Below are 97,797 nucleotides of genomic sequence, written 5' to 3'. Positions count from 1 at the left end.
GCTAAAAGCGTTTTACTCTTTGTTGAGGGAGATTTGCTTAGAATGACTAGGCTACTTCCCCCTCGCCGCGATTAAAACGCTTTTGACTAGGCGTCCCCACCCGAACAAAATTTAACCACGAAAGGTCAACACGCCCTAACGACCATACAACTCTCTCGCACCAATTCACAATTTCTTATCATTAGCCCTTCCAATACCAATTAGTTCGCGTAAATTAGCAAGATAGCGAATTTAAACGCCCCAAATTTAGTGAAGTAAAATAAGGATATCTCAATATGTGGTACGTGATTTTTTCTCAAGACGTCGAAAATTCATTAGAAAAACGCCTAAGTGTTCGCCCACAACATCTAGAACGCCTACAAACACTTCACGACGAAGGCCGACTGTTAACAGCAGGTCCAATGCCAGCGATTGATTCAGATAACCCTGGCGAAGCAGGCTTTACAGGTTCAACTGTGATTGCTGAATTTAACTCTTTGGAAGATGCACAAGCATGGGCAGACGCTGACCCGTACATTGATGCTGGCGTTTACCAAAATGTGATTGTAAAACCATTCAAGAAAGTATTTTAACGTGAAAAAATGGATTATTGGCTCACTGGCTTTAGCTCTGCTTGCAGGCTGTGCTTCAAGTGAGCAAGACGAACAAAGACAGCTAGAGATGATGGCGCAGCACCGAGCTGGCGTTTTATCTGCAGGCCTGCCGATTGAGTATGGCCCACTGTCGGTCATGCGCGTGCTAGCAAAAAACACGGTTATCGAAATCATGATGATCTACAACCAAGATGCAAAAGGTGCTAAGCCTTTAAACCAAGTTGTAGACATGAGTGTGAATAGCTACTGCACCAACTCTGAAGTGAGAGCAAACCTTGACATGGGCTTGGCTTACAACATTAAGGTTCGCAACACTCGCGGACAACTGATGGTTGAAAAGCTAATCAGCAAAGAGACATGTCAGAGCATTAACTAGATTTGATTTCTAACGTTAAGCTAGTAACAAACAAGAAAGGCCTTGCAGATGCGAGGCCTTTCTTTTCTCAGACTTTTGTTTTTAGAACGATAACACCCTAGCTTTAATTATGCTGATGCTTCTGCCGACTCCCACTCTTTACGCAGCATTTTAGTCGCTGAAACTAAATTAGCCAGTGCCGCTTCTGTCTCTGCCCAGTTACGCGTCTTCAGCCCACAATCAGGGTTTGCCCACAAACGTTCTGCTGGGATTTTCTTTGCCGCTCTCTTAAGTAAATCAACAATCCACTCTTCTGAAGGAATGTTTGGTGAGTGGATGTCATAAACGCCAGGCCCAATCGCATTCGGGTAGTTGAACTCTTCAAACGCTTTCAGCAGTTCCATGTTCGAACGAGAAGTCTCTATGGTAATCACATCGGCGTCTAGCGCAGCGACTGAATCAATGATCTCGTTGAACTCGCTGTAACACATGTGGGTGTGAATCTGAGTTTCTGGTTTAGCACTCGCAGCTGAAATCTTAAAGGCATCCACTGCCCACTCTAAGTATTCTGCATGGTCACGCTTTTTCAATGGCAAACCTTCACGAATGGCAGGCTCATCAATTTGAATAATGTTGATACCTGCGTCTTGCAAATCAGACACCTCATCTCGCAACGCAAACGCCAGTTGATTGGTTATCTCTTTGCGTGAAATATCTTCACGTGGGAATGTCCAACACAAGATAGTAACAGGCCCAGTTAGCATGCCTTTCATCTGCTTTGAAGTCAGAGATTGAGCATAGATCGACCATTCCACCGTCATTGGTTTTTCACGCTCGATATCCGCAACCACAATCGCAGGTTTCACGCAACGAGAGCCATAACTTTGTACCCAACCAAATTTGGTAGTTTGGAAGCCTGCTAGATTTTCAGCAAAGTACTCCACCATATCATTACGTTCAGCTTCACCATGAACCAGTACATCCAAATCAAGTGCTTCTTGTCGTTTCACCGCATCCGCAATATGACCTTTCAACGCGGTGTTGTATTCCGCTTCACTCAGTTTGCCAGTGCGGTAAGCACTACGCTGAACACGGATCTCTCCGGTTTGTGGAAATGAACCAATTGTTGTGGTTGGCAATAATGGTAAACCTAACACCTCAGACTGATGTGAAGCGCGTTCGGCATAAGGAGCACTTCGCTCGGTTAGGGTTTTGGTAATGGTGTTAATACGAGCTTGAACCTGCGGCTTATTCACATGAGTCGAGCTCTTGCGTGCAACAATCGGCTGGCTGTAGGTTTCACACGCCAAGATAGCATTGTGGTTACCGTCTAGTGCCGCACCCAATATACTCACCTCGGTCACTTTCTGTTTCGCGAAAGCAAACCAACTCTTCACTTCATCGCTGAGTGAATCTTCTAACTCAAGGTCGACTGGACTATGCAAAAGTGAACATGAACTTGCTACCCAAAGTTTGTCTCCTAGCTTCTCTTTCACTGGTTGTAGTAACTCTAGTTGAGCGGCTAAATCAGCTCGCCAAACGTTTCGTCCATTAATCACCCCTGCTGAAAGTACCCAGTGTTCAGGTAACTTACCCACTACTTCATCAAGTTGCTGTGGTGCTGCTGCTAAGTCGATATGTAGGCCATTAACTGGTAGCTCTACTATCTTATCTAAGGTATCAGTCACCGAATCAAAATAAGTAGTGAGCAGCAGTTTTACATCACCTTGAATCACTTGATACGCCAACTTGAATGAATCTGCCCATTGACTCTCAAGCTCAAGAGAAAGAATTGGTTCATCGATTTGAACCCACTCAACCCCCAACTTAGCGAGTTTTGCCAAAATTGCTTGGTAAGCGGTAAGAAGGCGCGGAAGAAGAGATAAACGATCAAAACCCTCCTCCACTTCTTTACCAAGATATAAATAAGATAACGGGCCTAAAAAAACTGGCTTCACCTTATGCCCGGATTTTATCGCTTCACTCACTTCGTCAAACAGTTGTGGCCAGCTCACTTCAAAGGAATCGTCTTTGCTGAACTCAGGCACAATGTAATGGTAGTTGGTGTTGAACCACTTAGTCATATCAGAAGCCGCAGAGCTATCTTTAGTGCCGTCACTAGACGTATGCGTACCACCGCAACAAGTCGACTGAACCTGAGATTGACCACGCCCCACACGGAACAAAGTATCTAAATCTGGGAAGGATTTTTCATCTTCAGAACCACCAGTATGGCGCTTTGGTACGTGGCCTAGAAGTAACGTCGTTGTTAATACATGGTCGTACCATGCGAAGTCACCCGCAGTTGCAAAGCTAAGATTCGCGTCAGCTTGTACATTCCAGTTACGATTTCTTAGTTCGCTACCGAGTTGCTTTAAATCTGATTGGTTAATCTCACCGCGCCAGTATTTTTCTAAAGTGAATTTGAGTTCGCGTTTTTCGCCGATACGTGGGTAGCCTAAAATATGCGTTGTCGTAGTCATGAACCTGTTCCTTATTCAATAATTTTTAGTGTTCGATCAAACTGCCTAGCTTATGGTTTAAGTTCTTTATAAGGCGTCTGGATGGCTAAACTATCTCCCTAATCTGAACGATGAACAACGTCCAAATATTCATCTTGTTTATTAAAAATATTCATCTTGAATAATCTAAAGCTGAAAAATTAAATCCATCCGGACATCTAGACGTTTACAAATGAAAGAAAACCCCGTAGGGTGATTATTAAGAAATATTGAATTGGCTTAGGGAATATGAGGAAAACTCATGATAGAGCTTAAACACCTTCGAACATTGACTACCTTAAGAGACAGCGGCTCGCTAACAGCGACGGCAACTTCTCTTCACTTGACTCAGTCGGCGCTTTCTCACCAACTGAAAGACCTTGAGGCGCGTATCGGTGGTCAGCTTTTCCTACGTAAAACTAGACCAGTTAAGTTCACCTCTGAAGGTGAGATTTTGCTTAGGCTTGCCGATGAGATACAGCCAAGAATAGCTAAAGCGGAGAACGAACTCGCGAGCCTGAAAGAGGATGTGAATGGTCGTTTGCACATGGCGATTGAATGTCACTCATGCTTCCAATGGTTAATGCCTGCTTTGAAGGAATATCAAGTGGCTTGGCCAAGCGTAACGCTAGATTTCTCGTCAGGCTTTGGGTTTGAGCCGCTACCCGCGCTAATGGCAGGCGAGCTAGATTTGGTGATCACCTCTGATATACAGCCTCGCTCTGAGGTTCATTACGAGCCGCTTTTCGATTTTGAGATGCGTTTGATCACCGCGATCAACTCGCCTTTGGCCGATAAAGCGAGCATTGATCCGCAAGATCTTAGCGATCTCACCATGCTCTCCTATCCTGTTCAAAAACAACGTTTAGACGTCGTGAAACACTTTTTGCAACCAGCAGGTGTAGAACCTAAGAAGTGGAAACAAGCAGACAACACCTTAATGTTGGTGCAAATGGTATCGGCAGGATTAGGTGTCGCGGCATTACCAAATTGGGCGATCAGTGAGTTCTCAAGACAAGGTTTGATAGCCAGCAAACCGTTAGGTAAAGGGCTTTCAAGAAGACTGTTTGCCGCAGTAAGAAACTCAGAAAAAGACAAACGTTACCTACAGGCTTTCTTTAGCACAGCAAGACAGCAGAGTAAGAGTCACTTAGATGGTATTGAGGTCGTTTAAGAGGTTCATTATTGAGCTAGCTTAAGCCTGTATTAAATCGGAAAGGCAAACGCCAGAAACAAAAAAAGTCACAGATAATCTGTGACTTTTTAGTTTCAGTATCGATGATTTTCGATATCTGTTGATTCGCGAAAATAGACTATCTTGGATAAGACTTAAACTGGTTAGTCAATGGGTCGTATTGATAGCCAAGCATATCGAGCTTGCCCACGACACTTTCTATATCCATTTCATACATACTGATCAGCTCTTCAAAGCTATCGCACTCTAGGCGAAGTTTCTCATTCACGATTCCCAGCAAGATAATGCTATCGAAACCTTTGACGTTGCTTAAATCCATCTCGTACTCCTTACGAACACACCGACTAAAATTAAGTTTAGAACGCTTACCAAGGCCATGCTAAAAAACTGATCACACTTCTTAAAGAGAATGCGTGATTAATGAGCGCACGTAATTAATGAAAGTGCGCGATTAAAGTGCCCACACTGGCGTTAAACCCACAGCCGCAGCCAATAACATCAGTAACGAAACCGTCAGTTGAAGTTTTTCCGGGGTTTTAACGAACAGTAGATGCCAACACCACACCACGATAGCTGAGATTAGCAAAGCAAAGCTGAACAGTAGCGTTGAAATCACTGGTTCTAGTTGAGCTTCAGACAAAGAATAGACACTCACGACTGTTGCCAAAACCACCAACATGCCCGTCAAAACACCAACAACAGGCAGAACACGGTGAAATGCCTGTAAGCGTGTTCTTGCAATCGTCAGCAGTAAATGGCCAAACGCTGAGCCTAACAGTGCCACTAGCAATACAGTAGTGATGATACCAACGGTAGTTGCTTGTTCCGTCGCTTGGATAGCAACGTAAGACAATGCCAAACCACAAGCTAAGTACATCACCCAAATAGGGCCAGAATCGCGTGTCTTCTTAGTTTGAACTTGAGAATAGAAATAAAAGATCGCAAACACGACCAGAAAGGCTTCAATTTTTACTGAGGCAACGGCAAGCCACAGCACGCCAATCGCAGGTAACATCTTGTGGATACGACCACGCTGCCCCGGACAAATATCCCCTTTCACCAAGATGAGGGTTAAGATCAGTTGGGCTCCTAAAAGCATCGGAGCAAATTGTACTAATAACGTTTCGACCATTGTGGATCTACTTCTTCAGACTTATTTTCGCGAATAATATCAAAAACTGCTGCGAACACTAATCAAAATCACAAATTAGCGACGTTATTCAAGGCTTCAACTATGCTGTTGTATGGTTCTTTTGTCGCCATTTACCGTAAAAAGACGAAAGACACCAGAACTAACAGGGGCATGTTCTACTGGCTAGTCTAGGCTCATGCCGCTATAATTCCCGCCTCAAAAATCAGAGGTTGAAATATGTACAGCGATATCACTCCTATTCACGAACACAAAAAATACTGGGCCGAGTGCTACGGAACTGCACCCTTTTTGCCTACCAGTAGAAAGGAGATGGATGCTCTTGGATGGGATAGCTGTGACATTATTATTGTAACTGGTGACGCTTATGTCGATCACCCGAGCTTTGGTATGGCTATCATCGGCCGTCTGCTTGAAGCTCAAGGTTTCCGCGTGGGCATTATTGCTCAACCAAAGTGGGACAATAAAGATGCCTTCATGAAGCTAGGTAAACCTAACCTATTCTTCGGCATCACAGCGGGTAACATGGACTCCATGATCAACCGCTACACCTCTGATCGCAAATTACGTCACGATGATGCTTATACTCCGAACAATGAAGGTGGCAAGCGTCCTGATCGTGCAACTCTGGTTTATTCTCAACGTTGTCGTGAAGCTTACAAAGGCACGCCAATCGTGCTTGGTGGTATTGAAGCGAGCTTACGTCGTGTAGCTCACTACGACTACTGGTCAGATAAAGTTCGCCGCTCTGTATTGTTTGATGCAAAAGCTGACATTCTTCTTTTTGGTAACGCTGAGCGTGCACTGGTTGAAGTAGCACACCGCATTGCCGATGGTGAAGACATGTCTACGCTGACCAATATCCGCGGTACTGCTATCAATCTTCCTGCGGCCCCTGAAGGCTTCAAGATCATTGACTCTTCTCGTATCGAAAAGCCGAACAAAGCGTATGTTCCGGTTAACCCGTACGAAGTTGAAACTCAGTGTGATACCAAGAAAGACGAAAAAGAAGAAGTAAAAGCGCAACCTATTACTATTCGCCCTTCTCGTCACGATGCAAAAACTACAGCGGTTCGTATCCCAGGTTACGAAAAGCTAAACAATGACCGTATTCTTTACGCTCACGCTAGTCGTATTCTGCACCTTGAGACAAACCCGTACTCAGGTCGTGCTCTGATTCAACGTCACGGTGATCGCGAGCTTTGGATTAACCAAGCGCCTATTCCATTGACCACAGAAGAGATGGACTACGTGTTTGGCCTTGCGTACAAGCGTGTTCCGCACCCGATGTACGGCAAAGCGAAAATCCCAGCATACGACATGATCAAAACCTCGGTTAACATCATGCGTGGTTGTTTTGGTGGTTGTTCTTTCTGTTCAATCACAGAGCATGAAGGTCGCATCATTCAGAACCGTTCGAAAGAATCTATCTTGGATGAGATCGAAGACATTAAAGATAAAGTACCGGGCTTCACAGGTACTATTTCTGACTTGGGCGGCCCAACGGCGAACATGTACCGTTTAGGTTGTTCAGATCCAAAAGCTGAAATTAACTGTCGTCGTCCATCATGTGTGTTCCCGAAAATCTGTGAAAAGCTAAACACAGACCATCAACACACTATCGACCTGTACCGCTCTGCGAGAAAAGTACCGGGTGTTAAGAAGATCATGATCGCTTCTGGTGTACGTTACGACTTAGCGATTGAATCTCCAGAATACGTTCGTGAGCTTGTGACTCACCACGTTGGTGGTTACTTGAAGATTGCTCCAGAGCATACTGAAAAAGGCCCACTGGATCTGATGATGAAGCCGGGCATGGGTACTTACGATCGTTTCAAAGAGATGTTCGAGAAGTACAGCGCTGAAGCCGGTAAGAAACAGTACTTAATTCCTTACTTTATCTCTGCTCACCCGGGCACAGAAGATGAAGACATGCTTAACCTTGCAATGTGGCTGAAAAAGCACAACTACGAGTGTGACCAAGTACAGAACTTCTACCCATCGCCAATGTGTAATGCAACGTCGATGTACTACTCAGAGACTAACCCTCTGAAACGCGTGAAATATAAGAAGCGTGAAGATGTTCCTGTGCCGAAAGGTGATCGTCAACGTCGTCTGCATAAAGCACTGCTTCGTTACCACGATCCTGAAAACTGGAAAATCATCCGTGAAGCACTGATCAGCATGGGTAAACAGCACCTAATTGGTGACAAAGCAAACTGCCTAGTACCAGCAGAAGACTTTGATGCACAAACACCAGCACAACGTCGTAAGTCTGGTCGTCACGGTTCACAGCGCTTTGCTACTAAGCACAGCAAGTCTCAGCCAGGTCTTGGTGGCGAAAGCCCACGTAACCACTCTGGTAAGAAACCGGGTGGCAAGAAGCCGAATGGTAACGGCAACGGTAGCCAAGGTAATGCTAACCAAGGTGGCGGTAATGGCAATGCTCGTAAACCAGCGACTGGCTTCATTAAGAAAGGTCCTGGTGGTCAGCAATCACAAGGTAATGGCGGCGGAAATGGCAAACCAAACCGTAACAAAGCGGGCAATGGTCAAGGTGGCAAACCTGCAAGTAACGGCAAGAACCGCCAGCGCGCAGCACAACGCTAATATCGCGAACCGATTGACTTCGCTATCGTAAAAACACAAAGCGCAGCTATTTAGCTGCGCTTTTTTGTGTCTGTTACAAGATAGCCTAACGAGCAAACACCCAATACTGACTAAGCAAATAGTTACTGACCATGCCCACCAAGATGCCAACCGCCATTGCGATAAACACTGCCCCAGTAAATGCAGGCAGCAATTCAGTCATCAACTTAAAGCACAGCAAATTAGGTATCGCCGATATTGATGCAGAGAACATGAACTTTTGCCATTGAATCAGCTTTTCGGACCAATTCCCCTGCCCTTTGAATTCAAAGGTCAACACTCGATTTCCAAACCAGGTTGTCGTTGCTGCAACGATGAAAGAGCCAATTCGAGCACTCATTAACGGCAGCCCAATAACGTAATGCAGCAACGCAAACACGGCACAATCGACAACAAAGCCACCCGACCCCACCATAGCGAATTTAATCATCTTATGATGAGGTTGTAGTTTTTGGTTTAGCACGTCGAACTTGTGGCTAAACAGTCTCGATGACGAGTTAAAATTGAACATCGCCATCACTTCGAATATGGCTCAACGATAGATTTGGTTTGATGTTTTGGCTATGACAACTAAATAGAGCGCGCTTGATCTTCACCGTCGGCTCTAAAATACAGGTCAACGCATTGTCTTTAATCTTGGTTTCCACTTCCGCTCTTTTACCAATCAGATAGAACTTGTCGATACCATCTAACTGCTTAACATCAAGTAGCTTTTTCGCTTGTCCATGACTGTAAAATTGCCCAGAGAACGGTCGTTTACCGATGTAAAAGCTCGGCGCTTCATCCGTGATCTGCTCGAAGATAATACGGTCACTTTTCTCGTTCGCTTTGCCTAGGTTGAGGTAGACCATCGCAATCATTAGCAACACAGGTAACACTAAAGCCACACTCGAGAACCACTTCTTATCTTTTTCTACCACAAGCATTGCCACCAGCAAACCAAGGGCCGGAATACCCGGTAGGACGTAAGCTGGAAGAATATTACCCGCCATGGTAAAAAGAATCAGAGGAGAGACCAACCAACACACGAGGAATGAAAACAATCCACTATGTTCAGCGTTAACTTCTGCGATTTTCTTACGACGGGCGAAAGTCAAAATAGGCAACACAATCGACCACGGTGCAGCCGCTTGAAGCCAAAACAACCAGATCATGCCTCTTGCTTGGTCATGGGCAGAACCGTATAAATCGCCCTCCCAGCCACTCACAACAAAACGCTTAAAGTGCTCGCCAACAATAAAGTAATCAATAAAACCCGGTGTTGCCATTTCAGCCATGATGTACCAAGGCAAGGCAATCGCCAGCATCACACCTAAGCCAGACAACAGTGGAAAGCGTTGCCATAACACTTTGAAAGCGCCAAAGAAGCCATGTTGCAATACTAACCAAGGGAAAACAGCGATACCCATGATCACAATCGCTACCGGCCCTTTTGCAAGCAAGCCTAGTGCTAAACCAATGAAACCAACATAACCCCAAGACCGATTAGTCTCAGCATTGCCCTCTCCCTTACAACTCTCTCCTCCTAACCAACATAGGTAAAAACCTAACATGGCAATGGTCATCGCTAACGTTAACGCCATGTCGGTCATCACAGCACCCGCCGCAATAGAGAAAATCCCACATGTCGCCAATACCACAGCCGCCACCAAGGCACTTTGTCCGGTACGCTTAGCCATGTATGCAACCAACAGAATCGTCGCAAAACCTGCTAGCCAGTGTGGTGCACGCGCAGCAAACTCACTCAAACCAAACAGCTCAATCCCAGCCGCACTCATCCATGTGAACAACGGTGGTTTACCCCAGAAAGGGATGCCGTAATCAAATTGAGGGGTTAACCAATTGCCGGTTTCTACCATCAAGCGAGCCATTTCTCCATAGCGCGCTTCCGTAGTATCCATTAAAGGGTATGTCGCCAGAGATAAGAGCCTTAGAACCAATGCAAAAGCCAACAAATACCATAGGTGCGTTCGGTTCAGGTTCAGGTTCAGGCTCATGCTGACTCCTCTAATTTAAAATGTGTTTTTAATGCCGGTGTATCGACCACCGATTGGATCAGATACAAAGGACGATTCTTGGTTTCAATGAAAATACGACCTATGTACTCTCCCATTAAACCAATACACAACAGTTGGATACCGCCAAGGGCAAGCTGTACGACCATCATTGACGGATAGCCCGTGATGGGCTCACCAAACATCATGGTTTTGAACACGATGAAGACGCCATACACGAAAGCAGTAAGTGCCACTAAGCCACCAACGGCCGTCGCAATACGCAGTGGGCGGATAGAAAATGATGTGATGCCATCCATCGCCAATCCGATGAGTTTCAGGTAGTTCCATTTCGTCTCGCCACAGAAGCGAGCATCGCGCTTAAACTGAATCGTTGCTTGCCTAAAACCCGGCCATGAGAAAATACCTTTCATGTAGCGATTACGTTCAGGAAGTTGATTGATATGGTCGACGACTTCACGGCTCAACAGTCTGAAATCACCGACATTTTCAGGAACATCGATTTTCGCAGCCACATTCATGACTTTGTAAAAGCTCGCCGCTGAAAACTTCTTAAACCACGTTTCACCATCACGCTGGCTGCGCTGCATATTCACAACGTCATAGCCTTCGCGCCACTTGGCAACCATTTGTGGGATCAGCTCCGGCGGATCTTGCAGGTCTGCGTCTAACAAGATCACCGCTTGTCCTCGGCAATGCTCAAGACCAGCACTCATGGCTGACTCTTTACCAAAGTTACGGCTTAAACCAATCACCGAGATTGAGCTGTTGATTGAAGTGAATGAACTCACCAAGTCCAAGCTGTTGTCTTTGCTGCCATCGTCGACATAAACAATCTCACTCGTGATCGGTAAGCTATCAAGCACCTTGGTAAGGCGAGAGTGGAACTCTTCCAATACCTCTTGTTCATCGTAAAAAGGCACAATGATAGACAAAGAGACCGCAGGATTGATCTGCGATGTAGATATCTTAGGGCGGCTAATATGAAGTTCAGACATAATACGTTCTTCTATTTTTTAATCTGAAGCCAATCTACCCTCCCATAAGTGAAAGTTATGTTATTGACATATTTTTCACGCTCACTCAGGATAATGTTACTGTCTATTTCTGTATGAGAATCAAAATGAAACGAGTTCTATTAGTCGAAGATAACCGTGAAATTGCAGGTGTCTTGTTTGATTATTTTGAGTGTATTGGCATGGAACTCGATTACGCAGACAACGGTGAACTTGGCCTACAACTCGCGTTGGAAAACTCATTTGATATCATCATATTGGATCTAATGTTACCGAGAATGGACGGCCTAACGGTTTGTAATAAACTGCGAGACCAAGGTAACGCGACACCTATTTTGATGCTGACCGCCTTAGATAGCCGAGAAGATATGCTGAAAGGCTTTGAACACGGTGCCGATGATTACCTCACCAAGCCATTTGATTTGGATATTCTAGAAGCAAGAATGAACGCGTTAGTCCGTCGTTACCGCGGAAAAGTCGCCTCTTCAAAACTTCAGTTCGATGAACTCACCATCGACCAAAAAACCCGTAAAGCTTACCGCCAAGATAAACTACTAGCGCTCAACCCAACCACTTACACCATACTTGAGATGCTGTGCCAAAGCGCACCTGAAGTAGTCACTCGTGAAGCTATTTCCTACAAGTTATGGGAAGAAAACGAGCCCAACAATGATGTGTTGCGCAGTCACATTTATCAGTTACGTAATCAACTCGACAAGCCTTTCGACACTCAGATGTTAATTACGGTGCCTAAAGTTGGCTTCCGATTGGAGCCATCGAATTGATTTCAAATGTTCTTACAAGCACAAAAACCCTAACGGGCCGCTTAGCGGTTTTCTTTGGGTTAATGGCCGTAATTGTGTCGGCATTTGTCTATGTGGTATTTATCACAGCCCTGTACTTGTCGGAAGACCGCGTGGGTGAAAGACGCATCCTAATTGACCGCAACTATGCAGTCGGGTTATTCCAGTCAGGTGAAAGTGGAGAGCTTCGTATTGATGACCTGACTATCGCTTACAACGATCTTTCCTATCTACCGAAAAAGTATTTAAAGTATATTGAAGGCAAAGAAAATTTCATTGGTGAGGTCGGTGAAGATCCAGAATCTCGCATGGTCTATGTAGGCGAGTATACTCATGAAGGTAGAACTCACCCTATTGTTCTGCTTTCTGAAATAGACCGTGTCGAGCTTAGTGTCTTTGAGCTCGTTTATGCCACCACATTTGTATTAGCCCTTCTCTCTATTCTAATATTCAGCTTCGGAGCTCTGCTCTATCGGTTGTCTAAACGGCTGATTGAGCCCTTCAACTCCCTGTCTGAACAGCTTGAATCCAATAAGCTCAATCTAAACGAAGAATTTGGAGTGAATGACGATGCGGCGGTGGAGTTTCGTCAGTTGACGGATCAACTCAATCAATACAGAAGAGAAATCAATTCTCTAGTAAAACGCGAGCAAGCTTTCGCACGCTACTCAAGTCATGAACTAAGAACTCCGTTGACTGTTGCTCGTGGTGCCAACAAACTGTTACTGAGAAGCGAAACAACCGAATTTCAATCTCGTCAGGTTGAACGTATTGATGAAGCCATTGTTCAAATGTCTGAAATGGTCGATGCACTGCTTGGTCTCGTTCGCTATGAAAGAAACAGTGACGATGCACCGCTACGTTTATTCAGCCAGCAAGAGCTAGAGACTATCGTTTCTAAAAATTCGTTGCAGGCTGACGAGAAGGAAGTCGCGATAACCTTACAAGTTCAATCAGAACCCACAATTCAGGCCACCAGCGCGATAATGAATATGTTGGTCGGTAACTTGTTAAGAAACGCGATTGCAGCCACTAATAGCGGTACAGTAACTATTACCCTTTCTCAAGACAGTCTTATTATTGAAGACCAAGGCGAAGGCCTGCAGGAGCAATACAACCCGAATGGACACGGGCTAGGTTTGTTGATTGTCGATGACTTGTGTCAGCGTTTTCATTGGGACTTTGAATTGTTTAATCGCAGCTGTGGTGGATGCACAGCCAAGATCACCTTTCAAGCCGATTCATCCGCGTCAATATCGAACGAAAACTTGATTTAGTTGGTTTACAGCCGCCTCTGGCTACTAGATACTCGTCCGTCCTATTTGATTTAAAAATGCTGGCTCTTGAGTCAGCATTTTGTCTAAGTGCGATGAAACTAAATAATAGCCCTGTAACTCAACATCAATACAACGACCACACCTTTTTCTTAAAGCGTGACGATCAGCTTCATTCCCACTTTTGCGGCAACAAAGCCAGAAAGTTCATGAAGCTACTGGAAGACGAGCACCCAAGCACTACCACCCTAATAAGCTATGGTTCCGCTCAAGCCAACTCATTGTTCTCGCTCGCCGCACTTGCAAAAATCAAAGGTTGGACGCTTGAGTTCTACGTCGACCACCTGCCTCAATGGCTACAAGAACGCCCACTCGGCAACTACCGTGGCGCTATCGACCTTGGGGCTGAGGTTATTTCAGTCAAAGAAACAGGCTCTGAACTTCATCCACAGACGTATATTGAGCAAGTCAGACAGCCTGACTCACAATGCATTGTGTTACCAGAAGGTGGACGCTCTCAGCTTTCTGAATATGGCGTAAAACAACTGGCGATGGAAATACTGAGCTGGACTCGCTTTGAAAACCAATACGATTTTGTTGTGGCACTGCCAGCAGGCACAGGCGCCACGGCTCTGTATCTACATAAGCATTTAAAACTACACAACATCCCGGTATTAACCTGTGCATGTGTTGGCGGCAGTGATTACCTAACGCAACAGTTCAACGAGCTTGGCGAAACCGATCACCCGCAGATATTACCGCTTAAAGCCAAACACCACTTTGGTAAGTTGTACCAGCAGGACTATCAAACTTGGTTGGCTCTACAAGAACAAACTGATATTGAATTCGACCTGCTCTACGACCCATTAATGTGGCAATGCTTAGAACAATGGCAAGAAGATAACCCAACCAAAACTGTCATCTATATCCATCAAGGTGGTATCTTAGGTAATGAGTCGATGTTGCCGCGCTATCAACGTAAGTACCCAGAACTTCGAAGTAGTCACACCGCTGATAACGCTACTTGGTAGTAATCCGTTCTTTTCTACTCTAATGCCCCGCGTTTCTGCGAACTGAGAATTTCTCAGCGCATCATGAACAGCCATCGCACTCCCTTTCGATGGCTGTTTATCAGTAATAGCCACCTGCTATCCCTGCCAGACATTTCAAGTTAGAGACAGAAATCTGGCGAGAATCATCGCGTTATCTATACTTTCGATTGGAACGTCAATTGTCATCGAAAGGAATTACGCATGCGAAAACTCACTACGCTCGGCCTGTTTTCAGTTTTACTGCCCTTCTCTGCGATATCAGGAGAAAACGTCACTTACCAAGTCGATGGGATGGATTACGAAGGTTATTGGAGTGAAGCCAGTGACCAAGCGCCTTTGGTACTGCTAATACACGATTGGGATGGCTTAACCGATTACGAAAAGAAACGTTCTGAGATGCTCAACGAACTCGGTTACAACGTGTTCGCCATCGACCTATTTGGTAAAGGCATTCGCCCTACGGAAGTGAAAGATAAAAAGCAACATACAGGCGAGCTGTATAAAGACAGAGAAAAAATGCGTACGTTGCTCAACGCTGGTGCCATGGAAGCGAAAAGACTTGGCGGCAACTTAGATAACAACGTAATGATGGGATACTGTTTCGGCGGAGCCGCTGTATTGGAAGCCGCTCGTGCGGGTATTCCTTCGAAGGCTTATGTCACCTTCCATGGCGGTTTATCAACACCAAAAGGTCAAGACTACTCGCAGACTAAAGCTCCCGTAGTCGTGTTCCACGGCACGGCTGATGCCATGATTTCAATGCACGACTTTGGAAGCCTCGCCGCTCAACTTGAATCAACCAAAGTTCCGCATGAGATGATCACTTATAGTGGTGCGCCACACGCCTTCACAGTATTCGGATCGAATAACTATCAACATGAAGCTGACCAAAAATCATGGCAACGCTTTACTCAGTTGTTAAGTTCGGTATCTCGTTAACTTTCAATCTAGGTAACAGCCCAACGGCAGCCTGTTACCTAATTCGTACTAATTATTAGCGAGTATTTCTTTAAATTTGGTGTTCGTCACTCAAAAAGAAAGCGCTTTCTTGTAGTGTGTCTCTATTATCAATCAGGCACTCTGAATCAGATATGCTTTTTTAACTGTGAGAAATTATGAAATATTTAGCAATTCTACCAGCGGTATTCGCACTAAGCGCCTGTTCAACAGTGACAGAGTCACCGGTTAGCTACCACAAAACTTCTCCGGGGCTAGAGTCACTACAGAACAACGAAAACTGCTGTGAAAACCTGAGTACAATTCAATATCAAAGCGTTACGAACCCAGAAGAAACATCTGTTTCGATCACCACAGCAAGCCCTAAGATCGAGTTCAAATCGGGCCGATCCTTTGCTGGAGGGCTAAAGCTTCCTGCAACACTAGATGCTATTCGTTTTTCAGTGACTTCAAATGCTAGTTATTCAGCATTCGTTCCGTCACTTTTAGTCTTAGACAAAAATTACCAGCCGCTAGATGTCATTGGCAATGAAAGTATTAAGTACCAACCACTTAGCCTGCTTGATGGTGCACAATATGGCGCGCAAATCGAACTGCAAGAACGTTACTTAAACGGCGAGGCTCCTGCTTACTTGGTCGTATTCACAACCAGCGAAGCACTCGCGGAAACAACTCCTGTCGAAAAACCAAGTGATATGGCGATACGTTCTGGTGATATCCAGGCAAACATCGCTCATAACACGGACTACGCCATCCCTCATTCTGCAATCGGGAAAGTCTCCTTTGATTTTAAATTCACAGCGGTAACCACCGTTGTTGAAGAACAAAACCGTCAAAAGCGAGTTCAACAAATTATTCCAGAATCAACCGTAGCCCAATCAGATTTATTAACGGAAAATACACTGAATAAGAAAGAGGTTTATCAAACTCTTATAGAAAACTCGGTTTCATCTGGAGATTTTAGTGCAGCACTGACTTACGTTGAAGAATCTGAGCGATTAGGAATCGAAGGGATGCGAAACTCCTTTGTTGACGCGATGAAGCAATATCAAAAAGCACAATAACTCAACCTCAAAGTAGTCGTTTATTTTCTCTCACTTTACCTCTTTTTTGAGCAACGAGAGTTAAATAAACGACTGTTATCCCTTAGCCCTATTCAGGCATAAACGAAAATACTAATTGCTCCAATTCTAAGCCTAATTTGATGAATTCAATATCCAAAGAATAAAAGCCTTTATCAAGCTTAACGGAGAGCCCCTCAACTGAAACTGTCTCGCCATTAGTACCATTCACTGATAGAGACATCGCGTACACGTTATTGAGACTTAAACTACACGCAGATTGAGCCAAAGTGCCACTATCGTAGTTAACAATACCTGCACATCGATACACACCAGCCTGTTTAACTTCCAAAACAATGCTACGGTTTTCTCTGATATTAAGTGGTAATACTATTGCATGTTGCTCTGCCGTCAGAGAGCAAAAGTCTCCATCAGTTTTACTCTGTTGTTTATTAAGATTTTGGGTCGCCTCAAAGCTCTTAACTGGATCAAAAGCGACTAATGGGCGACCCATTGCTGGAGAGTCCATAATAAAACGACAAATATTCATCGCGCTTCGTTGCAACTCCCCTAAGCTCAACGTTCCGTTTTCAAGCGCCTGTAACGTATCGTCATTCGACACGTTATTTTCCGCACCATCATGCTCAACAACCATATAAAGATCATTTTGAGAGCGAAGCATAAAGGATGTGTAACTTCGACTTTCAGAGCCACCTTTGATTGGGTCATTCATTTTTGCCCACCAATCCGTCATCACTATCCCTTTATAACCCCACTCCCCACGAAGAATCGTAGTATTGAGGTCGTAATTGGATGCAGCCCAGTGACCATTAATAGGGTTGTAGGAGGTCATAACACTCGAAGCTCCTCCTTGTTTTACCGCTATTTCAAAAGGCTTCAGATGAATCTCACGAAGTGCTCTTTGAGATATAACACTATCAACATCAAACCGTGACGTTTCTTGATCATTCGCCACCAAATGCTTGATTGTGCCAGATACTCCTGCAGCTTTAAGACCAAGAGTTTGAGATGCAGCTATTACCCCTGAGAGAAATGGATCTTCTGAGAAATACTCAAAATTTCGACCATTCAAAGGGTGGCGGTGGATGTTAATCCCAGGACCAAGCAACGTATCAATATGATTGGCTTGCATCTCTTTCCCCACTAAATGAAATAGTTTCTCATTCAGTTCTGGGTTCCATGTACAGCCTAATAATGTACCAATTGGGACTTGAGATGCTTTATGTCCGCTGTCCATTCGGATACCAGACGGACCATCAGCAGCTGCAACGACAGGGATACCTAAATCAAATAAGCTCGGCGAAACACCCCCAAAAGCAGCAGCAGTACCTGGCGTCACCTTAGGGCTGCACATACCTTCCCCACGAACAATTGTCGCTAACTGCTTTACGGTCATTTGCGAGATAAATTCGTCAATGTTCGCTCGCCCCTGCTTAACATCCAGTAAACGAATGCCCGTATCTTCACCAAGAGGAATAGAGCTTGGAAGCTCACTCAGAATACGTTTACTCAAATCAATAGTTCGCAGCGGCACAGATTCGTAATCGCAACTGTAAACACCATTTTCCTCGTTGCCTTTTGGGATCAACCTACTAAATCCGGTGACAGGAGCAAGTGCTTCCGTTAATTGCTCAACAACTAACAGCTCTTCTATTTTAACGCTCTCACTAACAAGCTTTGCCTGGCGAACACTTCCTCCTAGATAAAAGTGATATTCTCCAGCTTCAAGTACGTAACTATTTGGGTGTCCCGTTTTACCGGAGTCATCAAATGATGCGAAGGAAGATAGAGGACATGAAATAGTCAAACACACCGTATCTTGCGGGTCCAAGGTCGGTGTTTTCACAAAACCGATCAGTGCTCGTGAAGGCTTACCAAGGTGACCTTGAGGCGATTCAACATACAGTTGAACCACATCCTTACCACTGTATTTCTCGCCTATGTTTTTAACTTCAATATCGAAGACCAACTCTTGTTCAGAGCCGGAACCAAGAGTCGTCAATGCATTTAATTTATTGGAAAAGCGGGTGTAGGACAGCCCAAAACCAAACTCAAATTGAACAGCTTTAGGATTGAAAGTTTCAAAATACCGATACCCGACATAGATATCTTCTTGGTACAGATTACGCTCTTTATTTCCGAAGCTAGCGCTGGAAGGATAATCAGATAAAGAGTGCGCAATAGTGTCGGTCAAACGTCCACTCGGGCTAACATCACCTGATAAAACATCAGCTAAAGCATGCCCACCTTCCATACCTGCGGCCCAACTATACAGAACAGCCTTAATCGCAGCAGAACCTTTAAGTGAACTTGTCCATGACATATCGATTATGTTGGTCACGTTCAGTATCACAATGACATCATCAAAATATTCTGTCACTTTCTCCAACATTTGTATTTCTAGCGCGGTTAAATTGTAACTGCCTTGCTGCTGTGCATTATCTTGATCTTCACCCGCCGTTCGACCGATAAAAATAACGGCTTTGTTAGATTTGGCAACGGCATCCATCACAACTGAATTTGAAAGAGGCATTTCATCTTGAAACCAAGGTTCTGCTGCCCAACCACCTCCTCCGTCATTGAACGGGTTGTCCTTGACCCAACGTTTGTATACCTCCACCAAACTGAGATTAAGATTGATGTTTGGATTCTCATACAAGCCCTGTAATGCATTAACGGAATAAGGGACATTCACAGCTCCACCAGATCCAGTGCCACTTCGGTAGGTATCAATCTGACAGCGACCAAAAAGAGACACCGTATCACTAGCCTGCAATGGCAATATTGAATCACTATTTTTTAGTAGCACAATGCCCTCAGTAGCCGCTTGTCGACTTATGGGTGCAAGCTGCTTCTGTGCTTCGAGAATTTCCACAGTATTCATTTAAAGTCCTACTATTTTTTTACTTAGAGCAAAAATTTGACCTCTCGCTCTAAAAGTTAATATTGTCTTTGTTCAAAAAATAGTAATCTTAACCACGGCGTTTAACTACCAAATAAGCGACAGAAATAGGTAAAATAGCGACATGAAAACCAAGTTTAGACTCCAAAGTCATCAGAGATATCCTCAGATAAAATTTGCCTATGTCGATGGTCATCACGATTTCGACTTTGACGTACATAGCCATGACTTTTCTGAACTTTTCTTAGTTGTGAGTGGTAGTGGAAAGCATACGGTAGCTAGCCACACTTACCCTTTAAGTACAGGAGATGTATTTGTTATTAATGGGGATATTGAACATGGATTTTGTGAAGTAAATAAACTGAAGATTGTAAACTTGATGTTTGATACGGCATTGCCTTTTTTTGAGGTCCCTTCAATGCGTCAAATGCCAGGTTATCAAGCGCTTTTCAAGGTAGAACCAATTGCTCGACAAGCATCTGAATATCAAGCAAAGCTTACGTTATCACTTTCTCAGTTGAAACGAATCAATGGACTTCTACAACAAATCAAATCGGAATACGACAACGCAGAACAGGGGTTTGAAATCATATTGACGAGCACAATGCAGCAACTTGCGATAGAACTTGCTCGGCGATATCAAGAACAGACCCATAGCTTACCAAGAACAACCCTGGCATTGAGCCGTGCTCTCGCACATATTGACCGTCATTACAAAGAAGTAGGATTAGATACAGAAACCATTGCGCAAGCGGCCTATATTAGCAAGCGGCAACTAGAAAGGTTATTCAGGCAGTTTTTAAATACATCCCCAAACCAATACGTCAAAGACCTTCAAATTCGACACTCGGCATCCTTATTATTAAACGACAACAAAAGCATCCAACACATTGCTGAGTCTTGCGGCTTTTCTGACAGCAACTATTTCTCCAAATGTTTTAAGGCCCAAAATGGATGCAGCCCTCGCGAATTTAGAAAGCAACATTCTTCCCATAACTCATAACCCTTTCCCCCTTAAGCCTTAAGCCTTAAAAGATTAGATATGTCACACATAAAAAAACCGCTCCTTTCGAAGCGGTCGATGAGTATCTTTGGCAAGAACACATTTGAAACGAAACTCAAATATGGAAGACTCATAGCAATAAAAATGAAACTCTTTGTGCTGCTAGGAAAGAGCTCAACTATTGCAATAAATAGGATATCGAGAACCTTGCCCGCCCTAAAGGCAAGGCCGTCATACCACTCCCCCGGTATGCTCGATATCACTTAAGACCCGAAGGTAAAAAATTCTACCACCACATGTCAGCTTGAATACCTACAACAAAGTCGCCCTCTTTACCCGTACCATCTTGCATTTCACCATCAAGGTAAGATGCCATGAAGCGAATTTCTGGAGATGGACCGAAGCCAGAGTGCACAACTAGAGTCGGCGCTACTGTTAGCTTGTAATCATAAGAATTCTTTGACTCACCATTACGGTCTTCGTAGTTGTACATGTAACCAGCTTCGGTAGCGATAAAGAAGTTTTCTGAAATTGGGAACGTTGGTCGCACCATTGCTGATACCCAGCCGTCTGTGTCACCATTGTCAAAATCGTTGTACTGGGTTTGAAGAGAGTGGAAAATATTCACACCATTTTCAAAAAAGTACCCACCCCATGCTAAAGCACGTAGCGATACATCGTTTTCATCAACAGCCTTCAAACAAGACGTACCACAGCCCGTGCCTGTCGTTAACCAACTTTGATAGTCGCTACCAGGCTTGTACGTGTTGTAAGTCGTAAGAGTACCGCCTAAAAGGTTACCTGAACCTAAGCCTTTACCAGCCTGCGCGATGTATTTTGTAAAACCTTTATCTGACAACCCAAAGACAGACTCAGTGTGAACAATTGCCGTCATTTCATAGCCATTCTCAGCGAATGCTTCTGGGCCATTACCAAAACCTAAATCGACCATATTGTCTGGCATATACTTAGCCATAGCGTGAAGCTCAACACTGCCAAAGTTCACGCCAGCATGAAGTGCATGCATGATGTTGTTGCTGTCACCCCAGAAACTTGTATCGCCAGAGTCATCGCTTGCAATATAAGCAAAGTCCCACTTATTACCACCTAGCTCAACACCTTCAATACCAACACCAGTACCTGACATATCCGTGTAGAAAAAGTCGGTCATAAAGATGTAATTATCTTTACCATAAAAGCGCTTACCACCCCATACAACACCGGTTTCAGATACACCTTCAAACTCGACAAAAGTTTCTGCCATACCAATTTCGCTGTTGGTTGCATCGGCATTGGCACCAAGTTGGTTGGTTGCATATTCCGCATTGTTGGCTGCTGCTCGTGTTTTGATTCGAATTTTCTGACCACCGTCATTCTCAAAATTTTTCTGCAGTGCAACTTCAAAGTGGCTATCCGACTCAACACCCAATCGACCTAAACGCTCTTTAGATGCTGGGAACTTTGCTCGTTTAAAATCATCATTTTCACTGAATAGAACACCAGCACGGAAATAACCGTGAAATTCAAATCCATCCGATTTTTCGGCATGTACAGCAGGTACAGTAGACAAGCCAGCAGTAGCGACTAAACAAGCAAGGGTAAGCTTAGAAAGTTTCATAATAACTCCATGTTCCAAATTATACTTTCAAAAAGAAAGCGCTTTCTTTGTTTTTCTTAAAAAAACCAATCGAACAGATTTAAAGAAGATCAAATCTAAGCCCACATTCACTATGCACTCTTAATCTCATTGGCTCTAACCGCTCAGTTGGTATGGAAAGAGTATAAATCGATCTCGTGAATATAAACCGTGATCAACCCCACCAAAGAAAGCGCTTTCTTATGCGTGAGTCACAAAAATAAAGATGTTAAGTATTTTGTTTGAACAATCATGGAACCAAGAAAAATGTCACTGTTTACATATTAAGGACGAATTGCTCCGTTCAATCACTCAGAACCTGTTTCTGAATACATCGTCGATTGCCTTCCTCAAATAATCGTCAAAATAAAAAAGGGAACATACATTGTATGTTCCCTTTATATTCAGACTTTTATTCAAACCCCTTAGTTAAAAGGCTTACTTTTCAAATCGCATATTGTCTAATTTAAAACTCATTTCTCCTTGAGGCTCAAACACTAAAAGGTTAGTGATCGTTGTTGGATCAGCTTGATTCCCACCAGCAAAACGGTTGTCTCTCTTTAAAATGTCAGCGATTGGAATACGTACCGTCTTCCATTCATTGATTGCTGATAGCGGCACGGTATAGTCACTTGTTTTCGGCCAACCACTGTCCATCTTAACCAATAGTTCAACCCCGTCGGCCATGCTCTCAACTTTCAAATCAAAGACCAGTTCACCCGTCTCTTGCCAATGTGTCACATCTGTTACAGGAGAACGAAAATAGATATTTCCTGATCCTTGATTCTTATTCACTTGTAGCACTGTTCCACGATCTGGTTCGGTCACTTCTTGATAGTCAACAATATCCAATGGGTCATAACTTGCATAAGCCAAGCTTGCGTTAAGAGTTTCGGTAAAAATCTCCAACGTTGGTCCATCAGCATAACTATCATCGGTTGCTAAGATCTCTGGAGCTTCGTGCCCTATCACTTGTATTGCATGTTCAGAACGACTTGCACACCCTTTTCCTTTCCAACGATCAACCTTACAACGGTAAACCTTTACTGAATCAACTAGCATTGTTTTCGGAAACAAACCTTCGTCGATGCCTTTATCATTTGCGTTTGCTGACCACGCCCCACCGACGGCCAAGTTCAATAACAAATGAAACTTTTCATCAAACGGAGCTGCTCCACTCGCATTAATGAGTTTCCCTTCTTCCGCTTCATATTGGCTGTACCAGCCCTCTTGAGCTTGAGTCGCGTAATGAATATTGTCTACATACCAACGAATTTCACCTTCTTCCCACTCAATCGCGTATGTATGGAAGCCCTCAGTAGGGTTCACACCATTTGGCAATGTCGCGGCTTGCCCTTTATAAACATTGTCTGGCCAATTTCGTCCGTAATGTAACGTCCCGTAGACCCGGCTCTCTAGAGCATCATTTTTCGCTCCCGCCGCATCTGAAAGTGTGTTTAGGTTAACCGCTTCCATAATATCGATTTCGCCAGAAGCAGCCCATGTACCATATTTATTGTCGGTTGGCAGCATCCAAATCGCGGGCCATGAACCTTGTCCACCGGGTAACTTTGCTCTGATTTCATAACGGCCATATTTGGTGTCACGCTTGTCTCTTGTACTTAGCCTCGCAGAAGTATAAGGGAGTGTCTTAGTTGCTCCGCCAATCGTACCTTCGGCATTGTCAGGCCCAGTATGACTTTGCTTCAGCGCGACAATGTGTAAAAAGCCATCTTTAACAAATGCGTTATTAGGATCATCCGTGTAGCACTGTTGTTCATTGTTCCCTCCTCCCCAACAGTTCACTTCTAATGACCAATTACGTTTATTTATTTGCTCGCCTTCAAACTGGTCTTCCCACACCAATTGCCAGTCTGAACTTAAAGTAACTGGAGCATGGGATAGCACAATCGCTTTTTCAGTTTGAGCTAAGTCAGCACTTTCGGATACCGGCAGCTCTATCGCCGTGCAGCCAGACATCAAAGCGGCAGAAATAAAAGACGTTAATATCTTTACCTGATTGGTTAGATCTTGCATTACAACTCCTTGTATCACGACTTTCTAAGCAGGCGACACGTAATATCGGAGCCCATAACAGAAAGTCGATAAATGAATAAGTCCGCGAGCATGGACCCAATATGCCATGCACGACTGTTTCAAAATGAGTATATAAAAGTGCATAGTTCAAAAAAGAGACAACGCTCACCTTAAGAAAGCGCTTTCTTGTTGGGTTTCACATTTTGCTAAAATTCGTTGTGGTTTGTGTAGATTCTCAAGATTTTTTTGACCTGATTATCTGCATAACACCCTAGAATCCCTTTATTCTAAGGCTTCTGTTTTTTCTAGCTTACAACGAAGTTCAGAAAAACAGATTCACTTTTATTACAACACAAAGAAAGCGCTTGCTTGATATTTGAACGAGTATATGGAAATATTCGTGACCTTACTTTGTATGCTTAACCTTCAAATTTAGCGTTAAGCAGTTCTGAGTTTTTAAATATTAATCATTGGATTACTAGGCTCTTATTGATCACGAAGGTAATATAGCTTAGTTCACTCCTTGTAGAGATAAGGCCACTACCATTGATCACCATTAAAGAAGTATCTGAACTTGCTCAAGTTTCTCAATCAACCGTCTCACGAGCATTAAATGGTCACCCTACGGTAAAGGAAGCCAATCGCGAAAAAGTATTCAAAGCTATTGATCAACTGGGCTACAAGCCTAATGCGTTTGCACAAGCTCTAGCCTCCAGTCGTTCAAATAGCATTGGCATGCTAGTTGGTTCGCTTGATGGGCCTTTCTATGGACCATTAATGCATACAGCCGAAGATACCGTTCGCCAAAATAATATTCACTTAATCGTTACAAGTGGCCAGGAATCACGAACCAAAGAGCTCGATTCTATCCAGTTTTTGCAATCTAAACTTGTGGATGGCCTCATTGTTCACTCAGACAAGCTCAGTGATGACGAACTGATCAAAATAGCGAAAGACAGTGAAACAATGATTGTTCTCAACCGTTTTATTCCTGAGATTTCTGATCGCTGTATTTACATTGATAATGAGCTTGGTGGCTACCTTGCAACGAAGCACTTACTTGAGAACGGGCATAAAAAAGTCGCTTGTATCACAGGCCAGTTGAGTAAAGTTGATAGTAGAGATCGCTTTCAAGGGTATCGAAATGCCTTGTTAGAGTTCGGTATCGAATACGACGCAGGGCTGTTTGTAGAGGGACGCTTTGATCATCAAGGCAACCACGAAGCTGCGCGACGCTTGTTAGACCGAGACCCTGAGATCACCGCGATTTTCTGTCAAAATGACAACATCGCGCTTGCTGTATATGACGTAGCAGCAGAGCGAAACCTCATTATTGGGCGAGACCTTTCAGTCGTAGGCTTCGATAACGATACTCATAGCCAGCATATTCGTCCTCGCTTATCGACGGTCGACTTTCCAGTTCATGAGATGGGAGAAGAAGCTGCAAAAGGTGTTTTATCGTTAATTAATAAACGCGACTACCCATTGAAGCACAAACTAACCCCGACATTGATTGTAAGAGAGTCCGTGGCTAAGCTTTGATTTTTGTATATCAAGCACCCCATTTTTTACACTTAAAAGAAAGGCTCTAAGTATTCACTTAGAGCCTTTTTATTTCACTTTAAATTAGAATTAGAGTAACTGGTGCTTTGACAACACGACAACGACTTTCTCAATAAGACCACTACGAGAAAAGAGCTGTGAAGCCATTTCATGGTTTAGCGTTAACGATGCAAATGCCTCACTTGTTCCGTCTTTAAACTGAACTTCAATACCCTGTGTTGGCTCATCATTGAGTTGGTAAATAAACGGTACCTGACAGTAAGTAAAAGCCAGTTGCCCAGCCTGAACAATAAAGCTCTGCATTTGTCCTTCAATATTTTGGCAGTCAAAAGTCGCCGCTTTTTGTAAGAACTCTTTAGGACTAAGAAGTGAAGGGTTAATTACAATTGTGCCATCAACGACCTCTAGACCTAGCTCTCCAAAACGAGTAATCACTTCTTCCTTAACTTGCCCTGTCATCCCTGGCTGCTGTGCTCCAGAGTGCATTGGCGTATGAGAATACGGATCCGTCGGAAACGCACCGTAGTTTTCCGGCGTTTTGTTGAAACCAATACCAGCTCTCACTTTGTAATAGTAATCCGCTAATTTAAGAGTTTCCTGGCTATTAGAGTCCATACTCCAAGCATGCTGATAGTTTTCTTGCACAGCTAGCAGCAACTTAGAAACCATATGCCAATAGATACAACCTAAACCTTCATAACCAAACATGGTTCCCGAACGCCCAGTAAAGGCTTTATGGTTGAATACACGCTCATACAAACTAGATACATGACAAAATTCATCATCACTAATTGACGGGTAATCGGCTTTAATTTCATCAATCGCAGCCTGAAGGAAACCTTTGTTTTCAAAGCTTGAATTGAAGTGGTAAGAACCTTTGCTGTCTTGGTTTACTAATCGGTTATCTTTGGCAACAACCATCATGCTTAACAATTTGCTCTGGTCAATGTCTTTAGCGTCTAAACAGTTTTTGTCCATAAAAGAAGCCAGCTCACGGTCAGGGTAAAGCATGAAGCTATTTTGATCAGCACGATACATGTCACTGGCAAACAATTTATCCAACAACTCAACCGCTTGTTTAGATGATAATAGACCCGAGCTCAATACTGCAACTTGCCCTTCTAGCATAGGGTAAAGCTCTTCAACCATTAAGCTCTCACCAGAACAACTCAAGATGTTATACGCATTGTACAAACCGTCTTCACGCAAGTTGTTTGCAATCGTAGAATCTAGGACTTTTAAGCTCGCGCCCATCAATTGAACAATCGCTTCTTTCTCAACTTTCGTTTTCCCTGAGAATCCATTTACTCGGTACACGCGCTCACGATAATTAGCAGCGGATTTAGCCAGCTTAGTCAGCATTGCTTTACGCGTTTGACGAGTGACCGTATCTTGACGAATCTCTGTATTTGCCTCTGAAACGATCTGTGTAACAGAAGACATCCACTCAAACACTTCTTTGGAAATACTGTATGACGATGGTGACTTCTCTAACAGGCGCTGCATAAAGGCAACATAGCGACGCATGTAGTACAAGGTTACCATTGAGAGGCCGTTGCCAACGATAGCGTTGTTTGCATCATTCCATTCTGGACGTTGTGTATTGAGCCAAATACCACCATCAAGCACTAAGTTACTCAATTTCGCCAATAAAGGGACGAGTATCTTCTCCATTAAGTTGACCATATAAACTTCTTGGTCACCCGTCATCAACAAGCGACCGTCACTGCCTAAGCTCTTTACACGTTGCTCTGTCAATTCCTGCAAGTCTTGGTTGAACTCTACGGTATCTTTAGGGTTATCAAAGAGGCCTTGAACTCCACAAAGCTCGTAAGGCACGTTGGCATAACTAAAAATGTCACTCTCTAGTAATTCGATAAGATCGCTTTGCTCAAATTTGTCTGCTAACTCAAGGAATTTTAATAGATAAATGATTTGATGATCGCCCCAGTAACCAATGTTACTCCAAGGATCATCCGCCTCTAACAGCTCCCAATCTACACCATCTTTAGTAATTCGATACGGATTGTAACCATCCACCGTTGAAGCATTAACAAACTTAGAGATGAATGATTTGATGAACCCTGGATAACTAAGAGCCATCGCTTCCCAGTTTTGGAAAATATCACGCCAGTTGCCTTGATAAGAAAGTAAGCGTTCGCCATTTTCATCTTTAAGCTTAATCTCATAGTGGTTCCAAGGGCGACTAGGGTCACCATGACGACGTCCAAAAGTAAGCGGTAGATACTCGTAGCTCAATCGAACTAATTGAGAATCCCCTGTCGCTTTAGCGCGCGAAACTAATTCAGAATGGCTGAAAACATCCCCTAACTGATCAAAAAAGTCTTGATGGCGGCCAGCTACCTGAGAGTTGGCCTTTTCCATAGTTTTAACTACGTCAACCTTTTCTAACATATAGCCGTTTTCAAACACGCCACCACGCATGTTATTGAACAACACATTGGCATAATGGTGAACGCTGGTATTTTCTTCAGCTGTTATTTGCCACGCATCCGCGCCAGACATTAATGTGATCAATTCATCTTGATTATCTGCAACGCTCTTTTCTAAAGCTAGTGCTAGGTTAGCAGGAACAGAGAGCTCAGATTGAAGCTGACAGATATCGGAATGAGTCTTGTCTATATCAGCGACAATCGACCAAACTTTGGTTTGATGTGCTCGCAGCGTCAGAGACTTATGAACTAAATAGCTCCCTCTAACCCCTTTCGTTAAAGGTTCACTTTTAACCGCTCGACCTTTTCTGAACGCATTAACTTGAGCACTCGTCAATAAAATTTGGCTGCTTTCCGTTTCTAAGCTGAAGACTGTCGTCGCTAGCAAAGATTCAGCAGGGTCGGCTCTATCGCTCAATTTCGCGTACATGCTGAACAGAGCTAATGAACTACCATCAACTTGTTCATTCCACTTGTACGCATCAACTAATGCACTTCTTGTTTGAAGAGCTGATAACGGAGCGCCTGAAGGAAGTATATTTTGTAAGCCATCTAGTGCTTCGACTTTACGCTCAAAGCTCGCGAGGTTGGTCAGTTTTGAACGACGAATAAAGCCGTATTTTTCACTCGTATTCCAGCTGTATTGGAACTGTAGTTGCAAAGTATGGTTTATCTCTTCAAATACAATCTTGTCTCCAATCGTATTTTTATAAAGATTGCGTTCAACATCAAAAATACCATCATGGAATGTATTAAACGGTTCCCAAAGTACAACCTTGTCGCCATGTTCAATACGGAAGATGGATTTTGAGCCGGTGTTTTCCGCATTTTCATGAATATGGTCAACAGACTTGTAAGGAAAAAGCGCATTTTCCGGACGAATGCGTCCAGCTGAAAGGCTGCCTGTTGATGAAATAAATAACCAGTGATCGCTCGACGATACAACGCTAATAAAGAATGGCGTCATTTGGTCAACATTAGAGATTTGGTAGTAACGCTCACCATCTAAATCAACGAACTTGCCATCGACCTCTGGTGTTAAGTTGTAGTCTTGTTTCATATCAAAATTCCAAAAAATTCTTACACTTAAACTTTGAAAGCGCTTTCTTTTGCGTTTCAAAAAGGATTTAAAGTTTACAAATGATGACAACGAGCAAAATGCTCTTCTGCAATTTGAGTCGGTTCTGGTATTGATTGCGTGCAAAGTTTATCGGCTTTCATACAACGGCTTGCGAACGGGCAACCTACGCTACTTGGCTTCCAAGAAGGGATATCGCCTTTTTTCACGTTCATGTCACGCTTGCCCGATTTACCGACTTCTGGCACTGCTGACAACAACAACTGAGAATACGGATGTTGTGGGTTCTGAGTGACGTTGTCGCTATTGCCCCATTCGACCATATGTCCTACATACATCACCGCCGTTTTCTCAGCAAAATAACGCGCTGTCGCAATGTCATGAGTGATGTACATGAACGAAATACCATGCTTATCCTTCAAGTCAGCCATTAGGTTTAAGATTCCTAACCGCACAGACACATCAAGCATAGAGATAGGTTCATCAGCTAGGATAACTTCAGGGCTAACAGCAATTGCGCGTGCAATTGCGACACGCTGTCGTTGTCCACCACTTAGTTCATGGGGGTACTTCTCTGCGGTCTCTTTAACTGGTGTAAGCCCAACCATTTCAAGCAATTCATAAACGAGGTTCGGAATCGCTTCTTTTTCTGCTCGTTTATGGATAAGTAATGGTCGCGCAATATGGTGGTAAATCGTATGTACAGGATTCAACGAGCCAAACGGGTCTTGAAAAATCATTTGCACTTGGCGTGCATATTCAAGCTCACCATATTTTTCAATATAATCAGACAGAGGCTCACCTTTGAATTCGATATCTCCAGCCGTCTTATCGTAAATTCGGGTAAGAATTCGAGCTCCTGTGCTTTTCCCTGAGCCAGATTCGCCAACAATCGCTAATGCTTCTCCTTTACGAAGATCAAATGAAACATCATTTACGGCTCGCATCATATTGCTTTTGACTGACTGGCCAAGTGGGAAATCTTTTACCAAATTCTTAACTGATAAGATAACTTCGCTTTTATCAACGTTCTTTAAAGTATTCATAATCTTTCGCTCAAACTAGGTGACAAGATACGTGATGCCCAGTCGCAATAGCGCCCAAACGAGGCTCACTTTTAATGCACATTGAAATGCATTCGCCACATCGCTCTTGGAAGTTACATCCTTGAGGTGTATCCAAAAGGTTGACAGGATTCCCAGGGATCCCGTAGAGACGTTCTTTTGGCCCATGAATAGTCGGGAATGAAGAGATAAGCCCTTTTGTATAAGGATGCTTAGGTTCACTAAATACCGTTTTCGCATCACCTAATTCAATAAGGTTACCCGCATACATCACGCCAATTCGATCAGCAATTTCGCCCATGAGGCTTAAGTCGTGACTAATAAACAGAATAGAGAAGCCAAACTTACTCTTAAGCTCATACAGTTCATTCAAGATTTCACGTTCAACCACTACATCAAGTGCCGTTGTTGGCTCGTCCATGATGATCAGTTTAGGTTCCAGCGCCAAAGCAATAGCAATAACAACTCGCTGACGCATCCCTCCACTCAGTTGATGAGGAAAGCTCGACATTCTATCGCCATGAATCCCAACCGTTCCTAACAGCTCGACCGCACGATCGTGAGCCTGTTTATAAGGTATTTTTCTGTGCGCTAGAATAACGTCCGTTAGCTGCTCACCGATGGTAATGACAGGGTTAAGTGAGTTCATTGCGCTTTGAAAAACAATAGAAACGTCATTCCAACGGAAGTCACGTAACTGCTTGTTATTCATCTTTAAAACATCCTGCCCTTTGTAGAGTATTTCACCCTCAGAGATAAGCGCTGGTGCTTTGTGTAGGCGTGATATAGCAAAAGCCAATGTACTTTTACCGCAACCAGACTCACCGGCAATACCGAGCGTTTCACCGGGCGCAATGGAAATACTAACGTCATTAACGGCTCTTGCTACGCCATTAGGAGAAACGTAATCAACACACAGGTTATTAATTTCTAATAGATTGCTCATTATAGGCCTCGGCGTTTATCTGCTTCTTTTTTAAGTTTGTGCCACAGTTTGATGTGTGGGCCCGTACGTAATTTAGGGTTGCTCACTTGGTCAATTGACATGTTAATCAATGCGAGTCCACCACCAGTAATCGCTAACGCCAATGCAGGAACCAGCATTTCCCACCACGCTCCGGTATATAACGATGAAGAGGTCTGTGCCCAATACAGCATAGAGCCCCAACTCACTTCTGTTGCATCACCTAAACCTAAAATACCTAGACCAGCTTCAGAGCCCATTGCGTAGATAACCGTGCCTAGGAACCCGCCAAAAACAATCGAAACTAAGTTTGGTAAGATCTCTACTAAAATAATGCGGATTTTTGATTCACCCATAACTTCTGCAGAAATGATGAATTCTTTGCTTCTAATTGCCATGGTCTGTGCACGAATCACCCTAGCTCCCCAAGGCCAGGAGGTTATTCCTAACAACACGGTAATAACCAGCGAACCGACCTGCCCTAAGAATGCGGCGAGAACAATCAGCAAGGGCAACTGTGGAAACACAAGAAATACGTTAGTAACGAAGTTCAAGCGTTCATCGACTTTTCCACCAAAGTAACCAGATGAAACCCCGACGAGCACTGCTATTGTCATCGCGATTACGCCCGCAGAGATCGCAACAGTAAGCGACTTTCTTGCTCCAAATAGAACCTGGCTATATACATCACGCCCGCTACGAGTAGTGCCCATAATATGCTCAGAACTTGGTGCAATATGTGGACGTGCTACGCGCTTTTCTGGATTATGAGTCGATAATACAGGCGCAAATAACGCCCCAGCTAAGACAATCGTAAGTAAAAAAGTACCTACAATGGCTGGAGGGTTACCGTAGAAAAATGCGTAAGCTTTACCGAGAGTTTTCTTTACGTTTTTCCACGACCATTTTGGCTCACGTACTGGCATATTCGGCTGGTTAGCGGTTTTTTGAGTATCCATTAAATTATCCATCATGCGCCTCAGTTCGAGATTCTAGGGTCAAGCCAGACATATAGAAGGTCGGCAATAAAGTTAGCGGTCAGTACCGCTGTCACCAAGATAAGAAGAATGGCTTGGATAAGTGGGTAATCACGAGCAACTATGCCTTTAAGAAGGATGTTCCCCAAGCCTTGGTAGTTAAAAACCACTTCGGTCATGATTGAGCCTGCGAATGAGAATCCGATTGCCATTGCAATAGCGGTCGCAACAGGAAGGATGGCATTTCGACCAGCATAGCGAGACATAACACGATAACTACTCAAGCCTTTGGCCTCAGCCATCGTTACGTAATCTTCACCCAACACATTGATCATCGCATTACGCATATTGAAGACCCATGTTGCGATCCCAACCAGGACCATAGAGCCCATAGGCAACACAGCGTGTTTAGCCACACTAGAAATAAACTCCCATGTAAAACCTGGCTCTAGCGATGGGTCATAAGTGTATGCCAAAGGTAATAGTTCGAGTTTTAAACCGAAGAAATAGAACAACAGTAACGCGGTCACGATGTACGGGAAGTTACTAATAAATGCCAAAACTGGCGGAACAATTTGTCCAAATAGCCCTTCACGTCGATACGATGCATACGTACCAATACTGACACCAATGATAAGAGCAACAATCAGCGAACCAAGCGCTAGGAACATAGTCCACGGCAGTGCCATAGCAAGGACATCTGAAACACTTACAGGAAACATAAGCACTGAAGGTCCCAGATCAAGAGTGAATACGCTTTTCATATACGCGAAGTATTGTTCGAAAACATTGCCATCAACAAAACCGTACATTTCACGAACAGCATCCATTTGAGCAGGATCCATTCGACCTTGAGCTGCAGCGAAAAGAGCATCAACAGGATCTCCTGGCATTAGGCGAGGCAACATGAAATTAAACGAGATAGCGATTAAGAAAGCGGTAAAATAGAAGCCAAATCGGCGAATTAAAAACGACATAAAAATCTTTTAACCTAGGGGCTACAACCTAAGCTGTAGCCCTCTCAAAAATAACTTACTTAAGGTGTAGATTGTTGAGAATTATTACTCTCTTACCACCGTCGTACCATACTGGCTGTACGTATGGGTCTTTTTCACTTGGCCAACCAACAATATGTTTAGTACTGTATTGGAACCAAGTTGGGTTAGAAAATAGAGGGATAAAGGGAAGGTTTTCAGCCGTAAATTCCTGAAGTTCACTCAACACTTTCTCTTGCTGCTCTGCATCACCAATTTTGCCGAAGCTGTCGATCAATGCGTCGATTTCTGGTGAATTAACACCGTGACCAGCATGCCAAGTTTTTCCGATTCGAGACGTTGAGAAGTACTCTTGGTACGCCAAGATTGGATTTGTCGCGACCATTGACCAGTTAATTGACATGGTATATTTGCTTTCTTTCAAATTGCTGTCATATACCGCCCAATCCACAGTCTTAACGTTTGCTTTCACACCCACTTCTTCAAAGTATTCAGATACCATCTGAACCACTTGGATCCAGTCGGTCCAACCGTTTACAACCTCGATATCAAACTCAACCGTTTCCCCGTTTGCTTTGTCGCGGAATCCATCACCGTTTTTGTCAACTAAGCCCGCTTCATCAAGTAAAGCGTTTGCTCTTTCAACATCGTACTTAGTTAGATAACCATATTTCTTAGATACATTTTTATCAATGTGCGTTTCGTATAGCTCACCGATGCCACCAGCATTGAAGTTTGCGGTCGGATAACCGTAAGCAGCAATATCAACGATGGTTTCACGATCAAGAGCCATAGAAAGTGCTTGTCGTACTCTTAGGTCATCAAATGGCGCTTCTTTGGTATTTACGTAAAGGTGGATAGCATCATTCGCTGGATACCAAAAATGGTTATTTTCTTTATCCATATCGACAAATGTTGACTCAACGTCAGCAATAAAATTTGAACCCCAATCAATCTCACCTTTGATTAAGGCAGGTTGGATCTGAGAGTTGTCATTGTAAGAACGGAAGTTGATGCAATCTAAATAAGGTCTATTTTCTAAATAGTAATTTGGGTTTCGGCACAGCTCCATCTGTTGCGGTTTAATGTATTTAACCGTCGTCATTGGGCCACTACCTACCGGGTTAAGGTTGGTAAACGTTGTCAGCTCTTCAACTTTCGACCAAATATGCTTTGGTACAATATGGTAACGCTCTAAGTTCCAAGCAAATGTAGAATCCGCTTCCGTCAGCTCAAACACGACGGTTCGCGCGTCAATAGATTTGATTTCTTTTAAATTACCTGAAGACCAAATACCTTTCTGGTCAAAAGCTGGTGCCTCTTTAGTCAACATAAAGCTAAAAACAACGTCGTCTGCAGTTAACTTTGAACCATCAGACCACTTCAAATTCTCTCGTAACTTAAGCGTCAATGTTTTCAGGTCAGTTGAATACTCAACCGACTCAGCCAGGCGATAATCAACATCACCTGTCATGTTGTTGAATACGACCAATGGCTCAAACATTACCCCATGCAGCAAGTCTTTAGTTGTATAAGGGTTAAAGTTTTCAACAAAGCCAGTATTGATAATTGGCACCGTTAGTGTGCCACCCTGCTTAACTTCATCTGCTTGTACAGAGGCTCCGAATAAAGCTCCAATGGCGAGCGAAGCAATCAATGTCTTTTTGTGCATCACGTTGTCCTTTTAATGATAATAACCAGAAAGAAAGCGCTTTCTTTTAACTTTAAAAAAGGGGGGTGTTTTCGTATTCACTATCGGCAACTCGCATCAAGAAACCGCTTTCTTTAGGTGGATGATAAGCCGATAGAATGATTCTTCAACTTACATTTCGGTGAAACGAACCATAGATCACAAATTTAGAATAGATTGAGAATAGAAATACACAACAGTGCCATTCGTCACATTAATTGTTCACTAACACGAAAAACAATTTAAAAACAATAAGTTAAAATTCACTAATGGTACCCCCATGGTCTTTCCTAATCGTCGAACCTCTAACCCATCAATGAACTTATGTGCTTTCTTTAAAATAGCCTTTCCGTGGCGATTCTCAACATACATAGACTGTATCTATGTATGATTCTCTCAAAAACAAAAGAAAGCGCTTTCTTAGGCGCTAAACCTATGTCAGCATACCAGTCATAAAATGTAAGTTCCCCCTTAGGACAACTATGTTTAACTTTTGGAATGGCAATAAATCAGGTAAAAGACAGCACTATGAGTTGGAGCTAATTCATAGCTTGTTGAATTGGGATCCGAACGAACCTATTGTCGTTCACAGCGATAATACAGACTTTCCAAGAGCTGAGGATGAAGGAAATATATTCCGCAAGAATTATGATGTACTCGTCACGGTGGCGGGAAACCGTAAATTTGCTGATAAGCCTGCAATCAAACTCAACTCTCCAATTTGTAAAGGCTTATTAGGACACCGTATCCTGATAATTAGGGAACAAGATCAACCCACATTCCATAATATCAACAGCAATAAACTGAAATCACTTATCGCTGGAATTCCTGCGACATGGGCTGATGCTGAGCTGTTTAGAGCAAATGGATATCGAGTACTAGAGCAAGGAACGTTACCAGAGATTCTGAAACTTCTCTCAGATAAAAAATGTGATTATGTGTCACTCGGAGCCAATGAAGTTGAAAGCATATACCAAGAACATACCTATTCCCTGGATGGGTTAGTCATAGAAAAAAGTATTATGCTTTATTACCCTCTTCCTCTGGTCTTCTATGTCCACCCAGACAAGGCTCAACTGGCTCAATTACTTGAGGACAAACTGCAAGACTACAAACTCAGTGGTGATTTCGAGCTATTGTTTAACCAACATTTCGGGGACGTAGTGAGATCCATTGGATTAGAACATCGCAAAGCTATTAACCTCGTAAATAAGGAGCTACCGCCAGAGCTAAGATCATTTAAGTCTCAAGTCATCTCGTGATTATAAATAGAGGAGACTTAAAACCATGCACCTAGATTTACAACATTAGGTGCATCCGCTTCATGCTCCTAATGTCGATATCATCAAACCATAGGCAAGATAACTAACGGCTTGCTTTTACATATAGCGGTGGATACTCAAGTCATCAGTTTTTATATCACTAGCAGAGCCACTGACCACGCTTGCCAAGATCTTTCCTGAGCCACATGCCATTGTCCAACCTAATGTCCCATGTCCAGTATTTGTAAATAGGTTCTTGATAGGCGTCGCGCCGATTATAGGCGTACCATCCGGAGTCATCGGTCTTAACCCTGTCCAGTATTCTGCCTTAGAGAAATCCCCCGCCTGTGGGAAAAGATCTTTTATCACCATATCAATCGTGGCTTTACGTTTTTCAGGAATAAGATAATTGAAGCCAGCAAGCTCTGCCGTCCCTGCAATACGAATTCGGTCATCGAAACGAGTCATCGCTACCTTGTAGGTTTCATCCATTACTGTAGAGGTCGGCGACTTATCTGCACTCACGATCGGAAGTGTTAACGAATACCCTTTGACTGGATAAACCGGGATTGATAAATCCACTTGCTTGAGCAGCTCACGAGAGTAGCTTCCCGAAGCTACCACATAAGCGTCCGCTTTGAATTCACCTTGAGTTGTCGTAATGCTCTTTATGGTTTGGTTCTGATGATTCAAACTTACCACTTCAGTATCAAACACGAACCTAACACCAAGTTGCTTGGCCTTCTCAGTCAGCGCTAAACAGAACTGATGACAATCACCGGTTTCATCGTGTGGTAAATACAGGCCGCCCACCAGCTTGTCTTTAACGTCTGCTAAACCAGACTCCACTGACAGACACTGTTCAACATCAAACAGCGAGTGTTCGATTCCACTCTCTTTTAATAGCTTCATATCCTGCTGAATAGCATCGAGTTGCTTCTCGCTTCGGAATACTTGCAAGGTGCCTTTCTGCCTGCCCTCATAAGCCAAATCTTCACTGATTCTTAGATGAGTCAGGCAATCTCGGCTGTAGTTAGCGACTCGTAACATCCGCGATTTATTCTGTGCGTACTTGGCTTCATTACAGTTGGCGAGCATCTTAGTCGCCCAAGACATTAACTCTGGAGAAAGAGAAGGCTTCACTTTAAGTGGCGCATGTTCTTGGGTAAGCCATTTCATCGCTTTCAAAGGGATGCCCGGTGCCGCCCATGGTGATGAATAACCGTAAGAAATTTGCCCGGCATTCGCAAAACTGGTTTCTTTGCCACTGCTATCTTGACGATCAATAACCGTGACCGAGTGACCTTCTTTTGCCAAGTACCATGCGCTGGTCAATCCAATAACACCACTGCCAATTACAATAACTTCCATTATCTTCCCCTAATGCCTGACAAAGCCAAATCTGTCGAACACAGCTGTCAGTCTAAAACTCGTTTCGTTAATAATTTGTAACTTATTCCGCATGTGTTGACTTAACAATAGAGGTGGCATTGACAAAACATCAATTCGACTCGAAAACAAATCCAGCAGTTTGGAAGTGTGATATTGGCGGTATTTGAAAGCTTAGGTAGGAGTCGCTAAGTAAACTGATTAAGCCTAGATATTGTAAGCGTCATGACTCAAGAAAGTGGCGTTCTCGAGTAAGAAATCTAACAAGGTTTCCGCTTGTAGCGTTAGTGCACGGCCTTTCAAAGATTGAACCTTAACCGTCGCCTTCGATAGCATCTCCAACTCGGTCGCAACCACTTCTATCTGCCCTGACTTTATCTCATCGATCACAGTGAGCTTAGGCATAAAGGTGACGCCCAACCCTGCTGAAACGAAGTTAGTCAGTGCCGTGACTGAGTTAGTTTGAAGTTTTGGCTGCAAGGTAAGATGGGAAATTTGTTCAGCCTGCTTTACCAGCCTCCCCATACCGGTCGAGTTATCGATCAAGGCGAGAGAAGCGTCTTGAATATCTTGCATTACCACTGGTGCATCTTTCATCGTAAGGAAGTGCCCCTTCGGAGCAATCAATTCGAGCGGATGACTACGCTCGACGTGTGAATGCAGTTTAGGATGAGGTGCAGACGCATAGGTGATCGCGAAATCTATCTGTTGATCTTCTAACATTTTCACGGCATCCAATGCACCTGCAATTTCAATCGATAAATTGATATCAGGGTATCGAGCCATGAAGGTTTGCATCGGTTTAGAGACCAAGTTAGTAATAAATCCTTCTCCAATCGCGATGCTAACATTACCGCCCTTGAGGTTTTTAAGCTTGGTTAGTCGAGCAAGCACTGCCGCCTCTCCACGAACAATGGAGCGATAGTAGTTCAACAGTTCGTTCCCCGCCTCAGTCAGCAGAGATTGGCGGTTGTTGCGCTCCCATACTTTCATTTCCGCTTGCGCTTCTAACTGTGTCAGCATTCGACTCATCGCGGCAGGGTCAACGTTCATCATCTTAGATGCCTTACGTAACGACCTGTATTTTGATAACGCGTTTAAGTACTCGAGAGCACGGATATTAAAGTGGTGCATTCAACTTCCTTGTAATTCAACTGACACTTAATCAAGCGTCTCACAAATTTGCTGCGAACATATATCCCAATTTATCAAGATCGTAATTGCTCTTACTAACTTGTGCACCGAGTCACTTCAAGACATCACATCAAAGGCTGATATACGTGTTTTAGCTTGCTGTCGATAAAATAAAGGCGACAACTTTCGTCATCGCCTTTGTGGTCATTATCCCGATGTAAACCTCAAGCAGTCAATAACCGGTCACTTCACTACAGACCAACAAAGAAACTGATCACCAATGCGTTGATCAAATCAACAAAGAAACCACATACTAATGGCACCACAATGAATGCTTGTGGGCTTGCGCCATATCGATGAGTTACTGCGGTCATGTTCACAATTGCTGTTGCGGTCGAGCCTAGAGTGATACCACCGAAGCCTGAACATATCACCACAGAATCGTAGTTTCTTCCCATCAAGTAATAAACGACAAACACAGTAAACAACAGGGAAAGCAAGATCTGGATACTCATGACAACAGAGATATAGCCAAACAGTCCATCGAGATCCCAGATACGCAACCCCATCAATGCCATGGTCAAGAACATGCCTAAACAAATATCAGAGATCATCGCTAAGCCTTTGCGGCCTTGAGCGATTTTCTCTTGTGTACGACGTTTCTTAAACAGTGCGCGACCAACGTTTCCGATTAGGATACCTGCGATCAAACAGCTAACGAATAACGGCAGTTTTAGGCCCATCGAGTCGATAACTTCACTCAAGCTGTAACCCAGCATTAGTGTTAAGTTAAGAATCAACCACGCCCACAGAACGCCGTAGTGGCTAAGCTCTGTTTTTGTTTCACTCTCTTGGAATGCACCAACCGTAACCTCTTCTTCATTAGAAGGGCTTACTTTGTGTTTATTGAGCAGGTAGTTCGCAATCGGACCACCAATCACACACGCTGCAATTAAACCAACCGTGTTTGAAGCGACACCAAGTTCGAGCGCGTTAGCAATACCAAACTCTTCCACAAACATTGGCGCCCAAGCTAACGTTGTGCCTACGCCGCCTATCAAGCTAACAGACCCAGATAGCAAGCCTGCTTTCGCATCCATTCCAAAGCCAGAAGCGACTGCCATTCCGACTACGTTTTGCAACACGATAAAAATGGCAGCAAGACACAGTAGGATGAACAACGGTCGCCCGCCTTTAATCAGTGTTTTAATATCCGCTTGGAGCCCGATGCCAGCAAAAAAGTAGAGAAGCAAAAAGTCTCTGACATCTAGGCTAAAAGTGATTTGGATTTCAAAAATATAGTAAAGCGCCGCTACGGTCGCTGCGCAGACAAAGCCACCAATCACAGGCTCTGGCAGTGAATACTTTCTTAATACTTCAGATCGCTCGATCAAACCTTTACCGATAAACAGTAATGAAATCGCGATCGTAAAAGAGAGCATTGGAGAAACTAGGGTTTCTGTCATGAGGTTATGGATTCCTAATAGTTAGATTATTCATAATATTGCGTACTATTAATAATCTAGGTTCACGCCAAAAAATCAAGCGATTATCTATGATAAAAACACCTAATATGGTTAATTCTGCGACGGTATTAATAGAGATTATAACTATAAAGCAATGATTAAAGGAACGGATATTAGGGAGGTATACAGATGAGGTGGGATATAGAGGCTCTAAAACGAGAAAACCCCAGCATTTCTGCTAGGGTTTTGAATAGTGGTGGAAGGATGGGGATTTGAACCCCAGATACGCTATAAACGTATACTCGCTTTCCAGGCGAGCGCCTTAAGCCACTCAGCCATCCTTCCACAAATTGTGTGTTGAGTATGTCACTCAACGAGGCGCTACTTTATTGATTCTGCTTGCTTTGGTCAAGGGGCATTCTCAAAAAAAGTGCCTTTTTCGGTTTGTTCGATTACAAATTAACTCATTAGATCAAAAACAAACCAAATTTCATTCTTTCGCTGCACTTACGCTTGTTGCTTTTCTTAAGCTTGTTGATAGTAGCCAGGAACTCGAAACCATTTACGACACATATCGAGGAAGTAGCCGTAAAGTACGCCCATACCGCACGAGATAACTGCATTACTGGTGACAGCCGTAACGATCTGGTCGCCTGAAGCACCCACTGCCAACAAAATACCCGCATACACTGGAGACTGGAATAACACGTATGCCATCAAATCAGACAAGTTTTTCATCAATGAGCTTTCTGAAAGTTTTGCACCATTGCGTAAGAACCAATCACGAAAAACGCCATAAGGCCAAGCGATAGCAATGTTTACAGGAATAGATAACGTTCGAGAAGCAAGAGATTGCTCAAACGTCATACCAGAAATAAACACTTCTACGATCATGCCAGAAATAAAACAGAAAACGACCATAGCAAATGTATCCGCAGCTGCGTTTCGAATACAAAATGGACCACGAGACTTCATTGACGACAAACCTAAAATATATCACTGCTTAATTAGTGATTTAGTAACATATAAACAAGGCACATTTGCACCTCACCAGATAATGTCGCTATTAAATCACAAGATTAGTAGTCATACACTCCAAATTAAAAATCAAGTTGTAAATTAACAACCAAAAACCACTTTAAAAGCAGTCACTTTCACCAAAAAATCCAACCAAGGTCAAATATTGGACAGTTCGTCATTTACTTATCGTAATTAAACAACATTTAAGCCATAGGTAGATTTACAGTAATGATATTAATGACATCTTGTGTAGGTGGTGATCCTAAAGCAACCTGCTCTAACGCTTTATCGACTTGTTCAGTAAGTTCCGCGTTGTTCATAGCTTCAACGTGGACACGTAGGCTCTCTAGTGCAAATTGAATCAGTTCTAGGTTGTTGTCTTCTAGCGCCACATACAACGTCACTAACAGCTCTTCAGTGTTATCTTTGTTGCGAAGATCAGGTTTAGGCAGTGACTCGCTTTTACTTTTCGAATCGTGTGGTTTTACGTCTTGGCTTTCGAGCTCATCCGCTTTTACTTCATGGTATTGATAAAGCTTATTTGAATAGCGGAACAAGGCATCATCCAGTTCACGCTCGTCAATCGGCTTAGCAATAATATAATCCACACCTGCCCCCAACATACGCTCACGAGTCTCTTTAAAGACATCAGCCGTACAACCAAACACCAATACCGATGACACATCGCCAATCAAAGCACGAATAGCAGTGGTTGATTCAACGCCATCCATCACAGGCATATGGTTATCCATGAGCACCAAATCAAAGCGCTCAGCAACCACGGCTTGTATCGCAAGTTCACCGTTTTCGACGCTCTTACAGGTAAAGCCTTTACTGCTCATGAAGGCTTCAATGATCACCGTGTTAGTTCGGTTGTCCTCGACGATCAGTACCTTTAAGCCAGAGTAGTCCAACTTCTTATGTGGCAAACTCTCGATTTCTCCTGGCTGACATGGCTGAATCTTCAAGCGAACATCAAAACTCGTGCCTATCCCTTCTTCACTGGTGACGGTAATACTGCCATCCATCAACTGGGCAATTTTCTTCACAATCGCGAGGCCAAGGCCAGTACCGCCAAAACGCCTTGTGGTCGAAGACTCCGCTTGTTCAAACGGTTTAAAAATACGCTTCTGAGCTTCTTTAGAAATACCAATTCCGGTATCACGAACTCGAATGCTCAGATAGGTGTCACTCCCCTCTACAACTTCTTTCAGGTACACCTCAACAAAGCCTCTGGAGGTGAACTTCACCGCGTTGTTCAATAGATTAAACAAAATTTGGCGAAGGCGAGCTTTATCTGAGAAGTACCAACGACCCGAAGTCACCTCAGAGTACACTTTGAATTGAAGCCCTTTCTCGGAAGACAATGTGTAGTAAACACTGTTAATACTGCCGATGATCGAATCAAGCGGGAAACGCGTTTCATCAAGATCCAACCTGCCCTGCTCGATCTTCGAGAAGTCTAAGATCTCGTTGAGTAGAGTCATCATATGATCGCCGGACTCATACAAGCTCTTAAGATGCTTCTCTTGTTCAGAATTTAGAGGCGTTTTTAATAGGATTTGAGCGGTACCCAATACCCCATTCATCGGAGTGCGAATTTCATGTGACAAGGTCGCAAGGAAAGCGGTTTTTGCATTGGTGGATGCCTGAGCTTTAACCTTTTCCGCTTCGAGATAAATGGTCTTTTCGTTGAAGGTTTTAATCAAATGGCCGATTTCGTCATCACTCGAGTAATCCACATCAATGATTTCGCCGGCTTTCGAACTATCAACCTGTGCTGCAATCCTTGTGATTGGACTAATCAAATAACGGTTCAATAAGTAATACCCCGCCATGACACAAAGTAGCAATAGCGGAACAATACCGCCTTCAATGCTCATCACCTGACGAAACACTTCGTCTTCTACTCGTGATTTGGAGTTCACCACATCCACTTGCCAGCCGAAATCACCAAATTGATTGCTACTGATGTAAATGCCTTCAACGATATTAAAGTTATGCGAAACCAACACTTGGTTAAGCTTATCTCTGAGCGTAATGCCAAGGTTGTATTCTTCGGCGTGGTTCTTGATAAAACCAAGCAGCTCTTCGAGCGAGAGATCCACCGTGGCAACACCGGCAAAAGTACCGTCGTAATAATAAGGGGAAGACGCCGTAATCATTCGAACGTGTGTGTATGGATCGATATACACATCGCTCCAAGAGATCGTGCCTTGTTTTTGGTTGACGACAGATGTGTACCAATACTCTTCTTGATAAGGGGCATTTTGGGGGTTGTTGTAAGAATATATCTGGTCGATTATTCCATCGTCGGCTTTATTAAAAAAGTAACTGTTGAGAAGCTTTTTAGAATCAAGCGCATAAGGTTCGGGCCAAATACCGGCACTGACAATTGTATCGTCGCTCGCCGCCAACATGGACTTAAATAGCGGAATAACATCATCACCGTTACGATGCGCTTGAGCAAACCCAACGAGACTGTCTACGAAGCCTCGAGAACTACTGAGTGGCTCTGTAATCAATGCGGATAACAGTTGCGTACGCAAGTCGAGGTTTTGTTGTAATTTGGCGCGCACAGGGGATTCTACGACGTAATACGTCACACTACCGACAATGGCAATAAACATCGCAAGGTATAATCCAAGCGCTACCATGCTTTTTTTCTTTAAAGACGACCGTATCTGCATAATTCTTTTATTGTTTTCTTTTCTGTTAAACCTAGTGTTTATCATCCATGACATCAAGCCTTTTTAGATTGAAGCTTGATTGGCACAAGTTCATTGGTACTATAAGCGCAAATATGTTCCCTTTTACGGTACCTCACTTTGACTTTACAAGATATTCTTGCGCTTCCAGAGTTGGAAGGAAAGCTAATCACAGAACACAAAACAATGGGCTTTGTCACTGCAATGGCAGCGGCACCGAATGTGTTAACCCCGCATGAGTGGCTACCGTTCTTATGGGGTGGCGAAGAAGTCGCACCTTTTACGGATGGTGAACAGCTAGAAAGCTACATTGAAGTTATCATCGAGCTTTGGAATAAAACCCGCCCAGAACTGATTGAAGGGACTTGGGTTTGGCCTGAAGCTTGTCAATTAGACGACGAAGAAGTGGTGAACACTGCCGCTCGTGATTTTTGTGAAGGCTTGCTTCAAGGCTGGCAGATTGCTCGCGACGATTGGGAAACACTAATGCCTGAAGAGAGCGAAGATAACGCACTCGTTGGCGGTGTCCTGCTGTCACTGAGCATGCTTTACGATCCAGAAACGTCAATTGCTACGCTTGCAGAGCAAGGCATCGAAGGCCTAGAGCAGTTCGAAGAGATCTTTAACGCTGTTCCTGTGATGCTTTGCGGACTAACGCAGCGTGGCATTGCACTGGCTGAAGCTCAATAACAGTTAGCTTTATACAAGCCAAAAGGCCTCATTATGAGGCCTTTTTTAGTTTTCAGACGAAATAAAATAGTCGCTTTAGAAGCCTTTCCAATCGAAGTCATCAATTCGCTCATCAGCAATATAAAACAGCTTAGTGCCACTGCTGACCACTTGATCTAACTCTGGGTTGAGTTCAATACCGCTCCCCGTATCAATGGCGATCAGAGTTGCTTGATACTTCTCTTTAAACACTGAGAAAATAGGCGCGACGGTGACAGACTCAGCGTCTTCAGGGAAATACGTTGAATACTGTGTCATGCCTCTTGTTGAGCTCAATAATTCTTGGTGAAGCGCACTGGAACCTGGGTCTACCGCAGCCTTTGCTAGCATCTCAGCACCCACCGCTGGAATACATTCTGAGTTAGGGCAATGCTTGTGTAACAAATCGCTCAGCGCTTCATCTTTAAAGTAAACAAGAAGGTGCGCTTTAGGGTTTCGGTTGGCACAGTAAAGCGCCGCAGATAACGTAATGTCGTCTTCTGGGTTATCAATCAGGATGCAACTTGCAGACTCAATGCCCGTTTTCTCCATCTCTTTGCCATCGGTGTAGCTGTTTACTTTGACGAAATTGATTTCACCGGGTAACGGGTTCTCGATATCTGAACGCGTACATAGCACGATTGGTCGTTTACCCGTTTCTTCGTGTTGTAGCATGCGGATGAGATGAATGGTTCTTTGCTCATTCCACCCCAACATCAAAATGTGGTTGTCCACTCTAACTCTCCTTTTTCCTAGCAAGCCCGCTCGCCAATATTCAACACCTTCTGTCGCCACTTTACCGAGCAACGCGGCAAAAAGGCTCAACCCGCCTGGAATCACAAATAGAATAACGATCCACTGCCCCGCTACCGTGGTCGGTGATAAATCACCATAACCAACCGTAGAAGCCGTCACCACCAAGTAGTAAGCGAATACGGTAACCGAACTGGTTAAATCTGTTTCACCCGCCAAATACAGCATCGACCACGATAAAGCGATGTAGCCAAGAAAAGTGAACAGTAAGTTTTTGCCATTCAAAACAAAGATGTTTGCTTTGATCCAGCGTTTGAGTTGTAACCAGATTATCATTCGAGCCTCTAATCTTTTCCTCTTACTTACATGCTAGAAAAAATACGCGATATCAACAAGATGTATCATCAGAAAAAGATACATGACCACAAGATTGATATTGGCGGCCTATACGCAGATACAAAAAAACCAGCACTATTGGCTGGTTTTTTTATTGGTTAGATAAAAGAACGACTTACGCGTTACCTTTTACCTGCACATTTAACTGCTCTGCAAAATCTAGCATGCGGTTCAATGGAATAAGAGACTTCACGCGTAATTCGTCAGAAACGAAGATTTCGTGTTGCTCACCACCATTCTCAAGCGCGTTTTCAATCGCTTCAAGGCCGTTCATTGCCATCCAAGGACAGTGTGCGCAGCTACGACACGTTGCACCAGCACCCGCTGTCGGCGCTTCAATCAGCTCTTTTTCAGGAACCAATTGCTGCATCTTGAAGAAGATGCCTTTGTCTGTCGCAACAATCATCTGTGGATGAGGCAGCTCTTTTGCTTTCTTGATCAGTTGGCTTGTTGAGCCTACAGCATCAGCCAGTTCAACCACGCTTGCTGGTGATTCTGGGTGAACCAAGATAGCCGCTTCTGGGTATACCGATTTCATTTTCTTCAAAGCATCAGCTGAGAACTCATCATGAACGATACACTCACCTTGCCAAAGCAACATGTCAGCGCCAGTTTGATTTGCGATGTAAGAACCTAGGTGACGGTCTGGCCCCCAAATAATGGGTTTGCCTTCAGCGTCTAGGCTTTCAACGATTTCTAAAGCGATGCTCGACGTAACTACCCAGTCTGCACGAGCTTTAACAGCTGCAGAGGTGTTCGCGTATACAACCACAGTGTGGTCAGGGTGAGCATCACAAAATTCTGTAAATTTGTCAGCTGGGCAGCCAAGATCAAGCGAACATTCAGCTTCAAGTGTTGGCATTAAAATGCGTTTTTCAGGAGTAAGAATCTTTGCAGACTCACCCATGAAACGAACACCAGCGATGATCAAAGTGCTTGCTGAGTGACGGTTACCGAACTTAGCCATCTCTAATGAATCGCCAACGAAACCACCAGTTTCTTCTGCCAGAGCCTGAATTTCAGGATCGGTGTAGTAGTGTGCAATTAGAACTGCATCTTTTTCTTGAAGTAGTTTTTTGATGTTTGCGATGTGGGCCTGTTTCTGAGCGTCGCTCAATGGAACTGGCTTAGGCGGAAACGGGTAAACTGTATCGATTTTATCTAGTATATGACTCATTGCTCTTACTCTACGCAACTTCTTCCGAGAATCCGAGTATTCTACACAGGACAGCGATTGGGATCAAAAAGGATTGGTTGCAAGCGGTGACTAGCTAATGCTTAAAACGCATAAACAAGGCGATGTGTTGTCATCACTAGCAAGAGAAGTAAACACTAAACGGAAGTGAACAGGTATAAAAAAGAGGCGCCTAAGCACCCCTATTTTGGTTATAAGTGGGTTTTGGCCACTTTAGCCGAAGCACTGTTTGGGTGCTCGGTTACGACTTGTTGGTAATATTTCTTAGCTTGCGTCGCGTTGTTGTTGCGCGCTGCTATGTCACCAAGCTTAACCAGTGCATCTGCTCGCTTGTTTGAGTCTTTGTACGACACAACAGCAGCGAAGCTCTTCACGGCTTCTTTATCTTGCTTCTTAGCGAAATAAAGCTGACCTAACCAGTAATGTGAGTTAGGTGTGAAGGTAGAATCTGGGAAGTCTTTTTGAAACTTTTGGAATGCAGCGATAGCACCCGTGTAGTCTCGTTGCTTTAGAATCATATCTACAGCATTTTGATAAGCAGTTTGCTCATCCACATCAGTACTGAACGTACCAGAAGCGTCTTTAGAGCCTTCGCTCGCCGCCACTGCTACCGTTGCTGTTCCTGCTGCTTTCACCTCGCCTCTTACGCGATCCAGTTCAATGAACAGTTCACGCTGACGCTCTAGCATTTGCTTCATATCGTAGCTGTTTCGTTCCAGCTCACCACGAAGTTCACTGATCTCCAGTGCCATGTCGTCGATTTGCTGTTGCATTTGAAGCTGAACGAGATTGCGATTTTGAAGCAGGCGCTCTAAACGCTCAATATCTGATTCGTTAGATGCTGATCGAGAGGAAGATGATGAATTGGTTGCGGTGCTATTGAGATCGGATACTGGAGCTGGTGCAGCGAACGCGGTGTTCGCTGCACTTGCCAGTAACGAAAGCAAAATGACTCGCTTTGTGTTACTGAACATGAGGCAATTCCTCAATTATATAGTCTACTAAAATTAGTAAACTAGTACTGCGCGACGGTTTTTAGCGTACACATCTTCAGATTGACCTAGAAGAAGTGGCTTCTCTTCGCCGTAGCTTACGATAGAGATTTGGTCAGCTTGAACACCTAGAGCTTGTAGGTATTTCGCTACAGCTTGTGCACGACGCTCGCCAAGTGCGATGTTGTACTCAGGAGTACCGCGCTCATCAGCGTGACCTTCGATAGTAACGTTCATGTCAACGTTCTTAACTAGGTATGCTGCGTGAGCTGCTAGCATTTCTTCGTAATCGCCAGCGATAGTAGAGTTATCGAATGCGAAGTAGATTGTTTGAGTTTCACGTAGCGCTTGCTCTTTAAGCTCTTGCTCAGACAGTTGACCATTAGCGTCAATTGGCGTTACAACAGTTGTGTCTACATTGCCTTCTGAACCTGAAGTTGTTTGGTTGCTTTCAGTACCAGATGTTGCAGATGTTGCTTCATCAGTTGAGCTACATGCCGTTACTGCCATCACTGGTAGTGCAATCATCAAGCCTTTAAGAACTTTGTTAAGTTGCATCTTTTTTTCCTTACGTTATCAAACTTAGTTTCTACAGCGACTAAGAGTGCTATAGATAGTTAAATGCCACAATAGTTAACACTATCAATAGCTAAAAGAATATGTAATTTTCCCTAGAGGAACGGTGACCATGCAGGCGCTCTTACGCGTCCGTTAGTTGCCGGTAATCTAGCTTTAAAACGTCCATCGATAGAAACCATTGATAGTACATTTGTTTTGTTGTAAATAGAGCTATAGATAACCATACCTCCATTCGGTGCAATACTTGGAGACTCATCTAACAATGTTTTTGTTAGTACCTGAACCGCACCGGTTTCCAAATCTTGCTTAGCCAAGTTAAAACCTGAGTTGCTGCGATTCACCATGATCATGAATCGACCATCAGGAGTGATCTGGCCACCTAAGTTTTGGCTACCTTGCCAAGTAATACGAGAAGTCGAATTATTGGACAAATTTACATTATAAATCTGTGGTTTACCACCACGATCCGATGTGAAAATAAGAGACTTGCCATCTGGGTGCCAGAATGGTTCAGTATTATTCGAACGGCCGCGGGTAATTTGAGTCAGCTTACGGCTAGCAAGGTCAAGTGTGTACACCTGAAGGCTGCCCGTTTTCGACAATACCAATGCCAATGTTTTACCATCTGGCGAGAATCTTGGCGCACCATTGTGACGAGGGTATGACGTCACTTTCTCACGTTCACCCGTGTAAATATTCATGATGAATATTTCAGCTTGGCCATTCTGGAAGCTCACATAAGCTAGCTTTTTGCCGTCTGGTGACCATGCTGGAGACATGAGAGGCTGCTTAGAACGAAGTACTAAACGCTCGTTAAAGCCATCGTAGTCAGCAACACGAAGTTGATACGGGTACTTGTCTTTATCGTTCACTACCACGTAAGAGATACGAGTTAAGAACGCGCCTTTCTCACCAGTTAGCTCTTCATACACTAGGTCTGAGATACGGTGTGCGTACTCTCTCAAGCGATTACCAGGAACCGTAGCCTTCTTATTGAATAGAACGTGATCTTTAGAAAGCACTAATTGGCCTTCATCACTCAGCGCACGACTTTGTCCTTTGGTCAGTTGACCACGAACAATGTCGATCAATTGGTAATTCACCACATACTGCCCTTCGGCATTTTTAGTGATACTACCGGTAAGCAATGAGTCAACACCTAGGTTAGTCCAAGCATCAAAGTTAACCTCAGTTTCACTGTAAGGCGTTTGAGGCATTTTGCTTGTCGCAACTGGGCTGAATTTACCACTGCGCTGTAAGTCAGAAGCGATAACCGCTGATACATCGTGTGGCAATGGCTCTGAGCCTTCCCAACGGAAAGGTACAATAGCGATAGGTCTTGCAGAGTTAATACCGTCTGTAATAACCAGCTCCAGCGCTGCATGTGCAAACTGGCTGCTTGTAGCTATTAAGAAAACAAAACTCAGTAATAGTTTCTTTAACACAAGTTCGTCCTTTTACTCTGGTGATACAGTTAAGTTAATGTCTTTCAGTGAGTTCACAATGTCTGGGTCTTTAGGCAACGGGTAAGATTGTACTTGTGCCACCGCACGCTTGGTTGCTGCACATAAACGGCTATCGCCATCTAAGATACTCAAACTACCCAATATCGCGTTAGAGCCCGTTGGAATCAGCTTAAGGTTCACTCGACATGAGCGTCCTCGATAGCTGTCTTCTAACAACAGGTTCTGTTGAATCAGTTGGGTATAGATAGCCCCGTAACGTTGCGCTTCATCAGTGATAAATTGTTGTCTTGCTGAAGAGTTTTGAGTCGCTTCCGTTTCAAGCCCAGCAAAGATATCGTTCAATGCGGCTTCTTGTTGTTTACGCTCTTTTTCTGCTTTTGCTGCAGCTTCTTTTGCCTTACGGGCTTTCTCTGCTGCGGCTGCCGCTTCTTTCTCTTTCGCTATGCGTTGCTTTTCCGCGAGTTCAGCGGCTTCTTTCTCTTTACGAGCTTTGTCTGCTGCCTCTTTCGCTGCTTTTTCTTTTGCCACGCGTTCTTGTTCAGCTTTTGCGATTGCCGCTTCTTTGGCTTTACGCTCGTTCTCGGCTTTCACTAACGCAGCTTCTTTTAGCTTACGGTCAGCTTCGGCTTTAGCGGCTTTCTTTTGCTCTTGCTGTAAACGCGCTTCTTCAGCTTTGCGTTGTTTCTCTTTCTCAACTCGACGCTTTTCAGCTTCACGAGTTGCTTTAGCTTCTTTCGCTTGCTGTTCTTTTAGCTTGCGAATATTTTCTTCTTCAGCTTTACGATTCTTTTCAAGTCGTTCGCTTTCACGTCTTAGTTTGTCAAGACGCTCTTGCTCTTTCTTGCTTGCCGCTTCTCTTTGTTGACGAATCTGTTGAGCTTGCTGGCGAACCAACTGAGGATCAATCACCACTGCTTGAACCATCTGCCCTGTAGGCTTTGGCTCTGACATCGTGAAATCCGCCCCCCAAATGAGCGCAACGAATAAAATGACGTGCAGCCCAAGAGAAATAAGAAGCGGTGATCTGAAATTATTGGATTTTTTATTATTCGCTTTCATGAATGCTACGGAGCTATTCCCTTATATCCGTTAAAAGGCCAACCTTTGGCACACCTGCACGGCTTAATTCATCAAGTAATAAAACCACTTCAGCGTATGGCGTTGCGGCATCACCACCAACCGCCACTGGAGAGTTTGGCTTCAGAGACAACTCGGCTTTCACACGGACGATAATATCTTCCATTGATAAGCCACGCTGTACTTCTTCGTCATTAACGCTCAAGCCAAGTTCACCGTCTTTGTTCACTTCAACGATGATGAAACTTGCATTGTCGTCACCCAGTAGGTCTTGTGCCGATTTAGCCGTTGAAGCCTGAGGCAATTCAACGTCAACGCCTTGAGTAACAAACGGCGAAGTCACCATAAAAATGATCAGCAAAACAAGCATAACGTCGATGTAAGGTACAACGTTAATCTCTGCTGTCATTTTGCGTTTTTTAGGTTGGTATCCAGCCATCTATTATTCCCTGCCAGCCATCGCTTGACGGTGAAGAATACTGTGAAACTCTTCAGAGAAAGTCGCGTAGTTGTGTTCTAGCTTGCCTACTCGGCTGCTGAAGCGGTTGTACGCCATTACCGCTGGAATCGCAGCGAATAGACCCATTGCTGTTGCGATCAGTGCTTCTGCAATACCAGGAGCAACCATTGCGAGCGTCGCTTGCTTCACTTCACCTAATGCGATGAATGAGTGCATGATGCCCCAAACCGTACCAAATAGGCCGATGTATGGGCTGATAGAGCCAACGGTCGCCAAGAAAGGTAAGTTAGTTTCTAGTTCATCAACCTCACGAGCAACGGCAACGCGCATCGCACGGCCAGTGCCTTCCATAATGAAGTCAGGTGATGTTGCATTCGATTTACGAAGGCGAGCGAACTCAGTAAAGCCTGCGTAGAAAATTTCTTCAGTACCAGAAAGCTCGTCTTTGCGTTTGTTGCTCTCTTGGTACAGTTTTGCAAGATCAACGCCTGACCAAAATTTGTCTTCAAACACTTCTGTTTGTTTAGAAGCTTGAGATAACACTTTACTTCTTTTTATGATCATCGCCCAAGAAACAACAGACATGCCCATAAGAGTCAGCATGACCATCTTAACTAGTAAACTAGCTTCTAAAATTAGGCCTAAGATTGAGATTTCAGCAGTCACTATTCGTTAGCTCCGTGAGAATAAATGTTGGCATTGCTTTGGGTTTCATTTTTTGATTATCGATACATGCTACCTTAACCATTGCTTTACACAATGCCTTGCCATCAGGATTTACGATCTCTTGACAGAAGACCAAGGTAGCTCGCTTCAACTCGTAAATATTTGTAATGACTTGTAAAGAATCATCAAGACGCGCGCCTTGAATAAAATCAATGTCCATATGTCGGACTACAAAACCGATGTTTTGTTCTAACAATACTTGCTGAGAAACGCCAATTGAGCGCAACATCTCAGTTCGAGCGCGTTCGAAAAACTTAAGATAGTTTGAATGGTATACAACGCCACCCGCATCGGTGTCTTCGTAATACACAGTCACTGGCCACGTAAATAGCTTAGATAATCCCTGCAATTTGCTACCACAATCCAAAACGATAAAGATCTCACTATAACCTAACTCCTTATCATTAATAGTATATCGCTGTGAATTTTTTGATTTGAGAGACGAAAAAAAAGGCCATCTGTATAAGATGACCTCTTTTTGGCTAAAAACCCAACAAGTATAAAGGCTCACGTTGTTATGAACCTAAATCCTTTGCCTTTTATAGAAGGCGCAGCACCGTTAGGTAGAGCAAAATTGTGAGTGAAACATATGGGCTAAACAGTAGCTGCCACATCCAAGCTCTTGGCTTAAATCCGATACCGTAAACCATGCTTGAGCATACTGCCCAGATAAACATTGGCCCGATGATCGCGTTAAAGCCACCGATGCTTGTCGCATACGCTTCAGGATCCCACATCACTAAACCCACATGCATGAAACCCAATACTAGGGATAAGGCTCTAAGCAGAGTCTTATCCATTGGTTGATGCAGCTTAGCGATTTGCTCTGCGAGATTACTCACTGTCTTTGTCCATCATTTCTGAATGCTCTAGCCATAGAGCATTGATGATGCCGAATGCACATGCTAGAAGTACACCCAAAATCCATGCGAAATACCACATAAAATTTCTCCTAAGTTATTTAACTTCTAGCTTAGTAAGCTGAAACGTCGTTATCTTCGATGTGTTTCTTATCTAGACGACCGAACATTTTGTAGTATGTCCAAGTTGTGTAGCCAAGAATCACAGGAACCATTACCGCCGCAACGACAGTCATAAGACCAAGCGTTAGCTCACTCGCTGTTGAATCCCACATAGTCAAGCTTTGGTTAGGGTTCAGGCTTGATGGCATTACGAATGGGAACATTGCAAAACCAGCAGTTAGAATAACACCAGCGTTCGATAGGCTTGAGAACAAGAATGCGAAACCACCACGCTCAAAGCGAGATGCAATCACAGCAAGCAGTGGCATTGCTACACCAAGGATCGGCGCAGCCCACATTGCTGGATAAGTTTCGAAGTTTGTCATCCAAGCACCCACTTGAAGTGATACTTCTTTGTTTAGTGGGTTTGAGTCAGCAAACGTATCGATAGTGCTCGTAATTACATAGCCTTCGATAGATTGAACCCAGAAACCACCAATAACGAATAGAGCAATAGCAATTAGGCCAGTGATCTGAGCAACGTTACGAGCACGAGCGTGCAGCGCTTCTGTTGTCTTCATTTGAAGCCATGTTGCACCTTGCATCACGAACAACATCAGAGCCAACACACCACAAAGCAATGCAAATGGGTTAAGCAGAGCGAAGAACGTACCATGGTACTTAGACATCATAAATTCGTTCAGTTCAAATGGAACACCTTGTAGTAGGTTACCAAATGCCACACCGAAAATGATTGGTGGTACTGCGCCACTAAAGCAAAGTGCGTAGTCCCAAGTTTTGCGCCATTTTGGATCTTCGATCTTTGAACGGTAGTCAAGAGCAAGTGGACGTAACCAAAGTGCAGCTAGCGTTACGTACATTGCGAAGTAAAAACCAGAGAAAGACGTCGCGTAAACCAGTGGCCATGCAGCAAACAATGCACCACCCGCAGTGATAAGCCAAACTTGGTTACCATCCCAGTGAGGGGCAATCGTGTTTAGCATAATACGACGTTCAGTGTCGCTCTTACCGATAACAGGTGACAGAGCGGCAACACCCATATCAAAGCCATCAGTTACGGCGAAACCAACCAGTAGAACACCGATCAATACCCACCAAATAAGTCGTAAGCTTTCGTAATCAAACATAATATTCCCTCACTTATACTTCAACTGAACGGCTAACTTTGTCTTCAACAGAGTTATCGTTTTGTTCGAAGTGGTAACGGCCTGTCTTCAAGCTACTTGGACCTTTACGTGCGAATTTCAGCATTAGGTAAACTTCAGCAATCAAGAACACTGTGTAAAGTGCCAGGATAGCGAATAGAGAAGTCCAAAGCTGTTCAATAGTCAGTGCTGATGCAGCAACGTTAACCGGTAGGATTTCACCAACCGCCCATGGTTGACGACCAAACTCAGCAACGAACCAACCTGCTTCAATCGCAATCCAAGGAAGTGGGATTGAGAATAGCGCAGCTTTAAGTACCCATGGTTTCTGTTCGATTTTCTGACGACACGTTTGAACAAACGCAGCACCGAATACAAACAGCATGATGAAGCCACAAGCAACCATCAGACGGAATGACCAGAATAGAGGCCAAACTGTTGGGATAGAATCATCCGCAGCCATTTGGATTTGGTCTTCTGTTGCGTCAACAACGTTGTCTGTGTAGCGCTTAAGAAGCAAGCCGTAACCTAGGTCACCTTTCACTTCGTCGAACGCTGCCATGTTTTCTTCAGACTTATCGCCTGCACGTAGTTTTTCTAGAAGTTCGTAAGCGTACATACCAGTACGGATACGATCAACGTGATCATCACGTAGGTCACGCAAGCCCGTTACTTCTTTATCAAGAGAACGCGTCGCAATGATACCCATTACGTAAGGGATCTTAATTGCGTAGTCAGTATCCATTGTTTCTTGGTTAGGAATACCAAAAACAGTAAATGCTGCTGGTGCTTCTTCCGTGTGCCACTCTGCTTCTACCGCAGCGAGCTTCACTTTCTGAACTTCACCAAGCTCGTAACCAGATTCATCACCTAGTACGATTACTGACAAGATCGCCGCCATACCGAAAGATGCTGCAATCGCGAAAGAACGACGAGCAAAGGCAAGGTCACGACCTTTAAGAATGTAGTATGAGCTGATACCAAGGATGAACATCGCACCCGTTGTGTAACCAGACGCTACTGTGTGTACGAATTTAACTTGTGCTACTGGGTTTAGTACAACTTCAGCGAAGCTCACCATTTCCATACGCATAGTTTCAAAGTTAAATTCCGCACCCACTGGGTTTTGCATCCAGCCGTTTGCTACCAAGATCCAAAGCGCAGAGAAGTTAGAGCCAAGTGCTACTAACCAAGTTACCGCTAAGTGCTGACGCTTTGACAGTCTGTCCCAACCGAAGAAGAATAGGCCAACAAAAGTAGACTCTAGGAAGAATGCAACAAGCGCTTCGATAGCTAGCGGAGCACCAAAAATGTCGCCAACATAGTGAGAATAGTAAGACCAGTTAGTACCAAACTGGAACTCCATGGTTAAGCCTGTCGCTACACCAAGAGCAAAGTTAATACCAAACAATTTACCCCAGAACTTGGTCATGTCCTTGTAAATTTGCTTGCCAGTCATTACATAAACTGACTCCATAATGGCAAGTAGAAATGCCATACCTAAAGTCAGTGGAACAAATAGGAAGTGATACATCGCTGTAAATGCAAACTGCAATCGCGACAGATCAACAACATCAATCATGGTAACTCCTTTGTGTCGGCTGAATGACACTTGTGTGATTATTCACCGCAAAAATCCATGTTAAAACAATTTATGCAATTGTTATTACAAGTTGAAATTTGTAGCAAAAACGTACCGTTATAGTTAGATTATTGTTAAGCATAAGCTAATATAGCTAGCGCTAATATTACTGGTAAAATCAGTATGTTTCAAAAGGTTTATGGGAGAACCCTGCGTTGATTTGTATCAAATTTATTCGAGCAAATTAGAGTTATTTTTGTACAATTATGATTAAAATCACACCAATTATGCTTGTCTTAATAACAGCGCATGATATCTGTGACAAATGCTCAGCACCGCCTCAACATCCGAATTACAACTACCTATAAAGTATTAACAAAAAATATGACAACTTATTTCATTTCCTGTTATCTAAATCAAACCTGAAATCAAAGTTTCCATTTTTGAAGCTCCCTTTTCGATCTTTTTATCGACTCGCTCAAAGAGTTGTTATTCAGTAAAAAGCAAAAAAAACCAGCGCTTATGCAACTGGGATCTTTAAAAATGAATAATTTAACGATTGGAGGGTTTATCTATTCCAAAGTGTAAATACGCTCTGTCGGTCGCGATTCGACCTCTTGGCGTCCTTTGTAGGTAACCTTGTTGAATCAAGTAAGGTTCTAACACATCTTCAATAGTGTCTCTCTCTTCACCAATCGCGGCAGCCATGTTGTCGATACCTACCGGACCACCACCAAACTTCTCCATAATCGCCAGCAGAAGCTTTCTATCCATGTAGTCGAAACCTTTAGCATCGACATCCAACATGTTTAGCGCTTTGTCAGCAACCTCCGGACAAATATGCCCGTCGCCTTTTACTTCCGCATAATCACGAACACGGCGCAGTAGACGGTTAGCAATACGTGGCGTACCACGAGCTCGGCGAGCAACTTCTAGCGCCCCTTCGGACTCCATAGAAAGACCAAGGCAATCTGCACTGCGCTGAACGATGTTTTGTAGATCTTCAACCTTGTAGTACTCAAGACGCTGAGTAATACCAAAACGGTCACGTAACGGCGATGTCAGTGAGCCAGCACGAGTGGTTGCGCCAATCAAAGTAAAAGGAGGAAGGTCAATCTTGATAGAGCGTGCCGCTGGGCCTTCACCAATCATGATATCTAATTGGTAGTCTTCCATTGCAGGGTACAACACCTCTTCAACCACAGGGCTTAAACGGTGAATCTCATCAATGAACAGGACATCATTTTCTTCGAGATTGGTCAGTAACGCCGCTAGGTCGCCTGCTTTTTCTAGAACAGGGCCTGAAGTCGTACGAATGTTGACATCCATCTCATTGGCAACAATGTTCGCCAACGTGGTTTTACCCAAGCCTGGAGGGCCAAATATCAACAGATGGTCGAGCGCCTCGTTACGCAGTTGTGCCGCTTTGATGAAAATCTCCATCTGGCCACGAACGTGATCCTGACCTTTATAGTCAGCCAGTGCTTTAGGGCGTATTGCACGATCAATGACATCTTCATCTTTGAATACTGGGTTATCCGGTGCAATAAGGCGATCGGCTTCAATCATAAATTCTGCTATTCCTAACTATGCTCTTGTTGACTCTGCGCTTCTTGACTCTGTGTAAAGGCAAAGTGAATGAGTCTATTTTGTCGAACAAGTATATTGGGTATTAAACCATCGATTTCAGAGCTTCGCGAATCAACTGTTCGCTGGTCATGCCATCTTTAGCCACTTGAGAAACCACCTTGGAAGCTTGAGTCGGCTTGTAGCCTAATGCAAGTAGCGCACTTACCGCTTCTTCTTCCGCGTCGTGAACGGTTGGCATAGAATCAATCGGAGCTGCATCTGTCGCTGGAGTAAACAAGTCACCCGCGCCCCACCCTTTCAGGCGGTCTTTCATTTCAACAACCAGACGTTCAGCGGTTTTCTTACCCACACCCGGAAGTTTAACCAGCGTCGAGATGTCTTCACGTTCAACACTTTGAACAAACTGGCTAGCCGTCATGCCTGAAAGAATGCCAAGGCCTAGCTTAGGGCCCACACCGTTCGCTTTGATCACTTCACGGAACAGCGCACGCTCTTTAACCGTGTTAAAACCATAAAGTAGCTGCGCATCTTCACGTACAACAAAGTGCGTGTAGATGATTGCCTCTTCGCCCACGTTTGGTAATTCGTAAAAACAGCTCATTGGCATTTGAACTTCATAGCCAACGCCACTCACTTCGATTAGTAATTCTGGTGGCTGTTTTTCTATTAATGTACCGCGTAGACGTCCGATCACAATTCACTCTCTTGATGGAATATAATTTGAGGGACAGAATATAAAAGAACTGGATGCTTATCCAGTTCTTTGTGTTTATTAAGATGATTTATTTAAGCTTGCTTAGCTTAAGAAACCGAATGATTCTGTCTTCAGAAACGCCATAGCCTATGGTTATCGGTAACGCCCTTTTCTTGCTCCTGTTGCTTTACCCGCAAGCGCTATCAAAGTTTTATTGGTGTTGGCGTGAGTGATCGCTACGCCTAGAGCATCGGCAGCATCGGCCTGTGGTTTAGCGGGTAACTTAAGCATGCTCATCACCATGTTCTGAACCATCGACTTATCTGCACCACCATTGCCTGTCACCGCTTGTTTGATTAGACGAGCCGCATATTCATGAACGGGGAGATCAGCATTTACCGCTGCCACTATCGCACTGCCACGCGCTTGTCCCAGCTTAAGCGCTGAGTCTGCATTCTTAGCCATGAAGACCTGCTCTATCGCAAACACATCCGGTTGAAACTGAGTGATGATTTCGCTCACACCGGCGTAGATTTGTTTGAGTCGGCCCGGCAGTTCTTTTTCAGAGGTGCGAATACAACCGCTACCTAAGTAATATAGATGGCGACCATTTTGACGAATCACGCCATAGCCGGTAATACGCGAGCCAGGGTCAATTCCTAAGATAATAGACATAACTTCAATACTGATTATTTATACATGCTTTATGAGCTTAGTATATCGAACGCAAAAAAAAATGCCCGTCAAATTAACGGGCATTCTCTAATTTACTGGCAAGTCTTGGCTAATTAATTGAGAGCTCTCTATCAACTAGGATCTCTTCATCAACAAGAAAAGATAACAGGCTTACGCTTGCTCTTTTTTCTCTGCCAATTTAACTGCGATTGCTAGCTCTTCCAGTGATGCTGGGTTCGCTAGGCTTGGCGCGTCTGTCAGTAGACATGCTGCAGCTGTTGTTTTCGGAAATGCGATAACGTCACGGATGTTCTCAGTACCACAAAGCAGCATTGCTAGACGGTCAAGACCGAATGCTAGACCAGCGTGCGGTGGCGTGCCGTACTTAAGCGCTTCAAGTAGGAAGCCGAACTTCTCTTGTTGCTCTTGTGCTTCGATACCTAGGATACCAAATACCGCTGTTTGCATTTCTGCGTTGTGGATACGTACAGAACCGCCGCCTACTTCGTAGCCGTTGATTACCATGTCGTATGCATCAGAATTTGCTGCTGCTGGGTTCGCTTTTAGCTCTTCGGCGTTCACACCTAGTGGTGATGTGAATGGGTGGTGCATTGCGTGTAGGTTACCTTCGCCGTCTTCTTCGAACATTGGGAAGTCAACAACCCACAGTGGAGCCCATGCAGATGTGTCTGTTAGCTCTAGATCCGTACCTAGTTTAAGACGAAGTGCGCCCATTGCTTCAGCAACGATGCCCGCTTTGTCTGCGCCGAACAGAATGATATCGCCAGATTCAGCTTGAGTACGATCTAGAATACCGTTGATTACGTCTTCGCTTAGGAATTTAGCAACTGGAGATTGAATACCTTCCATGCCTGCAGCACGGTCGTTAACCTTCATCCAAGCTAGGCCTTTCGCGCCGTAGATGTTTACGTGTTCAGCGTAGCCGTCGATTTGCTTACGAGTTAGCTTAGCACCACCTGGAACACGGATAACTGCTACGCGACCTTTTTCGTCGTTAGCTGGGCCAGAGAATACCTTGAATTCAACATCTTTAACCAAGTCAGCAACGTCCACTAACTCTAGTGGGTTACGTAGATCTGGCTTATCAGAACCGAAACGACGAATCGCTTCAGAGAAAGGCATTACTGGGAATTGACCTAGTTCAACATCTAGAAGTTCTTTCCACATATCGTGAACAAGCTTCTCAGTCACGTTACGTACTTCTTGAGAAGTCATGAAAGATGTTTCGATATCGATTTGAGTAAATTCAGGCTGACGGTCAGCACGTAAATCTTCATCACGGAAACATTTAACGATTTGGTAGTAACGGTCAAAACCAGACATCATCAGCAGTTGCTTGAAAAGCTGAGGAGATTGAGGAAGTGCGTAGAAGCTACCTTTGTGAACACGGCTTGGTACTAGGTAGTCACGAGCACCTTCTGGTGTCGCTTTCGTTAGTACTGGCGTTTCGATGTCTAGGAATAAGTTCTCATCTAGGAAACGACGAACGAAGCTAGAAGCACGTGCACGAAGCTTAATACGGTCGCTCATTTCTGGACGACGAAGATCGATGTAACGGTACTTAAGACGCTGCTCTTCAGAGTTCGTTTGGTTGAAGTCTAGTGGAAGCGCTTCTGAACGGTTAATGATCTCTAGACCCGTCGCGTAAAGTTCTACTTCACCAGTAGCCATGTCTTTATTTACTTGGCTGTCCGGACGAACTCGTACTTCACCAGTAAACTTGATACAGAATTCATTACGCAGTTGGTTAGCGATCGGGAAGATATCTTTCATATCTGGATCGACAACAACCTGAACGATGCCTTCACGATCACGCATATCAATAAAGATAAGACCGCCTAAATCACGGCGACGGTTTACCCAGCCGCACAATTCTACAGTTTGTCCCGCCAGGGACTTGTTCAGGTTACCACAGTAATGGGTACGCATAATGAATTTCCCAATCTCTTAATTATTTACTAATTTCCAAGCTGTCAGTGGTCATTCCACACAACAGAGCAAAGGAACATTTATACGCGGAAACTCGCTTAAAATCGACCTTCCACATTCGAATTTATTGTGTTTTATCTGGCTTTGCTGCTTTTTAGCCCATCAAGTGCGCAAAGATTCATCAAAACCGAAAAAATTGCGATAATTATATCTCGAAAGTACCTTAATCAGCAAAACTCTCGTAAAGTAGATTTTCGTTTCAACCCAAAAACTTTTTGTAATGACTGATGGCGTGATGGATAACGGTGTAATAGATGGATAATCGTGTAATAACAACAGAAACTTTACCTCTAAGACTTGGATTAACTATGTGGTCTCATTCTGAGTGGCAAAGTCAGTTCTACGGTAAAGGCACCAAGCCTGCCGAACGCTTGGAAAAATACACCCAAGTTTTCCATACCGTTGAGGGCAACACCACCTTTTACGCTACGCCAAGTATGTCTACCGTTCACAATTGGAAAGCCGCCAGTCACGATGATTTCAAGTTCACCTTCAAATTGCCCAAATTCATCACCCACCAGCAACAACTGAGACACTGCCAAGCCGAACTCAAAGAGTTCTTGATGACGATGTCGCCACTGCATGACCGTATTGGTCAATGGACGATTCAGCTGCCGCACAGTTTTGAGCCCAGCATGCTGCCTGCCCTACAAAAGTTTTGCACCTTATTCCCAAAAGATATGCAGCTTGGCGTCGAAGTTCGACACTTAGGTTTCTTTGATAAGGGCGATGCGGAAAAACGCTTCAACCAATGGCTGGTTGAGGAAGGCATCAATCGCATCATTATGGACAGCCGCCCCGTTTTCTCTGCGCCACCCACCACAGAAGCGGTGATCGATGCGCATCAGAAAAAACCGCGTGTTCCTGTTCATGCAATTGCTACCGCCAATAACCCGATGATTCGATTTATTGGTCACCCAGACCAAGAACCTAATATTGAGTTTTTTAAGCCTTGGTTTGCCAAAATCCCAAACTGGCTTAATGAAGGCAAGCAGCCCTATTTAATGATCCACACCCCAGACAATAACCACGCACCTGAACTTGCGATTGCTATTTATAAGAGGCTACAAAAGCAAGTCTCTGAAAATACATCATTATTACTGCCCGAACTGGCTCAGTTTCCAGCTCAAAAAGGCAATCACCAAATCTCGATGTTTTAACCTCTCACTTGTAAGTAGCTTCGAACCTTGAGCTAAATCTCAGTTTTCGTGACAGTGGCGTTTTTTTTACGTAAAATACGCCCCCTTTTATTTGGTACGAATTTTGTGCCAATTACGCTGACTGTCGAGAGAAAATGCTATGAGCAACACAGACAATATCTTTTCCGCTCCTATTGATAAAATTGGAGACTTCACCTTTGATGCAAGGGTTGCTGAAGTATTTCCGGATATGATTCAACGTTCGGTGCCTGGCTATAGCAATATCATCTCTGCAATCGGCATGCTGGCTGAGCGCTTTGTAAAGCCACACTCAAATATTTACGACCTTGGCTGCTCGCTTGGTGCTGCGACACTTTCTATGCGTCGTCACATTCAGCAAGAAGGCTGCACGATTTTCGCGATCGATAATTCAGAAGCCATGGTTGAGCGCTGCAAATTGCACGTTAATGCTTACCGCAGTGACACACCGGTAGAAGTGATTGAAGCCGACATCCGTGAAGTGGAAATCAAAGACGCTTCTGTTGTGGTGCTTAACTTTACGCTGCAATTTCTTTCTCCAGACGATCGATACGCTCTGCTTGAGAAAATTCATGCTGGCTTGCGCCCAGGCGGGATCTTAATCCTGTCAGAAAAATACGTATTCGAAGATGAAAGCTCAAATGAACTGCTTATCGACCTGCACCATGATTTCAAACGTGCTAACGGGTACAGCGAGCTAGAAGTAAGTCAGAAACGTAGCGCAATTGAAAACGTGATGCGCCCGGATTCGATCCCTGTTCACAGAGAGCGATTTGATAAGATTGGCTTCTCAAGCAGCGAAGTCTGGTTCCAATGTTTCAACTTTGGTTCAATGTTCGCGATAAAGTAAACATTTTAGATTACGTAACCGTCGCGACACCGTTAGCACGTACTAAAATGTCATCTTCAAGAGCGAGGAACAAACGAATTGGGGATCTCTTATCAAACACGATAAACGAGATTCCCTAGCATGTTTGTCCACACTCTTAATGGAGTGACAAATTTAATTTCTACACCACCAACTCAGTGAAAACCTATGTTTAATTTTGCCAATTTTTATCAACTTATTGCCCAAGATACTCGCCTTCAGCCGTGGCTAAATGTCCTGCCACAGCAACTGACCGATTGGCAAAATGCAGAGCACGGTGACTTTGACCGCTGGCTACGTGCACTAAACAAGATTCCACAAGACGTGCCAGATCAAGTTGACCTGAAAAATTCAGTGACGATTGGTAGTTCTACGCCATACCACACAGGCGAACTGAAAAAGCTAGAAAGCTTATTGAAGACTTTCCACCCGTGGAGAAAAGGTCCTTATACGGTTCACGACATCCATATCGATACAGAGTGGCGCAGTGACTGGAAATGGGATCGTGTGCTTCCACATATATCTCCATTAAAAAACCGTTCGGTTCTCGATGTAGGTTGTGGCAATGGTTACCACATGTGGCGCATGCTGGGTGAAGGTGCTCGCTTAACGGTTGGTATCGATCCTTCCCACCTATTCTTGGTTCAGTTTGAAGCAATTCGTAAGTTGATGGGCGATGACCAACGAGCTCACCTATTACCTCTAGGTATTGAGCAGCTCCCAAAGCTAGAAGCCTACGACACGGTATTCAGCATGGGCGTGCTTTACCATCGTCGTTCACCACTGGACCACTTGATTCAACTGAAAGACCAATTGGTGTCTGGCGGTGAACTGGTTCTTGAAACCTTGGTGATTGAAGGCGATGAGAACGCAGTATTAGTTCCGGTTGACCGTTACGCGCAAATGAGAAACGTCTACTTCTTCCCTTCAGCTCGCGCACTGAAACGCTGGCTAGAACAAGTTGGTTTTGAAGACGTACGAATCGTTGACGAAAATGTCACGACAATTGGTGAACAACGCACCACAGAATGGATGACACACAACTCTCTTCCAGATTACCTCGATCCGAACGATCCAAGTAAAACGGTTGAAGGTCACCCTGCACCGAGACGTGCGATTCTGGTAGCAACAAAGCCATAGATTTACTGCCCACAAAGCAGTGGCATATTGAGTAAATAAAGCACAAGCCTATTAAGGCAGCAAAACAATTGCTTGCATGGTCAAAAAGCCACTGTTAATTTCGCGGTGAACCTTGCTTCCTTAGCTTAAGAATTGAACAAAAATTGACTTGTGTTTAATAAGTGAGCTATTCCAAATAGCAATAATTGGCGTAGCGCTCACATTGCGATTCAATATGACCAGACTCTTACAATAGGATGCTTCACGCATCCTTTTTTGTGGGCTAAACTTCTAAATAGTCTGAACTATTCTCTAATTCTCAAAGGTTTTTTTATGTTTAAGCGATTATCGCCTATTGTGGCGGTTGGTTTGCTCTCTGGTTGTACTCTTACAAATGGTGCTACCTACCACCAAGAAACTCTCGACGCTATTTCCCGCTCAGAGACAAACATCGCAAATAAGGTTCAAAATCTTGAACTGCAACTAAGCAATCAAAGTGACTATATTGAAAGCTTAGAAGACGAAATTACTACCCTTTCTAGTCAATTAGATACCCATCTAACGAGCATGGAACACAAGGTTATTGAAGAGCTAGAGGAAGAGGAACCGGTCGCTATTGCCGTTGCTCCTATCGCTCCTATATCACAACCGACTATCCTTGGCGGCATCGAAAAAGTGTTTATCGACTCTATCAAGCAAAGCTTTGATGCTCGTGTTGATACAGGTGCAACCACCTCTTCTTTAAACGCTGTCGATATCAAAGAATTCGAACGTAACGGCAAGAACTGGGTTAAATTTCACCTAGACGACAAAGCCCAAGCTAAAGAAGACCAGAAATGGATTGAAGCGCCTGTTGTACGTTATGTAAAAATCCGTCAATCAACCAATGATCAAGCAGAACGTCGAGCTGTGATCGAATTATGGGTGAAAGTCGGAAAAATCCATGAAAAAGCGCAATTTACATTGGCGGATCGCTCTCAAATGAGTCACCCTGTGTTACTAGGGCGCGAATTTATCAAAGACATAGCGCTAGTAGATGTAAGTAAAAAGTACGTACAAACGGAAGTTAAATAACAATAGTAGGGTAAGCTATGACGTCAAGAATTCCATTTTATATCTCTATATTCCTGCTTATTGTGGCAGGTATAACACTGAGTATGTTCAGACATACGACCTACGGTGTACCTTGGACTCCAGGGGAAACCAGACAGGTTTGGGACGTTGAAGCTCGCATCGAGTTCAACGCAGTAGGCAAAGAAGCAAAAGTTTCCTTAGCGGCTCCTCATACTCAGTCTAACTACACACTTATCGGCGAATCGGCTTCATCGCCAGGTTATGGTATCTCTTACTTGAATACCGAATCAGGTCGCCGCGCAGAGTGGTCTATTCGATACGCAGATGGCCCTCAAACTATCTACTACAAAACACAATTCCTAGTCGACAACCAAGCAAAAGTTGATGCTATACCGCCAGAAGGCGAAGTCGCACAGCCAAGCTTCGACGGCCCTGAAGAAGCCGCTTCTTTTGCATTGATTGATAGAGCGACAAAGCGTTCTGCAGACAACCTCACTTTTACCCGTGAGCTCATCAAAACACTTAACGATCCAGACAGCCAAAACTCAGCGCTTATTCTGAATAACATGACTAAAGTGGAAGCGACACACAAGCTACTTTCAGCAGCAAACATTCACAATAAAGTGGTTGGTGTTATCGAGCTAGAAGATGGACGTCGTCGTCAATCTATCCAGCAAATGAACCAGATCTGGGATAACGACCAATGGGTTTTATTCTCTCCTGAATCAAGCGAACAGCAAGTTCAGCCAAACCTGCTAATTTGGGATGAATCAAATGTATCTCTATTAGACGTGGTTGGCGGTCAGAACAGTAAAGTTCACTTCTCGATGATTGCTCAGGAGGTGACTCCCACTGAAGCAACCAACAGTAAAGTCTCTGCGGATCAACTGTTAAACCTTTCCATTCATAGTCTGCCGCTAGAAGAGCAAGCGATGTTTAAAACCATCATGCTGATTCCTATCGGTGCTCTGATTGTTGTGTTCCTACGTGTCATCATCGGTCTGAAAACGTCTGGTACGTTCATGCCTGTACTGATTGCGGTAGCCTTTGTACAAACACAATTGGTAACGGGTATTGTCGGCTTCCTACTTATCGTAGGTACAGGTCTTATTATTCGAAGTTACTTATCCAAGCTCAACTTACTACTGGTCGCCAGGATATCCGCCGTAATCATCACGGTAATCATGATTATCTCTGTGTTTACTGTGGTCGCGTTTAAAGTGGGTCTGACTGAAGGTCTATCCATTACGTTCTTCCCAATGATTATCCTATCTTGGACTATCGAACGTATGTCTATCCTATGGGAAGAAGAAGGCGCGAAAGAAGTAATGCTGCAAGGTGGTGGTTCTCTATTTACTGCGGTTCTTGTTTACTTAGGCATGACTAACCCGTTCATTCAGCACTTAACGTTTAACTTTATTGGTTTACAACTTGTTATTCTAGCGACCATCTTGCTACTAGGTAACTACACAGGATACCGTCTAACCGAGCTTCGTCGCTTTAAACCGCTAGCGGAGGACTAAGTTATGTTTGATCAGTTTACTTCACCGTTTAGGTTGAAAGACAAAGGCATAATGGGAATGAACAAGCGTAACCATAGTTATATTGGTCGCTACAATGATCGTTCCAAGTATCCACTCGTTGATGACAAGCTTAAGACTAAAATCATTGCTGAACAGGCTGGCGCTACTGTGCCAAAACTAATTGGCGTTATTGGTCATCAAGCTGAAGTAAAAACAATCCACAAGATGGTAAAAGAGTGGCCGGGTTTCGTAATCAAGCCGGCTCAAGGTAGTGGTGGTAAAGGTATCCTTGTTGTGATCTCTCACAAGGACGGCGTTTACACCAAGCCATCGGGTTCGACTATCAATGAAGAAGACGTAGAGCGCCACATCAGTAACGCTCTCGCGGGTCTTTTCTCACTCGGTGGTAAGAACGATGTTGCTGTAGTTGAAAACCTCATCAAGTTTGACGAGTGTTTTGACGGCTTCAGTTACGAGGGTGTACCAGATGTACGAATCATTGTATTCAAGGGCTACCCTGTAATGGCGATGATGCGTCTATCGACTTCGGCTTCTGATGGTAAAGCTAACTTGCACCAAGGTGCTGTAGGCGTAGGTATTTGTATCGCTACGGGTAAAGCCGTTCGTGCGGTTCAATTTGACCACCCAGTGACTCACCACCCAGATACGGGTAAAGAGTTGGCGCTACTACAAGTACCCCATTGGGAAAAGCTGCTGACACTTGCATCAAGTGCTTGGGAAATGACAGGCCTTGGTTACATGGGTACGGACATGGTTTTAGACCAAGAAGAAGGCCCGATGGTACTGGAGCTAAACGCTCGCCCTGGATTAGCAATACAGATTGCAAACGGCGCAGGTTTATTACCTCGCTTGCATCATATTGAAAACCTGGGCACACCAGCTGAATACCCAAAACCAGCAGAGCGCGTTGCCTACGCTGCTAAGCAATTTGGTGTTCACGGTAGCGAAATTGTTCAAAACTAAGCTCATCTAAATTAAAGCGAAACGACTCAGTTATTGATACTGAATCTAGCTCGATAAAAAGGCCGCATAACTCTGAGAGTTACGCGGCTTTTTAATGCCAGCCGTCTTCACCGAGCTAATATGATTAAGCCTCTGTTACTTCACACTCAGGCTCACGAATAGGATCAATACGCACAGCCGCCACCTTAAATTCAGGGATCTTCGCGTGTGGATCAGTCGCTGTGGTAGTCAAACGGTTAACTGGTGATTCAACAAAATGGAATGGAATAAATACCACACCCTTTTGCATTCGTTTAGTCACAAAGGCCGCGATTTCGATTTCACCACGACGTGTTGAGACCTTAAGCATCTGACCATTCGAGATACCTAGCGCTTCAGCATCATGAACACTCACCATGGCACGCGGCCCTGCTAAGTTATCCAACCCTTTTGTTTTACGTGTCATGGTTCCGGTGTGGAACTGTTCTAGAATACGGCCTGTCGTTAATACTAACGGGTATTCCGCATCCGGTAGCTCAGCAGCGTATCTAAACGGAATCGCCTCCATTTGACCACGCCCACGCGTAAATTGGGTCTGGTGCATGATACGTGTGCCATCAGGGTTGTTCTTATTACTTGGCCATTGCACGCCGTTCACCGTAATGTTCTCCCAACGTAAACCACCATACTGTGGCGTGACACGCGCTATCTCATTGGTGATATCAGCAACCGAGTCATATTCCCAATTGCCGCCCATCGCATTAGCCAACATTTGGATAATCACCCAATCTTCTTTCGCTTCACCTGGAGGCAATACCGCCGGGTTAATACGCTGAACACGACGCTCGGTATTAGTAAAATGACCAGACTTCTCAGCAAACGAGCAAGACGGTAGCACCACATCGGCATATTGAGCGGTTTCGGTTAAGAAAATATCTTGAACCACGAGGAAATCTAAAGCTTCAAGACCTTCAATCACATGCGCTTGGTTCGGGTCACTCAGCACTGGGTTCTCGCCCATTACGTACAGACCACGAACATCTCGATGACACGCTCCATCAATAATTTCGGTCAACGTTAAGCCTGTTTCAGCCGGTAGGTCAGAAACACCCCACTCCATCGCGAATTTTTGACGAACCATTGGGTTGTACACTTTCTGATAACCCGGAAGGTTATTTGGCAATGCGCCCATGTCACACGCACCCTGAACATTGGATTGACCACGTAATGGGTTGATACCGCCGCCTTCAATTCCGATATTGCCACACAAGAGCTGTAGGTTAGCGATTGATCGAACGTTATCGTGACCAGTGGTATGTTGCGTAATGCCCATCGAGTAGTACACCGCTGTACGTTCTGCAGTACCAATCAATCGCGCCATTGCGAAGATGTCTTCCGCTTTAACGCCAGTTACCAGCTCCACTTTGTCTAGTGAATAACTTGGTGACATTACCTCTTGAAGCAAGGTATCAAAGCCATCCACACGGTCTTCGATATACTCTTGGTCGTACCAACCGTGTTTGATGATTTGCTGCATCACACCATTGATCAACATTACATCAGTACCCGGTCGGTGCGCTAAATAAAGTTCAGCATGGTCAGCAATATCGATTCGTTTTGGATCGGCAACGATCAATCTCGCTCCACCATGTCTCACAGCTTGCTTGATATGCGAGCCAATAATTGGGTGTGCTGACGTGGTGTCGGAGCCAATAATAAAGATCACATCTGAGTGCTTGATGCTTGGAATATCATTGGTCATCGCCCCGCTACCTAGCGAAGCCTCTAAACCAGTAACAGTAGATGCGTGACAAAGGCGCGCACAGTGATCGACGTTATTGGTACCGAGTTCACGACGTATGAATTTTTGGAAGGCATAGTTATCTTCATTGGTGGTTTTCGCCGACGAGAACCCCGCTAAAGCGTTACTGCCAAAGCCTTGCTTAATCGCAGTAAACTTCTCGGCAATAAGCTTAACTGCCTCATCCCAACTTGCAGGTTGCAACCAGCCATCTTTACGAATTAATGGTGTGGTTAAACGCGCATCGCTGCCCACAAAATCGAAGCCAAATCGTCCCTTAACACACAACATGCCTTCATTAACCGGAGAGTCTCCGCCTTCGATATAGCGAATTTTGTTTTTCTGCTCATCGATATGCATGGTTAACTTACAACCCACACCGCAATAAGTGCAGATGGTATCGACTTTCTTGAGTACGCCTGTGTCTCCCTGCTTTCTGTCGCGAGCATCCACCATTGCACCGGTTGGACACACCTGAATACACGATCCACATTGAACGCAGTTTGAGTCGCCCATTAAGGTCTTATCTGCCCCAAAGTTAGGGCGACATTCAGGTCTTGATGCAGGTTTGCCATCCGATTGATTCATGAAGCTTAGAACGCCATGAACATTCTGTTCTCGACATGCTTGAATACACTGGCCACAACTGATGCAGCGGTTGGCGTCAAAGATAATGAACTCAGAACTGTCATCGACCGAAAATTTTTGCCTTGTTAACCCGACCTTCGCTTCTTCAGCACGAATCGCCTGCCAACTCTCATTCGAAGCCACATCGATTTTGTACTCTGGATGCGTTTGCGTTGCTTTGTATTCGGTCGAGTAGTCTCGTAGGTCGCAATCTGTATTAGCTTGGCAGCCACACTCTAGACATCTTGCTGCTTCCGCTATTGCATCAGCATTATCAAACCCTGTTTCTACTTCATCAAAGCTTTGTTCACGCTGCTCGGGCGTTAGTTCTGGCATGATCTTACGAGCCATACGTTGTATCGACTGGTATTGCTCAGGATCCACCGCTTTGAGCTGTTTGTGTTTTCTTGAGTTAAACGGTTTGGCCGGAATATTTTCCATATCACCGTGGAAGAAGCGATCGATCGCTTGTGCAGCAATACGCCCATCCCCCACCGCTTCGACTGCGGTTGCAGGGCCGCGTCGGAAATCACCAATACTGAAAATATTTCCGGTTCCGGTATGCATGGTTTGTGGATCAGCATCTGCGGTATTCCAACGAGTAAGAGGAATATCAATCGCTTCATTGTCCATAAAGCTCAGATCAGGCTTTTGCGACACGGCAGCAATAACCGTATCAAACGCTTCAACAAAGAACTCGCCAGTTGGTTTAGGGCTGCGGCGGCCTGAAGCATCAGCAGGACCCAAAGCCATTCGTTCTAATCGTATTTCTGATACATGACCATTTTCATCGGCTATGTTTTCTGCAGGGTTGGTTAAGAAGTGGAACTTCACACCTTCATGCTCAGCTTCTTCGATTTCGTAATCTTCTGCAGGCATCTCATCTCGAGTACGACGATAAATCAGCGTAGTATCCGCGCCATCACGCACCGCTGTTCGAGCGCAGTCAATCGCGGTATTACCGCCACCAATTACTGCGACCTTTTTACCTGTGGCATACTGCTGATCGGTCACGTAATCTTTCAGATAATCGACACCCAAATAACAACCGCCGAGTTCACTACCCGGGTAATTCATTTCAACCGCTTGTGATGCGCCAACGGCTAAACAAACCGCATCAAAATCGTTACTTAAATCAGACAGTGTAAAATCAACACCGAGTTTTTTACCGCACTCAACCACCATTCCGTTGCGACACATCAACTCGATTTCTTTATCTAGAATCGACTTAGGTAAGCGATATTCAGGGATACCGTAACGCAGCCAACCACCCGCTTTGGGCATCGACTCATAGACACTGACTTCATAGCCTTCGTTAGATAGGTAATAACCCGCCGTAAGCCCACCGGGGCCACTACCAACAATAGCAATGCTCTTGCCTTTATTTGGTTTCTTCGCTGGCATGTAGCTCTCTTGAGCCGCTAGATCCGCATCGGCAGCGTGTCGTTTGAGTTGGCGAATCGCAATGGATTCATCGACCAAGTTACGACGACATTCGGTTTCACAGAAAGCAGGACACACACGACCAATTGAAAGCGGCATTGGTAATGTCTTTTTGATCACCTCAATCGCTTTGATGTGATCATTTTGAGCAATATGGTGCAGGTAAGATTGGATGTCGACCCCAGCAGGACAGGCTGTTTGGCATGGCGCCTCACAGTCAGCGTAGTGATCGGTCATAATGCGATTCAACGCTTCTTGTCGATGATTCGTTAACTGTTTTGACTGAGTGGTAATATTCAACCCATTAGACACTTCAAGCTCACAAGAGCGAGTAACACCAACGCCATCAACTTCAACGACACACAAATCACACGGCACTTTATCCGCTGTTTTGTTCAAACCACATAAAGATGGGATCTCCAAACCACATGTTTTTGCCGCTTCAAGAACGGTTTGTCCTTGCTCGACGATTCGATATTTCCCATCAATCACGATTTGAATCATACCTAAGTCCTACCTTTACCTTTCGCACACGCGAGTTATCAACAATTAAAATTTAAGTAATACAATATTATTAATATTATTAAATCTATGTCATTACCATACATTATTTGTGGTTTTGTGCGTGTGACCTCAAACAAGTTCCATTGATAATAACCACAAGGTATGAGTGGTCTTATCAGTATCGACGAAAGGATTAAGCGGGAGGGGTTCTGCTGTAGAAGTAAGAAGTAAGAAGTAAGAAATTAGATTCAAGATACAAAAAAGCCCCTATTGATTAGGGGCTTTGTACAAATATCATTGAGTCGCTTTCGAGCTTATAACTCAGTTATCAAGCTTATTGCTCGGCTATCAAGGCTATGACTCGCTATCAAGGTTATTGCTCAGCTTCTTCAATAAGCTCTTGAACTGGGGATGCCGGTTTGTTTTGAGCAAAACCGCGCAGGCCAACAACATGTACGTGCTCGTGATCTTTAAAGACCTTACGAACCAGTTTGTAGGTTGTGCCTTTCTCAGGGCTAATGTTCTCTGGTGCTGCAATCAAAAGTTGCATACCTAAACGGTCACACAGTTCGAACAAGGTAGAGATAGATTTCGCATCCAGACGAGCTGCTTCATCAAGGAACAACAAACGACATGGAACGATGTCTTTGCTACGAAGTCGACGAGACTCTTCTTCCCAGCTCTGAACAACCATCAGTAGGATAGACTGACCAGTACCGATCGCTTCACCCGTAGACAGTGCGCCCGATTCCGCTTGTAACCAACCGTCTGAACCACGGTTAACTTCAACACTTAATTCTAGGTAGTTGCGGTAATCCAGTAGCTCTTCACCTAGAACTTGTGGAGAACGTTGACCCATATCGATATGTGGGTTAACACGTTGGAACAACTTCGCCATCGCTTCTGAGAAGGTAAAGCGTGTTGATTCAAACAAGTCTTTGTGTTGCTCTTGCTGAGTCGCTAGCCCTGATAGCAAGATCTCGTGGCTTTCACGAATCTTAACGTTCAGACGTACGCCCTTAACCTGACCAAAGTAGATGTTCGACAGCCCTTGGTTCAGCATTCGAATACGGTTCTGCTCGCGCTGAATCGTTTTCTTGATGATGCTTGCTACCGACTCAGAGCTGATCGCCAAGCGGTTTTCACGCTGCGTCAGTTCTTCTGTTAATCGAGCGAGCTCAACTTCCATCTCTTCGATTGCTTCAACCGGATCATCCGTATGAATGATGTCTTGGCGAATACGCTCGCGAAGGTGTTGATAAACCGCAATGTAGAACAGAACTTTACGCTCTGGATGCGCGTTGTCTTCAGATAAACGCAGCGAATCACGCAGGTCGTCATTGTCGGCTACCGCCAGACGTAGCGCACCCAGTGATTTATCCGACATAGAGCGAAGCTCGCCTGCCGTTAGATAAGCCAGTTCACGTTTATGCAGACGACGTTCAACATCATTCTCACGCGCTAAACGAAGTACTGAACACCAACCCGCTTTCGCTGCAACAACGAAAGTACGAAGCTCGGTGTACTCTTTTTGAACTTTCTTAAGACGCTTAGCCAGTGCTTTCATCTCAAGTTCAGTTGACGTAATCGTACGCTCGTATTCACTCTTACGGCTGCGAGATGTGTGCAGACGCTCTTGAAGCTCGTCACGACGACGTACAGCACGCTCTTCAGCGCCTTCGTCAGCGTTTACGCCGAACTCTTGTAGCTCTTGTTTGAACTCTTGAACCGTTTCTTGCTTCGCTTGATGTGAGCTCTTCAGTGCCGCCAATACTTGGTTGTATTGGTTCATCTGTTCGCGAGCTTGCTTCAAGCCATCGCGGCCTTTGGTTCTTGCTTGTTCAGCTTGAACCAACTTCGCTTTCAGTTGCTCGCTCAGTTCACTGCTCTTATTAAGCAAATCAACAGAATCCGCGTAAGCAAAGTAATGACGACGCTCAATCAGATCAGACAGTGCGAACACTTTGCCTTTTAGCGTTTGTAGCGCGTTGTCTGCTTGACGGTACTCTGCTTCCAAAGCTTCGAATTGCTCTGGGTCAGCGTCTAGTGCAGATACGAACTGTTCTAGAGAAGTAAGCGCCTTGCCGTGCGTATTCAAGTAAGATTTCGCTTCACTTAAACGCTCTAGTTGCGCTTCTAATTCAGCTAAACGCTCAGCCAATGTTTCGTCTTCTAAAATACGAACCATTGGTGCTAATTTATCTAGCGCACCAAGTGCCTGCTTGCTTTGTAGAAGCTGACTGCGTTGCTGCTGCTCTTTAGAGTTAAGCTCAGCCAGAGAACGAACAATTTGATTACGCTTATCACGAATCGCAGCAAGTGCTTGCTCTGGGTCTGCGTTAAACGCAACGTGCAGGTGCTTCGCAACAAAGCTGTTGAATGCTTGGTATAGGCGATTCAGTTTTTGAGAGTCAAACGCTGCCTTCGCGTGGTTTTCAACCACAACGTCACGCTCTTCGCGCAATTTCTCTAGACGTTGTTCACGAGCCGCACGGCCAAACAGTGGGATCTCAGGGAAACGAGAGTAACGCATTTGGCGATCGTTCAGCTGAACACACACTGCGCCTTCAAGCTCATCGGCATTGAATGAACTGTCATCAAACGCGTCGACATCGCCTTCTAGGATGTAAAGGTCTTCTGGACAATCATCAAGATCCACCAGCTTCTCTTTAATACCATCAAGATCAGAAACCACAATTGCGTGACGAGCTGGGCCGTACATCGCACTAAAGTACGGCGCATCACCAATCGTGATGTCATCGTAGATCTCAGAAAGCAGCACGCCACCCAGCGTATCCGCCAGGCCTTTCAGGCGAGGATCGTTAGAACCACCTGGCGAAGCTAAACGCTCAATCTCTTGCTCAAGTTCAGCTCGGCGCGTTGCCAACTGATCTTTTGCTACCGCTTGAGATTTCTCATCTTCAAGTACTTGCTGCATTTGAGTCATTACCGCTTGGCTATCTTCTAGCTCAGCGTCTGTTTGATCTCTTAAAGCTTCAAGTGCATCGTTTGCCGTGATCCACGCAGGAGCAATTGACTCAAGTTTTTGAATCTCTTGGTCGTGGTTTTGTTGTATACGACGTTGCTCGCTCTTCGCTTCACGCAGCTCTTCTTGAGCGTACTCAAGGGACTCGATCTGCATAGCATGACGTTCACGTTCTTCATCGAAAACCGCTTCATCAGTCAGTGAGATGTTGTGCTGTTTTTGGTATTCAGTCGCAAGCTCTTTTGCTTGACGCTGCTGAGCCACATCACGAGCCATGTCGCGGTGCTGAGCGCGCCATTGCTGTTCGTTCTCAACAACGTGTTTTGCGTTACGACCTTTTTCTAAAGCTTGCTTAGCGCTGCTAGACGCTTCTTTGCGCTCCACGTCACCAACGATGCTCTTAACTAAAGACAGTGCTTTGTCGAACTGTGCTGAAGCTGCAGAAGACATATCTAGCTTGTGCTTAGTAGCCAGTAGCGCTTGAGTGCTTGATTCTTCTTGTGCTTTTAGCTCAGAAACAAGAGTTAATGCACTTTCTGCCGTAATCGATTCATCACCAAGCAACTGCTTAGTTTTCTCTAATGCTTGAACCGCTTGCTGGTACTGAAGTGCACGAGTCTGCTGAACATCCAACGCTTGTTGGTAATCAGCAAGCTGAGTTTTCAGGCTATCCACTTCTTCTTCAGTGATGGTTGCCTGCTCTTCAGCAAGAAGTACTCGCTCTTGAGCTTCTTCCACTACCATCATCTGCTCTTCTAGACGCTCATTAAGCTCTTCTAGATCTTCGCTATAGCGAGCAATCTTCTCTTGCTGGCGAAGTGCAGTTTGAACCAATTGAAGATGATCCGAAGCCGCTTGATAATCTTGCTCTAGTGCCGACTCTTGATCGACCAACAGCTCTAATTCTTCTTGAACACGGTTCAACAAGTTGTTTTGATCATGCAAGGTTTCACGCGAACCAAACAGTTCACCACGGAACTTCATGGTTTGATCAAGCTTGTTACGACGGTCGTTGGCATGGCGCATGTAATCTGCTGCCACGTAGTTCGTCGATTCAGTGATCAAGTGTTTGAACAGGTCACGGTCCGACTGAGTTGTCTTGATCGCTTCTAGCGTCATGCGGTTCTCACGCAGTGCTGATTCCATGTCTTGGAATGCTTTCTTCACACCACCGTTTTGCGGTAGAAGATAATCGCGCAGAGAACGCGTAATCGCACTAGAAATACCGCCGTAAAGCGATGCTTCGATCAAACGGTAGAACTTAGAGCGGTCGCTGCTGTTACGCAGTTTCTTAGGTACCACACCGTATTCAAACATTTGCGAGTGGTAATCAACAATCGAAGAGAAGGCTTTAAAATGAGCGCCTTCGTATTGCGCTACCGCCGCTTTCACATCATTCAACTGACATACGCGAGCGTGGCTGTCTGAAACATTCTGAATCAACACATCCGTTGGTTTCACATGGCTTGGAAGGCCTTGGATTACGAACGGTTTGATGTCTACTTTCTTGTCACGACCGGCAACTTGCTGCAGTTTTACTGCAAACAATAGGCGTTGATTACGAGAGTTCACAACATCTAGTGCAGCATAACATGCGCCAGGTTGAAGCTTACCGTAAAGGCCTTTATCACGAGATGACTGTGAGCTACCCGCTTCCGTTGTGTTACGGAAATGCAGAAGGCTTTGGTCAGGAATCAGCGCTGTGATGAATGCCGCCATAGTGGTCGACTTACCTGCACCGTTACCGCCAGAAAGCGTTGTAACCAATCCATCAATATCAAAAGTACGCGCAAAGAAGCCGTTCCAGTTGACCATGGTTAATGATTGATACTTACCTCTTTCAATCATGCTTCACCTTCTACTTTTGTTTGTTCGCCATCGTTTGACTCAAGGTCAAAGTCAGCTTGATCGTTAAAAATGTCTTGTTGACCGTTTTCGTCCACGTCTACTTCTGATACGGCTTCCGCCTGTTCTTCATTCAACAAGCTACCTTGGTTAGGCTCTTGGGTATGAACCACAGCTTCACCATCACGGATAAGACGTAATTGCGCTTCTTTCATATCGTCACCAACACGAACGTCAGCGCCAAAGCGGAATACCGCTTCGCTGATACGGAACTTGCCGGTTTCACCAATCGCAATCAACATGCCGATACGGCGCAAACGACGTAAAGAAGTACGTACTTTTTCGAAGAGCTTTTCTTTATCTAGGTCAGAACCAGACGCACGGTTGGTTGCTAGCTTCATGAGTTTTTTCTCATCCGCTAACGACATCAACTCATCAAACAGTTCTTGGTTGGTGAAGATACCTTCATGAGCAAGACGTTCTGGGCTTAGGTATAAGAAACACAACACCTTTCCAACCAACATGTCGAGCTCAGACAACACACTACGACCAATCAGAGACGTAGAACGCGGACGCAGGTAATAGAAACCTTCCGGCGCTTTTACCAATTCCGTATTGTAGCGTTGATAGAAATGCTGAAGCTCAACTTCAAAATCAGACAGCAACGCGTGGTTATCTAGGTCTTCTGTTGAAACATGCTTACCTGAACGCAGCATGCTATCTAGCGCAGGGAACAGTGGGTTCGCTATCGCTTTTACCAGTTTCTCTGGCATGTAATCATCAGTACTTGTTAATGACATTTGCTTGTACCTTTGCACCGAAATCGTTAATTGCCTGCCAATCTGGCTGAATAGCCTGATAGTCAGACTCTGAGTAACCTAAGCGCACGGCTTGGTCGACAACAATTCTGGCTAAATCAAAATGGTGTGTGCGAGGGTGTGCAGCGAGGTAATCGCGTAACACAAGGCCAAGATCAATTGGCGCGCCTTGCTGTTTGTGAGCTTTTAACATCTCTGCAATTCGATCTGAAAGCAGGTCATTTACTTGCTCAAATTCTTCGTACTCTACGTCGATTGGTGCTTGTCCCATCACTTCGTCATCACGAAGCACGAGCGCTTCATCACGAAGATCCGTCAGCTTCTCAGCATCGGCGTAGGTCAATAACCAAGGCGCATCAAAGTAGTCAGTGACTGACTGACGCAAGCGCTGGCTAAAGGCGCGGTTTTTATCCATATCAATCGCGGTACGGATGAACTTGTGAACATGGCGGTCGTAGCCGATCCATAAATCGATGGCTTGTTGGCCCCAACTGGTGATTCGGTCTAGCTTCATCTGCAAGCCGAACAGGGTTTCGCCAACGAACTCGAGTTCATCGTCACCGTAAACAATTTCTTGAATATCGAGGATCTGTGTTTGCAGTTCATCCCCCGCCGCTTGCAAGGTGTCTTGCAATTCTTTTAGTGTGGACGAGGTTTCTGAAAGCAAGGTTTCACAGTTGTTAATCGCCTCTCGCCAATCCTTGTTTAAAAGGTCGGCAATTTGCTGTTTAACGGTTTGCTGCTGCTCATCCATAACACGTTGGTTAAGATCAATCTGATCGAAAATTTCACCAACAGAATACTTGAGCACGCCGTAAACATTCTTTCTCCAATGTCCTGGAGTTCCGCCTTTTTGTGCTGCTTCAATGGCTTTTGCCATCTCGTCCGCAACCATAGAAAGCTGGATAGACAGTTTTAACTTAGAGAACTGACGGTGGCGTAAGTAATAATCTGAAATACCAATCGCCAATGGTGATAAGCGATAAATACTCGCACCATCGGTGATTTCGCTGGTAAAGCGGCTAATCAACTTCTGTTTAACTAACTCGTTGATGGCATTGTTGGCACGAAACGCGGACGCTTCGCCAGTATCTTCAAACAGTCGAGTGACGATGGTAAATGCATCGTGCAGTTCACCCTCGCCCAACTCTTCATCGAACCTTTCATTGCTTAGTACTGCGATAGCAATCAAAAATGCTAAGCGCTCTGGTGGCAAGTTTAATGAAAAATCATGCTGCTTGACCCAGCCCACCAACTCATCAATTGGCTGCTCTTCGGCAGTTTGAGTCATTTCACTCATTGTGGTTCCTGTTACTGTTCTTCGTCATATCGAATGTATTAGATATGACGCCTATTTCTTTATGACGCGGGCTTCTTACGATTGCATAGCGCATGTTGTGGCTTCTTTTACCACATTCACCGCTGTTATTGCGCAGGTTTTTGAGCCCAAACGTGAATATAACGGCCTAGTGACAGATATGGCTCTTGGCGACATAGCTGTTTTTCCAGTTCCAATACATCTTCAAATTGGTAATCGCCCATGTACTCCATATTACCTATGTAGTCACTGAAAGAGCGAATGCCTGATTTACCACAGATTTCTAGACCAGCGTCTTCTATCCATTGATAAACCTCTTCCGGCTTCAAGCCTTTTTGTGGTTGCAGCTTAAACCGTTTTCGATGTGGCATCCCATTCAATACATGAGGAATGTTGCCACAAATCACATTTTTCAGGACTAATCCGTGGTGGTTGTAAAACATTATCGAGGCAACACCACCTGGCTTAACTTGTTCAAGCAATAAATCAAGCGCCTCTTTAGGATCGGCTAACCATTCCATTACGGCATGAAACATCACAAAATCGACTTTCTCATCGAGATGTTCTGCGACTTTTTGTACCGGTGAATGAATAAATCGATATTGCTCTAGCAAACCCGCTTCGCTGATACTTTCTTCGGCGAGCTTCAGCATTTCAGAAGAGAGATCACACAGAGAAACGTTATGCCCAAGCGACGCAATTTTTTGCGACATCTGCGCAAGGCCGCCTCCAGCATCAAGCACATGCAGCGGCGAAGCTGATTGCTCAAACTTGCTCAAAGCTTGTTCTAAATCTTCCCATACGATGATCTGACGGATCTCTCCTTTGTCAGAGCCGTAAATATTTTTTGCAAATTTGTGGGCAATATCGTCGAAATTACGGTCTTCAGTCACGGCTACTTGAGTTATTATGTCCTATCGTGCCTGCTATTCTGTCACAGGAATTTCAGGAATAAAGAGGCGATGTCTCTTTTTACTACTAAGTGATGTTTTTTCGGACTATTCGGATATGTTTGAGCTGAAAAAAGTAGTGTCTTCGCTATTGATGCCACTGCCAGCAATGTTAATTCTCGCTTTTCTGGGTTTAGCCCTAGTGATGTTTACTACCAAAAGGAAGACTGGTTGCCTAATCACCCTCTCAGCCCTATGTGGTATTTTCCTAATCGCTTTCCAGCCAGTTTCTAGTCAACTTTTAATGCCAATGGAAAGGCAACACACCGCATTTTTACCTGTCGATGAAACCGTCGATTACGTGATGGTTCTTGGAAGTGGTCACGTCGTAGACGACCAAATTCCACCGACATCAGAACTTAGCCGCACCGGCCTGATGCGTTTAAGTGAAGGGATTCGTATTCTACGCCTCTACCCTGGTGCAAAACTCATTTTGTCTGGCTATGGCGCAGGCACTGAAGTAAGTAACGCAAGAATGATGGCTAAAGTGGCTTTAGCACTTGGCGTAGCAAAGCCCGACATCATTCTGCTTGAAACCGCAAAAGACACTTGGGAAGAAGCCCGCCAAGCCGCTGCGTTCGTTAAGAATAAAAGAATGGTGTTGGTGACTTCAGCGAGCCATATGACTCGCGCACTGAACGAATTCAATGCTGCTGGAATGAAACCACTGCCGGCACCAACTAACTACCTTGCACAAGAAGGTATAGTTGAGCCGTGGGAAAAGTACATGCCGAAAGCGCTATACCTTGAGCAGACTGAGCGTTACTGGCACGAAACCATGGGATTGGTTTGGCAAAGCCTGCGTGATTGGCTAGATACAAGCAATGACATTGTTGAAGAGCCTGTTATTCCAGAAGCTTCCAGCTTAATTGAAGATGACGGTGAAGTTTCCGCGGCTCAGCCTCAATAAGCCCATTGAATCTTTAAACTCATCTTAAGCATACAGAGTCGCCAAGTATTTGTAGATTCTCTGGTCGTTAACAGTAAAAGCTGAGTAATAAAAAAGCCGAGACATCAATGATGTCTCGGCTTTTTACGTTTAAATGTCGTTGTTAATTAATCACTCCCGAAGGAAATCAATCACCAGCGAACATGTAACCTTCACCGTGAACCGTCACAAAGATTTGTGGGTTCTTAGGATCGAACTCCATTTTTGCACGCATACGACGAATCAGCACGTCGATAGTACGGTCATTAGGCGCGTCCACTCGGTGGCTAATCATATTCAAAATACGTTCGCGGCTTAATACTTGATTAGGGTAAGAAGACAAAGCCACTAGCAGTTCGTATTCTGCTTTGGTCAGTTTCACTGGTTCGCCGTTCTTGCTTAACGCACGACGAGGGATATCAAATGTCCACTCACCAAAACGAACCACAGACTCATCTGATGTTTCTTCTACAGCGCCCGCTGCTGTTTTACGAGCAGCAGAGATACGCCAAAGTAGGTTTTTAACTCGAACTAATAACTCGCGAAGTTCGAAGGGTTTAGTAACGTAATCGTCAGCGCCCATTTCAAGGCCTACGATCTTGTCGATGCTATCCGTGCGTCCAGTAACTAAAATAATTCCAATGTCTGATTGACTGCGTAATTCGCGAGTTAGCATCAATCCATCTTCGCCTGGTAAGTTGATGTCCAGCATAATGAGGTCAACGTTGTTTTCTTCTAACACGTTTCTCATTTGAGCGCCGCTTTCTGCTTCGCTCACTGTGTAACCCTCGTTCTGGAAGTATCCAACCAGTTTACTGCGGGTTACCACATCATCTTCTACGACTAATACGTGATAGCTCATCTACACCACTTTTCTTATTTAATAGTTTCAGTGACTATTCTATTCATAACTAGTAACAATTCTAGTGGTACAGAAGATAAAAGCCAGAAACATGGATTTTTTTTGATACAAGACAATCTTAAACCTTGCTATTTATCGTCCATCGCAATTCAATATAGGCATTACTACTAACGAGTAACTTTGCGTTTCGCAAATAACCTTGTTATTCAGCCTTGGTGTGCTTATGCCCAAGTGACTTCAAGATGCATATAAGCAACATCACAAGACTAAGTCAGGATCTAACAAATGAAAGATACGAAAGCGTTCAACGAGCAAAGAGCAGAAATATACTGGTGGCTATCAAGCTTATTTGCCAAAGAGCTCACTCAAGAAGAACTCGATCACTACCACTCTGTTGAAATTCGTTCTTTCCTAACTGGTTTAGGCGAAAATGAGACACTAAAGCCAGCGATTGATAAGTTAGTGGATGCGCTGAACCGCCTACAAACTCGTGAAGATGCTCAGCTAGAACTGTCTGCAGACTTTTGCGATCTTTTCTTAAAGACAGATAAGCACGGCGCTCTTCCTTACGCTTCAATGTATATCGGCGAAACTGGCCTTTTGAATGATAAGCCAGCAAAAGATATGGAAGAGATCATGGCTAAGCACAACTTAGTTGTGAACCAAGATCTAAAAGAGCCAGCAGACCACATTGCTATCGAACTCGATTTCCTTGGTAACTTGATCATTCGTTCAAACGAAACGAATATTGAAGAAGAACTAGAGAATTCATTTGCCGCTCAACAGCAGTTTATCGAACAACAACTGCTGACTTGGTTACCAAAGTTCAACGTGAAATGTCATGACGTTGATGAATTCGGTTTCTACGCCTCCGTCTCATCGTTGCTACTCGCATTCTGTCAATTAGACACTCAATATTTAGCTGGTGAATAGCTTATTGGATGACTCGTTAAATAAATTCAGAAGAATGTGACAATTCACCCGGATTTCCGGGTGAATTTTATTGCGAGTAATTTCTAGTCAGTCTAAAATTGTGACCGCAAACGATAAAATATGAAACATTCACGAAATGCTATGCTTATTATAGTTTTGAGCATTTCGGTGTTAAGACAAGCCGCTCAATAGCGGTTTTTTGTTTTTTAGCACTTTTAGTACCCAAAGAGCCCTACAAATTTAAGCTCTTAGTTAGGTAGCTTAACGGCTACTTTATTCCGTACTTTGGGAAAGTAGCTTCTAATAGGATAAAACCATGGCCACTATAAAAGATGTCGCTCGCTTAGCCGGCGTATCAACAACAACCGTTTCTCACGTAATCAATAAAACTCGCTTTGTTGCAGAAGCAACGCAAGAAAAAGTAAACAAAGCCGTAGATGAACTGAACTATGCACCAAGTGCTGTTGCTCGTAGCTTGAAGTGTAATACAACACGCACCATCGGCATGCTAGTGACTCAATCAACTAATCTATTCTTCTCTGAAGTTATCGATGGTGTTGAGAGCTACTGCTACCGTCAAGGTTACACTTTGATCCTGTGTAATACGGGTGGTATCTATGAGAAGCAACGTGACTACATTCGAATGCTTGCAGAGAAACGTGTAGATGGCATCTTAGTTATGTGTTCTGACCTAACTGAAGAACTAAGAGAGATGTTAGACCGTCACGCTGACATCCCTAAAGTTATTATGGACTGGGGCCCAGAGAGTTCTCAAGCTGATAAGATCATCGATAACTCTGAAGAAGGTGGCTACCTAGCGACCAAATACCTTATTGAACGCGGTCACTCTAAGATTGCATGTTTAAGTGGCCACTTAGACAAAGCAGCATGTGTTGAACGTATTGCCGGTTACAAGCGCGCACTTAACGAAGCTAAAATTTCTGCCGATGACAATATGATCATCGAAGGCAACTTCGAGTGTGATACGGCTGTTCTTGCTGCAGAACAAATCGTTGAGATGGAAGATCGTCCAACGGCGGTATTCTGCTTTAACGACACAATGGCACTCGGCTTAATGAGCCGACTGCAAGAAAAAGGCATCCGCATTCCTGAAGATATCTCAGTGATCGGTTACGACAACATCGAACTCGCTGAATACTTCTCTCCGCCGTTAACGACAGTTCACCAACCAAAACGTCGTGTTGGTAAGAATGCATTCGAAATTCTATTGGAGCGCATCAAAGACAAAGACCACGAAAAACGCGTCTTCGAAATGCACCCTGAAATTGTTGAACGAAGTACAGTTAAGACGTTAAATTAATTGATAATTCGAGTTTAATTTCATCAAGCGCACCTTTAGGTGCGCTTTTTTTATCAGCAACCATAATGAACCCAGATGCACAACGGAAAGATCATTAATTGAAGCAGTATCACATTTTGAAATATCAAGTGTGAGCTTCATCCAACAAAAACTTTATTCTATTCAATCAGTCACGCACAGGGCAAACCACTCGAAAGAGTGAGACGCAAAGCTTCCGGCCTAAACCACTCGTTGGTATGGTAGCGGGGTTACCGATGGCAAAATGCAGTAACTACTAATAATTTAGTAATTTACGGCTTATTGACAATGTAATTGCAACATTTTGCTAATCTCTCGGACCTGCTTATTTGGTGGCGTAGTTCAAATACACCGAGATAAATAACATGGATAAACCGATACTAAAGGACTCGATGAAGTTATTTGAGTCCCTAGGAAAAATAAAATCACGCTCAATGTTTGGTGGCTTCGGTCTTTTTGCTGATGACACTATGTTTGCTCTGGTTGTAAATGACCAGTTGCACATACGCGCAGACAAAGGCACAACTAAACAATTCGAACAACAAGGGTTTCAACCGTACGTCTACAAAAAACGTGGTTTCCCTGTCGTTACTAAATATTTCGCTTTACCTGAAGGCCTCTGGCAAGACCAAGAGAAAATCTTGCAGCTTGCAACCACGTCTCTAGGTTTTGCTAAAGAAGAAAAAGCTGAGCAGTCTTCTGCTAAGCCGACCCGACTCAAAGATCTGCCTAATCTTCGACTCGCTACTGAGCGTATGTTGAAAAAGGCAGGGATCGATTCTGTAGAACGTTTATATGAATCTGGCTCTGTAAACGCATTTAACGCCATCAAAGAATCGCATGCGTCTTCTGTCAGTATTGAACTACTTTGGGCGCTAGAAGGCGCGATTAATGGTACACATTGGTCTGTTATACCGCAGCAGCGTCGCGAAGAGCTTATCAATCGCGTCAATTAACATTGTCAGTGCAATCTATATACATAACTAAGCCGCATTTACTGCGGCTTTTTTTATATCTGGTGAAAGTTAATCTATGCTTTGCCTGTCTATCTATACTATCGGTATGCATTGAAAATTTAGAGGAAGTATCAATGAGTAAGAAAATGATATTGGGTATTGTGTTGGTCGTAACCATCGTCTTGTTAGGCATCAATTTCGGCCAGTACTTAACGCTTGAAAATGCTAAGGCCCAACAAGCTGTGTTAAATGACTACATTGACAGCAACTTTATTGCGGCTGCCGCTATCTATTTTGTCGCGTATGTCATGATTACGGCTTTCTCCATTCCTGGTGCCGCTGTTGTAACCTTATTAGGGGCCGCGCTATTCGGCTTCTGGAACAGCTTGCTACTGGTATCTTTCGCAAGTGCGATCGGTGCGACCTTAGCTTTCTTAAGTAGCCGTTACCTGTTGCGTGACTGGATTCAAACCAAGTTTGGTGACAAATTGGCGACGATTAACAAGGGGGTTGAAAAAGACGGCGCATTTTACCTGTTTTCTCTGCGTCTGATTCCTGTATTCCCATTTTTCCTTATCAACCTATTGATGGGTCTAACACCGATGTCAGTGAGTCGTTACTACATTACGAGTCAAATCGGGATGTTACCGGGGACGGCGGTTTTCTTGAATGCTGGTACTCAGCTCGCAGAAATTGATTCACTTTCGGGCATCGTCTCCCCTTCAGTACTATTGTCATTTGCATTATTGGGGATATTCCCAATAGTGGCTAAATGGTTGATGGGTAAGTTTCGCTCAGCACCCGTAGCTGAATAATGTATATAGCAGAATAGTTTATAATATCTAAACAACACAGATAGCCGAATAAGGTTCTATTTCAATGAAAATCTTCAGTGCATCGAATCCGACAGAAGCTCATATCATCTGTGGATTGTTAGAAAGCGAGAATATTGCCTGTGAAGTCCGTGGTGAGGGGTTGTTCGGATTAAAGGGGGAAATCCCATTCGCTGAAGAAACTGACCCTTACGTATGGTTATATGAGCCAGAATTGGCCAGTAAAGCTCGCATGCTCGTCAATGACTACCAAAAGCAGCAAGATTCGATCATCTATGAAGAGTGGCGTTGTGGTGAGTGTCATGAAGTCAACGAAGCGCAATTCGGCTCTTGCTGGCAGTGCGGTGCTGCCTCACCTGAATAGCAGGGTTTCAGTGACCTGAAAGAACGATTCGGTCAGATACCTCCTCCAATTAAAAACGGGAAGCTAAAGTTAGCTTCCCGTTTTTATTTCAATTCGATTAACTCATCATCTTTGATTTCACGCCTAGAAAATCACTGAATTTGTTTTTGAATAAACGCAATCGAACGCTGATTAAACTCTTCAGGGTTTTCCACGTTACACACGTGTCCACAATTCGGGATTTCTACTAGCTCACTCGATTCATGCGCTGCAACCATTTCTTTTACAGGCTTAATAAACATGTAGTCACGTTCACCCATCAAATAAAGAGTCGGTATTGGTAGCTCTCTATCTTTAAAATATTTCATCAAGGGGTTTACATCAGCCGTTAAGATAAACCAGCGTTTAAATTCTTTCTGGCACAGTTTTTTGGCTTCGCGGATAAAAAGGTGACGAGACTCTTTTTGGCTTTTTTGTGGCATCACAACATAAGCAAAAAGGCTGTATAACCACATGTAAGGAATGATGTGCTTGCTGAGGTTACCCAACTTGATTAACACTTGAGAGCGAGTGTTTAGCTTGGTTACAGCGCCACCCAGTACCATTGAACGTACACGGCCAGCCGCCAGTTCGGCAACGTTACGCACAATAATCGTGCCCAAAGACATGCCAACGAAATGTGCAGAACGGATCTTAAGATGGTCTAACACTTTAAGAATATCAAGCGTCACCGATTTGAACGTATAACGATTCGAAATCAGCCCTTTAAGTATATTGTCTGATTTACCGTGCCCTCTCAGATCAATGAGAAGTAAGTTGAAATGCTGTTTATACGCTTTGATCTGCTTGAACCAGATGGAGGAACTGCCTCCTGCGCCATGCACAAATACAACCCACTCATCGCTCGTAGGGTGAGTAAATGTTTTATGAAATAGTAAACTCTCAGACATACCTATCGCTTTAATTATTGGAATGGAGCTATGCCTCATCACGAGGCGATGACTAAGGATACCACGCTATTAAGAACTTTAAGTGATAATAGTGTCAAACCTATCATTAGTCATGTGAATACCTACCTCACCTTTTCTACCTGACAAAAATGAGTTTGCAAGCTTTGTCTTCGTAAACGTGATGTGCTCTGACCAGGAAACAAAAAGGCACTCAACAATTAGAGCGCCTTCATTTATTACGAGCTGTTGTTGCCCGCCCGCTAATTTTAAAGCTAAGTCAACAAGTTAAAATGCTGAATGATACATAGCTAGGTATTCTTTAGCCGCATCTTCCCAACTAAAATCTTGCTGCATCGCATAAAGCTGAGCACGCTTAATTTCAGATGGGTTTTGTGCATAAAGCAGTAATGAACGATGTAACACAGCCAATAACGCCTGCGGTGTTGGCTCTTCAAAAGCAAACCCAGTCGCGACTTCAGGATCTTCATCGTAATCATTCACGCTGTCTTTTAAACCTCCCACAGAACGAACAATCGGCAAAGTACCGTAAGCCATGCTGTAGATTTGGTTTAAGCCACACGGTTCAAATTCCGAAGGCATCAAGAAGAAATCAGAGCCTGCTTCAACCAAGTGCGCAAGTTCATTATTGTACGCTTCTACGAACGAGAACTTATCTGAGTGAAGCGCTGATAGCTCTTTCAATTGACTCGCCAAAACCGGATCGCCAGTACCGACAATCACGATCTGAAGATCATTTTTCAAAAACTGTTCGATGATAGGCAGTAAGTAATGAACACCTTTTTGATTCGTCAAGCGACAAACCATGCCATAAACCGCGCAATCGGCAACGGGTAAACCTACATCTTGTTGCAGTTTTTGCTTACAAGCTGATTTTCCGCGAGCCATGCTGTGCTTGGTCGCTTTGTATTTACGAGGAAGGAAAGCATCAGTTTCCGGATTCCAAGCCCCATAATCACACCCATTCAAAATGCCGAACAGATCAGCAGATCTGTGTTGGAATTCTGCAGCCATACCGTGGCTACCTAATTCCGTTTTCAACTCTTCTGCATAGGTAGGACTTACTGCGTTCACTTTATCCGCACACATCACTCCAGCTCTTAGCATAGTGACATGAGTGTCACTCACTGAAGCTTCAGGCGCATGGTAACTGTGCATCTCTGGCAGGAATTGAAGTTCATCGTATGCGAACACACCTTTGAAAACCGCATTGTGGATCGAGATAACACTGCGCGTATTTTCAAAGAAATCGTGTTGTTGATAACGCGATTTAAGCAAGAAAGGAACGAAACCAGTATGCCAGTCATTTGCATGAATGATATCCGGTTGAAAACCAAGCTTAGGAAGCATATCAAGACAGGCTGCACTAAAGAACGAGAAGCGCTCTCCGTTATCAGCATAAGCTTGATTGTTTTCTGCGTACATTTCCGGGCGGTCGAAATACTTGGCACATTCAATACCAAAAACTGGAACGCCTTCTACGCTCAGTTTTTTAACTTGATAAGCCGTATGAGGCCAATGATCGAGTTCAGTCGATAAAATAACTTCTGCTGAATCAATGTTTGGAATGTTTCTATATGCGGGGATAGTCACTCGAACGTCCTGTTCGAGTGTTTGCAACGCTTTCGGCAGTGCCTTGGCTACATCAGCCAAGCCACCACTTTTAATCAAGCCTTCAACTTCAGACGCTACAAAAAGTACCGAGAGAGTCTTAGTAACCAACTCGTGCTCCTTTAGAAATCACTACAACACCATCGTCAGATACGTGGTAATGCTTTTTGTCTTCTGTCAGATTCACACCAATCTGTGTACCCGGTGCGATGTCTGCATCTTTATCAATGATAACGCGGCGCAAGATACAACCCTCACCCACTTTTACATCACCGAGTAAGATACTTTCGCTGATATCACACGCTGATGCGATATTGCTGCGGAAGCCCAATACACTCTTTTCAATACGCGAACCACGTACATAACTACCGCTACACACAAGGCTATCAATGATCTGAATTCGACCATTTGCCGAATCAGTAAACGTAGCTGGTGGTAGTGGCGGGTAATAAGTGTGTAGAGGCCATTTACGGTTGTATAGCGAGAATGGCGCATCTTTCTTAAGAAGGTCCATGTGCGCTTGCCAGTACGCGTCAATCGTACCTACATCGCGCCAGTAAACTTCTTCTTTCTCACCAGTAATACGGTTGGTGCTGAAATCATAAACAAACACATCACCACGTGGGAACATGTTTGGAATAATGTCTTTGCCGAAATCGTGTGTCGAACCTTCTCTATCAGCATCTTCCGTTAGTTCGGCAAAAAGCTCTTTCGCTTCGAACACGTAGTTGCCCATTGAAACGAGCGCTGATTCTGGATCGCCCGGGATCGACTTCGGATTTGCAGGTTTCTCTTCAAAGCCAATCATACGGCCGTCAGCATCAACCTCAATAACACCGAATTCTGATGCTTCAGCAAGCGGCATGCGCAATGCTGATACTGTTAGAGCCGCTTTCTTCTCTTTATGGAAATCAAGCATCTGTTTGATGTCCATCTTATAGATATGGTCTGAACCAAAAATACATACTTGATCAGGTTCTTCCAACTCCATAAAGCCCATGTTTTGGTAGATAGCATCTGCTGTGCCTTCATACCAACGCTTTCCTTTACGCATTTGCGCAGGAATTGGGTCGATAAAACGGTCTGTTATGCCACTGATATTCCAGCCTTTTTTCATATGGTGGAACAGTGACTGTGACTTAAATTGTGTTAATACGTAGATCTTCATTAGATCAGCATTAACGAAGTTGTTCAAAGCGAAATCAATTAAGCGGTAACTACCACCGAAAGGAACCGAGGGTTTGCTGCGAGATTCAGTTAAAGGTCTTAAGCGAGAGCCTTCACCACCAGCAAGAATCATTCCCAATACACCAGCCATTTTATTCTCCATATATCTATAGCTTGTCGATGTTAGTACTCGTAGAGGTATCTTCCTCTGGGGGATGAGCACCAACACTTATTTCGGTATTTAGCGAATATCCATTCACATACAGTGACAATATCCTAAGCCAAACGTTGTTATGTGTGCACTATTCTTTGCACTTGGTTTTATATACGTTATCGACTTTTCGGCCGAATTCAATTTTTAATACGCCATTCTGTGGTACGTAAGCTGATTGCTTTCCCAAGACTTAAAGCAGCTCACATTACACCGTCCAGACGAAACATTACATTAACACCCGACACACATCAGGTATACAACTAAACGCTGATCTGTGAGTTACAATATTTTAATTAAGTTACATTCTCGTTAAAGTTGCATAAGAAAATCTGATTAATTGCCATTATTTATTTTGCGATGTGAATTTAATAAATTCTCGCAGACGAAACACCAGGTCAACAAGTTGCATATTTAGTCATATTGAGATCAAAAAAAGCAGCCATTAGGCTGCTTTTTCATCAATAACGTTCAGTTATTTCTCTTTAGGCTTTTTACGCTTATCCGTAACTTCCCACTTACCGTCGATGTACAACGCAGTCCAACCGGACGGTTTTCCATCTACTTCAGTACGCACGTAGTTTTCTTTGGTCTTACGACTAAAACGAACCACTGTCGGCTTACCATCAGGGTCAGCAACTGGCGCTGATGCTAGGTATTGGAACTTAGGTGAGATACGGTCTTTAAAACGAACCAGCTCTTCCACTAATGGTGCACGTGTTTCACGTGATTTAGGGAAGTTGCTCGCAGCCATAAATAGACCAGAAGCACCATCACGAAGAACAAAGTACGCGTCTGAATTTTCACACGGAAGTTCAGGGAAATGCACCGGGTCTTCTTTTGGTGGCGCAACTTCGCCATTTTTCAGAATCTTACGAGTGTTCTTACAATCTTCACTCGTACAGTCCATGTATTTACCAAAACGACCGTTCTTCAGAACCATGTCAGAACCACACTTGTCACACTCAACAAGTGGACCATCGTAGCCTTTCACTTTAAATTCGCCGTGCTCAACCACATAACCTTCACAGTTCGGGTTGTTACCACATACGTGCATCTTACGCTTATCATCGATTAGATAGGCATCCATTGCCGTTTCACAAATAGGACAACGCTTTTTAGCTCGAAGTGCTGCTGTTTCAACGTCTTCTTCAAGCACGTTGATAATGCCTTCTTCATCACCAAGGTTGATTGTTGTCTTACAACGCTCTTTTGGTGGAAGTGCATAGCCAGAACAACCAAGGAATACGCCTGTCGAAGCAGTACGAATACCCATTTTACGGCTACAAGTCGGACACTCAATATCGGTTTCCACGATATGATTTGGCTTCATGCCACCAGCGTCTTCGTCTAAGTCTGCTTTTTCCAAATCGCCAGTAAAGTCTTCGAAGAAGTTATCTAGCACGCCTTTCCAGCTTGCTTCGCCTTCTGCGATTTGGTCCAACTTCTGCTCCATACGAGCAGTGAAGTCGTAGTTCATTAGGTCATTGAAGCTGCCATCTAGACGGTCAGTAACAATTTCACCCATCTTCTCAGCATAGAAACGACGCTGTTCAACTTTTACATAACCGCGATCTTGAATCGTTGAGATGATTGATGCGTATGTTGAAGGACGACCAATACCACGCTTCTCAAGCTCTTTAACTAGCGCCGCTTCAGTGAAACGAGCCGGTGGCTTAGTGAAGTGCTGTTTAGGGTCTAGCGCAATCAGATCAAGCTTATCGCCGATCTGTACTGCTGGAAGGATCGTATCTTCGTTCTTGCCCATTGGACGCTGAACACGAGTCCAACCATCAAATTTAAGGATACGACCTTTCGCTTTCAACGTGTACTCATCTGCTTTAACGCTTACTGTCGTTGAATCGTATTGAGCTGGCGTCATTTGACACGCTACGAATTGATTCCAAATTAGCGAGTAAAGCTTGTGTGCGTCTGCGTCTACGCCGTTTAGATCTTCCGACTTAACATCTACACTTGAAGGACGAATCGCTTCGTGGGCCTCTTGAGCGCCCTCTTTGCTGCCGTATGCAAGAGCTTTAGGTGGAAGGTATTGCGCGCCGTACTCAGAACCAATGTATTCACGAGCGGCTTCTACAGCTTCTGAACTCAAGTTGGTTGAATCAGTACGCATATAAGTGATGTAACCCGCTTCATACAGGCGTTGAGCCAGCATCATGGTTTTCTTTACGCCATAACCAAGACGCGTACTCGCCGCTTGTTGCAGCGTCGACGTGATGTAAGGTGCAGACGGCTTACTCTTTGTTGGGCGGTCTTCACGTTTACATACTTCGTATTGCGCTTTTTCTAAAACGCTAACAGCAGCTTGTGTTTGCGCTTCATTTTCAGGTTTAAACGCAACACCGTCTTTCTGTGCAACTTGCAGTCTAAAGTCGGTTTTCTCTGCTGTTTTAGTATCAGCATGCACATCCCAGAACTCTTCAGGGATAAAGGCGTTGATCTCGCGCTCACGCTCTACCAGTAGTTTTACCGCTACTGATTGAACACGGCCAGCGGACAGGCCTCGTGCTACTTTTTTCCAAAGCAGGGGTGACACCATAAAGCCAACAACACGGTCCATAAAACGTCGTGCTTGTTGTGCGTTTACGCCATCAATATTTAGCTCACCTGGAGTTTCGAAAGCTTGTTGAATAGCATTCTTGGTGATTTCGTTAAAAACCACTCGCTTGTATCGCGTTTCATCGCCACCGATGATCTCACGAAGGTGCCATGCGATAGCTTCTCCTTCGCGGTCCAAATCGGTTGCGAGATAAACATGGTCTGCGTTCTCAGCCAGTTTTTGCAATTCAGCGACGACTTTCTCTTTACCAGGTAGGATTTGGTAGTTCGCTTCCCACTCTTTATACGGGTTGATACCCATCTTTTTGATAAGAGCTTTGCGATCTTTTTCTTTCTTGATACGAGCTTTGTCTTCTGGGCTCATACCCTTGGTTGAAACTGCAGCAGCCTTTTGACCAGTACTTTGACCTGCCGTTGGTAAATCACGTACGTGACCTACACTCGACTTAACGACAAAGTCTTTGCCAAGATATTTATTGATAGTTTTAGCCTTGGCTGGCGACTCCACTATAACGAGCGATTTACCCATATTGACTCTAACGTCCTTAATCACGATGCTTCAGCACCAACAATTTAGCTTGTGGGCTTTTACGCATGATATTCTAAATTCATTGCTTCTTTTTTTACTATTGTGCGAGATTACTAGAAGATCAACCGCTTTTTTCAAAATTGGATCTGATCGCTCGACAATTCGACGACTCATAGATAAAAGGGTCACAATATAAAGAAGCTATAAAGTACTCACTAAGAATACTTGCAAGAGCCTATTCATCAGGCATTACGTCTAAACGGGCTCATACTAAGCTTGTCCGCGAATCTAACGCGAGCCCCATTCAATTATTTTTGCCGTAAATCACAAAATAAATTGTGGATGTTTGAAAAGACTCTCTTAATCGGTTGTGAAATCATTGAATTTCTAGTTCGACACCATACACTCAACGTTATATTCAGTTATCAGAGATAAACTCATGACAAAGAAAGTAATAGCAGAATTTGATTTACTGCTTATCGCAAACCAAATTATCCAATCACATGATGACTACATTGAAGGCATGCGCGCAAACAGCGTAGTAGAAAAAGACGATGTACTCGTCTTCAAAGGTGAATACTTCTTAGACAGCAATGGAATGCCGACAGAGAATACAACCGCGGTATTTAACATGTTTAAATACTTAGCGCACCACCTTTCGAAAGAATTTACAATTCAGCAATAATTAAAAAGCTTGCCACTTAGGCAAGCTTTTTTGTTCCTAAACCTTTACATACTAAGCATTTTTATAGACTTAGCATTTTCAGCTTGTCGAAATAATCAGGGAATGTCTTTGACGTACAACCTGGATCATTAATCGTCACAGGCGTATCGCTCAAAGCAACCAGCGAGAAACACATCGCCATACGGTGATCATCGTAAGTATCAATCGCCGCATGAGTCAGTTCAGCCACAGGGTTAACAATAATGTAATCTTCACCCTCTTCCACTTCAGCGCCGACTTTGCGTAGCTCTGTTGCCATTGCAGCCAAGCGGTCTGTCTCTTTCACACGCCAGTTGTAGACATTACGGATTGCCGTTGTGCCTTTCGCAAACAATGCGGTTGTCGCGATAGTCATCGCAGCATCTGGGATATGGTTATAGTCCATATCAATGCCTTTCAGCTCGCCACAACGAGAAATAACGTAGTCGTCACCCCATTCGATTTCCGCACCCATTTTCTCAAGTGCATCAGCGAATTGGATATCACCTTGGATACTGTTTTTACCAATACCAGTGACCTTAATCTCACCACCTTTGATAGCAGCGGCTGCAAGGAAATATGACGCAGATGATGCATCACCTTCAACCAAGAAATCACCCGGTGCCGAGTAAGATTGCCCGGTAGGAATCACAAACTCTTGGTAATCATTATTGATCACGTCCACACCAAATTGCTTCATGATGTGCAGCGTAATATCGATGTAAGGTTTAGAAACCAATTCACCGTCAATTTTAATGGTCACTTCACCTTCAGCTAAAGGCGCAGCCATCAAAAATGCCGTCAAAAATTGACTAGAGATCGAACCGTCGATAGAAACCGTACCGCTCTTCAAACCGGTACCTGTGATCTTCAATGGCGGGTAGTTTTCGTTCTCTAAATATTCAACGTCGGCACCGGCTTCTCGTAGTGCTGTTACTAAGTGGCCAATTGGGCGCTCTTTCATGCGAGGCTCACCAGTAAGAACGTATTCACCGCGACCTAAACATAGTGCAGCCGCCAACGGACGCATCGCCGTACCCGCGTTACCTAAGAAAAGCTCTAGGGCTTTGTCACTTGAGAATGCACCACCAACACCTGTCACTTCACAAACGGTTTTGTCTGCAGACAACTGATAATCAACACCTAACTGAGTCAATGCATTCAACATATGACGAATATCATCACTGTCTAGCAAGTTTGTTAGGCGAGTGGTTCCCGTAGAAAGTGCAGCCAAAAGAAGTGCACGGTTGGAAACGCTTTTTGAACCAGGTAGGTTAACTTCCCCGTTCACTTTTTGAATTGGTTGTAACGTAAGGCTTTCCATTAAATCTTATAGTCCTTGTACCACCCGAAGTCACTGGTGCGTATTTATTTTCGGGTGATGAATAATTCTTCGTACTTGCAGACTAACGAACTTTTCCAATGAACTCCAGAGCTAATCCGGCCCAAACCGGTGATTAATTAGCCAATCAATCGTATTTATATACTAGTACACGAGATCAACTCGAACACCATCTGAAAAATAGAGAATTCGTACATCATCGCCTCGGTTGAACAGCATCGAGTTATCGACATCTTGGATAATGTTGACCAACTTGTCGTCTTTGGTTTTGACCAATAACTCGACCAGTTTGTACTCTACTTTATATTGTGTGTTACCTCGGTTACGAGCAATACCCGCACCTGCTACTGCACCTACAGCTGTCGCCACTTCTTTACCAGTGCCGCCGCCAAACTGGTTACCAATCAAGCCACCAATCGCCGCACCTAACAAGGTTTCCCAACCATTCGCTTTCGACTCAACGATCTCTTGCTGAGTGATGTATCTGACCGTATCAATCTCACCATAAACCACCTCGTTTACTGGTCGAGCTTGGTTTCTGTTGTAAGCTGCATTTGCCAACATGGGCAAAACAAGTAAAATCCAAAGCAACTTCTTCATGGTAAAACTCCTAAAGACCTCTTGGTCAGTGATTAATCTGTAATGCGGTACTTATGACTATATACCTAACCGAACTTGATACTACTAGTATAGAGTTTCCTTCGCCTTTCGACGCGCTTGATGACCCCAACGGTCTGCTCGCCTTCGGTGGTGATTTATCACCAATGCGAATTTTAAACGCTTATAGCCAAGGTATATTTCCATGGTATGGCCCAGGTGAGCCTATACTTTGGTGGAGCCCTGCACCGCGAGCGGTATTTAATCCTAAGACATTCGAACCGTCAAAAAGTCTTAAAAAGTTTCAAAGAAAGCACAATTACCGAGTCAGCATCAACCAAGCGACGGACAGAGTAATTGGTTATTGCTCTTCACTAAGACCCGAAGAAGAAACCTGGCTAAACAGCGACATGCAGTCAGCCTACCGCAAACTCGCTTCATTAGGTTTCTGCCACTCGGTTGAGGTTTGGCAAGATGATGAACTGATCGGTGGACTTTACGGCTTACAAAGAGGCCAAGTCTTTTTCGGTGAATCGATGTTCAGCCTAAAGACCAATGCCTCTAAAATTGCGCTGTGGTACTTTTGTAAACACTTTACCCGATTCGGCGGACAACTGATTGATTGCCAAGTCATGAACCCTCACTTGGAATCCTTGGGCGCTATCGAGGTTGATAGGGATGAATTCCTAGGCTCTCTGCAATTACTCAAAGAGTTCTCCGTTGACGATGCATGCTTTAAAACCCAATGGCTAAAGGAAATGCCTTAATGAATCCAGATTTACAACAAATCAGAATTGGATTAACAGACAATCACGCTTGCAGCTACTTACCTCACTTCGAAGAGAGAGTGGCGGTCACGCTTGACGAACACATGCACACCTCAGATAACTATGAAGTTCTGCTTGCGAATGGATTTCGCCGCAGTGGTTCAACCATTTATAAGCCACATTGCGATAATTGCTCAGCATGCCAAGCGATTCGGCTTTCAATTCCTGAGGTTAAGCTTTCCAAAAGCCAACGACGGATCCTTAACAAAGGAAAATCACTACGTTGGGAACTGAAAGATGAGATGGATGACAACTGGTTTGACTTATACAGTCGCTATATCACCGCTCGTCACCGTTCGGGAACCATGTACCCACCCAAGAAAGAAGAGTTTCTACAATTCTCTAAAAATGAGTGGCTTACTACAAAGTTCATGCACATCTATGATGGGAACAAGTTGGTTGGTATCGCCGTAACCGACATCATGGCTCACTGTACGAGCGCGTTTTATACCTTCTTCGCTCCTGATATAGACATTTCGATGGGAACACTTGGCGTTCTATTTCAGATCCAACATGCCCAGAAAGAACAAAAACAATGGTTATATTTGGGTTATCAAATCGATGAATGCCCTGCGATGAACTATAAAGTACGATTTCAACGTCATCAAAGGCTAGTAAATCAGCGGTGGCAAGGGTAGAATACGCGACAACTTTACATATTTTGATTTTAACGGCACAATCAAGCCGTTGAAAACCGCCAAATTTCGAAAGAGGATTAGATGGCTAAAGAAGACGTAATCGAGATGCAAGGCACTGTCCTTGATACTCTACCAAACACAATGTTCCGTGTTGAGCTTGAAAACGGTCACGTAGTGACAGCACACATCTCTGGTAAAATGCGTAAGAACTACATCCGTATTCTTACTGGTGATAAAGTAACTGTTGAGATGACTCCATACGACCTTTCTAAAGGCCGCATCGTCTTCCGTGCTCGTTAATTTTTAATTAGCGAATACAATAAGAAGCGGAGCTTAAGGCTCCGTTTTTTATTGCCTGAGCTTTTTACTACACAAGCACATCAATCTCGCATCTCGCATCTC

78 protein-coding genes, 1 tRNA gene and 1 riboswitch are annotated in these 97,797 nt (G+C 44.2%); of the genes, 29 read left to right on the top strand and 50 right to left on the bottom strand.

Annotation, left to right across the window (positions count from 1 at the left end; genetic code table 11):
- The first annotated feature begins 275 nt into the window (after nucleotides 1-275).
- Complete coding sequence (locus tag AB4329_RS04980; RefSeq protein WP_004741234.1) at nucleotides 276-572, top strand: YciI family protein; 297 nt, start codon at nucleotides 276-278, stop codon at nucleotides 570-572.
- A 1-nt stretch (nucleotide 573) separates the two neighbouring features.
- Entirely contained in the window at nucleotides 574-969 is a 396-nt protein-coding gene (locus AB4329_RS04975; RefSeq protein WP_372137752.1) for a GspS/AspS pilotin family protein, read from the top strand.
- Between the two features lie 107 nt (nucleotides 970-1,076).
- Here the strand turns inward: AB4329_RS04975 and metE are convergent, their stop codons facing one another.
- A complete protein-coding gene (gene metE, locus AB4329_RS04970; RefSeq protein ID WP_372137750.1) occupies nucleotides 1,077-3,431 on the bottom strand; it encodes a 5-methyltetrahydropteroyltriglutamate--homocysteine S-methyltransferase in 2,355 nt (784 codons plus the stop codon).
- A gap of 280 nt (nucleotides 3,432-3,711) precedes the next feature.
- On the opposite strand from metE, the gene AB4329_RS04965 reads away from it, so the two are divergent.
- Nucleotides 3,712-4,623 (top strand): LysR substrate-binding domain-containing protein, encoded by a 912-nt coding sequence (locus tag AB4329_RS04965; RefSeq protein ID WP_102393596.1) that lies wholly within the window; start codon nucleotides 3,712-3,714, stop codon nucleotides 4,621-4,623.
- A gap of 139 nt (nucleotides 4,624-4,762) precedes the next feature.
- On the opposite strand, the gene AB4329_RS04960 is transcribed toward AB4329_RS04965, so the two are convergent.
- Nucleotides 4,763-4,963, bottom strand: coding sequence for a DUF4250 domain-containing protein (locus tag AB4329_RS04960; RefSeq protein WP_004736508.1), 201 nt, complete (start codon nucleotides 4,961-4,963; stop codon nucleotides 4,763-4,765).
- 132 nt (nucleotides 4,964-5,095) lie between these two features.
- Nucleotides 5,096-5,776: a hypothetical protein gene (locus tag AB4329_RS04955; RefSeq protein WP_017062029.1), complete on the bottom strand. Its 681-nt coding sequence runs from the start codon at nucleotides 5,774-5,776 to the stop codon at nucleotides 5,096-5,098.
- Nucleotides 5,777-6,106: 330 nt separating this feature from the next.
- Here AB4329_RS04955 and AB4329_RS04950 point away from each other — a divergent pair, with 330 nt between their 5' ends.
- Nucleotides 6,107-8,404, top strand: a complete 2,298-nt coding sequence (locus AB4329_RS04950) for a YgiQ family radical SAM protein (protein ID WP_017067347.1) — start codon at nucleotides 6,107-6,109, stop codon at nucleotides 8,402-8,404.
- Nucleotides 8,405-8,489: 85 nt separating this feature from the next.
- Here the strand turns inward: AB4329_RS04950 and AB4329_RS04945 are convergent, their stop codons facing one another.
- From AB4329_RS04945 to AB4329_RS04935, 3 genes are read right to left on the bottom strand one after another with little or no spacing between them, the layout of a single operon-like run.
- Entirely contained in the window at nucleotides 8,490-8,954 is a 465-nt protein-coding gene (locus tag AB4329_RS04945; protein WP_017062031.1) for a GtrA family protein, read from the bottom strand.
- The gene (locus tag AB4329_RS04940; protein ID WP_372137758.1) at nucleotides 8,941-10,428 is read right to left on the bottom strand and encodes an ArnT family glycosyltransferase; all 1,488 of its coding nucleotides are present in this window, start codon (nucleotides 10,426-10,428) and stop codon (nucleotides 8,941-8,943) included. The genes AB4329_RS04945 and AB4329_RS04940 overlap by 14 nt, the downstream gene beginning before the upstream one ends.
- Before the next feature lie 8 nt (nucleotides 10,429-10,436).
- Entirely contained in the window at nucleotides 10,437-11,456 is a 1,020-nt protein-coding gene (locus AB4329_RS04935; RefSeq protein ID WP_102320467.1) for a glycosyltransferase family 2 protein, read from the bottom strand.
- A gap of 125 nt (nucleotides 11,457-11,581) precedes the next feature.
- On the opposite strand from AB4329_RS04935, the gene AB4329_RS04930 reads away from it, so the two are divergent.
- The 5 genes from AB4329_RS04930 (at nucleotide 11,582) to AB4329_RS04910 (ending at nucleotide 16,624) form a co-directional block, all read left to right on the top strand.
- Nucleotides 11,582-12,259 (top strand): response regulator transcription factor, encoded by a 678-nt coding sequence (locus tag AB4329_RS04930; RefSeq protein ID WP_017062034.1) that lies wholly within the window; start codon nucleotides 11,582-11,584, stop codon nucleotides 12,257-12,259.
- On the top strand, nucleotides 12,256-13,554 hold the full coding sequence (locus AB4329_RS04925) for a HAMP domain-containing sensor histidine kinase (RefSeq protein WP_017063525.1): 1,299 nt from the start codon (nucleotides 12,256-12,258) through the stop codon (nucleotides 13,552-13,554). The genes AB4329_RS04930 and AB4329_RS04925 overlap by 4 nt, the downstream gene beginning before the upstream one ends.
- A gap of 92 nt (nucleotides 13,555-13,646) precedes the next feature.
- Nucleotides 13,647-14,582: a pyridoxal-phosphate dependent enzyme gene (locus AB4329_RS04920; RefSeq protein ID WP_136982024.1), complete on the top strand. Its 936-nt coding sequence runs from the start codon at nucleotides 13,647-13,649 to the stop codon at nucleotides 14,580-14,582.
- A gap of 222 nt (nucleotides 14,583-14,804) precedes the next feature.
- Nucleotides 14,805-15,542, top strand: a complete 738-nt coding sequence (locus AB4329_RS04915; protein WP_136973590.1) for a dienelactone hydrolase family protein — start codon at nucleotides 14,805-14,807, stop codon at nucleotides 15,540-15,542.
- A gap of 176 nt (nucleotides 15,543-15,718) precedes the next feature.
- Nucleotides 15,719-16,624, top strand: a complete 906-nt coding sequence (locus tag AB4329_RS04910) for a MalM family protein (RefSeq protein ID WP_061038885.1) — start codon at nucleotides 15,719-15,721, stop codon at nucleotides 16,622-16,624.
- 88 nt (nucleotides 16,625-16,712) lie between these two features.
- Here the strand turns inward: AB4329_RS04910 and AB4329_RS04905 are convergent, their stop codons facing one another.
- A complete protein-coding gene (locus AB4329_RS04905) occupies nucleotides 16,713-19,526 on the bottom strand; it encodes a glycoside hydrolase family 3 C-terminal domain-containing protein (RefSeq protein ID WP_017071400.1) in 2,814 nt (937 codons plus the stop codon).
- A 142-nt stretch (nucleotides 19,527-19,668) separates the two neighbouring features.
- Here AB4329_RS04905 and AB4329_RS04900 point away from each other — a divergent pair, with 142 nt between their 5' ends.
- A complete protein-coding gene (locus AB4329_RS04900) occupies nucleotides 19,669-20,547 on the top strand; it encodes a helix-turn-helix domain-containing protein (RefSeq protein WP_017071401.1) in 879 nt (292 codons plus the stop codon).
- Between the two features lie 286 nt (nucleotides 20,548-20,833).
- Here AB4329_RS04900 and AB4329_RS04895 read toward each other — a convergent pair whose 3' ends face one another.
- Both AB4329_RS04895 and AB4329_RS04890 read right to left on the bottom strand, forming a co-directional pair.
- Nucleotides 20,834-22,165 carry a carbohydrate porin gene (locus tag AB4329_RS04895; protein WP_017070688.1) on the bottom strand — a complete coding sequence of 444 codons (1,332 nt, stop codon included), beginning with the start codon at nucleotides 22,163-22,165 and terminating at the stop codon, nucleotides 20,834-20,836.
- A gap of 456 nt (nucleotides 22,166-22,621) precedes the next feature.
- Complete coding sequence (locus AB4329_RS04890) at nucleotides 22,622-24,220, bottom strand: family 16 glycosylhydrolase (RefSeq protein WP_372137748.1); 1,599 nt, start codon at nucleotides 24,218-24,220, stop codon at nucleotides 22,622-22,624.
- Between the two features lie 546 nt (nucleotides 24,221-24,766).
- Here AB4329_RS04890 and AB4329_RS04885 point away from each other — a divergent pair.
- Nucleotides 24,767-25,762, top strand: coding sequence for a LacI family DNA-binding transcriptional regulator (locus AB4329_RS04885; RefSeq protein WP_102319824.1), 996 nt, complete (start codon nucleotides 24,767-24,769; stop codon nucleotides 25,760-25,762).
- Nucleotides 25,763-25,852: 90 nt separating this feature from the next.
- Here the strand turns inward: AB4329_RS04885 and AB4329_RS04880 are convergent, their stop codons facing one another.
- From AB4329_RS04880 to AB4329_RS04855, 6 genes are all read right to left on the bottom strand, one after another.
- Complete coding sequence (locus tag AB4329_RS04880) at nucleotides 25,853-29,296, bottom strand: hypothetical protein (RefSeq protein WP_372137746.1); 3,444 nt, start codon at nucleotides 29,294-29,296, stop codon at nucleotides 25,853-25,855.
- Nucleotides 29,297-29,370: 74 nt separating this feature from the next.
- Nucleotides 29,371-30,360: an ABC transporter ATP-binding protein gene (locus AB4329_RS04875; RefSeq protein ID WP_017071889.1), complete on the bottom strand. Its 990-nt coding sequence runs from the start codon at nucleotides 30,358-30,360 to the stop codon at nucleotides 29,371-29,373.
- A gap of 10 nt (nucleotides 30,361-30,370) precedes the next feature.
- Complete coding sequence (locus tag AB4329_RS04870; protein ID WP_048659634.1) at nucleotides 30,371-31,324, bottom strand: ABC transporter ATP-binding protein; 954 nt, start codon at nucleotides 31,322-31,324, stop codon at nucleotides 30,371-30,373.
- Nucleotides 31,324-32,301, bottom strand: coding sequence for an ABC transporter permease (locus AB4329_RS04865; RefSeq protein ID WP_371957688.1), 978 nt, complete (start codon nucleotides 32,299-32,301; stop codon nucleotides 31,324-31,326). Before AB4329_RS04865 ends, AB4329_RS04870 begins: the two co-directional genes overlap by 1 nt.
- Nucleotides 32,302-32,321: 20 nt before the next feature.
- On the bottom strand, nucleotides 32,322-33,296 hold the full coding sequence (locus AB4329_RS04860; RefSeq protein WP_017071753.1) for an ABC transporter permease: 975 nt from the start codon (nucleotides 33,294-33,296) through the stop codon (nucleotides 32,322-32,324).
- 55 nt (nucleotides 33,297-33,351) lie between these two features.
- Nucleotides 33,352-34,986: an ABC transporter substrate-binding protein gene (locus tag AB4329_RS04855; protein WP_017071752.1), complete on the bottom strand. Its 1,635-nt coding sequence runs from the start codon at nucleotides 34,984-34,986 to the stop codon at nucleotides 33,352-33,354.
- A 500-nt stretch (nucleotides 34,987-35,486) separates the two neighbouring features.
- Between AB4329_RS04855 and AB4329_RS04850 the strand changes: the two genes are divergently transcribed.
- Complete coding sequence (locus AB4329_RS04850; RefSeq protein WP_017071751.1) at nucleotides 35,487-36,266, top strand: hypothetical protein; 780 nt, start codon at nucleotides 35,487-35,489, stop codon at nucleotides 36,264-36,266.
- A 117-nt stretch (nucleotides 36,267-36,383) separates the two neighbouring features.
- Here AB4329_RS04850 and AB4329_RS04845 read toward each other — a convergent pair whose 3' ends face one another.
- From AB4329_RS04845 to AB4329_RS04820, 6 genes are all read right to left on the bottom strand, one after another.
- Nucleotides 36,384-37,637, bottom strand: a complete 1,254-nt coding sequence (locus tag AB4329_RS04845; RefSeq protein WP_372137745.1) for a D-amino acid dehydrogenase — start codon at nucleotides 37,635-37,637, stop codon at nucleotides 36,384-36,386.
- 225 nt (nucleotides 37,638-37,862) lie between these two features.
- On the bottom strand, nucleotides 37,863-38,789 hold the full coding sequence (locus tag AB4329_RS04840; protein ID WP_136973584.1) for a LysR family transcriptional regulator: 927 nt from the start codon (nucleotides 38,787-38,789) through the stop codon (nucleotides 37,863-37,865).
- A 251-nt stretch (nucleotides 38,790-39,040) separates the two neighbouring features.
- Entirely contained in the window at nucleotides 39,041-40,255 is a 1,215-nt protein-coding gene (gltS, locus tag AB4329_RS04835) for a sodium/glutamate symporter (protein ID WP_017062061.1), read from the bottom strand.
- Between the two features lie 254 nt (nucleotides 40,256-40,509).
- A tRNA-Ser gene (locus AB4329_RS04830) sits at nucleotides 40,510-40,600 on the bottom strand.
- Between the two features lie 180 nt (nucleotides 40,601-40,780).
- Nucleotides 40,781-41,230 (bottom strand): L-alanine exporter AlaE, encoded by a 450-nt coding sequence (locus tag AB4329_RS04825; RefSeq protein WP_017062062.1) that lies wholly within the window; start codon nucleotides 41,228-41,230, stop codon nucleotides 40,781-40,783.
- Between the two features lie 248 nt (nucleotides 41,231-41,478).
- Nucleotides 41,479-43,932, bottom strand: coding sequence for an ATP-binding protein (locus AB4329_RS04820; protein ID WP_372116035.1), 2,454 nt, complete (start codon nucleotides 43,930-43,932; stop codon nucleotides 41,479-41,481).
- Between the two features lie 171 nt (nucleotides 43,933-44,103).
- Here AB4329_RS04820 and AB4329_RS04815 point away from each other — a divergent pair, with 171 nt between their 5' ends.
- Nucleotides 44,104-44,673, top strand: coding sequence for a UPF0149 family protein (locus AB4329_RS04815; protein ID WP_017062064.1), 570 nt, complete (start codon nucleotides 44,104-44,106; stop codon nucleotides 44,671-44,673).
- Nucleotides 44,674-44,748: 75 nt separating this feature from the next.
- On the opposite strand, the gene AB4329_RS04810 is transcribed toward AB4329_RS04815, so the two are convergent.
- From AB4329_RS04810 to aspS, 17 genes are all read right to left on the bottom strand, one after another.
- Nucleotides 44,749-45,780 carry a potassium channel family protein gene (locus AB4329_RS04810; RefSeq protein WP_017063519.1) on the bottom strand — a complete coding sequence of 344 codons (1,032 nt, stop codon included), beginning with the start codon at nucleotides 45,778-45,780 and terminating at the stop codon, nucleotides 44,749-44,751.
- Between the two features lie 175 nt (nucleotides 45,781-45,955).
- Nucleotides 45,956-47,017 carry a quinolinate synthase NadA gene (nadA, locus tag AB4329_RS04805; protein ID WP_017062067.1) on the bottom strand — a complete coding sequence of 354 codons (1,062 nt, stop codon included), beginning with the start codon at nucleotides 47,015-47,017 and terminating at the stop codon, nucleotides 45,956-45,958.
- Nucleotides 47,018-47,226: 209 nt separating this feature from the next.
- Nucleotides 47,227-48,009, bottom strand: a complete 783-nt coding sequence (gene ybgF, locus AB4329_RS04800) for a tol-pal system protein YbgF (RefSeq protein WP_017072257.1) — start codon at nucleotides 48,007-48,009, stop codon at nucleotides 47,227-47,229.
- 33 nt (nucleotides 48,010-48,042) lie between these two features.
- Nucleotides 48,043-48,585, bottom strand: coding sequence for a peptidoglycan-associated lipoprotein Pal (pal, locus tag AB4329_RS04795; protein WP_017062069.1), 543 nt, complete (start codon nucleotides 48,583-48,585; stop codon nucleotides 48,043-48,045).
- 113 nt (nucleotides 48,586-48,698) lie between these two features.
- Nucleotides 48,699-50,051, bottom strand: coding sequence for a Tol-Pal system beta propeller repeat protein TolB (gene tolB / locus AB4329_RS04790; protein ID WP_017062070.1), 1,353 nt, complete (start codon nucleotides 50,049-50,051; stop codon nucleotides 48,699-48,701).
- A 12-nt stretch (nucleotides 50,052-50,063) separates the two neighbouring features.
- Nucleotides 50,064-51,131 carry a cell envelope integrity protein TolA gene (tolA, locus tag AB4329_RS04785; RefSeq protein WP_017062071.1) on the bottom strand — a complete coding sequence of 356 codons (1,068 nt, stop codon included), beginning with the start codon at nucleotides 51,129-51,131 and terminating at the stop codon, nucleotides 50,064-50,066.
- A gap of 13 nt (nucleotides 51,132-51,144) precedes the next feature.
- The gene (gene tolR / locus AB4329_RS04780; protein WP_017062072.1) at nucleotides 51,145-51,588 is read right to left on the bottom strand and encodes a protein TolR; all 444 of its coding nucleotides are present in this window, start codon (nucleotides 51,586-51,588) and stop codon (nucleotides 51,145-51,147) included.
- A gap of 3 nt (nucleotides 51,589-51,591) precedes the next feature.
- A complete protein-coding gene (gene tolQ, locus AB4329_RS04775; protein WP_017062073.1) occupies nucleotides 51,592-52,275 on the bottom strand; it encodes a protein TolQ in 684 nt (227 codons plus the stop codon).
- Entirely contained in the window at nucleotides 52,265-52,702 is a 438-nt protein-coding gene (ybgC, locus tag AB4329_RS04770; protein WP_017062074.1) for a tol-pal system-associated acyl-CoA thioesterase, read from the bottom strand. The genes tolQ and ybgC overlap by 11 nt, the downstream gene beginning before the upstream one ends.
- Before the next feature lie 172 nt (nucleotides 52,703-52,874).
- Complete coding sequence (ybgE, locus tag AB4329_RS04765) at nucleotides 52,875-53,177, bottom strand: cyd operon protein YbgE (RefSeq protein WP_017055065.1); 303 nt, start codon at nucleotides 53,175-53,177, stop codon at nucleotides 52,875-52,877.
- On the bottom strand, nucleotides 53,170-53,277 hold the full coding sequence (gene cydX / locus AB4329_RS04760) for a cytochrome bd-I oxidase subunit CydX (protein WP_000270284.1): 108 nt from the start codon (nucleotides 53,275-53,277) through the stop codon (nucleotides 53,170-53,172). The genes ybgE and cydX overlap by 8 nt, the downstream gene beginning before the upstream one ends.
- Nucleotides 53,278-53,308: 31 nt before the next feature.
- Nucleotides 53,309-54,445 (bottom strand): cytochrome d ubiquinol oxidase subunit II, encoded by a 1,137-nt coding sequence (gene cydB / locus AB4329_RS04755; protein WP_017062076.1) that lies wholly within the window; start codon nucleotides 54,443-54,445, stop codon nucleotides 53,309-53,311.
- A gap of 13 nt (nucleotides 54,446-54,458) precedes the next feature.
- Nucleotides 54,459-56,045, bottom strand: a complete 1,587-nt coding sequence (cydA, locus tag AB4329_RS04750; protein WP_061032863.1) for a cytochrome ubiquinol oxidase subunit I — start codon at nucleotides 56,043-56,045, stop codon at nucleotides 54,459-54,461.
- 552 nt (nucleotides 56,046-56,597) lie between these two features.
- Complete coding sequence (gene ruvB, locus AB4329_RS04745) at nucleotides 56,598-57,614, bottom strand: Holliday junction branch migration DNA helicase RuvB (RefSeq protein ID WP_372137743.1); 1,017 nt, start codon at nucleotides 57,612-57,614, stop codon at nucleotides 56,598-56,600.
- A gap of 103 nt (nucleotides 57,615-57,717) precedes the next feature.
- Entirely contained in the window at nucleotides 57,718-58,329 is a 612-nt protein-coding gene (gene ruvA, locus AB4329_RS04740; RefSeq protein ID WP_017062079.1) for a Holliday junction branch migration protein RuvA, read from the bottom strand.
- A 153-nt stretch (nucleotides 58,330-58,482) separates the two neighbouring features.
- Complete coding sequence (ruvC, locus tag AB4329_RS04735) at nucleotides 58,483-59,004, bottom strand: crossover junction endodeoxyribonuclease RuvC (protein WP_008219936.1); 522 nt, start codon at nucleotides 59,002-59,004, stop codon at nucleotides 58,483-58,485.
- A gap of 171 nt (nucleotides 59,005-59,175) precedes the next feature.
- Nucleotides 59,176-60,954 carry an aspartate--tRNA ligase gene (gene aspS / locus AB4329_RS04730; protein ID WP_017062081.1) on the bottom strand — a complete coding sequence of 593 codons (1,779 nt, stop codon included), beginning with the start codon at nucleotides 60,952-60,954 and terminating at the stop codon, nucleotides 59,176-59,178.
- A gap of 314 nt (nucleotides 60,955-61,268) precedes the next feature.
- On the opposite strand from aspS, the gene AB4329_RS04725 reads away from it, so the two are divergent.
- The 6 genes from AB4329_RS04725 (at nucleotide 61,269) to AB4329_RS04700 (ending at nucleotide 67,760) form a co-directional block, all read left to right on the top strand.
- On the top strand, nucleotides 61,269-62,174 hold the full coding sequence (locus AB4329_RS04725) for a DUF72 domain-containing protein (RefSeq protein WP_029235140.1): 906 nt from the start codon (nucleotides 61,269-61,271) through the stop codon (nucleotides 62,172-62,174).
- Between the two features lie 139 nt (nucleotides 62,175-62,313).
- On the top strand, nucleotides 62,314-63,042 hold the full coding sequence (gene cmoA, locus AB4329_RS04720; protein ID WP_017062083.1) for a carboxy-S-adenosyl-L-methionine synthase CmoA: 729 nt from the start codon (nucleotides 62,314-62,316) through the stop codon (nucleotides 63,040-63,042).
- 186 nt (nucleotides 63,043-63,228) lie between these two features.
- A complete protein-coding gene (gene cmoB, locus AB4329_RS04715; protein ID WP_017062084.1) occupies nucleotides 63,229-64,200 on the top strand; it encodes a tRNA 5-methoxyuridine(34)/uridine 5-oxyacetic acid(34) synthase CmoB in 972 nt (323 codons plus the stop codon).
- Nucleotides 64,201-64,512: 312 nt separating this feature from the next.
- Nucleotides 64,513-65,253, top strand: coding sequence for an ATP-dependent zinc protease (locus AB4329_RS04710; RefSeq protein ID WP_017062085.1), 741 nt, complete (start codon nucleotides 64,513-64,515; stop codon nucleotides 65,251-65,253).
- A 17-nt stretch (nucleotides 65,254-65,270) separates the two neighbouring features.
- Nucleotides 65,271-66,776 carry an inactive transglutaminase family protein gene (locus AB4329_RS04705; protein ID WP_029235671.1) on the top strand — a complete coding sequence of 502 codons (1,506 nt, stop codon included), beginning with the start codon at nucleotides 65,271-65,273 and terminating at the stop codon, nucleotides 66,774-66,776.
- 3 nt (nucleotides 66,777-66,779) lie between these two features.
- Nucleotides 66,780-67,760: an alpha-L-glutamate ligase-like protein gene (locus AB4329_RS04700; RefSeq protein WP_372137741.1), complete on the top strand. Its 981-nt coding sequence runs from the start codon at nucleotides 66,780-66,782 to the stop codon at nucleotides 67,758-67,760.
- A 124-nt stretch (nucleotides 67,761-67,884) separates the two neighbouring features.
- Here the strand turns inward: AB4329_RS04700 and fdhF are convergent, their stop codons facing one another.
- The 5 genes from fdhF to cmoM all read right to left on the bottom strand — a co-directional run bounded on the left by fdhF (nucleotide 67,885) and on the right by cmoM (nucleotide 79,974).
- Nucleotides 67,885-72,114, bottom strand: coding sequence for a formate dehydrogenase subunit alpha (gene fdhF, locus AB4329_RS04695; RefSeq protein WP_372137739.1), 4,230 nt, complete (start codon nucleotides 72,112-72,114; stop codon nucleotides 67,885-67,887).
- A 373-nt stretch (nucleotides 72,115-72,487) separates the two neighbouring features.
- Nucleotides 72,488-76,948, bottom strand: a complete 4,461-nt coding sequence (mukB, locus tag AB4329_RS04690; protein WP_372137737.1) for a chromosome partition protein MukB — start codon at nucleotides 76,946-76,948, stop codon at nucleotides 72,488-72,490.
- Complete coding sequence (gene mukE / locus AB4329_RS04685) at nucleotides 76,945-77,745, bottom strand: chromosome partition protein MukE (protein WP_372137735.1); 801 nt, start codon at nucleotides 77,743-77,745, stop codon at nucleotides 76,945-76,947. The genes mukB and mukE overlap by 4 nt, the downstream gene beginning before the upstream one ends.
- Nucleotides 77,726-79,063 carry a chromosome partition protein MukF gene (mukF, locus tag AB4329_RS04680; RefSeq protein WP_017055049.1) on the bottom strand — a complete coding sequence of 446 codons (1,338 nt, stop codon included), beginning with the start codon at nucleotides 79,061-79,063 and terminating at the stop codon, nucleotides 77,726-77,728. Before mukF ends, mukE begins: the two co-directional genes overlap by 20 nt.
- Before the next feature lie 125 nt (nucleotides 79,064-79,188).
- The gene (gene cmoM, locus AB4329_RS04675) at nucleotides 79,189-79,974 is read right to left on the bottom strand and encodes a tRNA uridine 5-oxyacetic acid(34) methyltransferase CmoM (RefSeq protein WP_017063509.1); all 786 of its coding nucleotides are present in this window, start codon (nucleotides 79,972-79,974) and stop codon (nucleotides 79,189-79,191) included.
- A 115-nt stretch (nucleotides 79,975-80,089) separates the two neighbouring features.
- Here cmoM and elyC point away from each other — a divergent pair, with 115 nt between their 5' ends.
- The gene (gene elyC, locus AB4329_RS04670) at nucleotides 80,090-80,941 is read left to right on the top strand and encodes an envelope biogenesis factor ElyC (protein WP_102332487.1); all 852 of its coding nucleotides are present in this window, start codon (nucleotides 80,090-80,092) and stop codon (nucleotides 80,939-80,941) included.
- Nucleotides 80,942-81,107: 166 nt separating this feature from the next.
- Here the strand turns inward: elyC and torR are convergent, their stop codons facing one another.
- On the bottom strand, nucleotides 81,108-81,821 hold the full coding sequence (torR, locus tag AB4329_RS04665) for a two-component system response regulator TorR (protein WP_017067841.1): 714 nt from the start codon (nucleotides 81,819-81,821) through the stop codon (nucleotides 81,108-81,110).
- Nucleotides 81,822-82,106: 285 nt separating this feature from the next.
- Between torR and torD the strand changes: the two genes are divergently transcribed.
- From torD to AB4329_RS04640, 5 genes are all read left to right on the top strand, one after another.
- Nucleotides 82,107-82,754 (top strand): molecular chaperone TorD, encoded by a 648-nt coding sequence (gene torD / locus AB4329_RS04660; protein ID WP_017062095.1) that lies wholly within the window; start codon nucleotides 82,107-82,109, stop codon nucleotides 82,752-82,754.
- Nucleotides 82,755-83,070: 316 nt separating this feature from the next.
- On the top strand, nucleotides 83,071-84,075 hold the full coding sequence (purR, locus tag AB4329_RS04655; protein WP_017063507.1) for an HTH-type transcriptional repressor PurR: 1,005 nt from the start codon (nucleotides 83,071-83,073) through the stop codon (nucleotides 84,073-84,075).
- A gap of 170 nt (nucleotides 84,076-84,245) precedes the next feature.
- A riboswitch (cyclic di-GMP riboswitch) is annotated at nucleotides 84,246-84,331 on the top strand.
- A 127-nt stretch (nucleotides 84,332-84,458) separates the two neighbouring features.
- Entirely contained in the window at nucleotides 84,459-85,049 is a 591-nt protein-coding gene (locus AB4329_RS04650) for a TfoX/Sxy family DNA transformation protein (protein ID WP_019820997.1), read from the top strand.
- 134 nt (nucleotides 85,050-85,183) lie between these two features.
- Nucleotides 85,184-85,864, top strand: coding sequence for a TVP38/TMEM64 family protein (locus tag AB4329_RS04645; protein ID WP_017072239.1), 681 nt, complete (start codon nucleotides 85,184-85,186; stop codon nucleotides 85,862-85,864).
- A 64-nt stretch (nucleotides 85,865-85,928) separates the two neighbouring features.
- Nucleotides 85,929-86,246, top strand: a complete 318-nt coding sequence (locus tag AB4329_RS04640; RefSeq protein ID WP_372137733.1) for a DUF2007 domain-containing protein — start codon at nucleotides 85,929-85,931, stop codon at nucleotides 86,244-86,246.
- Nucleotides 86,247-86,377: 131 nt separating this feature from the next.
- Here the strand turns inward: AB4329_RS04640 and AB4329_RS04635 are convergent, their stop codons facing one another.
- The 4 genes from AB4329_RS04635 to topA form a co-directional block, all read right to left on the bottom strand.
- Nucleotides 86,378-87,175, bottom strand: a complete 798-nt coding sequence (locus AB4329_RS04635) for an alpha/beta fold hydrolase (RefSeq protein WP_017062100.1) — start codon at nucleotides 87,173-87,175, stop codon at nucleotides 86,378-86,380.
- Between the two features lie 285 nt (nucleotides 87,176-87,460).
- Nucleotides 87,461-88,915, bottom strand: coding sequence for a glycogen synthase GlgA (glgA, locus tag AB4329_RS04630; protein ID WP_017070017.1), 1,455 nt, complete (start codon nucleotides 88,913-88,915; stop codon nucleotides 87,461-87,463).
- On the bottom strand, nucleotides 88,905-90,134 hold the full coding sequence (glgC, locus tag AB4329_RS04625) for a glucose-1-phosphate adenylyltransferase (RefSeq protein ID WP_080582251.1): 1,230 nt from the start codon (nucleotides 90,132-90,134) through the stop codon (nucleotides 88,905-88,907). Before glgC ends, glgA begins: the two co-directional genes overlap by 11 nt.
- A gap of 523 nt (nucleotides 90,135-90,657) precedes the next feature.
- A complete protein-coding gene (gene topA / locus AB4329_RS04620) occupies nucleotides 90,658-93,288 on the bottom strand; it encodes a type I DNA topoisomerase (protein ID WP_017067846.1) in 2,631 nt (876 codons plus the stop codon).
- A 439-nt stretch (nucleotides 93,289-93,727) separates the two neighbouring features.
- Between topA and AB4329_RS04615 the strand changes: the two genes are divergently transcribed.
- Nucleotides 93,728-93,973 carry a YciN family protein gene (locus AB4329_RS04615; protein WP_017062104.1) on the top strand — a complete coding sequence of 82 codons (246 nt, stop codon included), beginning with the start codon at nucleotides 93,728-93,730 and terminating at the stop codon, nucleotides 93,971-93,973.
- Nucleotides 93,974-94,034: 61 nt separating this feature from the next.
- Here the strand turns inward: AB4329_RS04615 and aroA are convergent, their stop codons facing one another.
- Nucleotides 94,035-95,315: a 3-phosphoshikimate 1-carboxyvinyltransferase gene (gene aroA / locus AB4329_RS04610; RefSeq protein ID WP_017062105.1), complete on the bottom strand. Its 1,281-nt coding sequence runs from the start codon at nucleotides 95,313-95,315 to the stop codon at nucleotides 94,035-94,037.
- Between the two features lie 162 nt (nucleotides 95,316-95,477).
- Entirely contained in the window at nucleotides 95,478-95,933 is a 456-nt protein-coding gene (locus tag AB4329_RS04605) for a glycine zipper 2TM domain-containing protein (protein WP_004736438.1), read from the bottom strand.
- 53 nt (nucleotides 95,934-95,986) lie between these two features.
- On the opposite strand from AB4329_RS04605, the gene aat reads away from it, so the two are divergent.
- From aat to infA, 3 genes are all read left to right on the top strand, one after another.
- Entirely contained in the window at nucleotides 95,987-96,697 is a 711-nt protein-coding gene (gene aat / locus AB4329_RS04600) for a leucyl/phenylalanyl-tRNA--protein transferase (protein ID WP_372137731.1), read from the top strand.
- Complete coding sequence (locus AB4329_RS04595) at nucleotides 96,697-97,395, top strand: arginyltransferase (RefSeq protein WP_372137729.1); 699 nt, start codon at nucleotides 96,697-96,699, stop codon at nucleotides 97,393-97,395. The genes aat and AB4329_RS04595 overlap by 1 nt, the downstream gene beginning before the upstream one ends.
- Nucleotides 97,396-97,476: 81 nt before the next feature.
- On the top strand, nucleotides 97,477-97,695 hold the full coding sequence (gene infA, locus AB4329_RS04590; protein ID WP_001040192.1) for a translation initiation factor IF-1: 219 nt from the start codon (nucleotides 97,477-97,479) through the stop codon (nucleotides 97,693-97,695).
- Nucleotides 97,696-97,797 lie beyond the last annotated feature (102 nt).

It is taken from the genome of Vibrio sp. 10N.261.54.A5, assembly GCF_041471145.1.
Taxonomy (GTDB): domain Bacteria; phylum Pseudomonadota; class Gammaproteobacteria; order Enterobacterales; family Vibrionaceae; genus Vibrio; species Vibrio crassostreae_C.
The sequence above is the reverse complement of the archived record's forward strand: the minus strand, read 5'-3'. Positions and strand labels throughout refer to the sequence as shown.

Coding starts and splice junctions, on each gene's coding strand:
- AB4329_RS04895 (WP_017070688.1), bottom strand. CDS start 22,165: ATGAAACTTTCTAAGCTTACCCTTGCTTGTTTAGTCGCTACTGCTGGC.
- AB4329_RS04910 (WP_061038885.1), top strand. CDS start 15,719: ATGAAATATTTAGCAATTCTACCAGCGGTATTCGCACTAAGCGCCTGT.
- cydA (WP_061032863.1), bottom strand. CDS start 56,045: ATGATTGATGTTGTTGATCTGTCGCGATTGCAGTTTGCATTTACAGCG.
- metE (WP_372137750.1), bottom strand. CDS start 3,431: ATGACTACGACAACGCATATTTTAGGCTACCCACGTATCGGCGAAAAA.
- AB4329_RS04930 (WP_017062034.1), top strand. CDS start 11,582: ATGAAACGAGTTCTATTAGTCGAAGATAACCGTGAAATTGCAGGTGTC.
- cydX (WP_000270284.1), bottom strand. CDS start 53,277: ATGTGGTATTTCGCATGGATTTTGGGTGTACTTCTAGCATGTGCATTC.
- AB4329_RS04980 (WP_004741234.1), top strand. CDS start 276: ATGTGGTACGTGATTTTTTCTCAAGACGTCGAAAATTCATTAGAAAAA.
- AB4329_RS04700 (WP_372137741.1), top strand. CDS start 66,780: ATGTTTGATCAGTTTACTTCACCGTTTAGGTTGAAAGACAAAGGCATA.
- gltS (WP_017062061.1), bottom strand. CDS start 40,255: ATGACAGAAACCCTAGTTTCTCCAATGCTCTCTTTTACGATCGCGATT.
- topA (WP_017067846.1), bottom strand. CDS start 93,288: ATGGGTAAATCGCTCGTTATAGTGGAGTCGCCAGCCAAGGCTAAAACT.
- AB4329_RS04840 (WP_136973584.1), bottom strand. CDS start 38,789: ATGCACCACTTTAATATCCGTGCTCTCGAGTACTTAAACGCGTTATCA.
- torR (WP_017067841.1), bottom strand. CDS start 81,821: ATGAGCTATCACGTATTAGTCGTAGAAGATGATGTGGTAACCCGCAGT.
- purR (WP_017063507.1), top strand. CDS start 83,071: ATGGCCACTATAAAAGATGTCGCTCGCTTAGCCGGCGTATCAACAACA.
- AB4329_RS04820 (WP_372116035.1), bottom strand. CDS start 43,932: ATGGTAGCGCTTGGATTATACCTTGCGATGTTTATTGCCATTGTCGGT.
- cmoB (WP_017062084.1), top strand. CDS start 63,229: ATGTTTAATTTTGCCAATTTTTATCAACTTATTGCCCAAGATACTCGC.
- AB4329_RS04725 (WP_029235140.1), top strand. CDS start 61,269: ATGGATAATCGTGTAATAACAACAGAAACTTTACCTCTAAGACTTGGA.
- pal (WP_017062069.1), bottom strand. CDS start 48,585: ATGCAACTTAACAAAGTTCTTAAAGGCTTGATGATTGCACTACCAGTG.
- AB4329_RS04950 (WP_017067347.1), top strand. CDS start 6,107: ATGGATGCTCTTGGATGGGATAGCTGTGACATTATTATTGTAACTGGT.
- AB4329_RS04615 (WP_017062104.1), top strand. CDS start 93,728: ATGACAAAGAAAGTAATAGCAGAATTTGATTTACTGCTTATCGCAAAC.
- cydB (WP_017062076.1), bottom strand. CDS start 54,445: ATGTTTGATTACGAAAGCTTACGACTTATTTGGTGGGTATTGATCGGT.
- AB4329_RS04905 (WP_017071400.1), bottom strand. CDS start 19,526: ATGAATACTGTGGAAATTCTCGAAGCACAGAAGCAGCTTGCACCCATA.
- AB4329_RS04825 (WP_017062062.1), bottom strand. CDS start 41,230: ATGAAGTCTCGTGGTCCATTTTGTATTCGAAACGCAGCTGCGGATACA.
- AB4329_RS04635 (WP_017062100.1), bottom strand. CDS start 87,175: ATGTCTGAGAGTTTACTATTTCATAAAACATTTACTCACCCTACGAGC.
- AB4329_RS04955 (WP_017062029.1), bottom strand. CDS start 5,776: ATGGTCGAAACGTTATTAGTACAATTTGCTCCGATGCTTTTAGGAGCC.
- AB4329_RS04960 (WP_004736508.1), bottom strand. CDS start 4,963: ATGGATTTAAGCAACGTCAAAGGTTTCGATAGCATTATCTTGCTGGGA.
- infA (WP_001040192.1), top strand. CDS start 97,477: ATGGCTAAAGAAGACGTAATCGAGATGCAAGGCACTGTCCTTGATACT.
- AB4329_RS04880 (WP_372137746.1), bottom strand. CDS start 29,296: ATGAAACAAGACTACAACTTAACACCAGAGGTCGATGGCAAGTTCGTT.
- AB4329_RS04810 (WP_017063519.1), bottom strand. CDS start 45,780: ATGATAATCTGGTTACAACTCAAACGCTGGATCAAAGCAAACATCTTT.
- AB4329_RS04935 (WP_102320467.1), bottom strand. CDS start 11,456: ATGTCTGAACTTCATATTAGCCGCCCTAAGATATCTACATCGCAGATC.
- AB4329_RS04920 (WP_136982024.1), top strand. CDS start 13,647: ATGAAACTAAATAATAGCCCTGTAACTCAACATCAATACAACGACCAC.
- AB4329_RS04855 (WP_017071752.1), bottom strand. CDS start 34,986: ATGCACAAAAAGACATTGATTGCTTCGCTCGCCATTGGAGCTTTATTC.
- nadA (WP_017062067.1), bottom strand. CDS start 47,017: ATGAGTCATATACTAGATAAAATCGATACAGTTTACCCGTTTCCGCCT.
- AB4329_RS04865 (WP_371957688.1), bottom strand. CDS start 32,301: ATGGATACTCAAAAAACCGCTAACCAGCCGAATATGCCAGTACGTGAG.
- AB4329_RS04595 (WP_372137729.1), top strand. CDS start 96,697: ATGAATCCAGATTTACAACAAATCAGAATTGGATTAACAGACAATCAC.
- mukE (WP_372137735.1), bottom strand. CDS start 77,745: ATGTCATTAACAAGTACTGATGATTACATGCCAGAGAAACTGGTAAAA.
- AB4329_RS04645 (WP_017072239.1), top strand. CDS start 85,184: ATGAGTAAGAAAATGATATTGGGTATTGTGTTGGTCGTAACCATCGTC.
- fdhF (WP_372137739.1), bottom strand. CDS start 72,114: ATGATTCAAATCGTGATTGATGGGAAATATCGAATCGTCGAGCAAGGA.
- AB4329_RS04650 (WP_019820997.1), top strand. CDS start 84,459: ATGGATAAACCGATACTAAAGGACTCGATGAAGTTATTTGAGTCCCTA.
- AB4329_RS04710 (WP_017062085.1), top strand. CDS start 64,513: ATGTTTAAGCGATTATCGCCTATTGTGGCGGTTGGTTTGCTCTCTGGT.
- AB4329_RS04860 (WP_017071753.1), bottom strand. CDS start 33,296: ATGTCGTTTTTAATTCGCCGATTTGGCTTCTATTTTACCGCTTTCTTA.
- AB4329_RS04705 (WP_029235671.1), top strand. CDS start 65,271: ATGACGTCAAGAATTCCATTTTATATCTCTATATTCCTGCTTATTGTG.
- AB4329_RS04915 (WP_136973590.1), top strand. CDS start 14,805: ATGCGAAAACTCACTACGCTCGGCCTGTTTTCAGTTTTACTGCCCTTC.
- AB4329_RS04890 (WP_372137748.1), bottom strand. CDS start 24,220: ATGCAAGATCTAACCAATCAGGTAAAGATATTAACGTCTTTTATTTCT.
- mukF (WP_017055049.1), bottom strand. CDS start 79,063: ATGAGTGAAATGACTCAAACTGCCGAAGAGCAGCCAATTGATGAGTTG.
- ruvB (WP_372137743.1), bottom strand. CDS start 57,614: ATGATTGAAGCCGATCGCCTTATTGCACCGGATAACCCAGTATTCAAA.
- AB4329_RS04640 (WP_372137733.1), top strand. CDS start 85,929: ATGAAAATCTTCAGTGCATCGAATCCGACAGAAGCTCATATCATCTGT.
- mukB (WP_372137737.1), bottom strand. CDS start 76,948: ATGATTGAAAGAGGTAAGTATCAATCATTAACCATGGTCAACTGGAAC.
- cmoA (WP_017062083.1), top strand. CDS start 62,314: ATGAGCAACACAGACAATATCTTTTCCGCTCCTATTGATAAAATTGGA.
- ruvC (WP_008219936.1), bottom strand. CDS start 59,004: ATGTCTATTATCTTAGGAATTGACCCTGGCTCGCGTATTACCGGCTAT.
- torD (WP_017062095.1), top strand. CDS start 82,107: ATGAAAGATACGAAAGCGTTCAACGAGCAAAGAGCAGAAATATACTGG.
- AB4329_RS04875 (WP_017071889.1), bottom strand. CDS start 30,360: ATGAATACTTTAAAGAACGTTGATAAAAGCGAAGTTATCTTATCAGTT.
- AB4329_RS04870 (WP_048659634.1), bottom strand. CDS start 31,324: ATGAGCAATCTATTAGAAATTAATAACCTGTGTGTTGATTACGTTTCT.
- aroA (WP_017062105.1), bottom strand. CDS start 95,315: ATGGAAAGCCTTACGTTACAACCAATTCAAAAAGTGAACGGGGAAGTT.
- ybgF (WP_017072257.1), bottom strand. CDS start 48,009: ATGTTCAGTAACACAAAGCGAGTCATTTTGCTTTCGTTACTGGCAAGT.
- aspS (WP_017062081.1), bottom strand. CDS start 60,954: ATGCGTACCCATTACTGTGGTAACCTGAACAAGTCCCTGGCGGGACAA.
- AB4329_RS04850 (WP_017071751.1), top strand. CDS start 35,487: ATGTTTAACTTTTGGAATGGCAATAAATCAGGTAAAAGACAGCACTAT.
- AB4329_RS04900 (WP_017071401.1), top strand. CDS start 19,669: ATGAAAACCAAGTTTAGACTCCAAAGTCATCAGAGATATCCTCAGATA.
- AB4329_RS04965 (WP_102393596.1), top strand. CDS start 3,712: ATGATAGAGCTTAAACACCTTCGAACATTGACTACCTTAAGAGACAGC.
- aat (WP_372137731.1), top strand. CDS start 95,987: ATGACTATATACCTAACCGAACTTGATACTACTAGTATAGAGTTTCCT.
- AB4329_RS04605 (WP_004736438.1), bottom strand. CDS start 95,933: ATGAAGAAGTTGCTTTGGATTTTACTTGTTTTGCCCATGTTGGCAAAT.
- AB4329_RS04845 (WP_372137745.1), bottom strand. CDS start 37,637: ATGGAAGTTATTGTAATTGGCAGTGGTGTTATTGGATTGACCAGCGCA.
- elyC (WP_102332487.1), top strand. CDS start 80,090: ATGTTTGAGCTGAAAAAAGTAGTGTCTTCGCTATTGATGCCACTGCCA.
- tolR (WP_017062072.1), bottom strand. CDS start 51,588: ATGGCTGGATACCAACCTAAAAAACGCAAAATGACAGCAGAGATTAAC.
- tolA (WP_017062071.1), bottom strand. CDS start 51,131: ATGAAAGCGAATAATAAAAAATCCAATAATTTCAGATCACCGCTTCTT.
- glgC (WP_080582251.1), bottom strand. CDS start 90,134: ATGGAGAATAAAATGGCTGGTGTATTGGGAATGATTCTTGCTGGTGGT.
- AB4329_RS04945 (WP_017062031.1), bottom strand. CDS start 8,954: ATGTTCAATTTTAACTCGTCATCGAGACTGTTTAGCCACAAGTTCGAC.